The sequence below is a fragment of the Streptomyces sp. NPDC093252 genome (genome assembly GCF_040683675.1).
GTDB lineage: Bacteria > Actinomycetota > Actinomycetes > Streptomycetales > Streptomycetaceae > Streptomyces.
On record NZ_JBFBEM010000006.1, the window covers coordinates 1 to 115,343 of the forward strand.

At 72.6% G+C, this 115,343-nt stretch carries 97 protein-coding genes, 2 pseudogenes and 2 riboswitches (1 of these 101 running past the window's edge); of the genes and pseudogenes, 58 read left to right on the top strand and 41 right to left on the bottom strand.

Features of this window, described 5'->3' with window-relative positions:
• The 3 genes from AB0O01_RS14010 to AB0O01_RS14020 all read right to left on the bottom strand — a co-directional run.
• A partial coding sequence (locus tag AB0O01_RS14010; protein ID WP_365313161.1) for a biotin/lipoyl-containing protein occupies positions 1–807 on the bottom strand: 807 nt, incomplete at its 3' end.
• A gap of 58 nt (positions 808–865) precedes the next feature.
• Positions 866–2,254: a dihydrolipoyl dehydrogenase gene (gene lpdA, locus AB0O01_RS14015; protein ID WP_365313162.1), complete on the bottom strand. Its 1,389-nt coding sequence runs from the start codon at positions 2,252–2,254 to the stop codon at positions 866–868.
• 298 nt (positions 2,255–2,552) lie between these two features.
• Positions 2,553–4,118 (bottom strand): leucyl aminopeptidase, encoded by a 1,566-nt coding sequence (locus tag AB0O01_RS14020; protein ID WP_365313163.1) that lies wholly within the window; start codon positions 4,116–4,118, stop codon positions 2,553–2,555.
• 520 nt (positions 4,119–4,638) lie between these two features.
• On the opposite strand from AB0O01_RS14020, the pseudogene AB0O01_RS14025 reads away from it, so the two are divergent.
• Positions 4,639–5,525, top strand: a pseudogene (locus AB0O01_RS14025) (hypothetical protein); the annotation flags it as partial.
• Between the two features lie 243 nt (positions 5,526–5,768).
• On the opposite strand, the gene AB0O01_RS14030 reads toward AB0O01_RS14025, so the two are convergent.
• Entirely contained in the window at positions 5,769–6,554 is a 786-nt protein-coding gene (locus tag AB0O01_RS14030; RefSeq protein WP_365313165.1) for an adenosylcobinamide-GDP ribazoletransferase, read from the bottom strand.
• A gap of 93 nt (positions 6,555–6,647) precedes the next feature.
• Here AB0O01_RS14030 and AB0O01_RS14035 point away from each other — a divergent pair, with 93 nt between their 5' ends.
• Complete coding sequence (locus AB0O01_RS14035; protein ID WP_365313166.1) at positions 6,648–7,412, top strand: hypothetical protein; 765 nt, start codon at positions 6,648–6,650, stop codon at positions 7,410–7,412.
• Here AB0O01_RS14035 and AB0O01_RS14040 read toward each other — a convergent pair.
• Both AB0O01_RS14040 and cobT read right to left on the bottom strand, forming a co-directional pair.
• On the bottom strand, positions 7,352–8,056 hold the full coding sequence (locus tag AB0O01_RS14040; protein WP_365313168.1) for a hypothetical protein: 705 nt from the start codon (positions 8,054–8,056) through the stop codon (positions 7,352–7,354). The two genes, AB0O01_RS14035 and AB0O01_RS14040, sit on opposite strands and share 61 nt — an antisense overlap.
• A 57-nt stretch (positions 8,057–8,113) precedes the next feature.
• Positions 8,114–9,283 carry a nicotinate-nucleotide--dimethylbenzimidazole phosphoribosyltransferase gene (cobT, locus tag AB0O01_RS14045; RefSeq protein WP_365313170.1) on the bottom strand — a complete coding sequence of 390 codons (1,170 nt, stop codon included), beginning with the start codon at positions 9,281–9,283 and terminating at the stop codon, positions 8,114–8,116.
• Between the two features lie 201 nt (positions 9,284–9,484).
• On the opposite strand from cobT, the gene AB0O01_RS14050 reads away from it, so the two are divergent.
• Positions 9,485–10,546, top strand: a complete 1,062-nt coding sequence (locus AB0O01_RS14050; RefSeq protein WP_365313172.1) for a class I SAM-dependent methyltransferase — start codon at positions 9,485–9,487, stop codon at positions 10,544–10,546.
• Positions 10,547–11,429: 883 nt separating this feature from the next.
• Here AB0O01_RS14050 and AB0O01_RS14055 read toward each other — a convergent pair.
• On the bottom strand, positions 11,430–12,641 hold the full coding sequence (locus AB0O01_RS14055) for a bifunctional adenosylcobinamide kinase/adenosylcobinamide-phosphate guanylyltransferase (RefSeq protein WP_365313173.1): 1,212 nt from the start codon (positions 12,639–12,641) through the stop codon (positions 11,430–11,432).
• Positions 12,642–12,836: 195 nt separating this feature from the next.
• Here AB0O01_RS14055 and AB0O01_RS14060 point away from each other — a divergent pair, with 195 nt between their 5' ends.
• Positions 12,837–13,052 (top strand): hypothetical protein, encoded by a 216-nt coding sequence (locus AB0O01_RS14060; protein WP_365313175.1) that lies wholly within the window; start codon positions 12,837–12,839, stop codon positions 13,050–13,052.
• A 244-nt stretch (positions 13,053–13,296) separates the two neighbouring features.
• On the opposite strand, the gene AB0O01_RS14065 is transcribed toward AB0O01_RS14060, so the two are convergent.
• From AB0O01_RS14065 to AB0O01_RS14075, 3 genes are all read right to left on the bottom strand, one after another.
• Entirely contained in the window at positions 13,297–14,424 is a 1,128-nt protein-coding gene (locus tag AB0O01_RS14065; RefSeq protein ID WP_365313177.1) for a trypsin-like peptidase domain-containing protein, read from the bottom strand.
• A gap of 71 nt (positions 14,425–14,495) precedes the next feature.
• Positions 14,496–15,212, bottom strand: coding sequence for a class I SAM-dependent methyltransferase (locus tag AB0O01_RS14070; RefSeq protein WP_365313735.1), 717 nt, complete (start codon positions 15,210–15,212; stop codon positions 14,496–14,498).
• Between the two features lie 65 nt (positions 15,213–15,277).
• Positions 15,278–15,907 carry a DUF3043 domain-containing protein gene (locus tag AB0O01_RS14075; RefSeq protein WP_365313178.1) on the bottom strand — a complete coding sequence of 210 codons (630 nt, stop codon included), beginning with the start codon at positions 15,905–15,907 and terminating at the stop codon, positions 15,278–15,280.
• A gap of 267 nt (positions 15,908–16,174) precedes the next feature.
• Between AB0O01_RS14075 and AB0O01_RS14080 the strand changes: the two genes are divergently transcribed.
• The 6 genes from AB0O01_RS14080 (at position 16,175) to AB0O01_RS14105 (ending at position 24,261) form a co-directional block, all read left to right on the top strand.
• Positions 16,175–16,972: a PspA/IM30 family protein gene (locus tag AB0O01_RS14080; RefSeq protein WP_355736387.1), complete on the top strand. Its 798-nt coding sequence runs from the start codon at positions 16,175–16,177 to the stop codon at positions 16,970–16,972.
• Between the two features lie 27 nt (positions 16,973–16,999).
• The gene (locus AB0O01_RS14085) at positions 17,000–17,278 is read left to right on the top strand and encodes a hypothetical protein (protein ID WP_355736390.1); all 279 of its coding nucleotides are present in this window, start codon (positions 17,000–17,002) and stop codon (positions 17,276–17,278) included.
• Positions 17,279–17,513: 235 nt separating this feature from the next.
• Positions 17,514–18,737 carry a histidine kinase gene (locus AB0O01_RS14090; protein WP_365313180.1) on the top strand — a complete coding sequence of 408 codons (1,224 nt, stop codon included), beginning with the start codon at positions 17,514–17,516 and terminating at the stop codon, positions 18,735–18,737.
• 43 nt (positions 18,738–18,780) lie between these two features.
• A complete protein-coding gene (locus AB0O01_RS14095; protein ID WP_365313182.1) occupies positions 18,781–19,464 on the top strand; it encodes a response regulator transcription factor in 684 nt (227 codons plus the stop codon).
• A gap of 199 nt (positions 19,465–19,663) precedes the next feature.
• On the top strand, positions 19,664–22,936 hold the full coding sequence (locus AB0O01_RS14100) for an efflux RND transporter permease subunit (protein WP_365313183.1): 3,273 nt from the start codon (positions 19,664–19,666) through the stop codon (positions 22,934–22,936).
• Positions 22,937–23,193: 257 nt separating this feature from the next.
• Positions 23,194–24,261 carry a lectin gene (locus tag AB0O01_RS14105; RefSeq protein ID WP_365313737.1) on the top strand — a complete coding sequence of 356 codons (1,068 nt, stop codon included), beginning with the start codon at positions 23,194–23,196 and terminating at the stop codon, positions 24,259–24,261.
• 110 nt (positions 24,262–24,371) lie between these two features.
• Here AB0O01_RS14105 and nadA read toward each other — a convergent pair whose 3' ends face one another.
• The gene (nadA, locus tag AB0O01_RS14110; protein ID WP_365313185.1) at positions 24,372–25,556 is read right to left on the bottom strand and encodes a quinolinate synthase NadA; all 1,185 of its coding nucleotides are present in this window, start codon (positions 25,554–25,556) and stop codon (positions 24,372–24,374) included.
• A 265-nt stretch (positions 25,557–25,821) separates the two neighbouring features.
• On the opposite strand from nadA, the gene AB0O01_RS14115 reads away from it, so the two are divergent.
• The gene (locus tag AB0O01_RS14115; RefSeq protein ID WP_365313187.1) at positions 25,822–26,178 is read left to right on the top strand and encodes an iron-sulfur cluster assembly accessory protein; all 357 of its coding nucleotides are present in this window, start codon (positions 25,822–25,824) and stop codon (positions 26,176–26,178) included.
• A gap of 72 nt (positions 26,179–26,250) precedes the next feature.
• Here the strand turns inward: AB0O01_RS14115 and AB0O01_RS14120 are convergent, their stop codons facing one another.
• Both AB0O01_RS14120 and AB0O01_RS14125 read right to left on the bottom strand, forming a co-directional pair.
• Positions 26,251–27,834, bottom strand: a complete 1,584-nt coding sequence (locus AB0O01_RS14120; RefSeq protein WP_365313189.1) for a hypothetical protein — start codon at positions 27,832–27,834, stop codon at positions 26,251–26,253.
• A 120-nt stretch (positions 27,835–27,954) separates the two neighbouring features.
• On the bottom strand, positions 27,955–28,164 hold the full coding sequence (locus AB0O01_RS14125; protein ID WP_365313190.1) for a hypothetical protein: 210 nt from the start codon (positions 28,162–28,164) through the stop codon (positions 27,955–27,957).
• A gap of 131 nt (positions 28,165–28,295) precedes the next feature.
• Between AB0O01_RS14125 and AB0O01_RS14130 the strand changes: the two genes are divergently transcribed.
• Positions 28,296–29,270: a carbohydrate kinase family protein gene (locus AB0O01_RS14130; protein ID WP_365313191.1), complete on the top strand. Its 975-nt coding sequence runs from the start codon at positions 28,296–28,298 to the stop codon at positions 29,268–29,270.
• Positions 29,271–29,461: 191 nt separating this feature from the next.
• Here the strand turns inward: AB0O01_RS14130 and AB0O01_RS14135 are convergent, their stop codons facing one another.
• Entirely contained in the window at positions 29,462–30,838 is a 1,377-nt protein-coding gene (locus tag AB0O01_RS14135; protein ID WP_365313193.1) for an aminotransferase class V-fold PLP-dependent enzyme, read from the bottom strand.
• A gap of 285 nt (positions 30,839–31,123) precedes the next feature.
• On the opposite strand from AB0O01_RS14135, the gene coxB reads away from it, so the two are divergent.
• The 4 genes from coxB (at position 31,124) to AB0O01_RS14155 (ending at position 35,767) form a co-directional block, all read left to right on the top strand.
• Positions 31,124–32,116, top strand: a complete 993-nt coding sequence (gene coxB, locus AB0O01_RS14140) for a cytochrome c oxidase subunit II (protein WP_365313194.1) — start codon at positions 31,124–31,126, stop codon at positions 32,114–32,116.
• Positions 32,113–33,858: a cytochrome c oxidase subunit I gene (ctaD, locus tag AB0O01_RS14145; protein WP_365313196.1), complete on the top strand. Its 1,746-nt coding sequence runs from the start codon at positions 32,113–32,115 to the stop codon at positions 33,856–33,858. The genes coxB and ctaD overlap by 4 nt, the downstream gene beginning before the upstream one ends.
• Positions 33,855–34,253, top strand: coding sequence for a cytochrome c oxidase subunit 4 (locus AB0O01_RS14150; protein ID WP_365313198.1), 399 nt, complete (start codon positions 33,855–33,857; stop codon positions 34,251–34,253). Before ctaD ends, AB0O01_RS14150 begins: the two co-directional genes overlap by 4 nt.
• Before the next feature lie 149 nt (positions 34,254–34,402).
• On the top strand, positions 34,403–35,767 hold the full coding sequence (locus tag AB0O01_RS14155; protein WP_365313200.1) for an Ig-like domain-containing protein: 1,365 nt from the start codon (positions 34,403–34,405) through the stop codon (positions 35,765–35,767).
• 79 nt (positions 35,768–35,846) lie between these two features.
• Here AB0O01_RS14155 and AB0O01_RS14160 read toward each other — a convergent pair whose 3' ends face one another.
• The gene (locus AB0O01_RS14160; RefSeq protein ID WP_365313201.1) at positions 35,847–36,248 is read right to left on the bottom strand and encodes a hypothetical protein; all 402 of its coding nucleotides are present in this window, start codon (positions 36,246–36,248) and stop codon (positions 35,847–35,849) included.
• A 287-nt stretch (positions 36,249–36,535) separates the two neighbouring features.
• Between AB0O01_RS14160 and AB0O01_RS14165 the strand changes: the two genes are divergently transcribed.
• From AB0O01_RS14165 to AB0O01_RS14190, 6 genes are all read left to right on the top strand, one after another.
• The gene (locus AB0O01_RS14165; protein ID WP_365313203.1) at positions 36,536–37,156 is read left to right on the top strand and encodes a heme-copper oxidase subunit III; all 621 of its coding nucleotides are present in this window, start codon (positions 36,536–36,538) and stop codon (positions 37,154–37,156) included.
• A gap of 77 nt (positions 37,157–37,233) precedes the next feature.
• Entirely contained in the window at positions 37,234–38,046 is an 813-nt protein-coding gene (locus AB0O01_RS14170) for a c-type cytochrome (RefSeq protein WP_365313204.1), read from the top strand.
• Complete coding sequence (locus AB0O01_RS14175) at positions 38,043–39,095, top strand: Rieske 2Fe-2S domain-containing protein (RefSeq protein WP_365313206.1); 1,053 nt, start codon at positions 38,043–38,045, stop codon at positions 39,093–39,095. The genes AB0O01_RS14170 and AB0O01_RS14175 overlap by 4 nt, the downstream gene beginning before the upstream one ends.
• Positions 39,092–40,741: a cytochrome bc complex cytochrome b subunit gene (locus AB0O01_RS14180; protein WP_365313208.1), complete on the top strand. Its 1,650-nt coding sequence runs from the start codon at positions 39,092–39,094 to the stop codon at positions 40,739–40,741. Before AB0O01_RS14175 ends, AB0O01_RS14180 begins: the two co-directional genes overlap by 4 nt.
• Before the next feature lie 246 nt (positions 40,742–40,987).
• On the top strand, positions 40,988–42,052 hold the full coding sequence (gene trpD, locus AB0O01_RS14185; RefSeq protein ID WP_365313210.1) for an anthranilate phosphoribosyltransferase: 1,065 nt from the start codon (positions 40,988–40,990) through the stop codon (positions 42,050–42,052).
• A 147-nt stretch (positions 42,053–42,199) separates the two neighbouring features.
• Positions 42,200–42,316, top strand: a riboswitch (SAM riboswitch).
• Positions 42,317–42,360: 44 nt separating this feature from the next.
• Positions 42,361–43,719, top strand: a complete 1,359-nt coding sequence (locus AB0O01_RS14190; RefSeq protein ID WP_365313212.1) for an aminotransferase class V-fold PLP-dependent enzyme — start codon at positions 42,361–42,363, stop codon at positions 43,717–43,719.
• Here AB0O01_RS14190 and AB0O01_RS14195 read toward each other — a convergent pair.
• From AB0O01_RS14195 to AB0O01_RS14225, 7 genes are all read right to left on the bottom strand, one after another.
• Complete coding sequence (locus AB0O01_RS14195; RefSeq protein ID WP_365313213.1) at positions 43,674–44,867, bottom strand: glycerate kinase; 1,194 nt, start codon at positions 44,865–44,867, stop codon at positions 43,674–43,676. The two genes, AB0O01_RS14190 and AB0O01_RS14195, sit on opposite strands and share 46 nt — an antisense overlap.
• 192 nt (positions 44,868–45,059) lie before the next feature.
• Positions 45,060–46,472 carry an SLC13 family permease gene (locus AB0O01_RS14200; protein ID WP_365313214.1) on the bottom strand — a complete coding sequence of 471 codons (1,413 nt, stop codon included), beginning with the start codon at positions 46,470–46,472 and terminating at the stop codon, positions 45,060–45,062.
• A 101-nt stretch (positions 46,473–46,573) separates the two neighbouring features.
• Positions 46,574–47,236: a response regulator transcription factor gene (locus AB0O01_RS14205; RefSeq protein WP_355736455.1), complete on the bottom strand. Its 663-nt coding sequence runs from the start codon at positions 47,234–47,236 to the stop codon at positions 46,574–46,576.
• A 37-nt stretch (positions 47,237–47,273) separates the two neighbouring features.
• Entirely contained in the window at positions 47,274–48,776 is a 1,503-nt protein-coding gene (locus AB0O01_RS14210) for a HAMP domain-containing sensor histidine kinase (protein WP_365313215.1), read from the bottom strand.
• A complete protein-coding gene (locus tag AB0O01_RS14215; RefSeq protein ID WP_365313216.1) occupies positions 48,697–49,068 on the bottom strand; it encodes a small secreted hydrophilic protein in 372 nt (123 codons plus the stop codon). Before AB0O01_RS14215 ends, AB0O01_RS14210 begins: the two co-directional genes overlap by 80 nt.
• Positions 49,069–49,236: 168 nt before the next feature.
• Positions 49,237–49,518, bottom strand: coding sequence for an Lrp/AsnC ligand binding domain-containing protein (locus tag AB0O01_RS14220; protein ID WP_355736461.1), 282 nt, complete (start codon positions 49,516–49,518; stop codon positions 49,237–49,239).
• Entirely contained in the window at positions 49,515–50,258 is a 744-nt protein-coding gene (locus tag AB0O01_RS14225) for a rhomboid family intramembrane serine protease (RefSeq protein ID WP_365313218.1), read from the bottom strand. Before AB0O01_RS14225 ends, AB0O01_RS14220 begins: the two co-directional genes overlap by 4 nt.
• A 254-nt stretch (positions 50,259–50,512) precedes the next feature.
• Here AB0O01_RS14225 and AB0O01_RS14230 point away from each other — a divergent pair, with 254 nt between their 5' ends.
• The 5 genes from AB0O01_RS14230 to AB0O01_RS14250 all read left to right on the top strand — a co-directional run bounded on the left by AB0O01_RS14230 (position 50,513) and on the right by AB0O01_RS14250 (position 56,055).
• Positions 50,513–50,752, top strand: coding sequence for a hypothetical protein (locus AB0O01_RS14230; RefSeq protein WP_365313219.1), 240 nt, complete (start codon positions 50,513–50,515; stop codon positions 50,750–50,752).
• A 62-nt stretch (positions 50,753–50,814) separates the two neighbouring features.
• Positions 50,815–52,164, top strand: coding sequence for an NYN domain-containing protein (locus AB0O01_RS14235; protein ID WP_365313221.1), 1,350 nt, complete (start codon positions 50,815–50,817; stop codon positions 52,162–52,164).
• A gap of 306 nt (positions 52,165–52,470) precedes the next feature.
• Positions 52,471–53,505 carry an NlpC/P60 family protein gene (locus AB0O01_RS14240; RefSeq protein WP_365313223.1) on the top strand — a complete coding sequence of 345 codons (1,035 nt, stop codon included), beginning with the start codon at positions 52,471–52,473 and terminating at the stop codon, positions 53,503–53,505.
• Positions 53,506–53,765: 260 nt separating this feature from the next.
• On the top strand, positions 53,766–54,797 hold the full coding sequence (locus AB0O01_RS14245; protein WP_365313225.1) for an NlpC/P60 family protein: 1,032 nt from the start codon (positions 53,766–53,768) through the stop codon (positions 54,795–54,797).
• Between the two features lie 28 nt (positions 54,798–54,825).
• Positions 54,826–56,055, top strand: coding sequence for a hypothetical protein (locus AB0O01_RS14250; RefSeq protein WP_365313226.1), 1,230 nt, complete (start codon positions 54,826–54,828; stop codon positions 56,053–56,055).
• A gap of 10 nt (positions 56,056–56,065) precedes the next feature.
• Here AB0O01_RS14250 and AB0O01_RS14255 read toward each other — a convergent pair whose 3' ends face one another.
• Entirely contained in the window at positions 56,066–57,307 is a 1,242-nt protein-coding gene (locus tag AB0O01_RS14255) for a glycosyltransferase family 87 protein (RefSeq protein ID WP_365313228.1), read from the bottom strand.
• Between the two features lie 66 nt (positions 57,308–57,373).
• On the opposite strand from AB0O01_RS14255, the gene AB0O01_RS14260 reads away from it, so the two are divergent.
• Entirely contained in the window at positions 57,374–58,516 is a 1,143-nt protein-coding gene (locus tag AB0O01_RS14260) for a glycosyltransferase family 4 protein (protein WP_365313230.1), read from the top strand.
• Between the two features lie 140 nt (positions 58,517–58,656).
• Here AB0O01_RS14260 and AB0O01_RS14265 read toward each other — a convergent pair whose 3' ends face one another.
• The gene (locus AB0O01_RS14265; protein WP_365313232.1) at positions 58,657–60,453 is read right to left on the bottom strand and encodes an AMP-dependent synthetase/ligase; all 1,797 of its coding nucleotides are present in this window, start codon (positions 60,451–60,453) and stop codon (positions 58,657–58,659) included.
• A 271-nt stretch (positions 60,454–60,724) separates the two neighbouring features.
• On the opposite strand from AB0O01_RS14265, the gene AB0O01_RS14270 reads away from it, so the two are divergent.
• The 6 genes from AB0O01_RS14270 (at position 60,725) to AB0O01_RS14295 (ending at position 66,298) form a co-directional block, all read left to right on the top strand.
• Positions 60,725–61,531 (top strand): metallophosphoesterase, encoded by an 807-nt coding sequence (locus AB0O01_RS14270; RefSeq protein ID WP_365313234.1) that lies wholly within the window; start codon positions 60,725–60,727, stop codon positions 61,529–61,531.
• Positions 61,532–61,598: 67 nt separating this feature from the next.
• Positions 61,599–62,039 (top strand): SRPBCC family protein, encoded by a 441-nt coding sequence (locus AB0O01_RS14275; protein WP_365313236.1) that lies wholly within the window; start codon positions 61,599–61,601, stop codon positions 62,037–62,039.
• A gap of 335 nt (positions 62,040–62,374) precedes the next feature.
• Positions 62,375–63,544, top strand: coding sequence for an ArsA family ATPase (locus AB0O01_RS14280; protein ID WP_365313237.1), 1,170 nt, complete (start codon positions 62,375–62,377; stop codon positions 63,542–63,544).
• A gap of 56 nt (positions 63,545–63,600) precedes the next feature.
• Positions 63,601–64,131 carry a DUF5304 domain-containing protein gene (locus AB0O01_RS14285; protein WP_365313239.1) on the top strand — a complete coding sequence of 177 codons (531 nt, stop codon included), beginning with the start codon at positions 63,601–63,603 and terminating at the stop codon, positions 64,129–64,131.
• 78 nt (positions 64,132–64,209) lie between these two features.
• The gene (locus AB0O01_RS14290) at positions 64,210–65,163 is read left to right on the top strand and encodes an ROK family glucokinase (RefSeq protein WP_365313241.1); all 954 of its coding nucleotides are present in this window, start codon (positions 64,210–64,212) and stop codon (positions 65,161–65,163) included.
• Positions 65,164–65,527: 364 nt separating this feature from the next.
• Complete coding sequence (locus tag AB0O01_RS14295; RefSeq protein WP_365313242.1) at positions 65,528–66,298, top strand: endonuclease/exonuclease/phosphatase family protein; 771 nt, start codon at positions 65,528–65,530, stop codon at positions 66,296–66,298.
• A gap of 335 nt (positions 66,299–66,633) precedes the next feature.
• Here the strand turns inward: AB0O01_RS14295 and AB0O01_RS14300 are convergent, their stop codons facing one another.
• Entirely contained in the window at positions 66,634–67,275 is a 642-nt protein-coding gene (locus tag AB0O01_RS14300; protein ID WP_365313243.1) for a hypothetical protein, read from the bottom strand.
• Complete coding sequence (locus AB0O01_RS14305) at positions 67,268–68,086, bottom strand: alpha/beta fold hydrolase (RefSeq protein ID WP_365313244.1); 819 nt, start codon at positions 68,084–68,086, stop codon at positions 67,268–67,270. Before AB0O01_RS14305 ends, AB0O01_RS14300 begins: the two co-directional genes overlap by 8 nt.
• A 171-nt stretch (positions 68,087–68,257) precedes the next feature.
• Between AB0O01_RS14305 and AB0O01_RS14310 the strand changes: the two genes are divergently transcribed.
• The 5 genes from AB0O01_RS14310 to AB0O01_RS14330 all read left to right on the top strand — a co-directional run bounded on the left by AB0O01_RS14310 (position 68,258) and on the right by AB0O01_RS14330 (position 73,600).
• Positions 68,258–69,025 (top strand): lysophospholipid acyltransferase family protein, encoded by a 768-nt coding sequence (locus AB0O01_RS14310; RefSeq protein WP_365313246.1) that lies wholly within the window; start codon positions 68,258–68,260, stop codon positions 69,023–69,025.
• Positions 69,026–69,186: 161 nt separating this feature from the next.
• Positions 69,187–70,488, top strand: coding sequence for a DUF5931 domain-containing protein (locus AB0O01_RS14315; RefSeq protein WP_365313248.1), 1,302 nt, complete (start codon positions 69,187–69,189; stop codon positions 70,486–70,488).
• On the top strand, positions 70,485–71,177 hold the full coding sequence (locus tag AB0O01_RS14320; protein ID WP_365313250.1) for a response regulator transcription factor: 693 nt from the start codon (positions 70,485–70,487) through the stop codon (positions 71,175–71,177). The genes AB0O01_RS14315 and AB0O01_RS14320 overlap by 4 nt, the downstream gene beginning before the upstream one ends.
• A gap of 199 nt (positions 71,178–71,376) precedes the next feature.
• Complete coding sequence (locus AB0O01_RS14325; protein WP_365313738.1) at positions 71,377–72,405, top strand: 6-phosphofructokinase; 1,029 nt, start codon at positions 71,377–71,379, stop codon at positions 72,403–72,405.
• Positions 72,406–72,604: 199 nt separating this feature from the next.
• On the top strand, positions 72,605–73,600 hold the full coding sequence (locus AB0O01_RS14330; protein ID WP_365313252.1) for a 2-hydroxyacid dehydrogenase: 996 nt from the start codon (positions 72,605–72,607) through the stop codon (positions 73,598–73,600).
• Here the strand turns inward: AB0O01_RS14330 and AB0O01_RS14335 are convergent.
• Complete coding sequence (locus AB0O01_RS14335) at positions 73,552–75,441, bottom strand: anthranilate synthase family protein (protein ID WP_365313739.1); 1,890 nt, start codon at positions 75,439–75,441, stop codon at positions 73,552–73,554. The genes AB0O01_RS14330 and AB0O01_RS14335 overlap by 49 nt on opposite strands.
• 324 nt (positions 75,442–75,765) lie before the next feature.
• On the opposite strand from AB0O01_RS14335, the gene AB0O01_RS14340 reads away from it, so the two are divergent.
• Together AB0O01_RS14340 and AB0O01_RS14345 are read left to right on the top strand one after the other, a co-directional pair.
• Entirely contained in the window at positions 75,766–77,121 is a 1,356-nt protein-coding gene (locus tag AB0O01_RS14340; protein WP_365313253.1) for a class II 3-deoxy-7-phosphoheptulonate synthase, read from the top strand.
• A 148-nt stretch (positions 77,122–77,269) separates the two neighbouring features.
• Positions 77,270–77,530 (top strand): (2Fe-2S)-binding protein, encoded by a 261-nt coding sequence (locus AB0O01_RS14345; protein ID WP_365313255.1) that lies wholly within the window; start codon positions 77,270–77,272, stop codon positions 77,528–77,530.
• Positions 77,531–77,622: 92 nt separating this feature from the next.
• On the opposite strand, the gene bfr is transcribed toward AB0O01_RS14345, so the two are convergent.
• On the bottom strand, positions 77,623–78,105 hold the full coding sequence (bfr, locus tag AB0O01_RS14350) for a bacterioferritin (protein WP_355736527.1): 483 nt from the start codon (positions 78,103–78,105) through the stop codon (positions 77,623–77,625).
• A 182-nt stretch (positions 78,106–78,287) separates the two neighbouring features.
• Between bfr and AB0O01_RS14355 the strand changes: the two genes are divergently transcribed.
• Entirely contained in the window at positions 78,288–78,920 is a 633-nt protein-coding gene (locus AB0O01_RS14355; protein WP_365313258.1) for a sulfite oxidase-like oxidoreductase, read from the top strand.
• A 20-nt stretch (positions 78,921–78,940) separates the two neighbouring features.
• On the opposite strand, the gene AB0O01_RS14360 is transcribed toward AB0O01_RS14355, so the two are convergent.
• From AB0O01_RS14360 to thiO, 5 genes are all read right to left on the bottom strand, one after another.
• Positions 78,941–79,855, bottom strand: coding sequence for a deoxyribonuclease IV (locus AB0O01_RS14360; RefSeq protein ID WP_365313740.1), 915 nt, complete (start codon positions 79,853–79,855; stop codon positions 78,941–78,943).
• 178 nt (positions 79,856–80,033) lie between these two features.
• Complete coding sequence (gene pknB / locus AB0O01_RS14365; RefSeq protein ID WP_365313260.1) at positions 80,034–81,965, bottom strand: Stk1 family PASTA domain-containing Ser/Thr kinase; 1,932 nt, start codon at positions 81,963–81,965, stop codon at positions 80,034–80,036.
• Between the two features lie 146 nt (positions 81,966–82,111).
• Positions 82,112–82,906 carry a thiazole synthase gene (locus AB0O01_RS14370; protein WP_365313262.1) on the bottom strand — a complete coding sequence of 265 codons (795 nt, stop codon included), beginning with the start codon at positions 82,904–82,906 and terminating at the stop codon, positions 82,112–82,114.
• A 3-nt stretch (positions 82,907–82,909) separates the two neighbouring features.
• Positions 82,910–83,170, bottom strand: a complete 261-nt coding sequence (thiS, locus tag AB0O01_RS14375; RefSeq protein WP_365313264.1) for a sulfur carrier protein ThiS — start codon at positions 83,168–83,170, stop codon at positions 82,910–82,912.
• 32 nt (positions 83,171–83,202) lie between these two features.
• On the bottom strand, positions 83,203–84,396 hold the full coding sequence (thiO, locus tag AB0O01_RS14380) for a glycine oxidase ThiO (protein WP_365313265.1): 1,194 nt from the start codon (positions 84,394–84,396) through the stop codon (positions 83,203–83,205).
• A riboswitch (TPP riboswitch) is annotated at positions 84,394–84,505 on the bottom strand. (Overlaps the previous gene by 3 nt.)
• Before the next feature lie 52 nt (positions 84,506–84,557).
• Between thiO and AB0O01_RS14385 the strand changes: the two genes are divergently transcribed.
• The 6 genes from AB0O01_RS14385 to AB0O01_RS14410 all read left to right on the top strand — a co-directional run bounded on the left by AB0O01_RS14385 (position 84,558) and on the right by AB0O01_RS14410 (position 90,108).
• The gene (locus tag AB0O01_RS14385) at positions 84,558–84,911 is read left to right on the top strand and encodes a hypothetical protein (RefSeq protein ID WP_365313267.1); all 354 of its coding nucleotides are present in this window, start codon (positions 84,558–84,560) and stop codon (positions 84,909–84,911) included.
• Between the two features lie 162 nt (positions 84,912–85,073).
• Positions 85,074–86,249 (top strand): FAD-dependent oxidoreductase, encoded by a 1,176-nt coding sequence (locus AB0O01_RS14390; RefSeq protein WP_365313742.1) that lies wholly within the window; start codon positions 85,074–85,076, stop codon positions 86,247–86,249.
• A gap of 130 nt (positions 86,250–86,379) precedes the next feature.
• Positions 86,380–86,745, top strand: a complete 366-nt coding sequence (locus AB0O01_RS14395; RefSeq protein ID WP_365313269.1) for an Rv2175c family DNA-binding protein — start codon at positions 86,380–86,382, stop codon at positions 86,743–86,745.
• Between the two features lie 239 nt (positions 86,746–86,984).
• The gene (thiE, locus tag AB0O01_RS14400; RefSeq protein ID WP_365313270.1) at positions 86,985–87,638 is read left to right on the top strand and encodes a thiamine phosphate synthase; all 654 of its coding nucleotides are present in this window, start codon (positions 86,985–86,987) and stop codon (positions 87,636–87,638) included.
• 494 nt (positions 87,639–88,132) lie between these two features.
• The gene (gene metF, locus AB0O01_RS14405; RefSeq protein ID WP_365313271.1) at positions 88,133–89,056 is read left to right on the top strand and encodes a methylenetetrahydrofolate reductase [NAD(P)H]; all 924 of its coding nucleotides are present in this window, start codon (positions 88,133–88,135) and stop codon (positions 89,054–89,056) included.
• 56 nt (positions 89,057–89,112) lie between these two features.
• Positions 89,113–90,108 (top strand): hypothetical protein, encoded by a 996-nt coding sequence (locus AB0O01_RS14410; RefSeq protein ID WP_365313273.1) that lies wholly within the window; start codon positions 89,113–89,115, stop codon positions 90,106–90,108.
• 22 nt (positions 90,109–90,130) lie between these two features.
• Here AB0O01_RS14410 and AB0O01_RS14415 read toward each other — a convergent pair whose 3' ends face one another.
• From AB0O01_RS14415 to AB0O01_RS14430, 4 genes are all read right to left on the bottom strand, one after another.
• Positions 90,131–91,687: an NAD(P)/FAD-dependent oxidoreductase gene (locus AB0O01_RS14415; protein WP_365313743.1), complete on the bottom strand. Its 1,557-nt coding sequence runs from the start codon at positions 91,685–91,687 to the stop codon at positions 90,131–90,133.
• 916 nt (positions 91,688–92,603) lie between these two features.
• A complete protein-coding gene (locus AB0O01_RS14420) occupies positions 92,604–93,233 on the bottom strand; it encodes a TetR/AcrR family transcriptional regulator (RefSeq protein WP_365313275.1) in 630 nt (209 codons plus the stop codon).
• Between the two features lie 213 nt (positions 93,234–93,446).
• Complete coding sequence (locus tag AB0O01_RS14425) at positions 93,447–95,558, bottom strand: YhgE/Pip domain-containing protein (protein WP_365313277.1); 2,112 nt, start codon at positions 95,556–95,558, stop codon at positions 93,447–93,449.
• Positions 95,530–96,300, bottom strand: coding sequence for an ATP-binding cassette domain-containing protein (locus tag AB0O01_RS14430; protein WP_365313745.1), 771 nt, complete (start codon positions 96,298–96,300; stop codon positions 95,530–95,532). The genes AB0O01_RS14425 and AB0O01_RS14430 overlap by 29 nt, the downstream gene beginning before the upstream one ends.
• 319 nt (positions 96,301–96,619) lie before the next feature.
• On the opposite strand from AB0O01_RS14430, the gene AB0O01_RS14435 reads away from it, so the two are divergent.
• The 3 genes from AB0O01_RS14435 (at position 96,620) to AB0O01_RS14445 (ending at position 98,776) form a co-directional block, all read left to right on the top strand.
• Complete coding sequence (locus AB0O01_RS14435; RefSeq protein WP_365313278.1) at positions 96,620–97,174, top strand: SAV_6107 family HEPN domain-containing protein; 555 nt, start codon at positions 96,620–96,622, stop codon at positions 97,172–97,174.
• A gap of 157 nt (positions 97,175–97,331) precedes the next feature.
• A complete protein-coding gene (locus AB0O01_RS14440) occupies positions 97,332–98,093 on the top strand; it encodes a methyltransferase (protein ID WP_365313280.1) in 762 nt (253 codons plus the stop codon).
• Positions 98,094–98,380: 287 nt separating this feature from the next.
• Positions 98,381–98,776 carry a DUF3040 domain-containing protein gene (locus AB0O01_RS14445; RefSeq protein ID WP_365313282.1) on the top strand — a complete coding sequence of 132 codons (396 nt, stop codon included), beginning with the start codon at positions 98,381–98,383 and terminating at the stop codon, positions 98,774–98,776.
• Between the two features lie 710 nt (positions 98,777–99,486).
• Here AB0O01_RS14445 and AB0O01_RS14450 read toward each other — a convergent pair.
• The 4 genes from AB0O01_RS14450 to AB0O01_RS14465 form a co-directional block, all read right to left on the bottom strand.
• Positions 99,487–101,964, bottom strand: coding sequence for a DUF3488 and transglutaminase-like domain-containing protein (locus tag AB0O01_RS14450; RefSeq protein ID WP_365313284.1), 2,478 nt, complete (start codon positions 101,962–101,964; stop codon positions 99,487–99,489).
• Positions 101,961–103,355: a DUF58 domain-containing protein gene (locus AB0O01_RS14455; RefSeq protein ID WP_365313286.1), complete on the bottom strand. Its 1,395-nt coding sequence runs from the start codon at positions 103,353–103,355 to the stop codon at positions 101,961–101,963. Before AB0O01_RS14455 ends, AB0O01_RS14450 begins: the two co-directional genes overlap by 4 nt.
• On the bottom strand, positions 103,355–104,383 hold the full coding sequence (locus tag AB0O01_RS14460) for a MoxR family ATPase (protein ID WP_365313288.1): 1,029 nt from the start codon (positions 104,381–104,383) through the stop codon (positions 103,355–103,357). Before AB0O01_RS14460 ends, AB0O01_RS14455 begins: the two co-directional genes overlap by 1 nt.
• A gap of 237 nt (positions 104,384–104,620) precedes the next feature.
• The gene (locus AB0O01_RS14465; RefSeq protein ID WP_365313290.1) at positions 104,621–105,172 is read right to left on the bottom strand and encodes a carbonic anhydrase; all 552 of its coding nucleotides are present in this window, start codon (positions 105,170–105,172) and stop codon (positions 104,621–104,623) included.
• 502 nt (positions 105,173–105,674) lie between these two features.
• On the opposite strand from AB0O01_RS14465, the gene rsmH reads away from it, so the two are divergent.
• The 7 genes and pseudogenes from rsmH to murD all read left to right on the top strand — a co-directional run.
• On the top strand, positions 105,675–106,634 hold the full coding sequence (rsmH, locus tag AB0O01_RS14470; protein ID WP_365313292.1) for a 16S rRNA (cytosine(1402)-N(4))-methyltransferase RsmH: 960 nt from the start codon (positions 105,675–105,677) through the stop codon (positions 106,632–106,634).
• 958 nt (positions 106,635–107,592) lie between these two features.
• Positions 107,593–108,168 carry a hypothetical protein gene (locus AB0O01_RS14475; protein ID WP_365313294.1) on the top strand — a complete coding sequence of 192 codons (576 nt, stop codon included), beginning with the start codon at positions 107,593–107,595 and terminating at the stop codon, positions 108,166–108,168.
• Positions 108,165–110,144: a penicillin-binding protein 2 gene (locus AB0O01_RS14480; protein WP_365313296.1), complete on the top strand. Its 1,980-nt coding sequence runs from the start codon at positions 108,165–108,167 to the stop codon at positions 110,142–110,144. The genes AB0O01_RS14475 and AB0O01_RS14480 overlap by 4 nt, the downstream gene beginning before the upstream one ends.
• A gap of 282 nt (positions 110,145–110,426) precedes the next feature.
• A pseudogene (locus AB0O01_RS14485) lies at positions 110,427–111,989 on the top strand (UDP-N-acetylmuramoyl-L-alanyl-D-glutamate--2,6-diaminopimelate ligase); the annotation flags it as partial.
• A gap of 203 nt (positions 111,990–112,192) precedes the next feature.
• On the top strand, positions 112,193–113,608 hold the full coding sequence (gene murF / locus AB0O01_RS14490; RefSeq protein ID WP_365313298.1) for a UDP-N-acetylmuramoyl-tripeptide--D-alanyl-D-alanine ligase: 1,416 nt from the start codon (positions 112,193–112,195) through the stop codon (positions 113,606–113,608).
• Positions 113,608–114,678 (top strand): phospho-N-acetylmuramoyl-pentapeptide-transferase, encoded by a 1,071-nt coding sequence (mraY, locus tag AB0O01_RS14495; protein ID WP_365313747.1) that lies wholly within the window; start codon positions 113,608–113,610, stop codon positions 114,676–114,678. The genes murF and mraY overlap by 1 nt, the downstream gene beginning before the upstream one ends.
• On the top strand, positions 114,660–115,343 hold the 5' portion of the coding sequence (murD, locus tag AB0O01_RS14500) for a UDP-N-acetylmuramoyl-L-alanine--D-glutamate ligase (RefSeq protein ID WP_365313300.1). The gene runs 774 nt beyond the window's last position; 684 of the gene's 1,458 nt are visible here — the first part of the coding sequence; it begins with the start codon at positions 114,660–114,662; its stop codon lies off the right edge, out of view. Before mraY ends, murD begins: the two co-directional genes overlap by 19 nt.

Sequence of the window (115,343 nt, forward strand, 5' to 3'; positions counted from 1 at the left end):
CGGAGCGACGGGCGCCGGGGCGACCGGGGCCGGGGCCACAGGGGCGGCCGGAGCGGCGGGCGCGGCGGGCTGGACCGGCGCCGGGGCGACCGGAGCCGGAGCCGGGGCCGCCGGGGCGGGGGCGGCGGCCGGGGCGGCCCCCGCCTCGCCGATGACCGCCAGCTTGGCGCCCACCTCGGCCGTCTCGTCCTCGCCGACCACGATCTCCAGCAGCGTGCCCGAGGCGGGCGCCGGGATCTCGGTGTCGACCTTGTCCGTCGAGACCTCCAGAAGGGGCTCGTCGGCGGTGACGGTGTCACCGATGGCCTTCAGCCAGCGGGTGACGGTGCCCTCGGTGACCGACTCGCCGAGCGCGGGCAGCACCACATCGGTGCCGGACGCGGCACCGGCGGGGGCGGCGGCCGGGGCGGCGGGGGCCTCGGGGGCGGGCGGGGCCACCGGGGCCGCCTGAGCCACCGGAGCGGCCGGGGCCACCGGAGCGGCCGGGGCCTCGGCGACCGGCGCCGGGGCCGGGGCGGCAGCGGGGGCGGGCTCGGCCGCCGGAGCGGGGGCCGCGGCCGGGGCGCCGGAGCCGTCGTCGATCAGGGCCAGCTCGGCGCCGACCTCGACCGTCTCGTCCTCGGCCACCTTGATGGAGGCGAGCACGCCGGAGACGGGCGAGGGGATCTCGGTGTCGACCTTGTCGGTGGACACCTCCAGCAGCGGCTCGTCGGCCTCGACGCGCTCGCCCTCGGCCTTCAGCCAGCGGGTGACAGTGCCCTCGGTGACGCTCTCGCCGAGCGCCGGAAGGGTTACGGAAACCGCCATGGTTTCGGTTGCTCCTAACGAATTGCGGAAGTCTGTGTCGTCGCGCCCGAGGGGCTGATCAGTCGTGCGCGTGCAGCGGCTTGCCCGCCAGGGCCAGGTGGGCCTCGCCGAGCGCCTCGTTCTGCGTCGGGTGGGCGTGGATGAGCTGGGCCACCTCGGCCGGCAGCGCCTCCCAGTTGTAGATGAGCTGGGCCTCGCCGACCTGCTCGCCCATACGGTCGCCGACCATGTGCACGCCGACCACCGCACCATCCTTGACCTGGACGAGCTTGATCTCGCCCGCGGTCTTCAGGATCTTGCTCTTGCCGTTGCCCGCCAGGTTGTACTTCAGCGCGACGACCTTGTCCGCGCCGTAGATCTCCTTGGCCTTGGCCTCGGTGATCCCGACGGAGGCTACCTCCGGGTGGCAGTACGTCACCCTCGGCACACCGTCGTAGTCGATCGGGACGACCTTCAGACCGGCGAGCCGCTCCGCGACCAGGATGCCCTCCGCGAAGCCGACGTGCGCGAGCTGGAGCGTGGGCACCAGGTCGCCGACGGCGGAGATGGTCGGGACGTTCGTCCGCATGTACTCGTCCGCGAGGACATAGCCGCGGTCCATGGCGACCCCGGCCTCCTCGTAGCCCAGGCCCTGCGAGACCGGGCCGCGGCCGACGGCGACGAGCAGCACCTCGGCCTCGAACTCCTTGCCGTCGGCCAGCGTCACCTTCACGCCGTCGGCGGTGTACTCGGCCTTCTGGAAGAAGGTGCCGAGGTTGAACTTGATGCCCCGCTTGCGGAACGCGCGCTCCAGCAGCTTCGAGGAGTTCTCGTCCTCGACCGGGACCAGGTGCTTCAGGCCCTCGATCACGGTCACATCGGTGCCGAAGGACTTCCAGGCGGAGGCGAACTCCACGCCGATGACCCCGCCGCCGAGCACGATCGCGGACTGCGGGACGCGGTCCAGGACCAGCGCGTGGTCCGAGGAGATGATCCGGTTGCCGTCGATCTCCAGACCCGGCAGCGACTTCGGCACCGAGCCGGTCGCCAGCAGGATGTGGCGGCCCTGGATCCGCTGGCCGTTCACATCGACGGAGGTGGGGGAGGACAGCCGGCCCGCACCCTCGATGTAGGTCACCTTGCGGGACGCGATGAGTCCCTGGAGGCCCTTGTAGAGGCCGGAGACCACGTCGTCCTTGTACTTGTGGACACCGGCTACGTCGATGCCCTCGAAGCTCGTCTTGACGCCGAACTGCTCGCTCTCGCGGGCCTGGTCGGCGATCTCGCCCGCGTGCAGCAGGGCCTTGGTGGGGATGCATCCCCGGTGCAGGCAGGTACCGCCGACCTTGTCCTTCTCGATCAGGGCGACGTCCAGGCCAAGCTGAGCCCCGCGCAGGGCCGCGGCGTACCCACCGCTGCCACCGCCGAGGATCACTAGGTCGAAAACGGTGCTGGCGTCGTTCGCCACGTCACGTCCTCCATGCATGTGCGCCACGCCGGTCTCCGCTGACCGGTCGGCGGCTGGTGTCCGGCCGCTCTTTGCCTTCGGCCCTGGGATGGGGCCCTGTCCTGCCGCCGCCCATCTTCGCACTTGTCACGCCCGGACGAGACGCGGGGCGATGGTGTGAGACACCACACCCCACGTCACGCCGAAGAGGGCCTTCAGGGGCGCTGGGGGTGCCCCCTCTGGGGGAGGAACTGCGCGACCGGTCGCACACCACCCGCACTCGCCGTATATCGGCACCAATCAAGCTATTAGGCGAAAATCAGCCCAAATCTCCAGAAGCCGTCAGCTCGGCCAGCCGTACCAGCGTCCGCACCGACGACCCCGTCCCGCCCTTCGGCGTGTACCCGAAGGGTCCACCCTCGTTGAACGCGGGCCCGGCGATGTCGAGGTGCGCCCAGGTGATCCCCTCGCCCACGAACTCCCGCAGGAAGAGCCCGGCCACCAGCCCCCCGCCCATCCGCTCGCCCATGTTCGCGATGTCGGCGGTGGGGGAGTCCATCCCCTTGCGCAGATGCTCCGGCAGCGGCATCGGCCAGGACTCCTCGCCGACCGCCTCGGCCGCGTCCACCACCGCGGAGCGGAACGCGTCGTCGTTGGCCATGACCCCGAAGGTCCGGTTGCCCAGCGCCAGCACCATCGCGCCGGTCAGGGTCGCCACGTCCACGATCGCGTCCGGCTTCTCCTGCGAGGCCGCCCACAGCGCGTCGGCGAGCACCAGCCGGCCCTCGGCGTCGGTGTTGAGCACCTCCACCGTCTTGCCGCTGTACATCCGCAGCACATCGCCCGGCCGCGTCGCCGAACCGGAGGGCATGTTCTCGGCCAGCGCCAGCCAGCCGGTGACATTGACCTTCAGACCGAGGCGCGCGGCGGCGACGACCGCCGCGAACACGGCCGCGGCCCCGCTCATGTCGCACTTCATCGTCTCGTTGTGACCGGCCGGCTTCAGCGAGATACCGCCGGAGTCGTAGGTGATGCCCTTGCCGACGAAGGCGAGGTGCTTGGCCGCCTTGGGGTGGGTGTACGACAGCTTCACCAGCCGCGGGGCCGCCGCCGACCCGGCGCCGACGCCGAGGATGCCGCCGTAGCCGCCCTTGGTGAGGGCCTTCTCGTCGAGCACCTGGACCTTGATGCCGTGCTCCTTGCCCGCGGCGGAGGCCACGGCCGCGAACGCCTCGGGGTCGAGGTCGTTCGGCGGGGTGTTGATCAGGTCGCGGGCGCGGTTCAGCTCCTCGGCGACGGCCGCGGCCCGCTCGACGGCGGCCTTGTACGCCTTGTCGCGGGGCTTGCCGCCGAGCAGCGCCACCTCGGCCAGCGGGCCCTTGCCGTTCTTGCCGCTCTTGGCGTTCTTGCCGTTCGGCTTGGTGTCGGCGTCCTTGGCGTCCTTGGCGTTCGTCTTGTACGCGTCGAAGGCGTACGCCCCGAGCAGGGCGCCCTCCGCGACCGCGCCGGCGTCGGCGGCACCGGACAGCGGCAGCGCGAACCCGGCCTTCCTGCTGCCGGACAGGGCTCTGGCGGCGGCACCGGCGGCGCGGCGCAGGGCCTCCCCGCTGTATCCGGCGTCCTTGGCGGGCTCGGCGCCCAGACCGACGGCCAGCACCAGCGGCGCCTTGAAACCGGCGGGCGCGGGCAGCTTGGTCACCTCGCCCTCGGCACCCGAGGCGCCGAGGGTCTCCAGGACTCCGGCGAGCCGGCCGTCGTACGCCTGGTCGACGGCCTCGGCGCCGGCCGCGACGACGGGGCCCTTCGCGCCCTTGGCGACGCCGATGACGATCGCGTCGCCCCGCAGGGCGGATGCCCCGGAGGTGCTGAGAGTGAGAGCAGTCACGGTGGTGAAATCTCGCTTCCGGTGTGAAGTTTCGGCGGCCGAACGGTGTGGGCCGGCCGGGCCCGGTGGCAGCCGACGCGGGCTGCGGCCGAAACCGGCTTGAGGGTGCGGTCTCGACCGGTGTCCGCACCAGCTCGGCACATATGCGGGACGAGCCTACGCGCGTCGCTGCGTTCGCTCATTACTGCGGGTGTTCACCCGGCGGTGGCGCCGTGGCCATTTCGCGATCCCATGGGCCGGTGATCCGGGTCACACTCGTGCCGTTCGGTCGGGTACAGCGCCCGTCGGTTTGCATGATTTTCACTGGTCCTCCATGTTCGGGGCATCCGGAGGATCTTGTTCGGGGGATGCCGGACCGGGGGACGGTGGATACGGACCCCGCCCGGGACGTGGGCACGGGGGCCCCGTATGGGGAATGCGTACGGGGGAATCTGGGGGAGGGGCAGACCTACGGCGCGCAGCGCGCACAGGTGGAGAAAGACGGCCGTCGTCCTGGCGGTCGCCGCACTGACCACGCTGGGGGTGGCCGCGCGCCAAGTTCCAGGACGTGGTGGCCCCCAACGAGGCGCCCTTCGGCGCGGGTTCCGCCGAGCGGAGCGCTGGAGAACTACGAGCGGACGTACGGCATCCCGCAGGTCGACGCCTACACCTGGGCGCACCCGGGCGTGGGCCTGGACTACACGAACCAGGGCGGCTTCGCGGGCACCCCGGACGGCGTCGAGGCGAGCGTCACCACCGCCGGGGAGACGGGCCCGTTCGGCTATCTCGACGGCCCCCGCCTTCGAGGACAACTCGCTCGCCCCAGGGCGTCCACCTCGGCCAGGACCGCAACTACTTCGCCGTGCACGTGGACGACGTCTTCGCGCCCGACGGCCGCCGGGACACCGAACGCAACCGCACCCCGGGCGACTTCGACTGCGTCGGCGGCGACGGCGCGGGCACCCAGGAGATCCGGACGACGGCCGCGGACGCCGTCTACGCCGCCCAGTGGCAGCAGCCCCAGGACTTCACCCTGGACCTGGTCTTCAACGCGGGCTCCGGCGAGGAGTGGAAGGCGGAGAACGGCGGCACCGACGCCCTCACCGGCCGGCTCCTCGCCGACAAGGACGAGTACCGCTGGATCAACCACACCTACACCCACCCCTTCCTCGGCTGCGTCCAGAACACCTCGACGGTGCCGTGGACCTGCGCGACGGACGCCAACGGCGCCACCCAGTACGTGAGCCGCGCCGCCATCGCGCCGAGATCCGGGACAACCACACCTGGGCCGTGACCAAGGGCCTGCCCGTCACCCGCAGCGAACTGGTCACCGGCGAGCACTCGGGCCTGCGCACCACCCCGCAGCAGCCCGCCGACAACCTCAAGCTGGCGGGCGCCCTCGCCGACACCGGCATCACCTGGCTCGCACCGGCTGCGCCACCCTCGCCCTCACTCCCGGCACCCCGCCCCACCCCTGCTACGCCCGGATCGCCGACGTCCTGGTCACCTTCGAGGGCCCCTGGGAGACCTACGGCGTCCCCCACGGCGTCGACCTCGCCGCCACCGCCCGGCAGGGCGGCGCCGCCCTGCACTGCGGCGTCCCCGGCACCGGCACCCACCCCCGGGGCACCCTCCCGCACGCCCTGCGCCCCCGCCGCCCCTGACAGTGGCTCAGCCCAGCACCGCCACCACCAGCACCACCGTCCCCGCCGTCTCGGCGACCGCCCCGAACACATCCCCCGTCACCCCGCCGAACCGGCGCACACAGTGCCGCAGCAGCAGTTCGGCGGCGACCAGCGCCACCAGCACCGCCAGGACCGTACGCAGCAGGACCCCCGGACCCAGCAGCGCCCCGCCCGCCCCCGCCGCCACCAGCACCCCCGCCGCCACGGCCAGCGCCCGGGACAGCGGCACTGCCCCGGCCACCGCCGCCCCCAGCCCCTCCGGGCGGGCCGGGGGAACCCCGGTACGGGCCGCCAGGGTCAGCGCCAGCCGGGAGACCGCCCCGGCGACGACGGCCGCCAGCGCGCCGCGCGCCCAGGAGCCGTCGTAGAGGGCGGCGAGGGCGGCCACCTGGGCGAGCACGACGAAGACCAGGGTGAGCACCCCGAACGGGCCGATGTCCGACTGCTTCATGATCCGCAGCGCGTCCTCGGCGGGCCGTCCGCTGCCGAGCCCGTCGGCGGTGTCCGCCAGCCCGTCCAGATGCAGCCCCCGGGTCAGCACGGCCGGGACGGCGGCGGAGCCGACGGCCGCGAGTAGCGGCCCCGCGCCCAGCACCAGCGCCAGCACCCCCACCCCGGCGGCGCAGCCGCCCACCACCAGCCCGGCCAGCGGGGCGCAGAGCATGCCCGCGCGGGCCGCGTCCCGGTCCCAGCGGGTCACCCGGACCGGCAGCACGGTGAGCGTGCCGAAGGCGAAGCGGAGGCCGGGGGCGCCGGTGGGGTTCTCGGGCATCCGGGCAGCGTACGCGAGCGGCCGGACGCCACGCGGAGCCGATCCCGGCGGATATCTCCCGCTATCGCACGGATACAGGTACAGAATTGACGTATGGGGATGTGGTGGGAGCGGAACATCGTCGAGCCGGGCAAGCTCCCGCTGCTGCTCGCGCTGACCGCGTTCGTCCTGACCTTTCTGATCACCCGGCTGATCACCCGGCTCATCCGGGCCGGGCGGGGACCGTTCGGCAACATCAGGGCGGGCGGGCTGCACATCCACCATGTGGTGCCCGGCGTCGTCCTCACCATCGTCGGCGGGTTCTGCGCGGTGGCGGGCGGACAGCGCGGCTTCGGGTCGGCGCTGGCGGCGGTGGTGTTCGGGGTGGGCGCCGGGCTGGTCCTGGACGAGTTCGCGCTGATCCTGCACCTGGACGACGTGTACTGGAGCGAGGAGGGCCGCAAGAGCGTCGAGGCGGTGGTGCTGACCGCCTCCCTGGTCGGCCTGCTGCTCCTCGGCTACTCGCCCTTCGGGGTCGACGGCCTCGACCAGCAGGATCTCCAGAGCCGGGGCACGGTCATCGCCACCATCGCGGTGAACTTCCTCTTCTCCCTGATCTGCCTCGCCAAGGGCAAGGCCCGGCTCGCGGTCTTCGGGGTGGTGATCCCCTTCCTCGCCTGGTTCGGCGCCGTCCGGCTGGCCCGGCCCACCTCGCTCTGGGCGCGACGCCTGTACGGCCGGCGGCCCCGCGCCCGCGCCAGGGCCCGGCTGCGCGCCTACCACCACGACCGGCGCTGGCTCGGCCCCAGCCGCCGGATTCAGGACTGGATCGGCGGCACCCCGGACCCCGAACTCACCCGCGCCCCGGCCCGCCGCTGACGCAGCGCCGCCCCCGCGCACAGCAGCAGCGTCACCGCGAGCGCCGCCAGATGCTCCCGCCCGGCCAGGTTGTCCACCACCAGCACCTCACCGACCAGCACCACGACCACCAGCGCCAGGGTGCCGAACGCCCGGTAGCGCCAGGCCGTGAACACCGCGAGCCCGACCACCGCCGCCGACGGCCCGGTGTCCACCACCCCCGCGTCCGACGCGGGCAGCCCGAGCGGACCACCGACGGCGATCCCGATCCGCGCGTACAGCGTCCCCGCGAGGGTCGCCAGATACGCGACGGCGAGCGTCACCGGCCGCCCGAGAGAGATCTCCGCGATCCCGAACACGACCAGGATCTGCGCCAGCGCCCCCCACACCGGCAGATCCAGCGCCGGGACGAACAGCGACAGCGGGGTGCGCAGCAGCGCCGTCCACAGCGGCTCCGCCGCCCGCACGACCCCCACGTCCTCCACGAACCCGTACCCCCACGACTGCCCGTGGAGCAGATACAGGACGACGGTCAGGGCGACGGCGCCGAGCGTCATCGCCACCGCCCGCGGGCCGCCCCGCCGCAGCCCGTCCCGCACGGTGACATACAGCGCGCCCCACTCGGCACGGGCCCAGCGGGCGAGGACCGCGGTGATCGTCTTCATCTCGGGAGCATTGTGCCGAGCGGGAGGGGCGGGGGAGGGGGCAGCGCGCCCGTACGGCTAGACCGATTCGCCCGCGGATGCGCCCGCAGCTTTGCCCGCCGGTTCATCGGCCGGTCCGCCCGCCGGTTCATCGGCCGGGCTCTCGTCCTTGCCGTCCTTCTCGTCCTTCTCGGCCGCCCGCTCCGGCTGCTCCGGGAGTTCCGCCGCCAAGGCCGCCGCGCCCCGGACCAGGGGCAGGGCCAGCAGCGCCCCGGTGCCCTCGCCCACCGACACCCGCTGGGTCAGCAGCGGCTCCAGCGCCATCCGGTCCAGCGCCTTCGCCTGCCCCGGCTCCCCGCTGTCCTGCCCGGCCAGCCACCAGTCCGGCGCCCGGAACGCGATCCGCTGGCCCACCAGCGCGCACGCGGCCGAGACCACCCCGTCCAGGATCACCGGCGTCTTGCGCACCGCGCACTGGAGCAGGAACCCGGTCATCGCCGCGAAGTCCGCCCCGCCGACCGTCCCGAGCAGCCGCAACTGCTCCCCGAGCACCGGGCGGGCCCGCCGCAGCGAGTCCCGGACCGCCGCGCACTTGCGCATCCAGGCCAGATCGTCGATCGCCAGCCCGCCCCGCCCGGTCACCACCGAGGCGTCGGTCCCGCACAGTGCCGCGATCAGCACCCCGGCCACCGTGGTCCCGCCGACGCTGACATCGCCCAGCACCACCAGATCCGTCCCGGAGTCGGCCTCCTCGTCGGCCACCGCCATCCCGGCCCGGAAGGCGGCCTCCGCCTCCTCGGGGGTCAGCGCGTCCTCGATGTCGATCCGCCCGCTGCCCCGCCGCACCCGGTGCCGCACGACCTCGTCCGGCAGCGACCCGGCGTCGCAGTCCAGCGCCATGTCCACGACCCGCAGCGGTACCTGCGAGCGCCGGGCGAGCACCGACACCGGACGGCCGCCCTCCAGCACCTGCCGCACCAGTTCCCCGGCACCGCCCGCGGGCCGCGCCGAGACCCCCAGCTCGGCGATCCCGTGATCACCGGCGAACAGCACCACCTTGGGCCGGTCCACCGGCCGCACCGGCACCACGCCCTGGGCCGCGGCCAGCCATTCGCCCAGTTCGTCCAGGCGCCCCAGGGAACCGGGCGGCACGACCCGGCGCTCCCGGTGGGCCTCGGCGTCGCGGCGGACCCCGCCGTCGGGGCGCTCGATCAGATCGGTGAAGTCATCGAGATTCAGCGCGCTCATTCGCCGAACAGTACCGGCCCCGCCGGGCGGGACCTCAGCCGCGACCGCCCCCACCGGCGCCACCCCGCGGGCACGACGTCATTGCACCCAAGATCGCAATCCCATACGTTCCGTTTTACAACGAAATATCCCGCGCCCGCACGTTTCTTTCCCCACCCCTCCCCACCCCTCCCCGCCCTTCCGTGCTTCCGGGAGCCGCCGATGTCCCGCTCGTCCCCCTCATCGCCCCCCACTTCCACCCCGGCCCCCGCAGCCACCGCCCGCCGCCGTGCCGCCTACGCCGCCGAACTCGCCCTGGGCACCGACCGGTTCCACGAACCGCGCCGCGCCGACTGCCCCTGGTGCGGCGCGGCCGACCTGCGGGTCCGGCTCACCACACCCGACCTGGTCCAGGGCAAGCCGGGACGGTTCACGCTCGACGAGTGCCGGGCCTGCGGCCACACCTTCCAGAACCCCCGCCTCACCCCCGAGGGCCTGTCCTTCTACCACTGGGACGCGCCCGAGCCCGTCCGCACCCGCCGCCGTCTGCGGGCCACCGCCCGCGCGGTACCGGCCGCCCTCGAACCGGAGAGCTGGCTCGATGTCGGCACGGGCTCCGGCGACTTCCCGGACACCGCGCGCGCGTACTTCCCCTACACCGCGTTCGACGGCCTGGACCCGACCCCGAGGGTGGTCCGCGCCCGGGAGGCCGGACGGATCGAGGAGGCCCACATCGGCCGGCTGACCGCCCCGGCGACCGCCGCCCAACTACGCGCCCGCTACGACGTCGTCAGCCTGCTGCACCACCTGGAGCGCACCCCCGACCCCCGCGCGGAACTGGCCGCCGCGCTGACCGTGCTGCGCCCCGGCGGACATGTCCTGCTGGAGGCGACCGACCCGCACAGCGGGTATGCCGCGCTGCTGGGGCGCTGGTGGTTGCCGCACACCCAGCCGGGCCATCTCCATCTGCTCCCGGCGTCCAACGTCTGCGCGGAACTGGAGGCGGCGGGGTGCGTGATCGTCGCCGTCGACAAGCGGGGCGCGCACACGCCGTACGACCTGGGCGTCGCGGCGGAACTGATGCTGGCGCGGGCCCTGCCGGACGGGGACGCGCCCTGGCGGGCGGCTCCGCCGACGCGGGGGCGGCTGCGGATGCGGGCCGCGCTGGCGCGGGGGGTGGGGCCGGTGTGTGCGGGGGCGCGGGGGCTGGACCTGGTGTTGGCGCCGGGGTTGCGGCGGACGGGGTTTTCGAACACGTACCGGGTGCTGGCGCGGCGGGGGTAGGGGGCGTTGGGGTCCTGGGGCCGACTCCGGGTGCGGGCGGGCGGGGGCTGGTCGCGCAGTTCCTCCCCCAGAGGGGGTACCCCCAGCGGCCCTAGAAGCCTCGCGGCCCCCGCCCCCAGAAACGCCTCCCGGCGCCATCACCGGCCACCCCATCGCGGCCCCCGCCGCCGGAAGGGCCTGCGGCTCCGGCCGGATTGCCCTTTGCGGCGTCCGTCGCCGGGAAGGCTCGCAGTCCCTCGGCCGGACGGCTCTTAGCGGCGCCCGCCGCCGCTGGAAGTGCCTCACGGGACCGTCACCGGACCGGCTCTTGCGGCCTTCGCCGCTGGAATTGCCTGTGGCTCCGGCCGGATTGCCCTTTGCGGCGTCCGTCGCCGGGAAGGCCCGGAGCCCCTCGGCCGGACGGCTCTTAGCGGCGCCCGCCGCCGGAAGGGCCTGCGGCTCCCGCCCGGACAGCCCTTCGCGGTCTTCGTCGCTGGGAAGGGCCCGCGGGCCCTGGCCGCATTGCCCTTGCGGCCCCCGCCACTGGAAACGCCTCACGGCACCATCACCGGACAGGCTCTCGCGGCCTCCGTCGCCGGAAGCGCCTCGCAGCCTCTCGGCCGCACAGCCCTGCGCGGTCTGCGCCGCTGGCAGGAGCCGCCGCCCCGGCCGGATTGCCCTGTGCGGCGCGGCTCGCCGCTGGGAAAAGCCTTGCAGCCCCCCGGCCCATCGCAGCCCCCCCGGCCGGACGGCCCATCGTGGCCCCCGCCGCTGGAGGAGCCGCCGCCCCCGCCGGTCAGGCGCTCTCCGCCCCCGCAGCCCCCGTAAGGCCGCGGCCCTGCCGCACCCCCGACCACCCCCGCACTCCCGACCACCCCCGCACTCCCGACCACCCCCGCACCCCCTACCACCCCCGCAACACCACCACCTGCCCCGCCACCACCAGCAACACCTGTTCGCACTCTCCCGCCAGTGCGGCGTTCAGGCGGCCCAGTTCGTCGCGGTAGCGGCGTCCGGACGCCGTCGCGGGGACGATGCCCGAGCCGACCTCGTTCGAGACCAGCACCACCACCCGCCGGGCCGCCCGCACCCCCGCCACCAGTTCCCCCACCCGCTCGCGCAGCGCCTTCTCCCCGCCGTCCGCCCACACCGCGTCGTCCCACGCCCCGACGGAGTCCATCGCGTCCGTCAGCCACAGCGACAGACAGTCCACGAGCAGCGGCGGCCCCTCCTCCGCCAGCAGCGGCGCGACCTCGCAGGTCTCCACCGTCCGCCAGGAGCCCGGTCGCCGCTCCCGGTGCAGCGCCACCCGCGCCGCCCACTCGCCGTCCCCGCCCCGCGTCCCCCCGGTCGCCACGTACAGCACGTCCGGGAAGGACTCCAGCCGCCGTTCCGCCTCCACCGACTTGCCGGACCGCGCCCCGCCCAGCACCAGCGTGCGCCGTGGCACATCGGGGACGTCCTCGTATGCGCCGACGGCCAGCGTCGTCCCGTCCGGCACCGCCCGCGCCCCGGCCGCGGCCAGCCGCCGGGTCAGTTCGGCGCCGGTCGGCACGTCATGGTCCAGATGGACGGCGAGGACATCCGTCGTGGGACCGATCCCGCCGACCGCGCGCAGCTTCGCCAGCGCGTCCGGCCGCCCGGTCACATCCGCCAGCACCATGTCGTACGGCTCCGTACCCCCCGGGCCCTCCTCCAGACCCGCCGGAGCCGCGCCCGGCGGCAGGTACAGCAGCCGGTGCCCGTCCGGGCCGGTCACCGCGTACCCCGTGCCCGGCGCGTCCATCGCCACCGCGCGCACCCGGTGCCCGGTCAGCAGCGCGAGTTCCCGGCCGTCGGGCACCCGGCCCGGCTGCGGCAGCCCGGCGGGCACCTCCACCGGCGGCCCGTCGTGCGGATGCGACAACAGCACCTGCCGTACGCCGCCCAGCGACCGCCCCGCGCGGGCCGCCGCGAACGCCGCGCCCGGCGTCAGATCCAGCAGCAGGGTGCCGTCCACCAGCAGCGCGGTGGCCGCGCGGGCGGCCGGGCCCAGCGCGGTGGCGCAGGTCGCGCAGGGGCAGTCGGGGCGGGGCAGGCCCGCGGGGGCGCCGGTGCCGAGCAGAGTCACTTCCACACATTCGATTTTCTCCGCCGGGCGCCCGGCGCGCCCGCGCAGGGGTCACGCACGGGCGCGGTCCGTCCGGATCCACTCCCTGTGCACGATCACCTGCGGTCCGCGACCGCGCACCCCGGCCGAGCGCTTAGGCTCGGGGCGGGACCGGACCAAGATCCGGCCCGGCTCTGCACGCGCTGACATCAGGAGGCCCGAATGGCGGCATGGACGTGGCGGTTCGAGAAGGCCGACGGGACGGAGGTCCAGCCCGCGGTGGTGCCGGAGGAGTTCACCACGCAGGGGGACGCGGAGTCCTGGATCGGCGAGTACTGGAAGGAACTGCTCGCGGGCGGCACCGACCAGGTACGCCTCTTCGAGGACCTCACGGAGATCTACGGCCCGATGAGCCTGAAGGCCGCCGCCGAAGCCTGACCCGCCCCACGCCCCCTGCCACACCGGGGCGGGGGGCACTCAACGGCCCCCCAGGGGCGCGGGGAACCGCGCACAACAGGGACACGCACAGCCCGAATCACACCCCGCCAAACTCAACGCCCTGCCTCTGAAGGGGCGCTGGGGGTACCCCCTCTGGGGGAGGAACTGCGCGCCCAACCCCCACCCACCCGCACCCGAACCCGCCCGGTAGAACAACCACCCCGTCGATTTCAGGTCGGTCACCTCACTGCTCGCCCAGCGTGACATCCACCGTCTTCTCCGCCCCGCCCCGCGTATACGTCACCGACGTCCGGTCCCCCGGCCGATCCTCCGCGAGCGCCTCCGACAGCGAGGTGATCGTCGTGATGTCGACATCCCCGAGCCGCGTGATGATGTCCCCCGCCTTCAGCCCGGCCCCCGCGGCAGCGCCCCCGCTCTCCACGGACACCACCGCCACCCCCGCCGCCTGGAGATCGCTGTCCACGACCGTCCGCCCGACGATCCCGAGCGCCGCCCGGCCCGAGTCGGTCACCCGGCCGTTCTTGATGATCTGGTCGGCGATGGTCTTCACCGTGTTCGCCGGTATCGCGAACCCGATCCCCGGCGCCGCGCTGTTCCCCAGGTCGGGATCCGTCGCGGCGAGCGTGGGAATGCCGATGACCTCGCTGTCGAGGTCGACCAGCGCGCCCCCGCTGTTGCCGGGGTTGATCGCCGCCGAGGTCTGGATCATGTCGGCGATGGTCGCCCCCGTACCCCCGCCGGACTGGCCCTCGCTCACCGTCCGCCCGGTCGCCGAGACAATCCCCTGGGTCACGCTGGACGACAGCCCCAGCGGCGAGCCCATCGCCAGCACGATGTCCCCGACCTGCACCTTCGAGGAGTCCGCGAACCGCGCCGGGGCCAGCCCGTCCGGCACCGAGTCCAGCTTCACCACCGCGAGATCCTGCTCCGGATAGGAGAACACCAGCTCCGCCGTGAGCGGCTGCTCGCTGCTCGCGGTGGTCACCTGGAAGGACCGCTCGTCGCCGACGACATGCGCGTTGGTGACGATGTGGCCCTGGTCGTCGTAGACCACACCGGAGCCCAGATCGCTGGTGGCCTGGATCTGCACCACCGACGGCAGGACATCCTTGATGACCTTGAGATAGTCGCTCTGGAGATCGCCGGAGGCGCGCGGCACCGACGCCTGCGCGGTGTCCGAACCGCTCTCCTCCCCCCTGGCCGAAGACCCCGGCCCCGGCCCGGAGGAGCATCCGGCGGCCAGCGCGAGACAGCAGGAGACGGCGACGACCGGCCCGGCCAGCCTGGGTATCCGGAACAGCCGTACCCGCGCGGTACGGCGGAGCGGGGTGCGCAATCGGGAAGCGTCCATGCCCCGAGTCTCGAGGCGCCGCCCCGCGAGGGCCCGTCGTACTCACCCGAACGGGCATGCCCCACCCGGTGTCAGCCGGCCGCCGCACCGCCCCGTACCCCGCACAGATGGAGCAGCGCCGCCACACCCCGGTAGGGATCCGTACGGCCCGCCCGCTCCTCGGCGGCGAGCAGCGCCGCCAGGTCGTCCGGGGGCGCGGCGTCGGGCGGCACGGTGTCGGTGAAGACCCGCACCCCGAACCAGGCGTGCAGCGGGGCCCCGATCCCGGCGAGGGTGCCGGTGAGCGCCGACAGCCGGTCGGCGCGGACGTCCAGGCCGAGCCCGTCGCGGTACACGGTGGTGTCGAACGCGGCCAGGGCCCCCGCCCAGTCGCCGGACAGCCCCGGCCGCAGCGCCAGCGCGTCACCGTTGCGCACCAGCAGCGACAGCAGACCCCCCGGAGCCATCACCCGGGCCAGCCCCGCCAGCAGCGGATCCGGCTCCGCCACATGCATCAGCACCCCGTGGCAGAGCACCACGTCGAAACTGCCCGGCAGGAAGTGGACGCCGGTGTCCCGGCCGTCGCCCCGCACGATCCGCATCCGCTCCCGGATGCCCTCCGGCTCGGCGGCCAGTGCCTCGCGCGCCGCCGCGATCAGCGTGGCGTCCTGCTCGACCCCGGTCACCTCGTGCCCGGCCCGCGCCAGGCGCAGCGCCTGCGTGCCCCGGCCCATCCCCACATCGAGCACCCGCAGCCGCCGGCCGATCGGGAACCGCCCGGCTATCTGCTCCTCCAACTGCCGGGCCACCAGCTCCTGCCGCACGATCTCGCGCAGGCCGCCGGGCCGCGCGGCCCCGGGGGACGACGCAGCGCTCAGGGCCGCTCTCCGCGCTTGACCTGCGGCTTGGGCAGCCGGAGCCGGCGCATCTGGAGCGAGCGCATCAGGGCGTAGGCGACCGCGCCCCGCCGGTTGTCGTCCGGGAACTTCTCGGCGAGCCGCTTCTTCAGCCGGAAACCGGTGGCGAAGGAGTCCAGCACGATCAGCACGATCACCACGAGCCACAGCAGCAGCGCGATGGTCTGGAGCTGGGTCACCCGGACCATGCTCAGCACCAGGATCACCACGGCCATCGGCAGGAAGTACTCCGCCACGTTGAACCGCGCGTCGATGAAGTCCCGGGCGAAGCGCCGCACCGGGCCCTTGTCCCGGACCGGGAGATAGCGCTCGTCACCGCCCGCCAGCGCCTTGCGCTGCTTCTCCAGGGCGGCCCGCCGCTCCTCGCGCCCGCGCTTGGCGGCGTCCTTGCGCGTCATCGGCGTATTGGCCACGCTGCGGCGCTGGGACTGGGCCTCACTGCGCTTGGGCGTGGGCCTGCCCTTCGGGGCCTGCGGGTCACGGGTCTCGGGGGAGCCGGTCACCTGCGCCTGCGCGGCGGCGGTGGCCTTCTCGTCTTTGGCACGGCTTCGGAACACAAAACCCAAGGGTACGGGGTGCACAGGCATGGACCCCAGCCCCGGGGGGAACGATCCCGCAACACCAGTCGTCTGTAGGGGGACAGAGGGGGACGATTGCGTACCCGTCCGGACGGCCCGGGAAAGGGTCCCCGGAGGGACCACCTACTCCTCACGCCGGATCGGATCCGCGGGTATTCGTCCTTGGGGATGAGCGCATCCGACCCCGAACAGTGCGTCAATGGATGTGGGGCCCGTACTGTGGGTCCTGTCGCAGAGCTGGAGCCGGAGTCCGTCAGAAGGGGGCGCGCGAAGCCCATGAGCGGTGTCATGAAGCGTATGGGGATGATCTTCCGCGCGAAGGCGAACAAGGCCCTTGACCGGGCCGAGGACCCGCGCGAAACCCTCGATTACTCGTACCAGAAGCAGCTTGAGCTGCTCCAGAAGGTCCGCCGCGGGGTCGCGGACGTGGCCACCTCGCGCAAGCGGCTGGAGTTGCAGCTCAACCAGCTCCAGAACCAGTCCGGCAAGCTGGAGGACCAGGGCCGCAAGGCGCTGGCGCTCGGCCGTGAGGACCTCGCCCGTGAGGCGCTGTCCCGCCGGGCCGCCCTCCAGCAGCAGGTCACCGACCTGGAGACCCAGCACGCCACCCTCCAGGGCGAGGAGGAGAAGCTCACTCTGGCGGCCCAGCGCCTCCAGGCCAAGGTGGACGCCTTCCGCACCAAGAAGGAGACCATCAAGGCCACCTACACCGCCGCCCAGGCCCAGACCCGGATCGGCGAGGCGTTCACCGGCATCTCCGAGGAGATGGGCGACGTCGGCCTGGCCATTCAGCGCGCCGAGGACAAGACCGCCCAGCTCCAGGCGCGGGCCGGCGCGATCGACGAGCTGCTCGCCTCCGGCGCCCTGGACGACCCGACCGGCATGGCCAAGGACGACATCCAGGCCGAGCTGGACCGGCTCTCCGGTGGTACGGATGTAGAGCTGGAACTCCAGCGGATGAAGGCCGAGCTGGCGGGCGGCTCCTCGTCGTCCCAGCAGGCCATCGAGGGCGGCAACGGCCAGTCGCAGTCCCAGCAGCAGCCGCAGGACACCCCGAGGTTCGACAAGCAGTAACCCCGGGCCCACGCCGAGGAGGGCGACATGATCGTACGGATCATGGGGGAGGGACAGGTGACGCTGGCCGAGAGCCATCTCACCGACCTGAACAAGCTCGACGACGAACTCCTGGAGGAGATGGAGAACGGCGACGGACCCGGCTTCCGCCGCACCCTCCACGCCCTTCTCCAGGAGGTCCGCACCCTGGGCACCCCGCTCCCCGACGACGCCCTCGAACCCTCCGACCTCATCCTCCCGTCGCCGGACGCGACCCTGGAGGAGGTCCGGCAGCTCCTCAGCGACGAGGGCCTGATCCCGGGCTGACCGACATCCCCGGCGGACGGAAGCCCCCGTCTGACCGGAACCCCTGGCTGGCCGAGTCCCCCGGCGGACCGAAGCCCCGGACCGGCCGCGATTCCCGGCCCACCGCGGCTCCCGCCCGACGGGCATCCCCGGCCCACCGACACCCCCGGCCGACCGCACCCGCCCCGGGAGACCCCGCTCACCCCCCGCACCGGCCCCTACGCACCGCCCCCCGCCCGGGTTACCGTAAATCTCCGTGAGCACACTCGACCGCGCCCGGCGCCAGATCCGCGCCCACCCCCTGGCGCTCGACGCGGCCCTGGCCGTGGCCGTGCTGGTGTGCATGATCGCCGGATCCTTCACCGACTCCCACGGCAAGCACGGCGTCACCTGGGGCATCCGCACCCCCGACACCCTCAGCCTGGTCCTGATGACGCTCGGCGCCGCCGCCCTGGTCTTCCGCCGCCGCGCCCCCCTCACCGTCCTCGCCGCCACCGGCGCGCTCACCGTCCTGGAGAACGTCTCCAGCGACTCCCGCGCCCCCGTCGCCATGGCGGCCGTCGTCGCCCTCTACACCGTCGCCGCCCGCACCGACCGGACCACCACCTGGCGGGTCGCCCTGCTCACCACCGCCGCCCTCGCCGGTTCCGCGATGCTCGCCGGGCCGCTGCCCTGGTACGCCCAGGAGAACCTGGGGATCGTCGCCTGGACCGGGATCGGCGCGACCGCCGGGGACGCCGTCCGCAGCCGCCGCGCCTTCGTGCAGGCCATAAGGGACCGGGCCGAGAAGGCCGAGCGCACCCGGGAGGAGGAGGCCCGCCGCCGGGTCGCCGAGGAGCGGCTGCGGATCGCCCGCGATCTGCACGATGTCGTCGCCCACCACATCGCGCTGGTCAATGTGCAGGCCGGGGTCGCCGCCCATGTCATGGACCGACGGCCCGACCAGGCCAAGGAGGCCCTCGCCCATGTCCGCGAGGCCAGCCGCTCCGCGCTGAACGAACTGCGCGCCACCGTCGGTCTGCTGCGCCAGTCCGACGACCCCGAGGCCCCCACCGAACCGGCCCCCGGCCTCGCCGTGCTGGACGCGCTCCTCGCCACCTTCCGCAACGCCGGGCTCAGTGTCGAGGTGGCCCGCGCCGACCAGGGCGTCACCCTGCCCGCCGCCGTCGACCTGGCCGCCTACCGGGTCATCCAGGAAGCCCTGACCAACGTCCAGAAACACGCCGGACTCCAGGCGAAGGCCGAGGTCAGCGTGGTCCGGGTGGGCCCCAGCATCGAGATCACCGTGCTGGACGACGGCACCGGGGACGACACCGTCCCCCCGCCCGGCGGCGGCCACGGGCTGCTCGGGATGCGCGAGCGGGTCACCGCCGTGCGCGGCACCCTCACCACCGGCCCCCGCTACGGCGGCGGCTTCCGTGTCCATGCGATCCTGCCGGTCAGGACCGCGAAGCCCGTGCCCACCGGGGAGCCCAGATGACCGTACGCGCCGCCCTCCGTCCGCTCATAGGGGCGGTCCGCGCATGACCATCCGGGTGCTCCTCGCCGACGACCAGGCCCTGCTGCGCAGCGCGTTCCGGGTGCTGGTGGACTCCGAACCGGACATGGAGGTGGTCGGGGAGGCGTCCGACGGGGCCGAGGCGGTGCTGCTGGCCCGGTCGGAGCGGGCGGACGTGGTGCTGATGGACATCCGGATGCCCGGCACCGACGGACTCGCCGCCACCCGCATGATCAGCGCGGACCCCACCCTCGCCCAGGTCCGGATCGTCATCCTGACCACCTTCGAGGTCGACGACTACGTGGTGCAGTCGCTGCGCGCCGGGGCCTCCGGGTTCCTCGGCAAGGGCTCCGAGCCCGAAGAACTGCTCAGCGCCATCCGGCTCGCCGCCAACGGGGACGCGCTGCTCTCCCCGGCCGCCACCAAGGGCCTGATCGCCCGCTTCCTCGCCCAGGGCGACGGTTCGGCCGCCGAGCGCGACCCGGCCCGCGCCGAGAAGCTCCAGGCGCTGACCGGACGGGAGCGCGAGGTGCTGGTGCAGGTCGCCGGGGGACACTCCAACGACGAGATCGCCGAGCGGCTCTCGGTCAGTCCGCTCACCGTGAAGACCCATGTCAACCGGGCCATGGCCAAGCTCGGTGCCCGCGACCGGGCCCAGTTGGTGGTCATCGCCTACGAATCGGGCCTGGTCCGTCCAAGGGTGGAGTGACCCGGGTCGCCTCCTACTCCACCCGCAGTATGCGCGGCATAAGGATCTGGACCTGGGAGCGACGGATCGGGCCCCACCGATGGCCCAGGGTGGGGGAGTGGACAGGTGTTCCCGTCCGCTGGACGGTCATCGCCGACCCGCGGACGGTCGTCCCCGTCCGCAGCCCCGTCCCCCGGTCCCGGAAGAAAGACGCCGACCCATGTCCTGGCTGTCCAGATTCAGCCTCGCGCAACGCGCCCTGATAGGGCTGATGTCCCTCATCGCGCTCGCCTTCGGGGCGATAGCGATCCCGCAGCTCAAGCAGCAACTGCTGCCCACCATCGAACTGCCCATGGTGTCGGTGATCGCGCCCTACCAGGGCGCCTCCCCGGACGTGGTCGAGAAGCAGGTCGTCGAACCCATCGAGGACAACCTCGAAGCGGTCGACGCCATCACCGCGGTCACCTCCACCGCCAGCGAGGGCAACGCCGTGATCATGGCGTCCTTCGACTACGGCCGTGACACCCAGCAACTGGTCGCCGATGTCCAGCAGGCCGTCAACCGCGCCCGGGTGATGCTCCCGGACGAGGTCGACCCGCAGGTCATCGCCGGTTCGACGGACGACATCCCGACCGTCGTCCTCGCCGTCACCTCCGACGAGGACCAGCAGGCGCTGGCCGACCGACTGGAGCGGACCGTCGTCCCGACCCTGGAGGGCATCGACGGCGTCGGCCAGGTCACCGTGGACGGGGTCCGCGACCTCCAGGTCGCCGTCACCCCCGACACCGCGGAGCTGGCCCGCGCCGGGCTGACCACCCAGTCCCTCGCCCAGGCGCTCCAGGCGGGCGGCGCCACCGTCCCGGCCGGCTCCTTCGACGAGGACGGCGCCAACCGCACCGTCCAGGTCGGCGGCGGCTTCACCTCGCTGGAGCAGATCGAGGACCTGATGGTCACCGGCGAGCCCGGCGCCGACCCGGTCCGCCTCGGGGACGTCGCCGAGGTCGAGCAGCGGCAGGCCACCGCCGACTCCCTGACCCGCACCGGCGGCAGGCCCAGCCTGGCCGTCGCGGTCACCATGGACCAGGACGGCAGCGCGGTCGCCATCTCCGACGAGGTCGGGGACAAGCTCGGGCAGATGCGCGAGGACCTCGGCTCCGGCGCGGATGTCACCGTCGTCTCCGACCAGGGCCCGGCGGTCTCCAAGTCCATCCAGGGCCTGACCACCGAGGGCGCCCTCGGTCTGGTCTTCGCGGTCCTGGTCATCCTGGTCTTCCTCGCGTCGATCCGCTCCACGCTGGTCACCGCGGTGAGCATCCCGCTGTCCGTGGTCCTCGCCCTGATCGTGCTGTGGACCCGCGACCTCTCCCTGAACATGCTCACCCTGGGCGCCCTGACCATCGCGATCGGCCGGGTCGTCGACGACTCGATCGTCGTCCTGGAGAACATCAAGCGCCATCTCGGCTACGGCGAGGAGCGCGAGTCGGCGATCCTCACCGCGGTCCGGGAGGTCGCCGGGGCGGTCACCTCCTCCACCCTCACCACGGTCGCCGTGTTCCTGCCGATCGGCCTGGTCGGCGGCATGGTCGGCCAGTTGTTCGGGTCGTTCAGCCTCACCGTCACCGCCGCCCTGCTGGCCTCGCTGCTGGTCTCGCTGACCGTCGTACCGGTGCTGTCGTACTGGTTCCTGCGGGCGCCGAAGGGCACCCCCGAGGACGCCGAGGAGGCGCGCAGGCTGGCGGAGGAGAAGGAGGCCAGGAGCCGTCTCCAGCGTCTGTATGTGCCGGTCCTGCGGTTCGCCACCCGGCGGCGCCTGACCAGTGCCGCTCTCGCGGTCGTCGTGCTGCTCGGCACCTTCGGGATGGCGCCGCTGCTGAAGACCAACTTCTTCGACCCGGGCGACCAGGAGGTGCTCAGCATCCGCCAGGAGCTGGCGCCCGGCACCAGCCTCGCGGCCACCGACGCCCAGGCCAAGAAGGTCGAGGAGGTCCTCGGCCGCACCGAGGGCGTCAAGGACTACCAGGTCACCGTCGGCTCGTCCGGCTTCTTGGCGGCCTTCGGCGGCGGCACCGACACCAACCAGGCCAACTACTCCGTGATGCTGGAGGAGTCCGCCTCCTACGAGGATGTCGAGGAGCGCATCGACAGCGAGCTGGCGAAGCTCGACGGCATCGGCACCACCACCATCGCGGCCGGTGACGGCTTCGGCAGCCAGGACCTGAGCGTGGTCGTCAAGGCCGCCGACGCCGACACCCTGCGCACCGCCGCCGAGCAGGTCCGCGAGGCCGTGGCGGAGCTGGACGACGTCACCGATGTCACCAGCGATCTCGCCGAGAGCGTGCCCCGGATCTCGGTGCGGGCCAATGAGCGGGCGGCCGGGGCCGGGTTCACCGACCAGACCCTCGGCGCGGTCGTCGCCGAGGCGGTGCGCGGCACCACCGCCGGACAGGCCACCCTGGACGACACCGAGCGGGACATCGTCATCAAGGCGGAGCGGCCCGCCACCACCCTCGCCGAGCTGAGGGCGCTGCCGCTCGGCCCGGTGAAGCTCGGTGACATCGCCACCGTCGAACTGGTGGACGGCCCGGTCTCCATGACCCGCATCGACGGCCAGCGCTCGGCCACGGTCACCGCCAAGCCGACCGCCGACAACACCGGCGCGGTCAGCGCCGATCTGAACACCGCGATCAACGACCTGGAGCTGCCCGCCGGGGCCACCGCCGAGATCGGCGGCGTCACCGCCGACCAGGACGACGCCTTCGGCAATCTGGCGCTGGCGATGCTCGCGGCCATCGCGATCGTCTTCATGCTGCTGGTGGCGACCTTCCGCTCGCTGGTCCAGCCGCTGATCCTGCTGGTGTCCATCCCGTTCGCGGCGACCGGCGCGATCGGTCTGCTGATCCTCACCGGCACCCCGATGGGCGTCCCGGCGATGATCGGCATGCTGATGCTGATCGGCATCGTGGTCACCAACGCGATCGTGCTGATCGACCTGATCAACCAGTACCGCAAGCAGGGGTACGGAGTGGTCGAGGCCGTGATCGAGGGCGGCCGGCACCGGCTGCGCCCGATCCTGATGACGGCCCTCGCCACCATCTTCGCGCTGCTGCCGATGGCCCTGGGCATCACCGGCGAGGGCGGCTTCATCGCCCAGCCGCTGGCGGTGGTGGTGATCGGCGGTCTGATCACCTCGACCCTGCTGACCCTGCTGCTGGTCCCGACGCTCTACGCGATGCTGGAGCTGCGCAAGGAGCGCCGGGCGAAGAAGCGGGCGGCGAAGCGGGCGGGCGGGGAGCCCTCCGGCGACGACCCGGCATCCGGCTCGGACTCCGACTCCGACTCCGGGTCCGACTCCGGGTCCGGCTCCGAGGACTCCCCGGATTCCTCCGGCCCTTCCGGGTCCTCGGGCCCCTCCGGCTCCTCCGGTCCCTCGGGTCCCTCCGGCCCCTCCGGCCCCTCCGGCCCCGGCAAGTCCCCGGAGCCCGCCGGAGTCTGACCCTCCGTCAGCCGTACGGCCGCCACCGGCCCCCGCCCCGAGCGCTCCCGCGCCCGGGGCGGGGGCCTTCCGTTTCACTTGGTCTAGGCCAAAGTCTTGACGCCCAATTCCCTCAAGCCTTAAAAGAAGTGGTGAGAGGTGCGGCGTTCCGGCGACTCCCAACCCTCCTCCTCCATCCCCCACTTGAGCAGACGAGGTAAGGCATGGGCATCGCACAACGCTGGAGACGTACGGCGTCGGTGGCAGCCGGCACCCTGATGGTCGCCCTTCTGAGCGTGCTGCCCGCGCAGCCCGCCGCCGCGGCCACCGGCCAGATCAGCGGACTGGCGGGCAAATGCGTGGACGTCGCCGCGGCCGGCACCGCCAACGGCACCGCCGTGCAGCTCTACGACTGCAACGGCAGCGCCGCCCAGCAGTGGAACGTCGGCTCCGACGGCACCATCCGGGCACTCGGCAAGTGCCTGGACGTCTCGGGCGGCTCCACCGCCGACGGCGCCCGGATCCAGCTCTGGGACTGCAACGGCTCCGGCGCCCAGCGCTGGACCGTCTCCGCCGCCCGGGACATCGTCAACCCGCAGGCCAACAAGTGCCTGGACGTCACCGGCGCCAACAGCGCCAACGGCACCCGGCTCCAGTTGTGGACCTGCAACGGCAGCACCGCCCAGAAGTGGACCGCCCCGGCGGCCGGCGGCCCGGGCACCCCGAGCGGATTCGTGGTCACCGAGGCCCAGTTCAACCAGATGTTCCCGGGCCGCAACTCCTTCTACACCTACAGCGGACTGGTCGCCGCCCTCTCCGCCTACCCGGCCTTCGCCACCACCGGCAGCGACACCGTCAAGAAGCAGGAGGCCGCCGCCTTCCTCGCCAATGTCAACCACGAGACCGGCGGCCTGGTCCATATCGTCGAGCAGAACACCGCCAACTACCCCAACTACTGCGACTGGAGCCAGTCCTACGGCTGCCCGGCCGGACAGGCCGCCTACTACGGCCGCGGCCCGATCCAGTTGAGCTGGAACTTCAACTACCGGGCCGCCGGTCTCGCCCTCGGCCTGGATCTGCTCAACAACCCCTGGCTGGTGCAGAACGACGCCTCCGTCGCCTGGCGCACCGGCCTGTGGTACTGGAACACCCAGACCGGCCCCGGCACCATGACCGGCCACAACGCGATGGTCAACGGCGCCGGCTTCGGCCAGACCATCCGCTCCATCAACGGCTCGCTGGAGTGCGACGGCCGCAACCCGGCCCAGGTGCAGAGCCGGGTCGACGCGTACAACCGCTTCACCGGCATCCTCGGGGTGTCCCCGGGCGCCAACCTGTACTGCTGAGCGCCCCCCGACCCCCCGACCCCCGGCCACAAACGACTCAAGGGGTGCCCTCCCCCACGGGGCACCCCTTGAGCCACCGCCACCGCCACCGCCACTGCCACCACCACCGGCTACGGCAGCGCGAGCATCCGCTCCAGCGCCAGCTTGGCGAACGCCTCCGTCTCCGCCTCCACCTCGATCCGGTTGACCAGATTCCCCTCGGCCAGCGACTCCAGCGCCCACACCAGATGCGGCAGATCGATCCGGTTCATGGTCGAGCAGAAGCAGACCGTACGGTCCAGGAAGACGATCTCCTTGCCCTCCGGGGCGAACCGGTTCGCCAGCCGCCGGACCAGGTTCAGCTCGGTGCCGATCGCCCACTTCGACCCGGCCGGGGCCGCCTCCAGCGCCTTGATGATGTACTCCGTCGAACCGACCTCGTCCGCGGCGGCCACCACCTCGTGCCGGCACTCCGGGTGCACCAGCACCTTCACCCCCGGGATCCGCTCGCGCACATCCCTGACCGACTCCAGGCTGAAGCGGCCGTGCACCGAGCAGTGCCCGCGCCACAGGATCATCTTCGCCGCGCGCAGCTCGTCGGCGGTCAGCCCGCCGTTCGGCTTGTGCGGGTTGTAGAGCACGCAGTCGTCCAGGGACATCCCCATGTCCCGCACCGCGGTGTTGCGGCCGAGGTGCTGGTCGGGCAGGAAGAGCACCTTCTCGCCCTGCTCGAAGGCCCAGTCCAGGGCACGCTTCGCGTTGGAGGAGGTGCAGATCGTGCCACCGTGCCTGCCCGTGAACGCCTTGATGTCGGCGGACGAGTTCATGTACGACACCGGCACGACCTGCCCGGCTATCCCGGCCTCGGTCAGTACGTCCCAGCACTCGGCGACCTGCTCGGCCGTCGCCATGTCGGCCATCGAGCACCCGGCGGCCAGATCGGGCAGCACCACCTTCTGGTCGGCGGAGGTCAGGATGTCCGCCGACTCGGCCATGAAGTGCACACCGCAGAAGACGATGTACTCCGCCTCGGGGCGGGCGGCGGCGTCCCGCGCCAGCTTGAACGAGTCGCCGGTGACATCGGCGAACTGGATGACCTCGTCCCGCTGGTAGTGGTGACCGAGCACGAACACCTTGTCGCCGAGCTTCTCCTTGGCCGCGCGGGCCCGCTCGACCAGATCCGGGTCGGACGGTGAGGGCAGGTCGCCGGGACACTCGACTCCGCGCTCGCTGCGCGGGTCGGCCTCCCGGCCGAGGAGCAGCAGGGCGAGCGGGGTCGGCTGTACGTCGAGGTCCTGCGTCGGGGCGGTGGTCACGACACACACCCTTTCTGTTCTGCACATACTTCTCGTCTATTTGACGCTATCTATCATAACCGCTTCATGTCAGTTTGACGATGTCCATAGCGTCGATGTGACGTGAATCCCCGTCGCGGTATGTGCGAGCATGAAAGGGGAATCGGCATCACGGGCAAGCCCTCGAAAAGACGGCCCCCGGCCCGGAATAGAACCGCCGGCCCGCCGGTTGAACCGTCGGCAAGCAGTCTCCAAGCAGTCTCCGTACAACCCGGGAGAGATGTAGATGTCCGTATCGGACGAGACCACCACCGTCACCGACGGCATCGTGCTGACCGAAGCCGCGGCGGCCAAGGTCAAGGCCCTGCTCGACCAGGAAGGCCGTGAGGACCTCGCGCTCCGCGTCGCCGTCCAGCCCGGTGGCTGCTCCGGCCTGCGCTACCAGCTCTTCTTCGACGAGCGCTCCCTCGACGGCGACGTGACGAAGGACTTCGGCGGTGTCAAGGTCGTCACCGACCGCATGAGCGCCCCCTACCTCGGCGGCGCCACCATCGACTTCGTCGACACCATCGAGAAGCAGGGCTTCACCATCGACAACCCGAACGCCACGGGTTCCTGCGCCTGCGGCGACTCGTTCAACTAAGCCGTACGCGCGAAGGCGGCGGGCACCCGGTCACCCCGGGCGCCCGCCGCCTTCGCCGTATCCGGGCCGCCGCTACTCCGGCAGCCGCGCCCCCGCCTTCTCCAGCGGCACCGCCTCCCCGTCCGGGCCGAGCACCGCCCGCCCGCCCAGCGGCTCGTCCAGTTGTACGGTCTCGTGCCGGATCTCGGCGATCAGAATGCACACCTTGTCCGGCCAGGGCGTCTCGGTCACGGTCACCCGCACCTCACCGCCGCTCTCCTCGGCCGACACCGCGTAGTCGGCGCACACTCCGGCGGTGAACCGGACCGTCAGCTCCCGCCCCTCGGCGGTGTACCCCTCGACCGGCACGTCCCGGCTCTGCGCCGCACCCCCCGACGGCTGCGCGGGGCTCTCCAGATACGCCGGATCCACCGCCGGATGGGTCACCGTGAAGGCGTCCGCCGCCCCGGCCGCCCGCACCTCGAACAGCCACGACGGCACCAGCGCCGACCGCCCCGCCACCGTGTGCGACGCCAGCCCGAACACCGCGTCCCGCACGGTGACCGCCTCCTGCGCCCCCTTGCCCGGCAGGGTGGTGGCGGGATCGCAGACCGGGTCCGGCGGCGCGGTCCCCTCCAGCGGTACGGGCTCGGCGCAGCCGCCGATCCCTACCTCGCCGTTCCCCGGCGCGGCGTTCAGCAGCCGCAGCGTCTCCTGCGCGCTCAGCACCGGGTACGTGTCCCCTTCGACCGGTGTCCCGAGCTGTCCGCTGCCGGCCACCACCTCGCCCTGCGCGCTCATGGTGAGCTGGGTGTTCCAGCCGTAGGTGGGCAGGCCGCCGACCCGGGGCACGGCGGTCACGGTCCGGTGGGGGGCCACGGGCTGCCCGGTGTCGAGCGACGCGTCGTCCTGCCCCACCGCCTTGAGCACCGGCCCGGCCAGCTCCCGCGCCTCGGCCGCGCTGATCGGGTCGGCGGTCGCGCCGGGTCCGGGCAGGGTCGTCGCGCACTTGGTGGGACTGAGGCAGGTGTCCGGACCGGCGGTGTACCGGACGAAGGACCAGGCCCCCGGCGCCTGCCGCCCCACCGAAAGACTCGGCCCCTGGCCGTCCTGCCCGCCGATCCGCCAGGCGTCCGCCTCGGCGACCGGCGTCCCCTCGATCCCGAGCGCCTCCGCGAGCCGGGTCACGTCCGCCGCCCCGATGTCCCCCGAGGGCCGGTACACGGCGGCGGAGTCCGGCCCCTTCGGCAGGGTCCCCTCGGCCCGGTACACACCCCCACCGGGATCCGGCTCACCCGGCGCGACACCGCTGGGCCCGCCGTACCCGTCGAGGGCGAGCGGCGGGGGAGTACCGGCCCCGTCCCCGGCGGGCGCCCCGGTGCCGGCGTCCCGCACGGCCGGGTCCCCGGCGGAGGTGGCGAGATACAGCCCCCCGCCACCGACCATCAGCACGGCGGCGGCGACAGAGGTGATCAACGCGAGGGAGCGATGCCGGGCGGGGCGGGGGGCCGGGGGTACGGGGCTTTCCGGGGGGTGCGGGGGTGTGTCGGGTTCCGGGGCTGTGCCGGATTCCGGGGCTGCCGAGCCCTCCCCACCTTCCCCCTTCTCCGGCTTCTCCGGTACGGGGTGCTCGGCGTGGTCGGGGTTCTCGGGGTGGTCGGGTCGTTCGGTGCTCACCGCATCGCTCCTTCGGCCGTTCAGCTCTCCCGGACGACCCGGACGGTCGTATACCAGTTCCCCCGGACAGGGGGCGCCGATGGGACGCGGCAGGGGAGCGCACGGTTCCCGGCGGAGCCGTCAGTCGCCGTACTCGGACATCGCGGCCAGCAGCCGCGCCGACCCCGGCGGCACGGTCACCCCGTGGATCAGCGACGGCGGCACCGGGCTCGCCGCGCCGCGCACCGGCACCGGGTAGTGCGGGGCCATCCGGGCGCCGTCCCCGCGCAGCGACGCGAGGTCGCCTTCGAGGTCGGCCGGAGCGGGGGAGTGGGCCTTGAGGTTCGTCATAGCGGCACCGTAAGCACGGTGGAGCCTGCGAAGAAAGATCTACTATCGGGTAGTTTTGCCCGCTTCAGCGGCGCCGGGCCGACCCGGTAGCGTTGACTGTCACTTACCCTCCCCTCAGGAGCGTCCACGCCGTGCGCATCGCAGTCACCGGCTCCATCGCCAATGACCACCTCATGACTTTCCCCGGCCGCTTCGCCGACCAGCTCGTCGCGGACCAGTTGCACACGGTCTCGCTGTCCTTCCTGGTCGACAAGCTCGATGTCCGCCGGGGCGGGGTCGGCGCCAACATCGCCTTCGGTATGGGCCAGCTCGGCACCCGGCCCGTCCTGGTCGGCGCGGCGGGCGCCGACTTCGGCGAGTACCGGGCCTGGCTGGACCGGCACGGGGTCGACACCGAGTCCGTCCGGATCTCCGAGACCCTGCACACCGCCCGGTTCGTCTGCACCACCGACGCCGACCACAACCAGATCGGCTCCTTCTACACCGGCGCGATGAGCGAGGCCCGTCTCATCGAGCTGAAGACCGTCGCCGACCGGATCGGCGGCCTCGACCTGGTCCTGATCGGCGCCGACGACCCCGAGGCGATGCTCCGCCACACCGAGGAGTGCAAGACGCGCTCCCTCGCGTTCGCCGCCGACTTCTCCCAGCAGATCGCCCGGATGCCGGGGGAGGAGATCCGGATACTGCTGGACGGCGCCGCGTACCTCTTCTCCAACGAGTACGAGAAGGGCCTCATCGAGACCAAGACCGGCTGGAGCGACGAGGAGATCCTCGGCCGGGTCGGCCACCGGGTCACCACGCTGGGCGCGCGCGGGGTGCGGATCGAGCGGGCCGGTGAGGACCCGATCGAGGTCGGCTGCGCGGAGGAGGAGCGCAAGGCCGACCCCACGGGCGTCGGCGACGCCTTCCGCGCCGGGTTCCTGTCCGGGCTGGCCTGGGGGGTTTCGCTGGAGCGGGCGGCGCAGGTCGGCTGCATGCTGGCGACGCTGGTCATCGAGACGGTGGGGACCCAGGAGTACCAGTTGCGCCGGGCGCACTTCATGGACCGCTTCACCAAGGCGTACGGCCACGAGGCAGCGGAAGAGGTCCGGACCCACCTGGGCTGAGCCGGGTCACCAGGGTTCGGCTCGGCCCGGTCACAGGGTTCGGCCCAGCCTGGTCGCCGGGTTCGGCCCAGCGCGGTCGCCGAGGCGGACCGGTTCGGGTCGCCGGGTCCGACCGAGCCGGGTCGCCGGGACCGACCGAGCCGACCCACCGGCACCGACCGGTTCGGGTCACCGGCACCGACCGACTCCGGTCACCGGATCCGGCGGACGAGGTACACCGTTCCCCTCTCCGCCGGTTCCTCCCCCGCGTACTCCTGACCCCGCATCGCGCACCACGCCGGAATGTCCAGGCGGGCGGCCTCGTCGTCCGCCAGGACCCGGACCGTCCCGCCCACCGGGACCCGCTCGATCACCTTGGCCAGCTCGATGACCGGCAGCGGGCACAGCTTGCCCAGCGCGTCCACCACCAGCGCGCCACCCGCCCCGGCCACCGCGGGCTCGGGAGCCCCGAGCCGCGCCCGCACCCCCGCCACCGCCCCCGGCAGCACCGCGAGGAACCGCTCCACCTCCCCCTCCTCTGCCCCCGGCGGCAGCGACACCCGCACATTGCCCTCGCTCAGTACCCCCATCGCCCGCAGCACATGGCTGGGCGTCAGCGTGCTGCTGGTGCAGGACGAGCCGGACGACACCGAGAACCCCGCCCGGTCCAGCTCGTGCAGCAGCGCCTCCCCATCGACATAGAGACAGGAGAAGGTGACGATCCCCGGCAGCCGCCGCTCCGGATCGCCGACCACCTCCACATCCGGCACCTCCCGCGCCACCCGCGCCCGGATCCGCTCCGTCAGCTCCCGCAGCCGTACCGCCTCCCCGGCCGCCACCGCCCGCACCGCCCGCAGCGAGGCCGCCGCCGCGACGATCGCCGGAAGGTTCTCGAACCCGGGCGCCCGCCCGGACTCCCGCTCGTCGGACGGGCCTTGCGGCGCGAACCGCACCCCCTTGCGCACCACCAGCACCCCCACCCCGGGCGGCCCGCCCCACTTGTGCGCACTGGCCGTCAGCAGCGACCAGTCCCCCTCCACCCGCCCCCACCCCAGCGACTGCGCGGCGTCCACCAGCAGCGGCACCCCCGCCGCCCGGCACGCCGCCGCCACCTCGGCCACCGGCTGCACCGTCCCCACCTCGTGGTTGGCCGACTGGAGACAGGCCAGCGCGGTATCCGCGCCCAGCGCCGCCGCGTACTCCCCGGCCGCCACCGCCCCCGTACGGTCCACCCCGACCCGGACGGCCGTACCGCCCGCCGCCTCGTGCGCCTCGGCCGAATGGAGTACGGACGAATGCTCGACCGCCGACACGATCAGGTGACGGCCAACTCGCCCCCGCCCGGCCAGCGCACCCGCGATCCCGGTGTGCACCGCGCGCGTCCCCGACGAGGTGAACACCACCTCGTCCGCCCGGCACCCCACCGCCTCCGCGACCGTCTCCCGCGAAGCGTCCAGCAGCATCCGGGCCCGCCGCCCCTCCCTGTACAACCGCGAAGCATCGGCCCACCCGTCATCAAGAGCGGCAACCAACGCCTCCCGCGCAACAGAATGAAGAGGACTGCCGGAAGCAGCGTCGAAGTAGGTCATGGGCCCACGCTAAATCGCCGGGTCACACCCACGCCGCCAAGGGGCGCGGGGCTGTATCGATTGCGGCTCCGCCGCGGGGCGCGACCAGCCCCCACCGCGCGGCACCCGGCCAAACCAGCGAACCCCGATGACAAGGGCCCCCCTCCCCGCGAACCGTCGGAGACGGTCGGCTAGGGTTTGGTCCGCATAAACATCCAAACCCCTGCCCGACGCAGGGCGGCGACCGACCAGCGAGAAGGCAGGCCGCAGCCAACCGCGCGGGCGAGACTCTCGGGAAGGCGCTACGTGAGTCCCAACGGCTCCGACCTCCCCCACGGCCTGAAGGGCGTGGGCGGTACCCCCAAGCCGCGGCGCCCCGTGCGGCGCGCGCTGCTCCAGGCACTGACCGCGGGCCTGGTCCTGGCGACCGCCACCGGTTGCACATGGGAGGACTTCCCCCGCCTCGGTATGCCCACCCCGACCACGGAAGAGGCTCCGAGGATCCTCTCCCTGTGGCAGGGCTCGTGGGCCGCCGCGCTCGCCGTCGGCGTGCTGGTGTGGGGCCTCATCATCTGGAGCGCGATCTTCCACCGGCGCAGCCGCACCAAGATCGAGGTCCCTCCGCAGACCCGGTACAACGTGCCGATCGAGGCCCTCTACACGGTCGTGCCGATCATCATCGTGTCGGTCCTCTTCTACTTCACGGCCCGCGACGAATCCAAGCTGCTGAGCCTGGAGAAGGAGCCCGACGTCACGGTCAACGTGGTGGGCTTCCAGTGGAGCTGGTGTTTCAACTACATCGAGAACGTCGAGGGTTCCAGCGGCGACGCCAAGACGGCGAAGGAACTCGACGCGATCCCCACCCGCTACAAGGAGGCATTCCCCGACAACGCCGGGGGCGTCTACTCCTGTGGCACGCCGGGTGAGCGCAACCCGCAGACCAACAACCCGGGCCCGACCCTGTGGCTGCCCGAGGGCAAGACGGTCCGCTTCGTGCTGACCTCCCGGGACGTCATCCACTCCTTCTGGGTGGTGCCGTTCCTGATGAAGCAGGACGTCATCCCCGGGCACACCAACGCCTTCCAGGTGACCCCCAACCAGGAGGGGACCTTCCTGGGCAAGTGCGCCGAGCTGTGCGGCGTCGACCACTCCCGGATGCTGTTCAACGTGAAGGTCGTCTCCGAAGAGCGCTACGAGCAGCACCTCAGGGAGCTGGCCGAGCAGGGGCAGACCGGTTACGTGCCGGCCGGCATCGAGCAGACCCAGGCCGAGAAGGACCGGGAGACGAACCAGCTGTGAGCATCATCAACGAACCCCAGGGCGGGGCGGCGCCAGCGCCCGCCTCGCACTACGCGGACGAATTGCCGGTGCGCCGCAAACAACCGGGCAACGTCGTGGTGAAGTGGCTGACGACCACCGACCACAAGACCATCGGCACGCTCTACCTGGTCACCTCGTTCGCGTTCTTCTGCATCGGCGGCGTGATGGCGCTCTTCATGCGCGCCGAGCTGGCCCGGCCGGGCCTTCAGATCATGTCGAACGAGCAGTTCAACCAGGCGTTCACGATGCACGGCACGATCATGCTGCTGATGTTCGCGACGCCGCTGTTCGCCGGTTTCGCCAACTGGATCATGCCGCTCCAGATCGGCGCCCCGGATGTGGCGTTCCCCCGGCTGAACATGTTCGCCTACTGGCTCTACCTCTTCGGTTCGCTGATCGCGGTGGGCGGCTTCCTCACCCCGAACGGCGCCGCGAGCTTCGGCTGGTTCGCCTACTCCCCGCTCTCCGACGCCGTGCGCTCGCCCGGTATCGGCTCCGACATGTGGATCATGGGCCTGGCCTTCTCCGGCTTCGGCACCATCCTCGGCTCGGTCAACTTCATCACCACCATCATCTGCATGCGCGCCCCCGGCATGACGATGTTCCGGATGCCGATCTTCACCTGGAACGTGCTGCTGACCGGTGTGCTGGTCCTGCTCGCCTTCCCGGTGCTGGCCGCCGCCCTCTTCGCCCTGGAGGCGGACCGCAAGTTCGGCGCCCATATCTTCGACTCGGCCAATGGCGGAGCCTTGCTATGGCAACACCTCTTCTGGTTCTTCGGCCATCCAGAGGTCTATATCATCGCGCTCCCCTTCTTCGGCATCATCAGTGAGGTCATCCCGGTCTTCGCCCGCAAGCCGATGTTCGGCTACCAGGGCCTGATCGCCGCGACCATCGCCATCGCCGGTCTGTCCGTGACCGTGTGGGCCCACCACATGTATGTCACCGGCGGTGTGCTGCTGCCGTTCTTCTCCTTCATGACCTTCCTCATCGCGGTACCGACCGGTGTGAAGTTCTTCAACTGGATCGGCACGATGTGGAAGGGGTCACTGTCCTTCGAGACACCGATGCTCTGGGCCACCGGCTTCCTGATCACCTTCACCTTCGGTGGTCTGACCGGCGTCATCCTGGCCTCGCCCCCGATGGACTTCCACGTCTCCGACTCGTACTTCGTGGTGGCCCACTTCCACTACGTCGTCTTCGGCACCGTCGTCTTCGCCATGTTCTCCGGCTTCCACTTCTGGTGGCCCAAGTGGACCGGCAAGATGCTGGACGAACGGCTCGGCAAGATCACCTTCTGGACCCTGTTCGTCGGCTTCCACGGCACCTTCCTGGTCCAGCACTGGCTGGGCGCCGAGGGCATGCCGCGCCGGTACGCCGACTATCTGGCGGCCGACGGCTTCACCGCCCTGAACATGATCTCGACCATCAGCTCGTTCATCCTCGGCGCGTCGATCCTGCCGTTCTTCTACAACGTCTGGAAGACCGCCAAGTACGGCAAGAAGGTCGAGGTCGACGACCCCTGGGGCTACGGCCGCTCGCTGGAGTGGGCGACCACCTGCCCGCCGCCGCGGCACAACTTCCTCACCCTGCCGCGGATCCGCAGCGAATCCCCGGCGTTCGACCTGCACCACCCGGAGATCGCCGCGCTCGACCAGCTCGGCCACGGCGGTCACGAGCCCGGCGCCATCGCGGGCGGCGGCAAGGAGGCCGGCAAGTGAAGATCCAGGGCAAGATGTTCATGTGGCTGAGCGTCTTCGTCCTCGCCATGGCGATCGTCTATGGCGTGTGGTCGAAGGAGCCGGTCGGTACCACGGCGCTCTTCCTGGCCTTCGGCATGTGCATCATGATCGGCTTCTACCTGGGCTTCACCGCCCGGCGGGTCGACGCGGGTGCCCAGGACAACGAAGAGGCCGATGTCGCGGACGACGCCGGTGAGCTGGGCTTCTTCTCCCCGCACAGTTGGCAGCCGCTCGCCCTCGGCGTCGGTGGCGCGCTCGCCTTCCTCGGTATCGCGGTCGGCTGGTGGCTGCTGTACTTCTCCCTCCCGATCATCCTGATCGGCCTCTGGGGCTGGGTCTTCGAGTACTACCGCGGCGAGAACCAGACGCAGTAGCGCCACCCCGCCCCACCCGGCCGTTCCCCGGCCGGTACCGAGCCCGGACACTCCGTCAGGAGCGTCCGGGCTCGCGCGTTTGCCGCACTCCGTCCCCCGCACGGCTCACTGAACGCGCCGGACCGGCCGAGGCTTCCTAGCGTGAAGCCATGAGCACCTCTCCGCGCACCCGTACCGTCGTCGGCTGCACGCTGCTGGTGATGGCCCTCGGCGTGACCGTCACCGCCTGCGGCAGCGACGGCAACCCGCTCGCGGCCACGCCGTACGACGCTGCGGATCACGTCTCCTTCCAGGGCGCCACCACCGACGCCACCGCCGAGCCCGCCAAGGGCACGGCCGAATCCCCCGGCGCCCAGCCGGCCGGGCAGAAACAGAAGCCCGGCGAGAAGGCCAAGCCGGGCGAGAAACCCAAGCCGCAGCTCGCCGACCCCGCCAAACCCCTGGACGTCACCGCCGACGGCGGCAGCCGGATCACCGACGTCACCGCGGTGGACGGCGCCGGGCGCTATCTCGCGGGCGAACTCTCCGCCGACGGCCGCCGCTGGCACAGCACCTCCCCGCTGGCCGCCGACGCCCGCTACACGGTCCGGGTGAGCACCGAGAACGAGGACGGCAAGCCCGGCCGCCGCACCCACACCTTCGACACCGGCAAACCCCGCAGCCAGAAGCGCCTGGACGTCATCTTCGGCCCGGACTCCGGCGACTACGGCGTCGGCCAGCCCATCGTCGCCGAGCTGAGCGAGCCGGTCGCCGACCGGGCCCAGCGCCGGATCGTCGAGCGCGGTCTGAAGATCACCGCCAAGCCCGGGGTGGAGGGCGCCTGGCACTGGGTGAACGACCAGGAGCTGCACTTCCGGGCCAAGGAGTTCTGGCCCTCCAACGCCACCATCAACGTGCGCAGCAACCTCAACGGCATCAAGATCAACGACCGGCTGTGGGGCGGCAAGGCCGACCCGCTGAAGCTCACCACCCGGGACAAGCTGGTCGCCGTCGCCGACGCGGGCGCGCACTGGATGACCGTCTACCGCAACGACGAGGAGATCATGTCGATGCCGGTCACCACCGGCAAACCGGGCTTCGAGACCCGCAACGGCGTCAAGGTGGTGCTGGGCCAGGAGTACTTCGTCCGGATGCGCGGCTCCAGCGTCGGCATCTCCGCCAGCTCCTCCGAGGGCTACAACCTGCCGGTCTACTGGGCCACCCGGGTGACCTGGAGCGGCGAGTACGTGCACGCCGCGCCCTGGTCCATCAGCGACCACGGGGTCCGCAACGTCAGCCACGGCTGCGTCGGGATGAGCACCGGCAACGCCGCCTGGTTCTTCGAGAACTTCGGTGAGGGCGATGTCGTCGAGGTCGTCAACTCGTGGGGCGACTCGATGGAGCCGTTCGGCAACGGCTTCGGCGACTGGAACCTCGACTGGAAGGACTGGCGCACCGGCAGCGCCCTCCTGGGCGGCACCCCCGACGGCCCCAAGCCGGAGGACGCCCTGCGTTTGAGGCCGGAACAGGTGTAGGGGCTTTCAGGGGCGCGGGGAACTGCGCGACCAGCCACAGCTTCCCCGCACCCGCCCGATCAGGCGACGGCCCCGCCCCCTACGCGCTCTGCAACTTCCGATCCCGCAAAAGCGACGCCAACGCCGACGCGAACTCGACCGGCTCCACCGGCAGCGTCACCGCCGCGTCCGCCCGTGACCACGTCGCCAGCCAGGCGTCCTGGGGCCGCCCCATCAGCAGCAGCACCGGCGGGGCCTCGAAGATCTCGTCCTTGAGCTGCCGGCACAGCCCCATGCCCCCCATGGGCACGGCCTCGCCGTCCAGCACGGCCACATCGATCCCGCCCTTGTCCAGCTCCTCCAGTACCGCCGCGGGCGTCGCGCACTCCAGGAACCGCACCGGCGGCACATCCGGCGCCGGCCGCCGCCCCGCGGCGAGCCGCACCTGCGCGCGGGTGGTGGAGTCGTCGCTGTAGACCAGCACGGTGGCGGTCGGCTGCATGCTTCCTCCGTGACTTCGGCGTGACCACGGGCAGCGGTGCCCGATGCCGCGGATGCTACTCCTTCCCCCACCCTGTCAACACCTGTGGGAACACCCCTTTGATCACCGGCCCGATCACCGGTCGAACCCTCGCCGAACCCACGCCCGATCCCCCGCCCGAATCCCCGCCCGAATCCCCCTTCGAACCCCCGGTGGGGCCCCCGCGATCGGCCATCCGGGCAGTACACACGCTGCGAACACTCCGAACGGCACCCCCCGGAGTGAGGGCGGGATAAGCGACCGACATAATGTCGGTCGTGGCGACAGCAACGACAGTAGAAACCGGGCACGCGCACCCGTCGGTCAATCGGCCGAACCTCACCAGCGTCGGAACCATCATCTGGTTGAGTTCCGAGCTGATGTTCTTCGCGGCCCTCTTCGCGATGTACTTCACCCTGCGATCGGTGACCGGCGCCGAGTTCTGGACCGAGAAGGCTGACACCCTCAACTTCCCGTTCTCGGCCGCCAACACCACCATCCTGGTGCTCTCCTCCCTCACCTGCCAGCTCGGCGTGTTCGCCGCTGAGCGCGGTGATGTGAAGAAGCTCCGGATGTGGTTCATCGTCACCTTCATCATGGGTGCCGTCTTCATCGGTGGTCAGGTCACCGAGTACACCGAGCTGGTCAAGCACTACGGCCTCTCGCTCTCGTCCGACGCCTACGGCTCGGTCTTCTACCTGACCACCGGCTTCCACGGACTGCATGTGCTGGGCGGCCTGATCGCCTTCCTGCTGGTCCTGGCCCGCACCTACGCGGCTCGGAGGTTCACCCATGAGCAGGCGACCGCGGCCATCGTCGTGTCCTACTACTGGCACTTCGTCGATGTCGTCTGGATCGGCCTCTTCGCCACGATCTACATGATCAAGTAGCCGGGCCCGTGCCCGGCGCACGCACCCGCATTCCAGAAGCAGCATCGACGCAGAAGATCCTGACACCGGGGTAATCCGTGAAAAAGCTCTCCGCACGACGACGCCATCCGCTGGCGGCAGTCGTCGTCCTACTCCTCGCGCTGGCGGCCACTGGGGGGCTGTACGCCACATTCGCGCCCGCGGACAAGGCGCAGGCCGATACAACCGCCCAGTCCCTCGCCATCGAAGAGGGCAAGAAGCTCTACGCCGTCGGCTGCGCAAGCTGCCACGGCACCGGCGGTCAGGGCACCTCCGACGGTCCCAGCCTGGTCGGCGTGGGGGCCGCGGCCGTCGACTTCCAGGTCGCCACCGGCCGGATGCCGGCCGCCACCTCGCAGGGCGCCCAGGTACCGAAGAAGAAGAACATCTACTCGCAGGCCGAGATCGACCAGCTCGCCGCGTACATCGCCTCCTTCGGCGCCGGCCCCGAGATCCCGACCGAGGAGCAGTACGGGCCCCAGGGCGCGGACATCGCCGAGGGCGGGGAGCTGTTCCGCAACAACTGCGCGCAGTGCCACAACTTCACCGGCAAGGGCGGCGCCCTGACCAAGGGCAAGTACGCGCCGCCGCTGGACGGGGTCGACCCCAAGCACATCTACGAGGCCATGCAGACCGGCCCGCAGAACATGCCGTCGTTCCCCGACACCACACTGACGGAGCAGAACAAGAAGGACATCATCGCCTACCTCGACGCGGTCAACAGCTCCGACACCGAGAACCCGGGCGGCATGTCGCTGGGCGGGCTCGGACCGGTCGTCGAGGGCCTCTTCGCGTGGATCTTCGGCCTCGGCGTGCTGATCGCGGTCGCCGTCTGGGTCGCCGCTCGGACCGCAAAGGCCAAGAAGTCATGAGTAGCCAAGACATTCCAGAAGAGAACCTGCCGGCCGAGGCCGAGCACCACGTGCCCGCCGTGGCGGACGAGAAGAACCCGTTCGCCGACCCGGGCCTGCCCCCCCACGAGCTGCGCGTCCAGGACATCGACGAGCGGGCCGCCAAGCGCTCCGAGCGCACGGTCGCCTTTCTCTTCACCCTGTCGATGCTGGCCACCGCCGGCTTCATCGCCTCCTATGTGGCGATCCCGAAGGAAAAGTCGATCTTCGTCTTTCCGATCGGGCACATCAACGCGCTGAACTTCGCCCTCGGGCTCACCCTCGGCGGCGCGCTGTTCCTGATCGGCGCGGGCGCGGTCCACTGGGCCCGCACCCTGATGTCGGACCACGAGATCGCCGACGAGCGGCACCCGATCGCGGCGGAGCCCGAGGTCAAGGCCAAGGTCCTGGCCGACTTCCGGCAGGGCGCCGAGGAATCCGCGCTCGGCCGCCGCAAGCTCATCCGCACCACCATGTTCGGCGCCCTGGCCCTGTTCCCGCTCTCCGGTGTGGTCCTGCTGCGCGACCTCGGTCCGCTGCCCGAGGACAAGCTGCGCCACACCCTGTGGAAGGCGGGCAAGCTCCTCGTCAACATGAACACGAACGAGCCGCTGCGTCCCTCGGACGTGGCCGTCGGCTCGCTCACGTTCTGCAAGCCCGAGGGCCTGGAGGAGCACGACCACGGCTTCCAGAACGAGATCGCCAAGGCCGCCCTGATGATCGTCCGCATCCAGCCGGACGACATCAAGGACGCCCGCGAGCTGGAGTGGTCGCACGACGGGATCGTGGCGTACTCCAAGATCTGCACCCACGTCGGCTGCCCGATCTCGCTGTACGAGCAGCAGACGCACCACGTGCTGTGCCCCTGCCACCAGTCCACCTTCGACCTCTCCGACGGTGCCCGGGTGATCTTCGGCCCCGCCGGTCACGCCCTGCCGCAGTTGCGCATCGGCGTGAACGACGAGGGCTACCTTGAGGCGCTCGGCGACTTCGAAGAGCCCGTCGGTCCTGCATTCTGGGAGCGCGGATGAGCACTACGAGTTCCACGACGACCAACGAGAACGAGGCCAGGCGGGGCAAGGCCCCCGCGGGCGAGCGCGTCGCCGACTGGGCGGACGGCCGGCTGGGGATCTACTCCCTCGCCAAGGCCAATATGCGCAAGATCTTCCCCGACCACTGGTCGTTCATGCTGGGTGAGATCTGCCTCTACAGCTTCATCATCATCATCCTGACCGGTGTCTATCTGACGCTGTTCTTCCAGCCGTCGATGGCCGAGGTCGAGTACCACGGCTCCTACGTGCCGCTCCAGGGACAGCTCATGTCCCAGGCGTTCGAGTCGACCATGCACATCTCCTTCGATGTGCGCGGCGGTCTGCTCATCCGCCAGATCCACCACTGGGCCGCGCTGATCTTCCTGGCCGGCATGTTCGTGCACATGATGCGCGTCTTCTTCACCGGCGCGTTCCGCAAGCCGCGTGAGATCAACTGGCTGTTCGGGTTCCTGCTCTTCGTCCTCGGCATGTTCACCGGTTTCACCGGCTACTCGCTCCCGGACGACCTGCTCTCCGGCACCGGTGTGCGCTTCACCCAGGGCGCGATCCTGGCGACGCCGATCGTCGGCACGTACATCTCGTTCTTCCTGTTCGGCGGGGAGTTCCCGGGGACCGACTTCGTCGCCCGGTTCTACTCGATCCACATCCTGCTGCTGCCGGGCATCATGCTCGGACTGGTCGTGGCCCACCTGATCCTGGTCATCTACCACAAGCACACGCAGTTCGCGGGTCCCGGAAAGACCAACAAGAACGTCGTCGGCATGCCGCTGATGCCGGTCTACATGGCCAAGGCCGGAGGCTTCTTCTTCCTGGTCTTCGGTGTCATCGCGGCCATCGCGGCCATCGCGCAGATCAACCCGATCTGGGTGCTCGGCCCCTACCGGCCCGACATGGTGTCCACGGGCGCCCAGCCCGACTGGTACATGGGCTTCGCCGAGGGTCTGATCCGGTTCTTCCCCGGCTGGGAAGTGAACTTCTGGGGCCACACCCTGGTCCTCGGGGTGTTCATCCCGCTGGTGCTGTTCGGTGTGGTCCTGATGGCCATCGCGGTCTATCCGTTCATCGAGTCCTGGATCACCGGGGACAAGCGCGAGCACCACATCCTGGACCGCCCGCGCAACGCCCCGACGCGGACCGCGTTCGGTGTCGCCTGGATCACGATGTACATGATCACGCTGGTCGGCGGTGGCAACGACCTGTGGGCCACCCACTTCCATCTGTCGATCAACGCGGTCACCTGGTTCGTCCGGATCGGGTTCTTCGCCGGGCCGGTCATCGCGTTCATCCTCACCAAGCGGATCTGCCTCGGCCTCCAGCGCCGGGACCGGGAGAAGGTGCTGCACGGCCGGGAGACCGGCACGATCAAGCGCCTGCCGCACGGTGAGTTCATCGAGGTCCACGAGCCGCTCAGCCAGGAGCAGCTCCACACCCTCACCGCACACGAGCAGTACGAGCCGGCCCAGGTCGGCGCGGCGACCGACGAGAACGGCGTCGCCCGCAAGGTGAAGGCCCCGGACAAGCTCCGCGCCAAGCTCAGCAAGGCGTACTACGGGGAGGACTCCCAGATCACCAAGCCGACGGTCGAGGAGTACAAGGAGATCACGAGCGGCCACGGCCACCACTGATCGCCTCCGGCGTTCCTCAGGGGTGCCGGTAGTACCAGCACCCTCAGCAGTACCAGCGTTGCCACAGCCGAGGGCCCCGTTCCGGACACCGGAGCGGGGCCCTCGGTGTTGTCCGCTGCGGCTGTCCGGTGCCGGGTCCGTTGGGTGGACGGGGGACGAGGGGACGGCCCCGGCTGGATAGGCTGGACCCGTATCGAACAGACCCGTCCCCGCCCGTCTGGCGCGGACCACACCCAGGAGCGGCTCATGAGCGCTGTGCACCCCGCTGGAGGCGACACCGCGGCGGCCCGCTCCTGGCCCGACGTCCTGAACGGGCTGCTCTACGGCCGCGACCAGAGCGCCGAGGACACCGCCTGGGCCATGGACCGCATCATGCGCGGCGAGGCCACCGACGCCCAGATCGCCGGGTTCGCGGTCGCCCTGCGGGCCAAGGGCGAGACCGTCGAGGAGATCAACGGCCTGGTCCGGACGATGTACGCGCACGCCAATGTGATCGAGGTGCCCGGCCGCACGGTCGACATCGTCGGCACCGGCGGCGACGGCGCCAAGACCGTCAACATCTCCACGATGGCCTCCATCGTCGTCGCCGGGACCGGCGCCACGGTCGTCAAGCACGGCAACCGGGCCGCGTCCTCCGCGTCCGGCGCCTCCGACGTACTGGAGAAGCTCGGCGTCAATCTGGAGCTGACCCCGGCCCGGGTCGCCGAGGTCGCTCAGGAGGCCGGGATCACCTTCTGCTTCGCCATCAAGTTCCACCCCGCCCTGCGGTACGCCGGCGCGGCCCGCGGGCAGCTCGGGATCCGGACGGTGTTCAACATCCTCGGCCCGCTCACCAACCCGGCGAAGGTGCGGGCGCAGGCCGTCGGGGTCGCCGATCCCCGGATGGCGCCGGTGGTCGCCGGGGTCTTCGCCGAGCGGGGGAACTCCTCGCTGGTGTTCCGGGGGGACGACGGGCTCGACGAGCTGACCGTCACCTCGACGTCCCGGGTGTGGGTGGTGCGGGACGGGAAGGTGACGGAGGAGACCTTCGATCCCCGGGATGTGGGGATCGAGCTGGTGCCGGTGGAGGCGCTGCGGGGCGGGGATCCGTCGTTCAACGCGGGGGTGGCGCTGCGCTTGCTGGAGGGGGAGCGGGGGGCTGTGCGGGATGCGGTGGTGCTGAACGCTGCGGCTGCGCTGGTGGCTCTTGAGCCGACGGGTGCGCCGCTGGTGGAGCAGGTTCGGGTGGGGATGGAGAAGGCGGGGGCGGCGATCGATTCCGGGGCGGCGAGGGCTGTGCTGGAGCGGTGGGTCGCTGCCAGTAATTCGTAGTGCTTCGGGTGCGGGTGAGTGGAGGGCTGGTCGCGCAGTTCCTCCCCCAGAGGGGGTACCCCCAGCGCCCCTAAAAGCCTTGTGACTCCCCCCGGTTCGAAAGGGGGAGTTGCGCTTTCTTTCTGTCGTCGCGTAAGTTTTCGAGTAGGTCATGAGTGACAGCCATCAGGCCCCGGCCGGCTGTCCGGCAACCCTCCGTCCGTGGCGGGGTGCCCCGGGTGAAGACCAGGCCGTGGGCAGTGAGGTCCATGGCAAGCGCGGACCCCTCGCGTCACCAGGGGTCCTGGTCGTCGAGGAGTCGTGGGCCCATGTCCGTCACCACCACCGCCACCGTGTGCGAGCCGCTTCCCGTTCTCGGGCGGGATGTCACCGTGCCCCTCGTCACCGGTGGTGAGGTGACCTACGCCGCGCTCGACTACGCCGCCAGTGCGCCCGCGCTCCAGCGGGTGTGGGACGACGTCGCCGCCTACGCGCCCTACTACGGCAGCGTGCACCGGGGCGCCGGGTATCTGTCGCAGCTCTCGACGGATCTGTTCGAGAACGCCCGCGCCACCGTCGCCCGGTTCCTCGGGTGCCGGGAGGGCGACCAGGTGGTGTTCACCCGGTCCACCACCGACTCGCTCAATCTGCTCGCCGCCGCCCTGCCCGACGGCTGCCAGGTCTTCGTCTTCGAGACCGAGCACCACGCCTCCCTGCTGCCCTGGAAGGACGCCCGCGTCACCTACCTCGACGCCCCGCGCACCCCGGCCCAGGCCGTCGAGACCCTGGAGCGCGCCCTCGCCGCCCGGGACCCCCACGGCCCCGCCCTGGTCTGTGTCACCGGCGCCTCCAATGTCACCGGCGAGCTGTGGCCGGTGCGGGAGCTGACCGCCGCCGCCCACGCGCACGGCGCCCGGATCGTCCTCGACGCGGCCCAGCTCGCCCCGCACCACCCCGTCTCCCTCGCCGACCTGGACGTCGACTGGGTCGCCTTCTCCGGCCACAAGCTGTACGCCCCCTTCGGCTCCGGCGTCCTCGCCGGGCGCGCCGACTGGCTGACCGCCGCCGAGCCCTACCTCGCCGGGGGCGGCGCCAGCCGCAAGGTCACCCGGCGCGAGGACGGGGGAGTGGACGTCGAGTGGCACGACAGCGCCGCCCGCCACGAGGCCGGGTCGCCCAACGTCATCGGCGCCTACTCCATCGCCTCCGCCTGCACCGCCCTCACCGAGGCCGGGTTCGACACCCTCGTCGCCCGCGAGCAGCACCTCATCGACACCGTACGGGCCGGGCTCGCCGGGATCCCCGAGGTGCGGGTGCTGTCGCTGTTCGGGGACGACGCGCCCCGCGTCGGCGTCATCTCCTTCGTCGTCGACGGCTGGAACAGCTCCCACTTCGCCGCCGCGCTCTCCGCCGAGTACGGCATCGGCGTCCGCGACGGCCTGTTCTGCGCCCACCCGCTGGTCCGCACCCTGCTCGGCAGCGACCCGCAGTCGCAGGGCGAGTGCGGTGCCCCGGAGGCCGCGCCCGGCGAGAAGTCCCTCAACGCCATCCGGGTCAGCTTCGGCGCCGGCACCCCGGACGAGCACATCGACCGCTTTGTCCGGGCCGTGCGCGAACTCGTCGCCGACGGCGCCCGCTGGAACTACCGCACGGTCGACGGCCGCTGCGTCCCCGACACCTCCGCCTGAACCGGCAGCCGCGCCCCCAGCACCACCATCCGCAGCGCCCGCTCGGTGGCGTCGGTGAGCAGCTCGCCCGCCCGCACCAGCGCCTCCGCCAGCGCCATCGGGGCGGGCAGGATGCCGTGGCAGGCGTCCACCCCCGGGACATCACCGGCACCCTTGCCGAGGGTCCCGGCCAGCGCCAGCACCGGACGCCCGTAGAGCTTGGCGCGGCGGGCCACCTCGCCCGGTACCTTGCCGCGCCGGGTCTGCTCGTCCAGCGCGCCCTCGGCGGTCAGTACGAGGTCGGCGCGGGCGAGGCGGGCGTCCAGGTCGAGATGGTCCAGCAGCACCTCGAAGCGCGGCAGCAGCCGGGCCCCCAGCGCCGCCAGCCCCGCCCCCAGCCCGCCCGAGGCGCCGGTTCCCGCCCCGTACCGCAGATCGACCGTGCCCGGCCCGAGGTCGCGGCGCAGCAGATACGCCCAGCGCTCCAGCCCCTCCGACAGCCGCTCCACCTGGGCCGGGGTGGCCCCCTTCTGCGGCCCGAACACCCGGGCCACGCCCCGCTCCCCGCACAGCACGTTGTACGGGTTGCAGGCGACCAGGATCTCGGTGCGGCCGAGCCGGGGATCGAGCCCGCGCCCGTCGATCCGGTGCAGCCGCACCAACTCCCCGCCACCCGGGCCCAGTTCGAACCCGTCGGCGTCCAGCAGCCGCGCCCCCAGCGCTTGGAGCGCGCCCGCGCCCCCGTCCGAGGTCCCCGAGTCCCCGCAGCCGACGACGATCCGCTCGACGCCGGTGTCCAGCGCGGCCCGGATCAGCTCGCCCACCCCGTGGGTGGTCGTCGCCCCCGGGTCCCGCAGCCCGGCCGGCACCAGCGACAGCCCGGCGACGGCCGCCATCTCCACGACGGCGGTCCGCCCGGAGTCCAGCAGCGCGAAATGGGTGCCGACGCGCTCCCCGAGCGGTCCGGTGGCCGACAGCGCGACCAGCCGCCCGCCCCCGGCCGAGGCCAGCGCGCGGGCGGTCCCCTCCCCACCGTCCACCAGCGGAATCAGATCCACCTCGGCCTCCGGCAACACCCGCCGCACCCCGGCGGCAATGGCCTCGGCAGCGGCCTGAGCGGACAGCGACTCCTTGAACCCACTGGGGGCGACAGCAATACGGGAGAGCATCAGAGGGCTCCTCATAGAGAGAGGGAAGGGGGAACGCCCGTCCTTTGAGGGAGGCGGTCCCTGGTCGACAGGGGGATGGGTAGCGCCCATTTCTTGGGGCGCGGGGCTGTGTCTCCTGTGCGGCTCCGCCGCGTGGGTGCGACCCGCCACAACGAACCCGCAGCCGCGCACAGCAGGTCCACGAACGGAGTGCTATCGCAACGGCACCCCCATCACCGGCCACACCACCACCGCGAACACCAGCACCAGCACCGCCGTCAACGGCGCCAGAAACGCCGACATCCGCAGCAGATCCCGGGGTGTGTACGTGGCAACGCCGGGTACTTCCGCGAACAACGCCACCGGCTTCGCCGACGCCGGGAGCGTGTGGCAGAACCCCGCCGCGGCCGTCGACGCCAGCGCAGCCGCCACCGGATTCACCCCCACCCCCACCGCAGCCGCCACCACCAGCGGCACCAGCACCGACGACCGCGCCGACCGCGACTGGAGCACCAGATGCGCCGCCGTGCTGATCGCGATCACCCCCGCGAGGAACACCTCGGGCCCCACCCCCGTCGGCAGCCCCGACACCAACCACTTCGCCGCGCCCGAGTCGGACAGCGCGACCCCCATCGCCATGGTCGCCGCCATGAACAGCAGCAACGACCACGGCACGGTCTTCAGGGCGTCCTTGAGCTTCACCGTGCCGATCGCCGGTGAGGCGGCCACCACCGCGCCGATCAGCGCGACCAGCGCGGGCGGCACCTGGTGCAGCGGCTCGCTGCACCACAGCAGCACCACCGTCGCCAGCAGCAGCGCGCAGCGCGACTCGGCGGCGGACCAGGGCCCGGTGACGGGCTCCTCGGTGTGCTGCTGGATGTCCGCCGCGCTGATCTCCACCGGCAGTTTCCGGTCCGCCCGCCGGGTCGTCGTCAGCAGCACGACCTCCGCCGCGAGGTGCGAGGAGACCACGGCCAACGGCAGCCCGATCAGCAGCCACTCGGTGAACCCGACCCGCTCCCCGGTCGACTCCCACAGCACCGACACGGTGATCAGATGGGCGCCCGCGCCGATCAGCGTGGCCACCGCCGACAGCAGGATGACCGTCGGGAACAGCAGCGCCAGCATCACCACCAGCCGCCGGTGCTCGGACAGCGCCTTGGCCAGCGCCAGGAACACCGGCAGGGCGAGCGCCGCCCGCCCGGAGGTGGCCGGGACGGCGAACGCGGTGACGACCAGCGCGGCGGTGGTCAGATGGGTGAGCTGCCGTACGCTGCGCGCCCCGCCGACCAGAAAGGCCGCCGCCCGCCCGGCCAGCCCGGTCCGGGTGACCGCCGCCGCGAGGACGAACGCGCAGATCAGCAGCCAGACGGTGGAGTCACCGAGGGTGCCGAAGAAGGTGTCGCTGCTGATGACCCCGGTCACGGTCAGCGCCAGTCCGGCGCCGAGCGCGATATAGGTGTCGTCGATCGGGGTGGCGATCCAGGCGCAGGTCGCCAGGGCGAAGACGGCGAGCGTGAGCCGGGCGGTGCCGGACAGGCCGGGGAAGGTGCCGGGGACCGCCAGCACGGCGCACAGCGACAGCGCCAGGCACAGGCCCACGGTCAGTCGGAGGTTCAGGGTCACGCCATCGAGCGTTCACGGGGGCGGTGAGCCTGTGATGAGCCGTCGATGAAAGAGACTTCATGCTGGCTGGTGAGGGGCGCCCGGCGCCCGCTTCCCGGGGGTCACACCGGCAACCGGTACCCCATGCCCCGTACCGTCTCCACCCGTTCGGCGCCCAGCTTCTTGCGCAGGGCGCGGACATAGACGTCCACGATGTTCGACCCGGGGTCGAAGTCGTAGCCCCAGACGTGGGAGAGGATCTGTTCGCGGGAGAGGACCTGGCCGGGGTGGCGCAGGAACAGTTCCAGCAGCACGAACTCACGGGCCGTCAGATCGACCGTGCGCTCCCCGGAGCGGGCCCGGCGGGTGCGCAGGTCCAGGGTGAGCGAGCCGGACTTCAGCACCGTCACCTCCGGCGCCCTGGCCGCCGTCCGCAGCCGCAGCCGGACCCGGGCGAGGAGTTCCTCGAAGCGGAACGGCTTGGTCATCCAGTCGTCGGCGCCGCCCTCCAGACCGGCCACGGTGTCCCGGACCGAGTCGCGGGCGGTGAGCACGATGACGGGGGTGGTGACCCGCGCCTCGCGCAGTTCGCGCAGCACGGTGAAGCCGTCGCGGCCGGGCAGCCCGATGTCCAGGACGACGAGGTCGAAGCCGCCGGTGAGGGCGTACTCGTAGCCCGCCTCCCCGTCGCCGACGACGGTGGTGGTGAAGCCGTTGGCACGCAGGCCCTTCTCGACGAAGGAGGCGATGCGTTCCTCGTCCTCCACGATGAGGATGCGGTTCATACGGGGGACTTCCCTCGGGGCGTCACGGGGCCGGATGTCATGGACGGGTCTCCTCCAGGGTGAGGACGAAGGTGGCGCCGCCGCCGTCCGTCTCGTGCAGCCCGACCCGGCCGCCGTGCGCCTCCGCTATGGCCCGCACGATGGACAGGCCGAGCCCGGCGCCGGAGCCCCGGGTGCCGCGCCGGGCGGTGCCGCGCCGGAAGCGTTCGAAGATGACGTCGGCGTCCTGCGGGCGCACCCCGGTGCCCGAGTCGGCGACGTACAGCTCGACGCGGGCCCCGTCGGTGCGGGAGCCGATGCTGATGCGCTTGCCGGGGCCGGTGTGCTGCACCGCGTTCTGGGCGAGCTGGACCATGGCCTGGGTGATGCGCTGCGGATCGAGGCGGACCTCGGCGTCGGCGACCTCGGCGAGCTGCCAGTCGCGTTCGCCGAGGGCGCGTGCCTTGACGTAGACGTCGGCGGTGAGTTCGGCGAGCTGGACCGGCTCGGGGGTGACGAAGTCGGGGCGTTCGGCCTTGGCGAGCAGCAGCAAGTCCTCGACGATCCGGCTCATCCGGTCGAGTTCGTCGGTGACCAGCCGGACGGTCTCCTCGCGTTCGGCGGGATCGTCGCCCATGACCTCCAGATGGCCGCGCACGATGGTGATCGGGGTGCGCAGTTCGTGCCCGGCGTCGTCCACGAACTCGCGCTGGGCGGCGAAGGCCCGCTCCAGGCGGTCCAGCATGTCGTTGAAGGTCTCGGCGAGGGCGGCGATGTCGTCCCGGCCGTGGACCGGTATCCGCCGGGTGAGGTCCTGCTCGGTGAGCTGGGCGGCGGCGGCCCGTACCAGCCGCACGGGCTGGAGTATGCGTCCGGCGACGACCCACCCTATGCCGGTGGTCATCAGCAGGGCGACGCCGGAGATGGCCAGCAGGATGCGGAAGACCTCGTCGGCGCGCTCGTACTCGCGCTGCGGGTGGAAGGCGACGACGAAGGCGGCCTCCGGTTCACCGCCGTAGGGGGCGATCTCCACCTTGGCCCAGCGGATCTTGCCCGCCGGGCGCTCCACGGTGCCGGTGGTGCGGTCGGAGCCGAAGATCTCCCGGCGGGCGGCGGCGTCCTGGTGCAGCGGCAGCGCGGCCGGGATCTCCCGCTGCTGGATGATCTTCGCCGGGTCCGGGCCGCGGCTCGCGACCAGCCCGATCAGCTCCTCGTCGGCGTCGGCGTGCTGGCGCTCCAGGAACACCCGCAGCAGCCGGGTCGGGTCGGTGAACGGCCGCCCGCCGGCCGGGTCGACACCCCGCTCCTCGAACTGGGTGAACTCCACCGCCTCCTGGGCCAGCAGATCCGCGATCCGCTGATCGGTGTCGCGCAGCAGGATGGTCCGCACGGTGGTGGCGACCGAGCCGAAGGCCACGGTCATCACCAGCAGCAGCCACAGCAGGATGCGGACCCGGGCGGAGATCCGCGCGCGGCCCCGCTCAGCCGTCGTCGCCCCCGGCGCCGTCGTCGTCCGCGTCGTCGTCCCCGCTGCCGGCCGGTCCGCCTCGGTCGTCGTCATTGTTTCCGCCGGTGGTGCTGGAGTTGCCGGGTGGGGTGGGGGTGGGGGTCGGGGTGCTGGGTGCGGTGGGGGTGCCGGGTGCGTCGGTGGCGGGGGGTGGGGAGACCACCTCGTCGCTGGGGGTGGGGGCGGGGACGGCGGGGTTGGCCGTGGGGGAGCCGCTGTCCAGTTCCACCTTGGCGGGCACCTCGGGGGACTCCGGCCGGTCGGTGAGGGCGAAGCTGGTCGCGGCGATCCCGAGGGGGATCACCACGACGGCGGCGAGGGCCGCGATGCGGTGGGAGAAGACCATGTTCTTGATGTTCGGCGCCGGGGGGCGGGGTGGGGATGAAGTTTGGGTGAGGGTTTCTTCATCTGGGAGGGGTGATGGACCGCGCCCAAGGGGGGTGCGTCGGAGGGTTGTGCGGCGGGTGCGGGCGCGTCGTGGCTGGTCGCGCAGTTCCCCGCGCCCCTAAAAAACCTAAGAATCCAGGCCGATGGCGAAAGCGGCCTCCAGGTCGTGCTGGGAGTAGGTGCGGAAGGCGACATGCGTGTCCGTGCCCTCCACGCCCGGGATCTTGCTGATGCGGCCCGGGATCACCTCGGCGAGGTCCTCGTGCTCCTTGACCCGGACCATGGCGATCAGATCGTACGTCCCGGTGACGGAGAAAACCTCGCTGACACTGTCCAGCGCGGCGATCTCCTCGGCGATCTCGGGGATCCGGTCCACGCTGGTCTTGATCAGGACGATCGCGGTGATCACGGCTGGTTCTCTCCCTCGGGGGCCGGAGCTGGGGCGGCCCTCACTTTAGCCGTCCGTCCGAAGCGGGCCCACGCGTAGCCGAAGCCCAGGGCGAAGCCGATCAGATGGGCCAGATAGGCCACCCCGGGCCCCTGCTCGGCCCGCCCCGCCGCGATCCACTGGAGCGTCACCCAGAACGGCAGCACCACCCATGCCGGGAAGCGCAGCGGCAGAAAGAACAGGAACGGCAGCAGACTGGTCACCCGCGCCCTGGGGAAGGCACACAGAAAGGCGCCTAGGACCGCGGAGATCGCCCCGGAGGCGCCGACCAGCGACTGATCGGAGTCCGCGTGCGCGGCGGCGTAGCCCAGCAGGGCGAGATAGCCGCAGCCGAGATAGAAGAGGGTGAACTCGACGCGGCCCATCCGCTCCTCGGTCAGCACCCCGAAGACGTAGAGGAAGAGCATGTTGCCGAGCAGATGGACCCAGCTCCCGTGGATGAAGAGCGCGGTCGCCGGGGTCAGCGCGGCCCGGGGTTCACCCTCGAACAATTGTGCGGGTACGACGCCCCAGTGCCGGAAGTAGGCGCGCTGCGCGGCCAGCAGGGCGTCCCCGGTGCCGTAGGACGGATTGAACCCGGAGGCCGGGCCGATCAGGAAGATCAGACAGCAGACCGCGATCAGGGTGTACGTCACCGGGCCCGCCGGCCGGCGCAGTGCCGCCACCGCCCGGCCCGCCGTCCCGCTCCAGTTGCCGATCATGGCTACAGAGCATGACGTACCGGGACGCAACCACGCAGACCGCCTCGCCGCCGTCCCGGGATGGGCGCCGCCCGCCCCCCAGGCCGTAGGGTTACCCCCCGACACGCTCCGGAGTGCCCGGCGTGTCGCGGACACTGGAGGGGGCGCTCGGCGCTCTCGGGCGCACCCGTGCCCCTCCCGGCGCACGCGGGGCTCAAGGAACGCACGGGCCCCGACGAAGACGTAGGACGACGAAAAGGAAGCGGACGCCCACGATGACGGTTCCCCTGCCCACCGCCACCTCGCGGTGGCGCTGCACGCTCTGCGGCAATCTGACCCGCTTCGATGTGACGCGCTCGTCGAAGGTCGTCGAGTACGTCCACCTGGACCTGGCCGGGGAGCCGAAGGTCGAGGAGCGCGAGGTGCTCGATGAGACCATCGAGTCGGTGCGCTGCCGCTGGTGCAACGCGGTGGACCAGGTGGAACTGGTGGACAGGCCGGGCGCCGACTCCTGACGGAGCCGGGGCCCCCGACCGCCGATCCCGGGCCGGGATCGGCACAGGTATTGGGGTGACGGATGGTGGAGACCACAGGCGGGGGGCCGGGCGACGGCGCCGCTGAGGTGCTCGACCGTCCACTGCCCGACGGGGTGCGCCGCCGGGTCGTGCAGATCGTGTCCGACGGCTTCGGCGGGCTCACCGTCGCCGAGCTGCCCGCACAGCTTCGGCAGTACGCCCGCTTCGCCCCCAACCGGCGGGCCAAGTTCGCCGGGAACGCGATGGCCGCCGCCCTGGAGACCGACGCGCTGTTCCGGCAGCGCATCGGCGAGAAGCTGCGCGAGACCCAGCCGGAACTGACCGGCGCGCTGGACTCCGGCGCCCCGCCGCCCGCCGCCGATCCCCTGGATGTGGCGGCGGCGGCCTATGTGCTGCGGCCCGCGGGCTGGGTGAAGCTGGTCACCGCGGCCGGCGAGGAGGCCCAGCGCGCGGACGCCGAGCGGGCCGGTGAGGAGAGCCGCGCCGAACTGGAGCGGCTGCGCGCCGAGCTGGCCGCCGCCCAGGAGCAGATCCGTGCCGAGACCGAGCGGCTGCGCACCGATCTGGACAGCGCCCGCAAGGAAGCGGAATCGCTTCACCGCAAGCTGCGCGCCGCCGTCAGCGACGTCCGGCGCGGTGAGGCGGCGCTGCGCAAGGTGCAGGGCGAGCTGGAGGCGGTGCGCGCCGAGGGGCAGGCCCAGGTGTCCGCCGCGGAGAGCGAGTCCCGGCGCCTCAAGTCCCGGCTCGGTGAGTCCGAGGCCGCCCTGGAGGCCACCCGGCGGGCCGCCCGCGAGGGCCGCAGCGTCGAGGACATGCGGGTACGGCTGCTGCTGGACACGGTGCTGGACGCCGCCCAGGGCCTGCGCCGCGAACTCGCCCTGCCCCCGGTGTCGGTACGACCCGCGGAGACCGTGGACGCGGTCGAGCCGGGCCGGATGACCCCCAAGGACATCGCCGCGCGCGCCCTGTCGGAGCACGATCCGGCCATCCTCGACCAGTTGCTCGCGCTGCCCCAGGCGCATCTGGTGGTCGACGGCTACAACGTCACCAAGACCGGCTATCCGCAGATGCCGCTGGAGAAGCAGCGGCTGCGCCTGCTCGGCCAGCTCGCCCAGCTCGCCGCCCAGTCCGGCGCCGAGGTGACCTGTGTCTTCGACGGGGCGGAACTGGCCGCGCCGGTGCTGCTGGCGCCGCCGCGCGGGGTGCGGGTGCTGTTCTCGAAACCGGGGGTCACCGCGGACGAGCTGATCCGGCAACTGGTGCGCGCCGAGCCGCCGGGCCGCCCGGTGATCGTGGTCTCGACCGACCGCGAGGTGGCCGACGGGGTGGCGCGGGCCGGGGCCCGGCCGGTCGCGTCCGTGGTTCTTCTGAAGCGGTTCGCCCGGGGCTGACCCCTTGCCGGTGATCCGCCCCATGATCGGCGGGACACCCCAAGCGCAACCTTCGAGCCGATTGACCGAATTGACGTGATATTCCCGCGACATACGGTCAATCGGGCATCACGCGATGTGAGTTGTGTGTAAATAATGGCCGGTGGGGCGAGATTTTTCAGCTCAGGATTTGAACTGATCACAACCGGGTCACTAGGGTCTGGGCTCGAACCTCCACTCGGTTGATCACTCAGCAGGGGTGACGGTGGAGGGGCACCGCCCACCGGCGTGTCGGTAGGCGGCTGGAGGAAGAAGGAGATCGCCCCCGTGGCGTCCCACCGTCGACCCAAGCAGCCGAGCCGCGCACGTGTGACCGTGCTGACCACCGCAGCCGCCGCCGCTGTCGCCATCAGCACCCAGGCCGCCCAGGCCGCGCCGAGCGAGAAGCCGACCAAGGACGAGGTCAAGGCGAAGGTCGACAAGCTCTACGAAGAGGCCGAGGCCGCCACCGAGAAGTACAACGGCGCCAAGGAGAAGCAGGAGAAGCTCCAGAAGGAGATCTCCACCATCCAGGACAATGTCGCCAAGGGCCAGGAAGAGGTCAACGAGCTGCGCGAGGGCCTCGGTTCGATGGCCAGCGCCCAGTACCGCGCCGGCGGCATCGACCCGTCCGTCCAGCTCTTCCTCTCCGCCGACCCGGACGACTACCTGGACAAGGCCTCCACCCTCGACCAGCTCAGCAGCCAGCAGGTCGACGCCCTGGGCAAGATCCAGGACAAGCAGCGCGAACTCGCCCAGGACCGCGCCGAGGCGACCGAGAAGCTCAAGGACCTCGCCACCACCCGCGAGGAGCTGGGCAACAAGAAGGACGAGGTCAAGGCCAAGCTCGCCGAGGCCCAGAAGCTCCTCAACTCGCTGACCGCCGCCGAGAAGGCCGCCCTCCAGGAGGAGGAGCAGCGCGCCAGCCGCGACTCCACCGAGCGCGTCTCCCTGGGCAACGCCCCGGCGGGCTCCAGCCGCACCATGCAGGCGTACGCCGCCGCCCAGAGCGTCATCGGCAGCCCCTACGTCTACGGCGCCTCCGGCCCCTCCTCCTTCGACTGCTCGGGACTGACCTCCTGGGCCTACGCCCAGGCCGGCATGCAGATCCCCCGCACCTCCCAGGCCCAGGCCAACGCCGGAACCCGCATCTACAGCCAGTCCGACCTCAAGGTCGGCGACCTGGTCATCTTCTACGGCGATCTGCACCACGTCGGCTTCTACGCGGGCAACGGCCAGATCCTGCACTCCCCGCGCACCGGCGCCGTCGTGCGCTACGAGTCGATCAACAACATGCCCTTCCAGTTCGGCGTGCGGATCTGACCCGCGTCGACCCGCGACACGGCCTGCCCCCCGAACGGGGGAATCCACGTGCCTGAAGTGACCCCACGCCCCGCCGGTGACCTGCGTCAGCGGCGGGGCGTCACTGTGTGTACCCACGGAGGTCTTTGGCCGACACCCCGTCACACGGCTACTGTCTGCCGCGCTTGAGTCGTCCACGGAGTCCACTGAGCCCAGCGCCTCCAGTGGGCCGAGTGCGTCCAGCGCGTCCAGTGCGTCCAGTGAAAGGGGCACGGCTTCCCGTGGGGTCCCATCGCCGTCAGGCACCGTCCGGGTTCGACCGAGGGTCGTACGTCGCCGTCTCCGTCCTCACCGCGGTCTCCGCCGCCGTCGCCGCCCTCGGCGCCGCCCCGGCCACCGCCGCTCCCACCGCCCCCGCCGACGACACCCGCGCCGAGGTCGACCGGCTCTACACCGAGGCCGAGCGGGCCACCGAGGCGTACAACAAGGCCGACGAGCGCACCGACACCCTGCGCGGCGAGGTCCGCCGCACCCAGGACCGGATCGCCCGCCAGCAGGAACACGTCAACGAACTGCGCGAGGCCCTCGGCTCCCTGGCCGGCGCCCAGTACCGCTCCGGCGGCGTCGACCCCTCCGTCGCCCTGCTGTTCTCCGACGACCCCGACGACTACCTCGACAAGGCCGCCGTCCTGGACCGGATCAGCACCCGCCAGGCCGCCCAGCTCACCGAACTGCGCGGCGCCCTGCGCGAACTGGCCCAGGAGCGCACCGAGGCCACCGCCCGCCTCGCCGAACTGGAGCGCAGCCGCACCGCCGTCGCCGCCCACAAGAAGACCGTCGAGGGCAAACTCGCCAAGGCCCGGGAACTCCTCAACGCCCTGCCCGACGAGGAGCGCGCCGCCCACGACCGCGCATCCCGCTCCGGCCGCGCCGACCTGCCCGCCCCCTCCGGCGCCCGGCCCGCCTCCGGCCGCGCCGCCGCCGCGGTCGCCGCCGCCCGCTCCGCCGTCGGCAAGCCCTACATCTGGGGCGCCAACGGACCCAGTGGCTTCGACTGCTCCGGCCTCACCCAGTGGTCCTACGCCCAGGCCGGTATCGCCATCCCCCGCACCTCCCAGGGCCAGCGCCACGCCGGGACCCATGTCCCGCTCGCCCAGGCCCGGCCCGGCGACCTCGTCACCTACCGCTCCGACGCCAGCCATGTCGGCATGTACGTCGGCGACGGACAGGTCGTCCACGCCCCCTACCCCGGCGCCCCCGTGCGCTACGACCCGGTCGGCATGATGCCGATCGATTCGGTGACACGCGTCTGAATCCGCTGCTCCCCTTACGATCGTCACCATGACCGGTCGAGGGCGGGCACCGATATCCGCGGTCACCAGGGGCGCCGCGCTGAGCGTGCTCCTGGTGACCCTGGTGGGGCTGGTGTCCTGCGGCCGGACGCCCGCCCCGGACACCGGCCGCGCGGACGTCCAGCGGCTCCTGGACCGCCGTGCGGGGGCCCTGCTGGCCGGGGACACCGTCACCTACCGGGCCACCGGCACCCCGACCAACTGGGACAACCTCGGCTCACTGCCGCTGGCCGCCTGGTCCTACCGGGTCACCGGCCTCGCCCCCGCCGACGGCACCCGCGCCACCGACACCTTCACCGCCGACGCCGAGCTGAGCTACCGCCTCCAGGGCTACGACCGGGCCCCCGTCACCACCGCCCGCACCCTCACCCTGACCCGCGACCGGGACGGCGACTGGCGGCTCACCGCCGACCGGCCCGCCGAGGAGTCCGGGCAGCAGCTCTGGGACCAGGGCCCGGTCCAGGTGATCCGGGGCACCCGCAGCCTCATCCTGGGCGTCGGCCGCACCCCCCAGTCCCTGCGCGACTTCGCCGCCCTCGCCGACCGGGCCGTCCCGGCGGTCTCCGGCGCCTGGGGCACCGACTGGGGGCAGCACGTCCTGGTCCTCGTACCGAAGTCGCTGGACGGCATGGCCGGGCTGCTGGGGTCGCCCGCCTCCCACTACCGGGGCATCGCCGCCGTCACCACCGGCGAGGTCGGTGCCGACGGGGACGCCCCCGCCGACCGGATCGTCATCAACCCCGACGCGTACGCCATCCTCGGCGACACCGGCAAACAGGTGGTCCTCACCCACGAGACCACCCATGTCGCCACCCGGGCCCACACCGACGCCGCCACCCCGCTCTGGCTCTCCGAGGGCTACGCCGACTGGACCGGCTACCGGGGCACCGGCCGCACCCCCGCCGAGATCGCCCCCGAACTGGCCCGCGCGGTCGCCTCCGGCGAACTGCCGAAGGACCTCCCGGCCGACGACGACTTCGGCTTCACCGACGACCCCGCGACCCTGGCCCGCGCCTACGAGTCCGGCTGGCTGGCCGCCCGGATGATCGCCGAGCACTGGGGCGCACCCCTGCTCGCCGACTTCTACCGCGCGGTCGCCGCCCACGGGCAGCGCGAGGGCGCGGTGTCCTCGGCCCTGACGAAGGTGCTGGGCGTGAGCGAGGAGCAGTTCACCGAGGAGTGGCGGGAGTACCTGGTGACCCAGCTCCCGGCCGGGTGATCCGCGCCGCTCAGGAGGGGACGTGGCGGTCCGCCGGGCGCGCCCGTTCCGCGGGCGGCAGGGGAGTGGGGGCCGGCCTCGCCGGTACCGTCTCCCGCCACAGGATCCGCGCCGCGAGCAGCGCCGCCGCGACCAGCAGCCCGTTGCGCACCACCAGCAGCGTCACCCCGAGCGCGTCGCTCGCCACCACGTGCGAGAACCACAGCGGGAACTCCAGCACCGTCACCAGACACGCCACCAGCACCAGCAGCACCGGCACCCGCATCCGGCTCGCCCGGAAGCCCAGGCACACCGCCGCCGTGCCGACCAGCCACACCATGTACTGCGGGCTGATCACCCGGCTCGTCACCGTGAACATCAGCACCCCGACGAAGGCCGCGTCCGCCGCCGTCCACGCCTCGAACCGCCGCGCCCGCAGCCGCCACAGCAGCAGCCACCCGAACGCCAGCCCCGACAGCACCAGCGCCGCCGCGCTGACCACCTCCACATACGGGCCGAGGAACTCCACCGACCCGTAGTTCAGCAGCACCTGCCCCTCCCAGCCGAAGTGCCGGGCGACATGGAACACCAGCGACCCCAGCGACTCCACCTCCGTGCCCCGGTCCCGCTGGAACGTCAGGAACGCGAACGCCCCCGGCATCGCCAGCCAGCTCACCGCCGCCACCGCACCCGCGGCCACCGCGGCGGCCCCCCACGCCCGGCGCCGCACCACCCCCAGCAGCACCAGCGCCGGCCACACCTTCAGCATCGCCCCGAACCCGGCCAGCGCCCCCATCAGCCGGGGATGCCGGGCCCCCGCCAGCAGCGCGCCCACGGCGACGGCGGTCACCATCACGTCGTAGCGCGCGTACACCGTCGGGCCCAGCAGCGGCACGCCCACCACCCACACCCAGGCCCCGCCCAGCGAGCGGCCCCGCCCGGCCGCCGCGCCCATCAGCAGCAGCGTCACCACCAGGTCCGCGGCGAAGGCCAGCACGAAGAACGCCTGCGCGTACTCCAGGAACGGCAGCAGGGCGGGCGACAGGATCGGCAGCGCGGCGGCGGGCGGGTACTGCCAGGTGACATCGTCCAGCGGGAACGTCCCGGTGCGCAGCACCTCGTACCAGCCCTGGTAGATCACCGACACATCGCTGGTGACATCCGGGCCCGGGAACACCCACACCTTCATCACGAACAGCAGCAGGAACACCCGGGTCAGCGCCCACACCGCGATCAGCCACGGCAGAGAGCGCCGCGTCTCCGACTTTTCCACTGAAGCCCCTGTTCCCGCGCCCGGCCGTGCCGAGCGGTGAGTCTACGTTGGGTAGGCTCGGCGCCGATGCGCAAGACCCTCGTCGTCACCAACGACTTCCCGCCCCGCCCCGGCGGGATCCAGGCCTTCCTGCACAACATGGCCCTGCGGCTCGACCCCGAACGCCTCGTGGTGTACGCCTCCACCTGGAAGCGCGGCCCCGAGGGCGCCGCGGCCACCGCCGCCTTCGACGCCGAACAGCCCTTCACCGTCGTCCGCGACCGTACGACGATGCTGCTGCCGACGCCGGGCGCCACCCGGCGGGCCGTCTCCCTGCTGCGTGAACACGGCTGTACGGCGGTGTGGTTCGGGGCGGCGGCCCCGCTCGGCCTGATGGCCCCCGCGCTGCGCCGGGCCGGCGCCGAACGGCTGGTCGCCACCACCCACGGCCACGAGGCGGGCTGGGCCCAGCTCCCCGCGTCCCGCGCCCTGCTCCGCCGGATCGGCGAGGGCACCGACACCCTCACCTACCTCGGCGAGTACACCCGCTCCCGGATCGCCGCCGCGCTCACCCCCGAGGCCGCCGCCCGGATGGTCCAACTGCCGCCCGGCGTCGACGAGAAGACCTTCCACCCCGGCTCCGGCGGCGCCCAGGTCCGCGCCCGCCTCGGCCTCACCGACCGGCCGGTGGTGGTCTGTGTCTCCCGGCTGGTCCCGCGCAAGGGCCAGGACACCCTGATCCTCGCCCTGCCCCGCATCCTGGCCCACCACCCGGACACGGCCCTGCTGATCGTCGGCGGCGGCCCCTACGAGAAGGACCTGCGCCGACTGGCCCGGGAGACCCGGGTGACCGAGTCGGTGGTCTTCACCGGGGCCGTCCCCTGGGCGTCCCTGCCCGCGCACTACGGCGCCGGTGATGTCTTCGCGATGCCCTGCCGGACCCGGCGCGGCGGTCTGGACGTCGAGGGCCTCGGCATCGTCTACCTGGAAGCCTCCGCGACCGGCCTCCCGGTCGTCGCCGGCGACTCCGGCGGCGCCCCCGACGCGGTCCTGGACGGCGAGACGGGCTGGGTGGTCCGGGGAGCGTCCCCCGAGGACACCGCCGACCGCGTCATCGCCCTCCTGGCCGACGAGGAACTCCGCCGCAGCATGGGCGAACGGGGCCGCCAGTGGGTGGAGGAAAAATGGCGCTGGGACCTATTGGCGGACCGCTTGAGGGCTTTGTTGTAGACAGGGCTCAAGGCCAACGAGGGGGGCTCTTATGTTTTTAGGGGCGCTGGGGGTACCCCCTCTGGGGGAGGAACTGCGCGACCAGCCACACCCGACCCGCACTCGCCCCCAACCCTCAATCCGCACCCCCCTTGGGCGCGTCACTTCCCGTAAAGCCCTTCAATCTCCTCAGCGAAATCCTTGGCAACAACATTCCGCTTCAGCTTCAGCGACGGAGTCAAATGCCCCGACTCCTCACTGAACTGCCCCGGCAGAATCCGGAACTTCCGCACCGACTCCGCCTTGGACACCGCCGCGTTCCCGTCGTCCACCGCACGCTGGATCGCCGCCACCAGATCCGGATCCCCCGCCAGCGCCGCCGCCGTCGCCCCGGAGGGCTTCCCGTGGTCCGCGGCCCAGCGCCCCAGGAACTCCTCGTCGATGGTGATCAGCGCGCCCACGAACGGCCGCCCGTCGCCGACCACCATGCACTCGGCGACCAGCGCGTGCGCCCGGATGCGGTCCTCGATCACCGCCGGGGCCACGTTCTTGCCGCCCGCGGTGACGATGATCTCCTTCTTGCGCCCGGTGATCCGCAGATACCCGTCCTCGTCCAGCGTCCCGACATCACCGCTGTGGAACCAGCCGTCGGCCAGCGCCTCGGCGGTCGCGGCCGGGTTGTTCCAGTACTCCTTGAACAGATGCTCGCCGTGCAGCAGCACCTCGCCGTCGTCGGCGATCCGCACCACCGACCCCGGCAGCGGCTGCCCGACCGTGCCGATCTTCTGCCGGTCCCAGGGGTTGAACGTGGTCGCCGCGCAGGTCTCGGTCAGCCCGTAGCCCTCCAGCACGGTGAAGCCGATGCCGCGGAAGAAGTGCCCGAGCCGCTCGCCGAGCGGGGCGCCGCCGGAGATGGCGTACTCGCCGCGCCCGCCGAGCACCGCGCGCAGCTTGCCGTAGACGAGCCGGTCGAAGATCTTGTGCTTGACGCGCAGGCCGAAGGCCGGGCCGGACGGGCTGTCCAGGGCCCTGCTGTAGGCGATGGCGGTGTCCGCGGCCTTGTCGAAGATCTTGCCCTTGCCGTCCGCCTGCGCCTTGGCGCGCGCCGAGTTGTAGACCTTCTCGAAGACGCGCGGGACGCCCAGGATCAGCGTCGGGCGGAAGGTGGCCAGTTCCTCGGTGAGGTGCTTGACGTCCGGGACGAGGCCCAGCTTGATCGGCGCCATCATCGGCGCGACCTGCACCAGCCGCCCGAAGACATGGGCCAGCGGCAGGAACAGCAGCACACTGCACTCCCCGGTGCGGAACAGCGGGCGCAGCCGCTCCACCGCGTTGCCGCACTCCGCGAAGAAGGCGCGGTGGGTGAGGACACAGCCCTTGGGGCGGCCGGTGGTGCCGGAGGTGTAGACGATGGTGGCGGGGTCGTCGGCGCGGGCGAGGGAGGAGCGTTCGTCGACGGTGTCGTCGGAGACGTCCTGGCCGAGCCGCCCCAGCTCCTCCACCGCGCCGCCGTCGATCTGCCAGACGTGCTTCAGCTCCGGCAGCCGGTCCCGGATCGACTCCAGACCGGCCGCGTGCTCCGCGCTCTCCACCACGCACGCGGTGACGCCCGAGTCCCCGAGGATCCACTGCACCTGCTCGGGCGAGCTGGTCTCGTACACCGGGACGGTGACCCCGCCCGCGGTCCAGATCGCGAAGTCCAGCAGGGTCCACTCGTAGCGGGTCCGGGACATCAGGCCCACCCGGTCGCCCGGCTGCACACCCGCCGCGATCAGGCCCTTGGCCGCCGCGCGGACCTCGGCGAGGAACGCGGTGGCCGTCACGTCCTGCCAGGCGCCGCCCGCCTTGCGGGCGATCACGGCGACATCGGGATGCTGCGCGGCGTTTCTGCGGACGATGTCGGTCAGGTTGCCGTCCGCGGGGACCTCGTACAAAGCCGGAAGGCTGAACTCGCGCAAGACTGCTGCTCCTCATAGGGCGCCGGCGCCACGACGTTGTGTGATGCGACCTGAGTACCGACATCCTGGGTACGACGGGACGGCCCGGACGTTACCCGCCGGTATGGCGTCTTCGACAGGGGTTCCCGGCGAGATGTTCGCTGCGTCACACGGTTGCTGTTCCTGTTGCTGTCCTGCGCGCACAGTAGTCCACCCCTTTCCGGACGGGCCAGTAACCGGTGGTCTATCCGACACTGTTCACTTATGCCGTACCCGCCTACCCTTGATCGGCATGGCCCCCTCACCGGACCCACCGGACGGAAACCGCCGCCACCGTGTGCATGTGATCAGCGACGTGCACGGCAACGTCCGGGACCTGGCCGCCGCCGGTGCGGGCGCGGACGCCCTGATCTGCCTCGGTGACCTGGTCCTCTTCCTCGACTACACCGACCACGCCCGCGGCATCCTCCCCGACCTCTTCGGCGCCGAGAACGCCCGCCGGATCGTGGAACTGCGCACCGCGCGGCGCTACACCGAGGCCCGGGAGTTCGGCGCCCAACTGTGGGCGGGGGTCGGCGAGGACCGGGCGGCGGTCATCGAGCGGGCGGTACGGGGCCAGTACGCCGAGCTGTTCGCGGCCTTCCCGACCCCGACGTACGCCACCTACGGCAATGTCGACATCCCGCCCCTGTGGCCGGAGTACGCCGGTCCCGGCACCACCGTGCTGGACGGCCAGCGGACCGAGATCGGCGGCTGGACCTTCGGCTTCGTCGGCGGCGGCCTGCGCACCGAGATGCACACCCCGTACGAGATCGACGACGAGGAGTACGCGGCGAAGATCGAGGCCGTCGGCGAGGTCGACGTCCTGTGCACCCATATCCCGCCCGAGGTGCCGGAGCTGGTCTACGACACCGTCGCGCGCCGCTTCGAACGGGGCTCGCGGGCGCTGCTCGACGCCATCCGCCGGACCCGGCCGCGCTACGCGCTGTTCGGGCACGTCCACCAGCCGCTGGTGCGGCGGATGCGGATCGGGGCGACCGAGTGCGTGAACGTGGGGCACTTCGCGGGGGCGGGGCGGCCGTGGGTGCTGGAGTGGTGACCGGCCCTGTTCGACCGCGCGGTAGCCTTCACGCTGTCTATTCGGCCGCATCGGAGGAGCCACGGCGATGGCGGAACACACCAGCTCTAGCATCACGATCGAGGCGGCCCCCGCCGAGGTCATGAAGGTGATCGCGGACTTCGCCCGCTACCCCGACTGGACCGGCGAGGTCAAGCAGGCCGAGGTGCTCGCGACGGACGCGCAGGGCCGGGCCGAGCAGGTGCGGCTGGTGATGGACGCCGGGGCGATCAAGGACGACCAGACCCTCGGCTACACCTGGACCGGGGACCACGAGGTGTCCTGGACGCTGGTCAAGTCCCAGATGCTCCGCTCCCTCGACGGCTCGTACCTCCTCCGGCCCGCCGGGACGGCGACGGAGGTCACCTACCGGCTCACCGTCGACGTCAAGATCCCCATGCTCGGCATGATCAAGCGCAAGGCGGAGAAGGTCATCATCGACCGCGCCCTGGCGGGCCTGAAGAAGCGCGTGGAGTCGGACCCGAAGTAGCCCCCACACCGGGCGCGCGCCGTTTCCTGCTCACGGGAGCGCGAAGAGCCGGGCGTCCGCTCTTAGGAACGCGGGGAGCTACGCGTCTGTTGTTAGGGGCGCGGGGAACTGCGCGTCTGTTTTCAGGAACGCGGGAAACGCCGCCTCTGCTTTTAGGGGCGCGGGGAACTGCGCATCTTTTCCGGGGCGCGGGGAACGGCGCATCCTTCAGGGGCGCGGCGAACGGCGCATCTTCGATAGGGGCGCGGGGAACTGCGCATCCTTGAAGGGGCGCGGGGAACTGCGCGAACACCCCCACCCACCCGCACCCAACCGCCCCCCAACCCCCAGGACCCATGCGAACCATCCTCCTCACCGGCCCAGGCGGAGCCGGCCGCACCACCATCGCCACCGCCACCGCCCTCCAGGCCGCCCACCAGGGCACCCGCACCCTCCTCATCACCACCGACCCCACCGGCACCCTCGCCGGAACCCTGGACGGCGTCCCCGGCGTCCCCGGCGTCCCCAACCTCACCGTCCGCCACCCCGAGACCACCGCCCGCTTCCGGGAGGACCTCACCGCGTTCCAGGACCGCGCCGGCACCCTCCTCGACCTGCTCGGCGCCGGCCGCCTCGACCCCGAGGAACTCACCCCCCTGCCCGGCGCCCCCGAACTCGCCGTGCTGCGCGCCCTGCGCACCGCCGCCCTCGCCGAGGACACCCACGACCTGGTCGTCGTCGATCTGCCGCCCACCGAGCAGGCCCTCGCGCTGCTCGCCCTCCCCGAGGAGCTGCGCCGCTATCTGCGCCGCCTGATGCCGCCCGAGCGGCAGGCCGCCCGCGCCCTGCGCCCGGTCCTCGGCCGCCTCGCCGGCGTTCCCATACCCGCCGAGTCGCTCTACGAGACCGCCGCCCGCTGGGATCTGGAGCTGGCCGCCGCCGAAGCCGTCGTGGCCGACCCGGACACCACCGTGCGGATCGTCGCCGAACCCACCCCGGCCGGTGCCGACGCCGTCCGCACCGCCGTCCTCGGCCTCGCCCTGCGCGCCCTCGCCCCCGAGGCGGTGATCGCCAACCGGGTCCTGCCGGAGCACACCGAGGACCCCTGGCTCGCGGGCCCGGTCGCCCAGCAGCGCAAGACGCTGGAGGAGTGGCGGGCCGGGTACCCGCAGGCACTGACCCCCGTCCCGCACCTGGGACGCGACCCGCGCGGCCCGGACGACCTCGGCGCCCTCCCCGTCCCCGGCCTCACCCCCCGCCCCGCCCCCGTCGAGTGGCCGGTCGCCGACCGGCTCGCGGACGACGGGGTGCTCGTCTGGCACATCCCGCTGCCCGGCGCCGCGCGCGAGGACCTCGACCTGGTCCGGCGCGGCGACGAACTCGTCCTCGGTTCCGGACGGTTCCGGCGGATCGTGCCGCTGCCCTCCGCGCTGCGCCGCTGCACCGTCGTGGGCGCCGGGCTGCGCGAGGGCGAGCTGCGCATCCGCTTCGCCCCCGACCCCGGCCTGTGGCCGACGGGCCGCTGAGGCCGCCGCGCCCGTTCGGGTAACGTCGTAGGGACGAGACGTAGTCAGGAGTCGCCATGAGCGAAGAGCGCGCAGAGCGCCCGCCCGCCGACGCCGCCCCCGGGTCGGCGGCCGACCAGGAGGCGCCGGTCACGCCGGTCTCCGACGCCGACGCCTGGGCGACCGCGTGCGCCGAGGACCTCGCGGAGGAGAAGGCCCGCCGCCGTGCCCAGTACGGCAGCCCGCCCGGCTCGGCCGCCGACGAGCTGCTCCGGCTGGTCGACACCGTCGCCGGCAAGCTGTCCGGCCTCGGGGCCCCGCTGCTCGGCCCGGTCGCCGGGACGGCGGCCCAGCAGGTGGTCCGCCAGGTCGTCCAGCAGGCCAGATCCGTGGTGGAACCGGTCATCGAGCGCAATCCGGATGTCTTCGACCATCTCGCCGGTGCCGGTCAGGAACTGCTCGCCGCGTACCGCTCCGCCGTCCAGGCCCAGGAACAGCGCTGGACGGCGCGCGCCGACGACCTCGGCGTGCCCGGGGACCGCGCCGGCCGCGGCGAGGACGACGAGGACCCGCCGGCCGGTCCGAACCAGCGGATCGACCTGGACTGAGGCCCGTTGGAGCCCCGTGGGCCCCGGCCGCCTCGGGTACGGTTGGCCGTAGCGGGGCTCGACCGAACTGAGGGATTCATGGGACTCACCATCGGCGTCGACATCGGCGGCACCAAGATCGCGGCGGGTGTGGTCGACGAGGAAGGCAACATCCTCTCGACCCACAAAGTGCCCACTCCGGGCACGCCCGACGGCATCGTGGACGCCATCGCCGCCGCCGTGGAGGGCGCGCGCGCGGGGCATGAGATCGTCGGCGTCGGCATCGGCGCCGCCGGCTATGTCAACCGCGAGCGGTCCACGGTGTACTTCGCGCCGAACATCGACTGGCGCGAGGAACCACTGAAGGAGAAGGTCGAGGCCCGGGTCGGGCTCCCGGTCGTGGTCGAGAACGACGCCAACGCTGCGGCCTGGGGCGAGTACCGCTTCGGCGCGGGCAAGGGCCACCGGAACGTCATCTGCATCACCCTGGGCACCGGCCTGGGCGGCGGCATCATCATCGGCAACAAGCTGCGCCGCGGGCACTTCGGGGTGGCCGCCGAGTTCGGCCACATCCGGATGGTCCCGGACGGGCTGCTGTGCGGCTGCGGCTCCCAGGGCTGCTGGGAGCAGTACGCCTCCGGCCGCGCCCTGGTGCGGTACGCCAAGCAGCGCGCCAACGCCACGCCGGAGAGCGCGGAGATCCTGCTCGGCCTGGGCGACGGCACGCCGGACGGCATCGAGGGCAAGCACATCTCCATGGCCGCCCGGCAGGGCGACCCGGTGGCCGTCGACTCCTACCGCGAGCTGGCCCGCTGGGCGGGCGCCGGTCTGGCCGACCTGGCCTCGCTCTTCGACCCGTCCGCGTTCATCGTCGGCGGCGGCCTCTCCGACGAGGGCGAACTCGTCCTCGACCCGATCCGCAAGTCCTACAAGCGCTGGCTGGTGGGCGGCAACTGGCGCCCGGTGGCCGAGGTCATCGCCGCCCAACTGGGCAACGAGGCGGGCCTGGTAGGCGCAGCGGACCTGGCCCGCCAGCCCGACCCGACGATGTAGCCACCGCTTCCCCGCGCCTCCCCAGGGGCGCGGGGACCGCGCACCCAGCGCCCATGGGCGCCCCCACTGAGCGCTCGGCCCCACTCCCCGCCCCTGCACCCCCGCCGATAGGGGCGCGGGGAACTGCGCATCCCCCCCACGGCCCTCCATTCGCGCACCGTCCCTCACCCCCACCCCCCCATGGGCGCCCCCACCCAGGGCTCGGCCCCACTCCCCGCCCCCCTGCAACGCCGCCCATAGGGGCGCGGGGAACTGCGCACCCAGCCCCCCACGGCCAGTCACCCGCGCACCCCCTTTCACCCCCACCCCCATGGGCGCCCCAACCCCGCCCAACCCCCCTGTCCCCCCGCGTACATTGACCCCCATGCCAACCCCCCGCCCCCCCTTCCCCCCCTCCACCACAGACCCGACCCACGCCGCCGTCATCCGCGTCCTGACCTACAACATCCGCTCCCAGCGCGACGACCAGCCCGCGCTCGCCCGCGTCATCAACGCCTGCGCCCCCGACCTCGTCCTCCTCCAGGAAGCCCCCCGCTTCTTCCGCTGGCGCAAGAAACTCTCCCGCCTGGCCGCCGCCACCGACCTCGTGCTCCTCTCCGGAGGAGCCCCCGCGGCCGGCCCGGCCCTGCTCTGCTCCCTGCGCGCCACCGTCCTGCGCACCGAGGACGTCCTCCTCCCCCTCACCCCCGGCCTGCACCGCCGAGGCTTCTCGACGGCAGTCGTCCGCTTCGGCCCCTCCGCCCCGCTCGGCGTCCTCAGCGCCCACCTCAGCCTGGACGGCGCGGAGCGCCTCACGCAGAGCGGCATGCTGCTCGACCGGCTCGCCGCACTCGGCGTGGAGCACGCGGTGGCCGGGGGCGATCTCAACGAACGGCCCACCGGCCCCGGCTTCCGCCGCCTCGCCGAGAGCCTCCAGGACTGCCGTACCGTCGCCCCCTGGGGCGGGGCGGACGGCGAGAACACCTGGGTCCGCACCGAACCGCACAGCCGGATCGACGCGATCTTCGCCACCCGGGGCGTCGAGGTGCTCGCCTGCGGTGTGCCGCACGGGCTGCCCGGGGTGCGGGAGAGCGACCTGAGGGCGGCCACGGACCACCTCCCGGTCCTGGCCGCCCTCAGAATCCCACCCGCCTGACCCAACCCCGACACCACCTGGCGCCAGACCACCGGGCCCCGCCTGGAGTCGGACCACCGCGCCCCCCAAACCGAGATCAGCCCACCGAGCCCCACTCGGGCAGGCGTCGACCCCCACGCCCCCGGCATCGCACCCCCGGGACCGGCATCAGATCACCACGCCCACCCGGGGCTCACCACCACGCCCCCGGGACTGGCGTCAGCCCACCGAGCCCCACCCGGGGCCGGGGTCCACCCCCACGCCCCCGGGACCACACCCCAGCACCGGCGTCAGCCGACCCCACCCCACCCGGGGTCGACCATCACGCCCCTGGGGGCCAGGCCCCCGGTATCACCTCACACCACCGCCCCCCGCCCCGGATCCTCCCCGTCCTCGTCGTCCGTCCGCATCCGCGCCACCAGCGTGGAGAACCCGCCGAGGAACCCGCCGATGCCCAGCGTCGCCAGCCACCAGGTCATGTCCCAGCGCAGCAGCACCGCCAGCAGAAGCAGCAGCGGCCCGCCCACCACCGCGAGCCAGGCGAACTTCGCCGTGACATCGGCCGTCGGCAGCGGCGGCGGCTCGGGCGGCACGAAGTGCCCCTCGTCGCTCTCGTCCAGGTCGTCCTCGGACGGCTCGGCCACGCTGTAGTCGCGCGGGCCGCCACCCCCGCCCCCGACCCCGGGGGCGAACGCCACCGAACCGCCGAGCGGCTTCGGTGTCTCCTCCCGGGGTTCCGCGTCCCCCGTGGTGCCGGTCTCCGCGCCGGTGCCGTTCGTCTCGCTCTCCAGGAGCGCCAGGTCCTCCACCGACTTGAAGGGCTTGGCGCCCGGCGGGTCCTTCGGTTCGTCCCCGTACCCGGCGACGATCGCCGCCCAGGCGGCCTCCTCGTCGAAGGGGACATCCTGCTCGTCCTGCTCGTCCGGCTCGGGCCGCTCCCGGTCGTCCCGCCGGTCGCGGTCCTCCCGGTCCTCGCGGTCGGAGTCGTGCTCAGCCACCTGCGGCCGTCCCTTCCTTTCCGGAGCCCTTCCCTGCCTGCTGCTCACCGGCCGCCGTCACGGCGCCCGGGGCGTACCGGTCCACAAAGGCGAGGCTCTCCTCGAAGATCCGGTCCGCGTCATGGTCCAACGTCGCCACGTGGTAGCTCTGTTCCAGCAGCACCTCGCGGATCTCCGTGGAGGAGACCCGGCTGAGGATGCGGGTCGAGTCCTGCGGCGGCACCACATGGTCCTGCGGGCTGTGCAGCAGCAGCAACGGCTGGGTCACCTGCGGCAGCTCACCGTCGACGAGCTGGAGGAACCGGCGCAGCGAGTGCGCCGCGTGCAGCGGCACCCGCGCGTAGCCGATCTCCACCGCGCCGGGCTTGGCGATGTCGCTGGCGATGCCCTTCGTCGTCCGGACCAGATGGCGGGCCACCGGGAGGGCGTGGGCGCTCAGCCCGTGCACCTTGTTCGCCGGGTTGACGACGACCACGCCGGTCACCGCGTCCCCGTGCCGCGCGGCCAGCCGCAGGGCGAGGGCGCCGCCCATGGACAGACCGAACACGAACACCCGCGCGCACCGCTCGGTGAGGGCCAGCAGCGCGCGGTCCACCTCCGCGTACCAGTCCTGCCAGCCGGTGAGCTGGAGATCCTCCCAGCGGGTGCCGTGGCCCGGCAGCAGGGGCAGTGAGACGGTGAGGCCGCGGGCGGCGAGATACTCCGCCCAGGGGCGCAGCGACTGGGGGGAACCGGTGAATCCGTGGCAGAGCAGGACGCCGACCTCACCGCCGTCATGGCGGTAGGGCTCGGCTCCGGGGAGGACCGGCACCTCGGTCTCCTGTTCATCAGAAGGGCGTCTCGGGCGTCTCGGCACGAGAGCTGTACGAACGACTCGGATGTCCTTCACCGTACGCGACCGCACTGACACCGACCAGGGCCGTCGGGCCCTTGGCGGAGCCTCCGGGTTAAGGTCTGACCGACAGACACAGGAGGCACTCGGTTGTTGTACGGCGCCATGAAGGTTTCCGTCGGGGGTTCGCTGAAGCTCGTCTTCCGGCCCTGGGTGGAGGGCCTGGAGAACGTCCCCGCCGAGGGCCCCGCGATCCTCGCCAGCAATCACCTCTCCTTCTCCGACTCGTTCTTCCTGCCCGCGGTGCTGGACCGCAAGGTCACCTTCATCGCGAAGGCGGAGTACTTCACCACCCCGGGCGTCAAGGGGCGGCTGACCGCGGCGTTCTTCAAGGGCGTGGGCCAGCTCCCGGTGGACCGCTCCGGGGCGCGCGGCGCGGGGGAGGCCGCCATCAGGAGCGGCATCGAGGTGCTGGAGCGCGGCGAGCTGTTCGGGATCTACCCGGAGGGCACCCGCTCGCCCGACGGCCGGCTCTACCGGGGCAAGCCCGGCGGTCTCGCGCGCGTGGCGCTGGCCACCGGCGCTCCCGTGCTCCCGGTCGCCATGATCGACACGGAGAAGATCCAGCCGCCCGGCAAGGTGCTGCCCAAGGTGATGCGCCCCGGCATCCGGATCGGCGCCCCGCTGGACTTCAGCCGCTACCAGGGCATGGAGCACGACCGTTTCGTGCTCCGCGCGGTGACCGACGAGGTCATGTACGAAATCATGAAGCTCTCCGGCCAGGAGTACGTGGACATCTACGCGACCGCCGCCAAACGGCAGCTCGCGGAGGCGGCCAAGGCCGAGCGGGAAGCGGCGAAGGAAGCGGCGAAGGACGCCGCCAGGGAGTCCGCAGGCGCCGGGCGGCCCGGCGCTTAGCGGTCCGGCTCCTGGGGCGAACGGCCGCACCGCCGGTCCCGTACACGGCACTCTGGGACCGGACACCGCACGGCGGGCGTCCGCGCGGGGCAGGGCGGGGCAGGGCAGGGCGAGGCGGCGGGGCGGCGGCACAGGCACGGAACACGGTCCGGGTGGGGGAGATGGCCAAGCGCGAGCGAGTCATGCGGATGTCGGTCGAGCAGCCGCTGTGGCGTGCCCTGGCCGCCTACCGGGTCCTCACCCTCTTCTACGCCATCGGCCTGTTCGTCAGCGCCTACGACGACTTCGCCCGCCCCTGGGTCGCCATCGGCTACTTCGCCCTGCTCGCGGTGTGGACCTTCGCCACCCTGCCCCGGCTGACCCACGCCGACCACTGCACCAAGCGCTTCCTCGCCGCCGATCTCACCGTCGCGGTCGCCGGGATCCTGCTCACCCGGGTCGCGGACTCCGCCGAGCGGGTCGACGCGGGCGGGCCGACCCTGCCGTCGATATGGACCGCCGGGGTCGCCCTCGCTTTCGCCATCAAGGGCGGCTGGCGCTGGGCCGCCGTCGCCTCCACCCCGATCGCCGTCGCCAATCTGATCCACCGGGGCGTGCCCGCCCGGGACACCGTCCACAATGTGATGCTGGTCTGGGTCGCCTCCATCGCCATCGGCTATGTCGTCGAGGTCGCCCGCGCCTCCGAGCGCACCCTCGCCCGCGCCCTGGAGATCGAGGCGGCCACCCGGGAGCGCGAGCGCCTCGCCCGGGACATCCACGACAGCGTGCTCCAGGTGCTGGCGATGGTGCAGCGGCGGGGCGCGGTCATCGGCGGCGAGGCGGCCGAGCTGGGGCGGATGGCGGGCGAGCAGGAGGTGGCGCTGCGCACGCTCGTCTCCGGCGGCCTGCTGCCGGTGTCCCGGGTGTCGGAGGACTCCGCCGAGGGCGCCCTCGTCCGGGCCGTGGAGGAGCCGGACGACGACGACCCGGGCCCCGTCGATCTGCGGACGCTGCTCGCCCCGTACGCGAGCGGGCGGGTGAGTCTCGCGGAGCCCGGCGCCCCGGTGGTGCTGGCGCCCGCCGCCGCGCGGGAGCTGACGGCGGCCGTCGGGGCGGCGCTGGACAATGTGCGGCGGCACGCCGGGGACGGGGCGCGGGCCTGGATCCTGGTCGAGGACGAACCCGACGCGGTGATCGTCTCCGTACGGGACGACGGGCCCGGGATTCCCGAGGGGCGGCTCGCGCAGGCCGAGGGGGAGGGGCGGCTCGGGGTGGCCCTGTCCATCCGGGGGCGGCTGCGCGACCTGGGCGGGTCGGCCGAGCTGGTCTCCACGCCCGGTCAGGGCACCGAGGTCGAGCTGAGGGTCCCCAAGGACACCGGCGGCAGCCGGGACAGCCGGGACAGCCAGGACGGCAGGGACGGCCGGGACAGCAGGGACGGCAGGGACGGCAAGGACACCGAGAGGGCACGGGGGAGACGATGAGCGACGGCGGGGAGCAGCGGGGGCCGATCAGGGTGATGGTGGTCGACGACCACCCCATGTGGCGCGACGCGGTGGCCCGGGACCTCACCGAGGCCGGGTTCGAGGTGGTCGCCACGGCCGGTGACGGTGAGCAGGCCGTGCGCCGGGCCAGGGCCGCCGCCCCGGACGTCCTGGTGCTGGACCTCAATCTGCCGGCCAAGCCGGGTGTCCAAGTGTGCAAGGAACTGGTCGGACACAACCCGGCCCTGCGCGTGCTGGTGCTCTCCGCGAGCGGGGAGCACGCCGATGTGCTGGAGGCCGTGAAGTCCGGCGCCACCGGCTATCTGCTGAAGTCGGCGTCCACCGGGGAACTCCTCGACGCGGTGCGCCGCACGGCCGTCGGCGACCCGGTGTTCACCCCCGGCCTCGCCGGGCTGGTCCTCGGTGAGTACCGCCGCCTCGCCTCCGAACCGGCGCCCGGCCCCGGCACCGACCCCGACGAGCCCGGCGCCCCCCGGCTCACCGACCGCGAGACCGAGGTCCTGCGGCTGGTCGCCAAGGGCCTGAGCTACAAGCAGATCGCCGAACGCCTGGTCATCTCGCACCGCACGGTCCAGAACCATGTCCAGAACACCCTGGGCAAGCTCCAGTTGCACAACCGGGTCGAACTCGTCCGGTACGCCATAGAGCGCGGCCTCGACGAGGAGTAGCGGGCCGTCCCCGCGAGGAACGCCGGGCGGCCGACGCCCCGGAAGAAGAACCAGAAGTCCCCGCCGGACCCTGCCGAAGTGACCTGCATCACCCTTACCGTGCTTGCAGGCTCCCGAGCTTCCCGAGCCTCCCATGGCACACGGCAGCACCTCGCACGGCACACGGCAACCGGCGAAGGGACTTTCCATGCGGGATTCCATGCGCGTCGGCGTACTGACCGGGGGCGGCGACTGCCCGGGGCTCAACGCCGTCATCCGGGGCATCGTCCGCAAGGGCGTGCAGGAGTACGGCTACGAGTTCACCGGCTTCCGGGACGGCTGGCGCGGTCCTCTGGAGGGGGACGCCGTCCCCCTCGACATCCCGGCGGTCCGGGGCATCCTGCCCCGCGGCGGCACCATCCTCGGCTCCTCGCGCACCAACCCCCTCAAGCAGGAGGGCGGCATCGGCCGGATCAAGGAGAACCTCGACCGGATGGAGGTGGACGCGCTCATCGTGATCGGCGGCGAGGACACCCTCGGGGTCGCCGCGGAACTCACCGACACCCACGGCGTGCCCTGCGTCGGCGTCCCCAAGACCATCGACAACGACCTGTCCGCCACCGACTACACCTTCGGCTTCGACACCGCCGTGGGTATCGCCACCGAGGCGATCGACCGGCTGCACACCACCGCCGAGTCCCATATGCGGGTCCTGGTGGTGGAGGTGATGGGCCGTCACGCGGGCTGGATCGCCCTGCACTCGGGGCTCGCGGGCGGCGCCAACGTCATCCTCATCCCCGAGCGCCGCTTCGACGTCGACCAGGTGTGCGCCTGGGTGACCTCCCGGTTCCGGGCGTCGTACGCGCCCATCGTGGTCGTCGCCGAGGGGGCCAGTCCCCAGGACGGGGACATGGTCCTCAAGGACGAGTCGCTGGACTCCTTCGGGCACGTCCGGCTGTCCGGGGTCGGCGAATGGCTCGCCAAGCAGATCGAGAAGCGCACCGGCAAGGAGGCCCGCACCACCGTCCTCGGCCATGTCCAGCGCGGCGGTACACCCAGTGCCTTCGACCGCTGGCTCGCCACCCGCTTCGGACTGCACGCCATCGACTGCGTCCGCGACCGCGCCTTCGGCTCGATGGTCGCGCTGCGCGGCACGGACATCGTCCGGGTCCCGATCGCCGACGCCACGGCCAGGCTGAAGACCGTCGGCCCGGAGCTGTACGAGGAGGTGGGCGTCTTCTTCGGCTGACCCCCGGCGCTGACCTCCGGCGTACCGGCCCCCGGCGTACCGGCCCCCGGAAGGCCATGCGGCCCTTTCGCCCGGCCGGACCGCCCCGGAAAAGGGCCGTGCGGCCCCGGCGCCGCGCGGCCCCGCCCCGTATATTCGGCCCTGGTCGCGGAGAACCCGACCATTCGGCCATGGTCGATCGGAACGGGAGAAAGAGCCCATGGAGCTGCTGGCCTTCGGGGTCCAGACCGACGAGCGACCCCTCCTCGAACGCGCGTTCAGCGGCCACCTCGGCATCCGCTGTCTGGATGTCTTCCTCAACGAGGACACCGCACCCATCGCCCACGGCTACGAGACCGTCTCCACCTCCGTCAACGCCGACCTCGGCCCCCGCGTCCTGGAGACCCTCGCCGCGGGCGGCACCCGACTGGTCGCCCAGCGCTCCACCGGCTTCAACAACATCGACCTCGAGGTCGCCGAACGCCTCGGCCTGACCGTCGCCCGGGTCTCGTCCTACTCCCCGTACTCCGTCGCCGAGTTCGCCTGGACCCTCGCCATGGCCGTCAACCGGCGGGTCGTGCGCGCCTCCACCCGCACCCGGGACTTCGACTTCCGGCTCGACGGCCTGATGGGCCGCGACCTCCACGGCCGGACCGCCGGAGTCGTCGGCACCGGCAAGATCGGCGAGTGCTTCGCCCGGATCGCGCACGGCTTCGGGATGCGGCTGCTCGGCTGGGACATCGCCGAGAACCCGGCCTGCCTCGCCCTCGGCATGACCTACGTCCCCAAGGAACAACTCCTCGCCGAGTCCGACCTCGTCTCCCTGCACGTCCCGCTGGTCCCCGGGACCCTCCGCCTCATCGACGCCGACGCGCTGGCCGCCATGAAGGACGACGCCATCCTGGTGAACTCCAGCCGCGGCGGGCTGATCGACACCGCCGCCCTGGTCGGCGCGCTGCGCGCGGGCCGCTTCACCGGCGTCGGCCTCGATGTGTACGAGGCGGAGGCGGGCCTGTTCTTCCTCGACAAGTCCCTCGAACCCGTCGAGGACGACACCCTGGCCCGCCTGGTCACCTTCCCCCACGTCCTGGTCACCTCGCACCAGGCGTACTACACCCGCGAAGCCGTCGGCCAGATCGTCGACACCACCCTCGGCAACGTCCTGGACTATCTGGCCGGCCGCCGCTCGGACAACGTCCTGGTGCCCCGGAGCTGACCGATCAGCTCCGTCACCACCGCCACCCCGTCCAGGCTCAGCACCGACTCCGGATGGAACTGCACCCCCGCGAACCCGGGCCCCCGCAGCGCGTGCACCTCGCCGTTGGCGGCCCGCCCGATCTCGATGCCGTGGGCCGCCAGTTCCTCGGCCACCTCGTCGTCGCAGCGCGCCACGAAGCTGTTGTAGAAGCCCACCGTCACCGTCCGCCCGAACAGGTCGATCACCGACTGCGCCCCCTGGTACGGGACCTCCTTGCGGACGATGTCCAGCCCCAGCTCGGCCGCGATCAGCTCATGGCCCAGGCAGACCCCGAGGACCCCGCCGGTGTGGACCCGGATCACCTCGGCCGCCAGCTCCCGCAGGAACGCCATCTTCGGGTCGCCGAGATCGCGCGGATCACCGGGACCCGGGCCCAGCACCACCGGCCCCTCGTGCGCCAGCACCGCCGCCCGCAGCCCCGGCTCGTCGTAGCGGCGGACGGCCACCGCCAGCCCCGAGGAGCGCAGGACATGCGCGAGCATCGCCGTGAAGGTGTCCTCCCCGTCGACCACCAGGGCGTGCCCGCTCAGCTCCTCGCCGCGCTCCTGCATCCGCAGCCAGAAGGGCGCCAGCCGGGCCCGGCGCCCGTCGAGCGCCGCCCGCACCCGGGGGTCGTCGGCCAGTTGGGGCCGGTCCTCCGCCGTCTCCGGCCGGGCCGGACGCACCCCCAGCGCCGCCAGCACACCCGCCGCCTTGGCATGGGTCTCGGCGACCTCGCCCGCCGGGTCCGACCCCCGCACCAGCGTGGCGCCCACCGGCACCCGCAGCGCCCCGTCCGCGCCGATGTCGGCGGTACGGATCAGGATCGGCGAGTCCAGGGTCTGCGCCCCGCCCGAGTCCCGGCCCAGCAGCGCCAGCGCCCCCGCGTAGTAGCCGCGCCCGCCGCTCTCGTAGCGCTCGATGACCCGGCAGGCGTTCTGCACCGGCGAGCCGGTCACCGTCGCCGCGAACATCGTCTCCCGCAGCACCTCCCGCACATCCAGCGACGACTTCCCGCGCAGCTCGTACTCGGTGTGCGCCAGATGGGCCATCTCCTTCAGCCGGGGCCCGACCACCACCCCGCCCATGTCCCCGACCGTGCACATCATCTTCAGTTCCTCGTCCACCACCATCGACAACTCCTCGATCTCCTTGCCGTCGGCGAGGAAGCCGAGCAGGTCCTCGGGCGTGGGCCCCTCCGCCGGGTAGCGGTACGTCCCGCTGATCGGGTTCATCACCACCGTCCCGCCCGCCATCCGCACATGCACCTCCGGGCTCGCCCCGACCAGCGTCCGGTCCCCGGTGTGCACCACGAAGGTCCAGTACGCGCCCCGCTCACCGGCCAGCAGCCGCCGGAACAGCGCCAGCGCGTCCGCCCGCGAGAACCCGGGAATCGTCCCCCCGTAGGTCCGCCGGATCACGAAGTTCGCGCCCTCGCCCCCGCCGATCTCCTCCCGCAGCACCCGCCCGACGATCCCGCCGTACGCCTCGTCCCCGAGGTCGAAGCCGCCCCCCTCGACCCGCACCCCGTGCGCGGGCAGCGCGGCCAGTACCTGCTCCAGGGGCAGGGCGTGGGTCTCCTCCGGGACGAGGGCGAGCAGCGGGGTGCCGTCGTCCCGGACGTCGAAACCGCGCTCGCGGATCTGCCGGAACGGGATCAGGGCGAGCGCCCGGCCGGGAAGGTCCGCGAGCCGCTCGTACGCGGTCACCGGCCCGCGCAGCAGCTCCACGGTGTCGTGATCGTGCCCGGGGGTGCGGCGGCGCAGCAGGGCGAACGGGCGGGGGTCGGTCAGCAGGCTGTCGACCAAGGTGGTGAGCAGGGGGGTGATCAGGGGGGTGAGGTGCACGGCGGGGCTCCTTCTCCGTCGGGATGAGCGGGGAGGAGCGGCCGGGCCCGGAAAACACCGAAGGCCGCCCCTCGGGCGGCCTTCGCGAGTCTGGGTACGCGCAGTCAGCGGGCCGCCGGATGAGCGGTCCACCACCAGGACTGGTGCGAGATCTGGCACGGATGCGCGAACATGCCGGGCACCCTACCCCATGCCCCGCGTCCACGGCCTTGGCCGCGCGTGTCCACCGTGCGTGTCCGGCGTCTCACGTACTGGGCATGGCCCGGACAGGGGGTTTGGACACCGTAGGGTTGTGGCGTGACCGTGAACGCTGATTCCCAAGCCGTCGCCGCTCAGGCGAGCTGGCGTGACCTGCCCGCGGCGCAGCAGCCCGAATACCCCGACCCCGAGGCTCTGCGCACTGTCGTTGCGGAGCTGGAGTCGTATCCGCCGCTCGTCTTCGCGGGCGAGTGCGACCAGCTCCGTGCCCGTCTGGCCGCCGTCGCCAAGGGGGAGGCGTTCCTCCTCCAGGGCGGCGACTGCGCCGAGGCGTTCGACGCCGTCGGGGCCGAGCAGATCCGCGCCAAGCTGAAGACCCTGCTCCAGATGGGCGCCGTCCTGACCTACGCGGCCTCCGTGCCGGTGGTGAAGGTCGGCCGGATCGCGGGCCAGTACTCCAAGCCGCGCTCCAAGCCCACCGAGACCCGGGACGGGGTGACGCTGCCGACCTACCGGGGCGACTCCGTCAACGGCTTCGCCTTCACCGAGGCGGCCCGCATCCCGGACCCGGACCGGCTGAAGCGGATGTACCACGCCTCGGCGTCCACCCTGAACCTGGTCCGCGCCTTCACCACGGGCGGCTACGCCGACCTGCGCCAGGTGCACGCCTGGAACCAGGACTTCGTCCGCTCCTCGCCCTCCGGCCAGCGCTACGAGCAACTCGCCCGCGAGATCGACAACGCGCTGAACTTCATGCACGCCTGCGGGGCCGACCCGGAGGAGTTCAAGACCGTCGAGTTCTACGCCTCCCACGAGGCGCTGCTGCTCGACTACGAGTCCGCCCTCACCCGCGTCGACTCCCGCACCGGGCAGCTCTACGACGTCTCCGGGCACATGGTGTGGATCGGTGAGCGCACCCGGCAGATGGACGGGGCGCACATCGAGTTCGCCTCGAAGATCCGCAACCCCATCGGCATCAAGCTCGGCCCGTCGACCACCGCCGAGGACGCGCTCCAGTACATCGAGCGGCTCGACCCGGACCGCGAGCCGGGCCGGCTGACCTTCATCGTGCGGATGGGCGCCGACAAGATCCGCGACAAGCTCCCCGAGCTGGTCGCCAAGGTCACGGCCTCCGGGGCCACGGTCGCCTGGGTGACCGACCCGATGCACGGCAACACCTTCGAGGCCGCCTCCGGCCACAAGACCCGCCGCTTCGACGACGTTCTCGACGAGGTCAAGGGCTTCTTCGAGGTCCACAAGGCGCTCGGCACCCACCCGGGCGGCATCCATGTGGAGCTGACCGGCGACGATGTCACCGAGTGCGTGGGCGGCGGCGACGAGATCTTCGTGGACGATCTCCACCAGCGCTACGAGACCGCCTGCGACCCCCGGCTCAACCGCAGCCAGTCGCTGGACCTGGCGTTCCTGGTGGCGGAGATGTACCGGGACCAGTGAGCGGCACGACCCGTCACCGCCTGTGACCTGGGGCGCGGATCGATGTGATCCGCGCCCCAGGGCACTTTTCGGCCGACTGAACGCCGGGTAAGGTTAGGTTAGCCTCACCGATCATCGGGACGGCGTCACTCATCGATCCCGGCGGGAGGTGGACCGCGTGTATGTGTGCAGTTGCTTCGGCATCACCGAGCAGCAGGTCAAACAGCACGCGGCGGACGGTGCCTGCACCCCCCGCCAGATAGCCTCCGCCTGCAAGGCCGGCACCGACTGCGGCTCCTGCGTCCGGCGGATCCAGGCGCTCCTGGGCCGCGGGGCGTGCCCGCGCCGGGAAGCGGCCGATGAGGGCCGCCCGGTGCTCTCGGAGGTACTGGCACGCGCCGAGGGCGCCCGCCTGGACGAGGCGGCCTGAGCCCCGGCGAAGGCGCCCGGCGTACTCGGGTCAGCTCGCCCCGGGCTGCTCGATGACTCGACTCAGCTCGTCTCCGCTCAGCTCGTCTCGTCTCAGCTCGTCTCGGGCTGCTCGATGAGCTGCGCGATGTAGAGCGCCTCACCGAGCTTCTCCACCAGCTCCAGTTGGGTGTCGAGATAGTCGATGTGGTGCTCCTCGTCCGCCAGGATGTCCTCGAAGATGTTCGCGGAGGTGATGTCACCCTTGGCGCGCATCACCTCGATACCGCGCTTGAGCCGGTCGATCGCCTCCACCTCGACCTGCCGGTCCGCCTGGAACATCTCGGTGACCGTCTGCCCCACCCGGACATGGAACAGCCGCTGGTAGTTGGGCAGCCCCTCCAGGAACAGGATCCGGTCGGTGAGCGTCTCGGCGTGCTTCATCTCGTCGAACGACTCGTGCCGGGTGTACTTCGCGAGCTTGTACCAGCCGAAGTTCTCCTGCATCTTCGCGTGCAGGAAGTACTGGTTGATCGCGGTCAGCTCACCGGTCAACTGCTCATTGAGGAATTCGATGACCTCGGGGTCGCCCTGCATCGCAGAGGCTCCTTCCGCGTGGGAGTGACGGGACTGGGGGGTTGCCGCCGCATGATTGCACCGGTGAGGAAGATCGTCCAGTAAGTGCGAGCTTAGTAAGTTAGGGCATGCTTACTGGGATTTGCCCGATTCTGAACCGGCCTGGTCAGGTGCATGGCCCCGGGTCTGTCAGGATGGAAGGCATGGGTCAGCCGGTGGAACGCGAATCAGCGGAAGCGAAGGGGTCGGAGCTTCCGCCGGGGCAGCGGATCCAGCGCGGCTGGCCGGTCACCCACTACGGACCCGTCCCCAAGTTCCGCCCCGAGCGCTGGGAGTTCCGGGTCTTCGGCGCCACCGCCGACGGCGGGAAGCGCTGCTGGAACCACGAGGAGTTCACGGCCCTGCCGTACACCACCGTCGTGGCCGATCTGCACTGTGTGACGAAGTTCAGCATGCTGGGCGCCGAGTGGGGCGGCATACCGGCCCCGACCATCCTGGCCCTCGCCCCGCCCGCGGACGATGTCACCCATGTGATGGTGTGGGCCGAGTACGGCTTCAGCTCCAATCTGCGGCTCGCCGACTTCCGCTCCGACCGCACGATCTTCGCCACCCACAAGGACGGCGAACCCCTCACCGCCGAGCACGGCTTCCCGCTGCGGCTGGTCGTCCCGCATCTGTACGCCTGGAAGGGACCCAAGTGGGTCCGGGGCGTGGAGTACATGACCGCCGACCGGCGCGGTTTCTGGGAGGAGCGCGGCTATCACAATGTCGGCGACCCCTGGAGGGAGCAGCGCTACTCGTACCAGGAGCGGCCCGGGGAGGGGCCGGAGCTGTAGTCGATCGGTTGATCGGGGGGCTAGGCGCCGACCGGTACGGCGGCGGTCGGGCGCAGGTGTTTCAGCCGGGCCACGTCGGCCGCGTGGCCCTCCTTGCCGCCCGGGGTCTCGATGATCAGCGGGACACCCTCGGTCGCGGGATGGGCCAGCAGCGCGCGGAACGGCTCCTCGCCGATATGGCCGGAGCCAATGTTCTCGTGACGGTCCCTGTGGGCACCGACCTCCTCCATGGAGTCATTGGCGTGGATCAGTTTCAGCCGCCCCTCGCCGACCGTCCCCACCAGCAGATCCAGCGTCTGGCGCATGCCGTCGGGGCCGGTGAGGTCGTGTCCGGCGGCGAAGATGTGACAGGTGTCCAGACAGACGCCGAGCCGGGGATGGGCGTCCAGGGCGTCGAAGTACGGGCCGAAGTCCCAGGTCCGGGAGCAGAGCGAGGAGCCCTGACCGGCGGTGGACTCCAGGAGGAGGAAGGGGTCGTCGTCCCGGGTCAGCTCGTCCAGCAGGGGCAGCATGTACCGGCGTACCTGCCGGAGGGCGACCGATCGTTCCCGGCCACCGGTGGCGCTGCCGGTGTGCACCACGACGCCGAGCGCGCCGATCTCCCGGCCCCGGCGCAGGGAGTGCCGCAGCGACTCCACGGACCGCTCGACGGTGGCGGGGGTGTGCGAGCCGAAGTTGATCAGATACGGGGCGTGGACGTACACCGGGATCGACTCCGCCGCGCAGGCCGCCCGGAACGCCTCGTCCTGCCGGGGGTCGCCGGTGGGGGTGGCCCAGCCGCGCGGGTTGGCGACGAAGACCTGCACGGTCTCGGCCCCCAGCTCCCGGGCGTAGCCCAGCCCGACCCGGTCGAGCCCACCGGCGACGGGGACATGACTGCCGACGGGGTTGCGCAGCCGGGCGGGGGTGAGGCCGGGCGGAGGGCCCGGGGTGATGCCGGGGGTGAGGCCGGGGGCGGGGGTGGGCCGGGTACCCGGGGTCGAGCCGGGGGACTGCTGCTTCTTCACCCGGCCAGGGTTTCATGGGCGGGTGAAGCGGCGGGTGGGGTGGGGGTCTGCGGACGTGGGCGCCGGGAGGGGGTCCGGCGGACCGTGACCCCCGAGCCCCCCGCCCTCAGCGGACCGTGAGCGTGATCGTCGAACCCTGCGGAGCGGTCTCCCCGGGGTCCACCGACTGCTCGCTGACCGTGTCGCCGAACAGACCCAGCAGCCCCCGGTCCTCCTCGACGCGGAAACCGGCGCTCTCCAGGGTCTGCCGGGCGTCGTCCACGTTCTCCCCGGTCACGTCCGGCACCTCGATCATCCGGGGGCCGTCGGACAGGGTCAGCGTCACCGCGTCGCCCTCGGCGAGGCGGGTGCCCTCGCCCGGGGTCTGCCGGGCCACCGCGCCCGCGTCGATGTCGGCGGACTCGACCCGGTCGGCGGCGACCTCCACCGTCAGCCCGGCCTCGACCAGCTCCGCGCGGGCGTCCTCCAGCTCCTCGCCGGTGACGTCCGGGACATCGACCGGTCTGCCCTTGCTGACCACCAGGGCGATGGCCGAGCCCGCCCGGCGCTCGGTGCCGCCGCGCGGGTCGCTGTCGACGACCGAGCCCTTGGCGATCTCCTCGTGGAACTCCCGGGTGACCATGCCCGGCTCCAGCCCCTCGTCCGTCAGCAGGACCCGCGCGTCGTCCAGCGTCATGCCCTGGACGTCCGGCACCCGGACCGTCTCCGGGCCGTCGGACACCGTCAGCGTCACCGAGTCGTTCTGCCGTATCCGGCCGCCGGTCCCGGGGTCGGTGCCCATCACCGCGCCCCGCTCGACGGTGTCGCTGTAGGCGTGCCGGACCTCGCCCACGTCCAGCCCGGCGTCCGCCAGCCGGTCCCGGGCCTCGGCCTCGGTCTGCCCCAGCACCGCCGGGACCTGGGTGAACTGGCCGGAATTGATGTACCAGACGCCCGCCCCGATCCCGAGGACCAGCAGCACGGCCGCCACCAGGGTCACGGTCAGCCGCCGCTGCCGGGCGGTGCGGCGGCGCGGGGGCGGGGGCGACCCGGCGGCGAACCGGCTGGTGCGGTGGAACTCGTCGTCCGGCTCGTCCCCGTCGACCGGCAGCGGCCGGGGCACGGTCAGCGCCCGCGGGATCACACTCGTCCGGTCCAGCGCGTTGTCGTGCGCCTGTGCCCGCGCCTGCGGGGGCACGGCGTCGAGCTGGGCGTCGGTGAGCCGGCCACGGGCCTCGCGCACCAGCGCCAGCAGCGCCACCGCGTCGTACGCCCGGATCTCCGGGTTGCGGGCGGTGGCGGCGGCGACCAGTTCGTCCAGCTCGTGGGCCAGGGCGGGCACCCGGGCCGACGGGGGCGGGACGTCCTCGTGCAGCGCCTTGTAGAGCACCTGGGCCGGGGTCTCCCCGGCGTGCGGCTTGCCCGCGGTGAGCATCTCGAACAGCATCACCCCGCACGCGTACACATCCACGCGCGCGTCGGCCGTGCCGTGCTCGATCTGCTCCGGGGCGAGATAGGAGACCGTGCCGAGCACCGCGCCCGTGGTGCTGGTCACCGCGTCCACCGACCGCACCAGGCCGAAATCGGCCACCTTCACCCGGCCGTCGTCCCCTATCAGGACGTTCTCCGGCTTCATGTCCCGGTGCACGAACCCCGCGCGGTGGGCGGCGCCCAGCGCGGCGAGCACCGGCTCCAGGATGTCCAGCGCGGCCCGCGGCTGGAGCGCCCCGCGTTCGCGCAGCACGTCCCGCAGGGTGCAGCCGGCCACGTACTCCATGGCCAGGTAGACATACGACCCGTCGGTGCCCTGGTCGAAGACCTGCACCACATTGGGGTGGGCGAGACGGGCGACGGACTTGGCCTCGCGGATGAACCGGTCCACGAACGAGGCGTCGGCGGCGAGCGTCGGGTGCATCACCTTCAGCGCGAGCACCCGGTCCAGACGGGTGTCCACGGCCCGGTAGACCGTGGCCATCCCGCCGACCGCGATCCGCGCGTCGACGCGGTACCGGCCGTCGAGCAACTGCCCGATCAGAGGGTCCTGGAGGGTCGTGTCCACGCTGGCGAGTCTACGATCCGGCACTGACAGCCCCGCCCGTTCCACCTTTCGGGTGGCACACTGCCACAGACTTGTGACCGGGACGGGACGGTACGGACGGGGCGTGCGGTACGGACCCGCGAGGGTGGCGGTACGGGCCGCGCGGGTCAGAAGGCGGGGCGCTCCGGGTCCAGGTCGGCGCGGCCGTCCGCCGGGGAGGACGCCTCGGCGAAGTGCCGCCGCGGGATCCGCCCCGCCCGGCGGGCCAGCCGCCCGGCCTCCACGGCGTGCCGCATCGCGTCGGCCATCAGCACCGGCTCCCGCGCGCGGGTGACCGCCGAGGCGAGCATCACCCCCGCGCAGCCCAGCTCCATGGCGAGCGCCGCGTCCGAGGCCGTCCCGGCGCCCGCGTCCAGGATCACCGGCACGCGCGCGTGCTCCACGATGAGCTGGAAGTTGTGCGGGTTGCGGATGCCGAGCCCGGAGCCGATCGGCGAGCCCAGCGGCATGATCGCCGCACACCCCGCGTCCTCCAGCCGCCGCGCCAGCACCGGGTCGTCGTTGGTGTACGGCAGCACCGTGAAACCGTCGTCCACCAGGGTTTCCGCCGCCTCCAGCAGCTCGATCGGGTCCGGCAGCAGGGTGCGCTCGTCGGCGATGACCTCCAGCTTGACCAGATCCGTGCCCAGCGCCTCGCGCGCGAGGCGGGCGGTGAGCACGGCCTCGCCCGCCGTGAAGCACCCGGCGGTGTTCGGCAGCACCCGGATGCCGAGCCGCTCCAGCACCGACAGCACCGAGCCGTGCACCTCGGGGTTGACCCGGCGCATCGCCACCGTGGTCAGCTCGGTGCCGGACGCCACCAGGGCGCGTTCCAGCACATCGAGGCTCGGCGCGCCGCCGGTGCCCATGATCAGCCGGGAGGTGAAGGACGTCCCGGCGAGGACGAAGGGGTCGTCGGCCATGGCTCAGCCTCCCTGGACGGCGGTCAGGACTTCCACCCGGTCGCCCTCGCACAGGGCGGTCGCGGCCCACTGCCCGCGCGGGACGACGGTCTCGTTGAGGGCGGCGGCCACCCCGAAGGGCGCCGCGGTGAGCGTCCGCACCAGCGCGTCCAGCGCCGTGCCGGGGGCGATCGTACGGGGCTCGCCGTTGACGGAGACGGTGACGGAGCCGGTGACGGTGACGGGAGCGGGCGTATAGGTGGCGGCCGGTTCCGTAGGGCTCATCGGATAAATGGGGCTCATGGGACTCATCTGGCTCATGCGGGCTGCTCCGTGAGGGCTGCGGCGGTGAACCGCCGGGGGGTGAAGGGGCGGGCCTCGCCGGGGAGTTCACCGGTGACGAGGGCGTGCGCCAGGGCGTCGCCGGTGACCGGGGTGAGCAGGACGCCGTTGCGGTAGTGCCCGGTCGCCAGCAGCAGTCCGGGCAGGTCGGTCGGGCCGAGCAGCGGGGCGTTGTCCGGGGAGCCGGGGCGCAGTCCCGCGCGGGTCTCGGTCAGCGGCAGTTCGGTGACGCCCGGGATCAGCTCATGGGCGTCGCGCAGCAGCTCGTACACCCCGCCCGCGGTGACCGTGGTGTCCCAGCCCTGCTCCTCGCTGGTGGCGCCGACGACCAGTTCGCCGTTCTCGCGCGGCACCAGATAGACGCTGCCGCCGCGCACCACCGCGCGCACGGTACGGCTCAGGAAGGGCGCGTACGAGCGGGGCACGGTCAGCCGCAGCACCTGTCCCTTCACCGGGCGCACGGGGGGCCGTACGGCGTCCGGGACGCCCGCGAGGCGTCCGCTCAGGCTCCCGGCGGCCAGCACCACCTGCCCGGCGGCCAGCTCCGCGCCCGCGCGGGTGACGACCCCGGTGGCGCGGTCCCGGGCCACCGTCAGCCGTTCGGCCCGGTCCCGGTGGAAGACCACCCCGGCCCGCTCACAGGCCGTCACAAGGGCCGCCGTGAGCCGTCTCGGGTCGATCTGGTGGTCCCCGTCGACCCGCAGCCCGCCGCGCACCCCGGGTGCCAGCATCGGCTCCAGCCGGCGGCAGTCCCGCCCGGAGAGCCACTCGGACTCCAGACCGGACCGCCGCTGGAGGGCGTGCAGTTCGCGCAGTTGCGCCCGGTCGTCGGCGTCCAGGGCCACGGCCAGGGTGCCGCAGCGGCGGTAGCCGAGGTCCCGGCCGGTGAGGTCGGTCAGCTCGGCCACGAAGGCGGGATAGCGGCCGGCGGAGACCAGATTGAGGCCGAGCAGGGTCTGCTCGCCGTGGTGCAGTTCCGTGACGGCGGCCAGCATCCCGGCCGCCACCTGGGCGGCCCCGCCGCCGGGCGCGGGGTCCAGCACGGCCGCGGTCAGCCCGCGCTGCGCGGCCCGCCAGGCGGTGACCAGCCCGATGATGCCCCCGCCGACGACCAGGACGTCGGACGCCGGTGAACGGGTGCCTGAGTGTGCGTGGGTGTCGGACGGCATGGGCGTTCGGCCCCTCCCTTCGCCGGCATGACCCGGATCAGGTTCGTACGGTCGGAGGCCGCCAGCCTCCCTCTCAGCCCGGTGCGTCCGGGCTCCCGCGAGTGCTCTACGTTGGGCAGCCTAGCCCGTGCCACCACGCCTCTGTAAGGGAGCCCGTGCCGATGCCCCGCTCGCTGGACGGTGCCGTCCTCGCCCCGGTCGCCGATCAGGCCCCAGGTCAGGTGGGCACCCGCACCCGCTTCGCCTACCACGAGAGGAGCGGCGAGATCTGGGCCGAGTACGCGGGCGGGGACGTGGTCCGCGGGTTCCTGGTCGGCACGCGCGCGGGGGACCGGCTCGACTTCCGCTACGTCCAGCTCAAGACGGACGGAACGACCTCCTCCGGTCACTGTGTGTCACGGATCGGCGAGCTGCCGGACGGGCGGCTGCGGCTGACCGAGACCTGGGAGTGGGAGTCCCAGGAGGGCAGCGGGACGAGTCTGGTCGAGGAGATCGCCGACGCCGAACGGGGGTAGGGGCACCCTGTGCGGGACGTCAGGCGGACGGACCCGGCTGACGCATCGTCAGATGCTTAAGGTGATCGGGTGAGCGTGGACGTGGAAGTGGACGTGGACGTGGACAGAGAGCGGACGGCGGCGACCGGCCCGGCCCGGCGCGTGGTCGTGGTGGGCGCCGGAATGGCCGGGGTGCAGACCGCGGTGGCCCTGCGCGAACAGGGCTTCACCGGGACCGTGACCCTGATCGGCGCCGAACCCCATCAGCCCTACGACCGTCCCCCGCTGTCCAAGGCCGTCCTGCTCGGCAAGGCCGAGGACTCCGCCTTCGACATCGACTTCGCCTCCCTCGGCATCGAACTGCGCCTCGGCCACGAGGCGACCGGCGTCCGCCCCGCCGACCACGAACTGGACACCACCCGGGGACCCGTCCCGTACGACGTCCTGGTGCTGGCCACCGGCGCCGAACCGATCCTCCTGCCCGGCACCGGGGGCGTGCCCGGGGTGCATCTGCTGCGCACCCTGGACGACGCCGCCCGGCTGCGCCCGGTGCTCGCCCGCCAGCACGACATCGTGGTCGTCGGCGCGGGCTGGATCGGCGCCGAGTTCGCCACCGCCGCGCGCGAGGCGGGCTGCGCGGTCACCGTCGTGGAGGCCGCCGACCGGCCCCTCGCCGGCGCCCTGCCCGCCGAGGTCGCCGCACCCATGATCCGCTGGTACGCCGACAGCGGCGCCGATCTGCGCACCCACGCGCGCGTGGCCCGGATCGAGCCCGGCGCGGTCGTCCTGGACGACGGCACGCGGATCCCGGCCGGCGCGGTCGTCGTCGGCATCGGCGCCCGGCCCGCCACCGCCTGGCTGACCGGCTCCGGCATCGAGCTGGGCGCCCACGGCGAGGTGGTCGCCGACGCCCGCCTGCGCGCCGGTGCCCCCGATGTCTACGCGGTCGGCGACTGCGCGTCCTTCCCTTCCGCCCGCTACGGCGAGCGCCTCCTCGTCCACCACTGGGACAACGCCCTCCAGGGGCCCCGCACGGTCGCCGCGAACATCGTGGAGGACGGGCACACCGACGTCGTCTACGACCCGGTGCCGTACTTCTGGTCCGAGCAGTTCGGCCGCTTCGTGCAGTACGCCGGGCACCACGCCGGGGCCGACGGCACCGTCTGGCGCGGTGACCCCGAGGGCCCCGCCTGGTCCGTCTGCTGGCTGCGCGAGGGGCGGCTCGTCGCCCTGCTGGCGGTGGGCCGCCCGAGGGATCTGGCCCAGGGGCGGCGGCTGATCGAGGCGGGCGCCACGATGGATCCCGCCCTGCTCACCGACCCGGCCCGGCCGCTGAAGTCGGCGGCCCTGACCCGCTGAAACCGGTGGCCCGCCCCCTGCGACCGGCGGCCCCGGCACGCTGAGGGCTGACGGTCCGCACCCGCCGGGAACCGGCGGTCCCGCCCCGCCCGGCTACCGGCTGTCAGTCCCAGATGGCAGTCTTGGTGATGTGACCGAGATTGACGCAAAGATCGATGTGCTCGTCCCCGCGTGGCTGACCCTCCCCGACATCGCCGAACAGCTCGATGTCGAGGTGACCCGGGTACGGCAGCTTGTCAAGGAGGGCCAGCTCATCGCCGTACGCCGGGGGGAGAACCGCGCACTGCACGTCCCCGCCGCCTTCATCGACGGGGACAAGGTCGTCAAGGGCCTCTCCGGGACCCTGACCCTGCTGAGGGACGACGGCTTCACGGTCGAAGAGATGATCCAGTGGCTGTTCACCCCCGACCCGTCCCTGCCCGGCACCCCCGCCCAGGCGCTGAGCGAGAACCGGGGCACGGAGGTGAAGCGGCGCGCCCAGGCGCTCGCCGTCTGACCCGCCCCCGCACACGGAGCCGAACCCCTTCCGGCCGTACGGATCACGACGGCCGTACGGACCCGTACGGCCGTCGTGACGGCCCGTACGCCCTGAACAGACCCGTCCCATCCAGACGATCCAGTCGAACACCCATGCCGAACCGCACACAGCCCTGTGCGTCGGCCTTCACCTAGACAGGGACCGGTCCGGCCCCGCGCGACGCCGCGGGCCGGACCGCGACCCGGGGGGACTCCGAGATGCCCGACCCCGTGTCCGCGCGCGAGCGGCTCGCCGACGCCCGGCTCTATCTGTGCACGGACGCCCGCAGACGGCAGGGCGATCTGCCGGAGTTCCTGGACGCCGCGCTGGCCGGCGGCGTCGACATCGTGCAGCTCCGTGACAAGGGCATGGAGGCCGCCGAGGAGCTGGAGCACCTCGCGGTCCTCGCCGACGCCTGCCGGCGGCACGGCAGACTGCTGGCGGTCAACGACCGCGCGGATGTCGCCCACGCCGCCGGGGCGGACGTGCTCCACCTCGGGCAGGGCGACCTCCCGGTCCCCGCCGCGCGGGCCCTGCTCGGCCCCGAGGTGCTCATCGGCCGCTCCACCCACGCCGACGACGAGGCCGCCGCGGCGGCCGTCCAGGACGGCGTGGACTACTTCTGCACGGGCCCCTGCTGGCCCACCCCCACCAAGCCGGGCCGCCACGCCCCCGGCCTCGGCCTGGTCCGGCACACCGCCGCGCTGGGCACCGACCGCCCCTGGTTCGCCATCGGCGGCATCGACCTGGCCAACCTGGACGAGGTGCTGGACGCGGGCGCCCGCCGGGTGGTGGTGGTCCGCGCGATCACCGAGGCGGACGACCCGGGCGCGGCGGCGACGGAGCTCGCCAAGCGGCTGCGGGGGGCGTGAGACGCCCCGAGACGACGACCCGAGACACGCCCCGAGGCGACGGACCCGAGACGACGACCGGGGGCGCCCCGGAGGCGGCCTGAGGTGGTCCGGGAGATGGTCCGGGAGACCTGGGGCGCCCCGGAAGCGCCCTGAGGTGCTCCGAGAGACCTGAGGCGCCCCCGGGGCAATCCGGGGCGCCCTGAGGTGATCCGGGCGGAGACCTGCGGCGGGCCCGGTGGCGACCTGCGGCGACCGAAAGCGCCCCGCGGCGCCCCGCAGCGCCCGGAGGCGCCCCGAGGCGCGGCCCCTGCGACGGCCCGCGACGGCCTGTAGTGCCCTGCGTAACCCCCTGAGAGCCCCTCGCGCCCCGCTCGTGGCCGCCCGGAGGGCCGATGCGGTTTCGGCCACACAGATGTCCAGGATCTGTCCAAGGAGTGGACGGCGACCGGGCAAATCGGGCAAATTTCCGGACTCCGGTTGGGGTGCCGCCAAGCCCCCACTAACCTGCCGGTATGGCCTTCGGAACCGCGTCCACCAGGACTGACCGCGCACGCACCGTGCGGGACATGCTCGCCACGGGCAAGAAGACGTACTCGTTCGAGTTCTACGCGCCGAAGACCGCGAAGGGCGAGCGGAGCCTGTGGAACGCGCTGCGCAGGGTCGAGGCGGTCGCGCCCGACTTCGTCTCCGTGACCTACGGCGCCGGCGGCTCCACCCGGGCCAGCACGGTCCGGGAGACCGAGCAGATCGTCGCGGACACCACCCTCACCCCGGTCGCCCATCTCACCGCCGTCGACCACTCCCTCACCGAGCTGCGCAATGTCATCGGGCAGTTCGCTGACGCGGGCATCCGCAACATGCTCGCCCTGCGCGGCGACCCGCCCGGCGACCCCATGGGCGACTGGATCGCCCACCCGCAGGGCCTGATGTACGCCGCCGAACTGGTCCGGCTGATCAAGGAGTCCGGCGACTTCTGCGTCGGCGTCGCCGCCTTCCCCGAGATGCACCCGCGCTCCCTCGACTGGGACAGCGACGTCGCCCACTTCGTCGACAAGTGCCGCGCGGGCGCCGACTACGCCATCACGCAGATGTTCTTCCAGCCCGAGTCCTACCTCCGGCTGCGCGACCGGGTGACGGCGGCCGGCTGCGCCACCCCGGTGATCCCCGAGGTCATGCCGATCACCAGCGTCCGGCAGCTCGAACGACTCCCGAAGCTCAGCAATGCTCACCTTCCGTCCACCTTCAAAGAGCGGATCCTCACAGCGAAAGACGATCCGGCGGCTGTACGCTCCATGGGAATCGAGTTCGCCACGGAGTTCTGCGCGCGACTGCTGGACGAAGGCGTCCCAGGACTGCACTTCATCACGCTCAACAACTCCACGGCGACACTGGAGATCTACGAGAACCTGGGTCTGCACCATCCACCGCAGAGCTAGACCGGTCGCACTCACATACGACACACTGCGTAGCGGCCACCGGGAGAGGGGCGTACATGGGCTGGACGGTCCTCTACATCGCGTTCGGCATCGTCGCGTTGTGGCTGCTGGGTGAGGTGCTGCTCCAGTACAAGGCGCGGCTGCGCTGGCGACTGCTGGCGTTCGGCGGCTTCCTCGGTGTGGTCGTCGGGGTGCTGATCCCCTCGGTCGTGGTGATCGGACTGGGCGCCGCCGCGTTCGCGGTCGGGCAGACCTATGTGACGCTCTCCTTCCGCCGCGGCTTCTCGGCCGGCTGGGCGGTCAACGGCCGCGGGCCGGGCGGCAGCAAGCGCCGCCGCGGTGAGCCCGAGCACCAGGACCCCACCCTGGAGGTCTCCGACCTCCAGGCCGCCGGTGCCTACGGCGACTTCGACCGGCCGCGCGGCGACGACGACCAGGGCGACGACGCCTACGCCACCGGCGAGCACCCCGCCTTCCCGCCGCCCCGGGACGACTACGAGCGCGACGACGTCTTCACCCCGGCCCGCGCCACCGCCCCGGCCGCCGAGGGCGCCTCCGTCTACCAGCCGCAGCCGATGCCCGACGACACCGGCTCCTACGGTGTGTACGACGACACCGGCTCCCACGCGACCGCGAACCAGCCCCAGGACCAGTACGCGGCCACCGCCCAGGGCGCCGACCAGACCTACGGCTACGACGGTTACACCGGCTACGACCAGCAGCAGTACGGCTACGACCCGGGCAACCAGCAGCCCTACCCGCCCTACTCCGACCCCTACATCGGCCAGGCGTACGGCTCCGGCCCCGGGCCCGGCTACGACCCCGGCGGCTACGGTCAGCAGGGTTACGACCAGCAGGGCTACGGCCAGGACCAGTACGGCAACGGCTACCCCGACGCCACCCCGCCCGGCGGCGTCTGGGTCCCCCAGCAGCGCACCACCGACGACCCCTACGGCGGCGAACTCCCCCCGGAGCAGCCCTACCCGTACCAGGGACAGGACGACGGTCAGCAGCCGCAGGGCAATTCCTACGACGACGGCTACCGTTTCTGAGCCGAGCGCGGCACCCGGCCGGTCACTGGGAGCCCCGGAAGTCCGGGCCCTCCACGATCAGACCGGCCACCAGCGCACCCGACATCCCGGCGTGGGCCAGCCCGCCACCGGGATGGGACCAGCCCCCGACCGTGAACAGGCCCGGCAGAGCGGTGGAGTTCGCCGGGTGGAGCTGTCTTCCGTCCGCCGCCGCGAGCGCCGGTGCCGGGACCGCCCCGCCCGCCGCGCCGGTCACCTCGGCGATGTCCGCCGGGGTCCGGACCTCCCGCCACAGGAGCCGGTCGCGCAGCCCGGGAACGGCCCGCTCGGCCGCGCCGGTCAACTCCTCGGCCAGGGCTTCGGTGAGCGCCTCGGAGGCGGCGGCCCCGGCCGGGCTCCCCGCCGGGACGGTGGCCGTGAGCGTCACGGCCTCATGGGCGGTGTCGGGGGCCGTCGCCGGATCGTCCGGACGCAGGACCGTCACCGTGAGCCCGCCGCCCGGCGCGGTCGCGGTGAGTCCGCTGTCGCCGGTCCGCCCGGTCCTCGGGGCGGCCGGATCGCCGAACACGGCGGTCAGCTCCCCGTCACGGTCCCGCGTGTGCACCACCGTGCGCGGGGCGGTCCCCTCGGGGCGGGCGCCGCGCAGGGCGAGCAGCACGGTCAGCCGGCTCGGCAGCCCTCCCCGCGGGGCGGGTTCGGCGTCCTGACGAGCGGTCCCGGCGATCCGCTCCAGCGCGCCCGGAGCGACCCCGGCGACCACGAAGTCCGCCTCCACGACCGTCCCGTCGGCCAGCTCCACGCCCGAGGCGCGGCCGTCCTTCTCCCGCACCCGGGCGACCTCGGCCCCGAACGCGAACTCCACCCTGCGGGCCAGACACCGCTCGTACAGGGCGGTGGCCAGCTCCCGCAGACCCCCGCGCACATACCAGGTACCGAAGGCGTGCTCCATGTACGGCAGCACGGCCGCGCTCGCCGGGGCCGTGCGCGGGTCCAGGCCGTGGCCCAGGGCGTGGCTCTCCAGCAGGGCCGCGAGCCGGGGGTCGCGCAGCTCCCAGGCGCCCACCTCGGCCAGCGTCCCGGCCCGGCGGGTGCGCAGCACGCGCTTGTGCGGCACCGACGGATAGGGCTCGCGCCCGGCCAGCACCCGCCAGTTCGGCCAGAGCGGCTCCTCCAGGAGCGGTCTGCGGGTGCGGTCCCACGCCTCGCGGGCACGCACCAGGAAATCGCCCCAGCGGTCACCCGCGCCCGCGCCCAGGCCCGCGTCCAGCGCGGCCATCACGCCCGCACGCGAGGCGTTGGGCAGCGACACCGCGCTGCCGTCCGCGAAGAGATGTCGGGACGAGGGATCCGCCTGGACCAGCTCGACGCACGCCTCCAGCGCCTCTCTGCCGGTCTTCAGGAACAGATCGCGGTAGACCGCGGGGAGGGTCAGCAGGCCCGGTCCGGTGTCGAAGCGGAAGCCGTCCCGCTCGTACCGCCGTACCGCTCCGCCGTAGGTCTCCGCGCGCTCGTACACCGTCACCCGGTGGCCCGCCACGGCCAGCCGGGCGGCGGCCCCCATCGCACCCATCCCGGCGCCGATCACCACGATCCGTCCCATGCCCGCGACTGTAGCGCCCGGCACTGACAACGCCCCGGTCAGCCCGGTGGGCAGGTCCAGCCTGCGTGCCTGGCGCCGTCGGGCCCGGCGGATCCGGGAGACCAGGAAGTACGGCCCGACCGGACCGAGCGGCAGCAGGACACCCGCGATGATCGCCGTCGCCGGCGGATGGAAGACCGCGAACGCCACGATCCCGCCCACCCCGAGATCCTCGCCGGCCCGGCCGCTGGTGAGGACCGGAGGGGAGTACGGACACGGAGGCGATCGTCACCAGTGCGGTCCGTTCCGGTCTGGGGTCGCGGGCGCAGACCTGAGTATCCGTACCTAGGCACGGAGATGAGTAGCCGCGCGGATGGGGCGCGACCTGCGGGAACGAGAGAGTGGAGACACGGAAAGGGGCAAGGCGCCGGAACCGCCGACACGGGGCGGCGGAAACGGCGCCGCCCTGGACCGCTCCTTCCGCCGGCCCGGGTCGGCGGGAGCGAGACGGGGGAGCCGCGGGGGAGACCGCACGGGGGACGGGGGACGGGGGAAACCGGGGGACGGGGGGAACGGGGGCCAGGGGAAACGGGGGATCGGGGGGGATCGGGGGAACGCGAGGGAGCGTCGGTTCGGTGGTGGCCCGTCGGGGGGCGTGGCCATCGTCGGACCGGCGCTTTCTCGCGTTCCCCCGTCCCCGCGGGGGCGGCCCGGGACGGGGCGCCGGTCCACCCGCGCGGGTGCCCGCTCCGGTGCCGGGGGCTCCCGCAGCGAGTGTTCATCGCCGGTCCCCGCGCGGGTGCCCGACGATCCATGGGCGGGAGTCGACCGGAGACCAGGGGCACGCTGCTCCCCGCGCGCGGATGCCCGGCCCAGGTACCCGGCGCCGGTTCGGCGATCGGGCTCGCTGCTCCCCGCGCGGGTGCCCGGCAAGGCGTCAGGGCCGGCCGCTCACCCGGCCCTGGAGGAGGCGGGACAGGGCAGCGTGGACATCGTCCAGGGAGCGTTCCGGCTGGAACGCCTGCCAGTCCAGGGCGGCCACCAGCACCATCCCGACCAGGGCCGCGGCGGTCAGCGGGATGTCGATCTCATCGCTGAACTCGCCGCTGTCCACCCCGCCCCGCAGCACGTCCTCCACCACCGCCACGGCCTGCTTGCGCACCACCAGCAGGGTCGACTGCCAGGCCCGGTTGGTCCGCCACAGCTCGGCCACGTACAACTGGGTGAAGGCGGGGTAGGTGGCGATGAACTCCAGACCCGCGCGGATCATCGCGTCCAGCGCGTCCACCTGGGAGCCGCCCCCGCGCGCGGAGCCCTCCGCGGCCTCCCTGAGGGACGCGGTGAGCAGGCCCACCCCGTGCCGCAGCAGCTCCTCGAAGAGGACCGACTTGCTCGCGAAGTTGTAGTAGACCGTCCCCTTGGCGACCCCGGCCCGCTCGGCGATCTCGTCCACGGTGGTGGCCGAGAAGCCCTGTTCGGCGATGAGGGTGACGGCCGCCTCGTAGAGCTTCTGCCGGGTGGACTCGCGGCGGGCCGCCGCCCCCGATGTGGCGCTGCTGCTTTCCATGGCTCCGATTCTCACAGCACCGGCCCGCGGGACGGGCGCCGACGGGGGAGGGGCGGACGGCCGGGTCACGGGCCGGGTTTCCCGGTGCGGACGGATCACCGGCCCGGTGCCGGGTGTGGGCGGGTCACGAGCCCGGTACCGGGTGCGGCCGGGTCATGAGCCTGGTGCCGGTGCGGGCGGATCATGAGCCCGGTGTCTGGTGGTGCGGGCGGGTCACAGGCTCAGCTCCGGGTGCAGCCGGTCCAGCGTCCACACCTGCTTGCGGCGGGCCGACAGCGCGGTCAGCGCGAGCGCGCCCAGGGTGAACGCGGCCAGCACCGCGCACGCCTGCCACACCGGGCCGAGTCCGCCCCCGGTGATCAGCCTGCGCAGCGCCTCCACCACGTAACTCATCGGCAGGAAGGGGTGGATCGCGGCGAAGAAGCCCGGACTGGTCTGGACGGGGTATGTGCCACCCGCCGAGGTCAGTTGGAGCATCAGCACCGCCAGCACCAGGATCCGCCCGGCGGCCCCGAAGCGGGCGTTCAGCCACTGCACGATCGCCGCGAAGCAGCCCGTCACCAGGAACAGGAACCCGACCGTCCCCGCCGTCCGGGCCGGCTCCAGACCGACCAGCCAGTGCAGCACCGTCATCAGGGCCGTCACCTGGGCCGCGCCGATGGCCAGCACCGGCAGCCAGCCCGCCAGCGCGATCCGCCACGCCGAGCCGCCCGCGGCCAGCGCCCGCCGGTTCAGCGGCGCGATCACCATGTACGCCACCATGGCGCCCACCCACAGCGACAGCGGGATGAAGTAGGGGGCGAAACCGGTGCCGTAGTTGGGCGCCTTGTACAGCGATTCCGACGCGAGCCGCACGGGGTCGGCCATGACCCGGGTACGGTCCTCGCGCTCCGCCCGGTCGTAGTCGGGGATCCGGGCGGCGCCGTCGTGGAGTCCGCCGGCCAGGTCGCCGGAGCCGTCGACCAGCTTGAACATGCCCCCGCTCAGATCGTCCGCGCCGCTCTTCAGATCCCCGACACCGGTGTCCAGGTCGACCGCGCCGGTCTCGGCCGTACCGAGCCCCCGGTGGAGCTTCTCGGCCCCCGCGGCGACCTCTCCGGCGCCCTTGTCGAGGGCATTGATCCTCGTGACGGCGTCGTCCAGGTCCTCCGACAGCCGGGGGGCGTGGCCGGCGAGCGCCCCGGCCTGCCGCTCCAGGTCGGCCAGGTGCCCGTCCAGCCGCTCCAGTTCGTCCGCGCGGTCCGACACCAGCGTGTCCAGCCCGTCGGCGAGGTCCGCGACCTCCGCCGCCGCGGCCACCGCGGGCTTCAGCTCCGCGCAGACCGGGTCCGGGCCGTCCGCCGGTTCGGCGCCGTCCCCGGGGGCGGGCGTCTCGCAGCGCGTGCGGTACGTCCCGGCGAGGCGGTCGTGGGCCTCGCGGGCCTGGGTGGCGGCCCCGGGGGCCCGCTTCTCCAGGGTGCCGAGGTTCTCCCGGATCGTCCCGGCCGCGTCCGCCACCGACCGGGCGGTGTCGCCGATGCCCCGCTCGTTCGCCGCGAGGAACGGTCCCACCGTCCCGGCGATCCCGTTGACCCTGTCGGCCAGCGCCCGGGTGCCCTCGGCGACCTTCGCGGAGCCCTCCTCCAGATCGCTCGCGCCCGTGCTCAGCTTCCGCAGGCCCGACGAGAGATCGCCGCTGCCCTCCTTGGCGTCCTTCAGCCCGTCCGCGAGGTCCTGGGAGCCCTTCTCGGCCTTACCCAGGCCGCCCTTCAGCTCATCGGCCCCGTCCGCCGCCTTCACCGTCTCGCCGTGGATGTCCGAGAACGAGATGAAGATCTTGTCCAGGAACGCCCGCGACGCCTTCGTGGACGCCGCCGTCCGCACCTCACCGAACACCGTCCGCGAGATCTGCCCCACGATGTAGTTGTTGGCGTCGTTCGTACGCACCCGCAGGGCGCCCGTCTCCGGCGTGTCGCCCTCACTGGAGGCGATCCGGTGACTGAAGTCCCCCGGCAGGGTCAGCGACAGGTAGTACCGGCCGTCCTCGACGCCCGCGCGGGCGTCCTCGGCGCTCACCTCACGCCAGTCGAACACCGCGCTGTCCCGCAGCCCGGCCACGATGTCGTCCCCCGCGCGCACCCGCTCACCGCCCGCGGTGGCGCCCCGGTCCTCGTTCACCAGCGCCACCGGAAGCCGGTCCAGCCTGCTGTACGGGTCCCAGAACGACCACAGATACAGCGCCCCGTACAGCAGGGGCAGCAGCAGAACCGCCACCAGCGCGGCCCGCGGCAGCCGTCCCCGCCCGAACCGGCGCAGCTCAAGCGCCGCGAGCTTCGGCGAACGCATCGCCCGTCTCCTTCGTCTTCGTCCCGGTGTCAGGGGTGGGGGTGGGGGATGTGCCCGTGCCGCATGCCGCTCCCGCGCGCGTGGGGACCACCCGAGCGCCCTCCGGTGCCTCGCTGCACACCGCGAGGACCGTCGTCCCGGACGCGGCGACCGAGCGCAGCACGGCCCACGCCTCGGCCCGTTCGGCGTCCGGGAGCTTCAGATCGGTGTCGTCCACCCCGAGCAGCAGCGGACACCCGATCAGCGCCAGGGCGACGGACAGCCGCAGCGCCTCCAGCCGCTCCAGATCGCGTACGGCGGTCCGTGTGCCCTTGGGCAGTGCCGCGGGGTCCAGTCCGGCGGCGGCCAGCGCGGTGTCGATCCGCAGCCGCGCCTCGGAGGCCCGCTCGGCGCGGGGCCGCAGCAGTCCGCGCAGCGAACCGCCGAACCGGCGCTGGAGCAGCGCCCGTTCGCGCAGATGCTCGCCGACGGTCAGGGCGGGCTCCAGGTCGGTGACGCCCTGGACATGGGCGAGGGCGCTGACCCGGCGCAGCGGGGCGAGCCCGCGCGGCAGCCGGGCCCCGCACACGGTGGCGGTCCCCTCCGTGGCCCGCATCCGGCCGGTGAGCGCGAGCAGCAGACTCGTACGGCCCGAGCCGGACGGTCCTTCGAGCGCGGTGAGCGTGCCCGGTGCGGCGCTGAACGAGAGATCGCGGAAGACCCAGCCGCGCGGCCCCTTCAGCCCGAGACCACGCACCTCGATCCCGCCCGCGTCCTCTGCACCCCCCGCTTCCCCCGCGCCCCCCGCATCCCCCGCGCCTCCGTCTCGGCCGGTTGCCCCGGCTCCCCCCGATCCTTCCCCCGGCACTTCCTCCACCGCTTCCGGCAACGCTTCCCCCCCCCCGGGACACGGGCCGACCCCGGGAAAGGCCGCCCATCTTTTGAACTGACTGGTCAGTCCAAAAGCTAGCCCGAACCTGCGATCGAAGCAAAAGCCCAGGTCAGAACGGATTGTCAGTGGCATACCGCACGATGGACACATACGGCCACAGAGCCGTCACACAGACGACAGGAGGTTCGTCATGGCCAACTCGTCCGCAGCCGCCGCCCGTCGGCGTCGCGTCCCCGGCCCTGCCCCCTCACTGAACGGCCCGGCGAGCGATGTGCACCCCGTTCTGCGCCGGGCCACGGCCCCGCCCGCCGCCCTCGACCTGCTCGCCCAGGCCCGCGCCGGACTCGACGAGGCCGCCGCCCTGGAGACCCCCAACGAGCGGTACGCGACGGCCCACCTCGCCGCCCTGCGCACCGCCGCCGCTGTCCTGGCCGCCCGTGGCCGCCCGGAGACCGGCTCCCGGCGCCGGGCCCGGATACGCAGCGCCTGGGAAGTGCTGCCCGAGATAGCCCCCGAGCTGACCGAGTGGAGCGCGCTGTTCGCCTCCGGCGCCCGGCGCCGCGCGCGGGCCGAGGCCGGTATCCAGGGCGCGGCCACCCGCCGGGACGCCGACGACCTGATCCGTGATGTGGCGATGTTCGTCCGGCTCGTCGAGCGCATGCTGGTGCTCCAGCCGGTCCTGCCCCCGCCCCGCCAGGAGGGGGACGGCCGGGCGGGGGAGAGCGGGCTGCCGGACGCGGGGTGAGCGGACCCGCCCGGGGCCGGGATGACCTGGTCCGTCGGCGCAGGCAATAGGGTGGGTGGCGCCTGAAAGGCCCTCCGTCCGGCACACCCCGGCCAGGAGGGCGAGCCCGTTCGCTCCGCCGTCCCCAAGGCGGTGCCGCGCCGAGGAGTCAACTGCCGTGCCGGACCCGACCCGACCCCGCGCCTCTCTCCGTACCGCCGTGGTCTGGGACGTCCTCCAGGACGCTCTGGACCGCAGGGTCAAGGCCACCGGCCGGGACGCCCTCGACGTCCTCGACACCGGCGGCGGCAGCGGCAACTTCGCCGTGCCGCTGGCCCGCCTGGGCCACCGGGTCACCGTGGTCGACCCCAGCCCCAACGCGCTGTTCGCGCTGGAGCGCCGGGCCGCCGAGGCAGGGGTCGCCGAGCGGGTCACCGGCGTCCAGGGCGACGCCCACGGGCTCTTCGACGTGGTCGAGCGCGGCCACTACGACGCGGTGCTGTGCCACGGGGTCCTGGAGTACGTGGACGACCCGGCCGAGGGGGTGCGCAACGCCGTCGCGGCACTGCGCGCCGAAGGCGTGCTCAGCCTGCTCGCCGCCGGGCTCGGCGGTGCCGTGCTGGCCCGCGCGCTCGCCGGGCACTTCACCGAGGCCAGGCAGGCGCTGACCGACCCGGACGGCCGCTGGGGCACCGGTGACCCGATGCCGCGCCGCTTCACCGCCGAGCAGCTCACCGCGCTCGTCGAGGGCGCCGGCCTCCGCGTCGGTGCCGTGCACGGCGTGCGGGTCTTCGCCGATCTGGTGCCCGGAGTGCTGGTGGACACCGAGCCCGGCGCGCTGGACGCGCTGCTGACCCTGGAGGCCGCGGCGGCCGAGCTGCCCGCGTTTCACTCGGTGGCCACGCAGCTTCATGTGCTCGGAGAGACCCGAGGGGCCTGAGCGACGGCGGGCCACCGCCGTGGCGCCGCGCTGATCAGGGCTTGAGCATGGATGGAGTACGCCACAGGCCCCCCGATCGGGCGCTTGTCGCCGTATGATCGAGGGAGACCGCTCCGGCATGACGGGTCGGCCGCCGGGGAATGGAAGCCTCAGCGAGCCATGACGCTTCATGGCGGAATCCGGTTGGCCAATTGGCGCAGAGGGGCGGGTTTCACGGGGGCGATTCCCTGCCTATCCTGAAGGGACCCCCCGGGTCGCCCCGGCGACTGCACGATGAGGAGGACTCCGTGCCGCTCTCGGAGCACGAGCAGCGCATGCTCGAGCAGATGGAGCGAGCGCTGTACGCCGAAGATCCCAAGTTCGCGACAGCGCTTGAGGGAAGCGGGCTGCGCACGTACACCCGGCGACGGGTCTACCAGGCGGTCGCCGGCTTCCTCGTAGGTATCGCGCTCCTCATGGCCGGAATGGTCGCCAAGCAGGTATGGCTCAGCGTGGTGGGATTCCTCGTCATGCTGGGGTGCGCGGTACTCGCGGTGACCGGCTGGCGCAAGGCCCCCAGACCGGGGGAGCAGGCCGCCGCAGACCCCCAGGCCCGCCGTCAGGGGCGCCAAAGGCGTTCCATGATGGACCGGATCGAGCAGCGCTGGCAGCGCCGCCGGGACGAGCAGCAGGGCGGCCAGTGATCCGTACACGCACTTCTCTGTGACGTCATACGTGTGAGGGGCCACCGTCCCACCGACGGTGGCCCCTCACACGCGTTCCCATGCCTGCCGCCCGCCGTCACACCAAGGGGCCGGCCCACCGCCAGGCCGAAGACGCAAGCCTTGCCGGTAGGCCGAAGAGGCAAGCCCTGGCGTTACGCCAGCGGCGCAGCCCCTGCTGTCACGCCGAAGGGGGCAGCCTCTGCGGTCACGCCGTAGGCGCAAGCTCTGCCGGTGGGCCGAGGGCGCGGCCTCTGCCGTCTCGCCGTAGGCGCAAGCCTTGCCGGTGGGCCGAAGAGGCAACCCCTGCCGTCACGCTGTAGGCGCAAGCCTTGCCGGTGGGCCGAAGACGCAGCTCCTGCCGTTACACCGAAGGCACCGGCCCTGGCGGTGGGCCCAAGAGGCAACCCCTGCCGTCAGGCCGAAGGCACAAGCCCTGCCAGTAGGCCGAAGGGGCAGTCCTGGCGCCACGCCAGCGGCGCAGCCCCCCGCCCTCACGCCGGAGGCGCAACCCCTTGAGCCCGCCCCACCCGCCCCCGCTCCGGCCCGCCCCCGCAGTCGGTATGCAGAAGGTCAGAAAGCCCGAGCCAGTGATCATCCGGCTCGGGCCTTCTGGCCCTCGGTGCGTCTCGGGCGCCGCCTCACGGGCCGTGCTCCGCGCCCCCGCGGTGCCCGCCCGCTCGCCTCCCGGCTCAGCCTCCCCGCGGTCCCGAAGGGGACGGCTTCGGCCGCCGGATCAGGCCCGCCCAGCGGTCCGCCACCCTGATCCGGAGCGTCGTCACCCGGTCGGACAGCGACCACACCGCCCGGATGGCCGAACGCGGGGCCAGCAGTGCCCGCAGCCGGGTCCGGCGGCCCGCCCGGGAACGCAGGGCCAGGCGCAGCCTGCGGACATCGTCGGCCAGGCCCGGTACGGCCTGGGGCTCGGGCGCGAACAGCACCTGCTCCACCGCGCCCGCCACCCGGTGCACCGACGCGGCGGCGGCCTCGTCGATCTCGCCCAGCCGGACGATCCGCGCCGCCGCCTTGCGCGGGGTGAGCGCCTCGTCGGGGAGGATGCCGTAGTCCCAGGCAGTGTCCGTCAGCTCCTGCCACACGGCCAGCACATGACCGGCGGCCGGTTGTCCGCCCGGTGGGGAGTCCAGCCGGATCCCCGGTCCCGCTGCCGATTCCGGTCCGTCCGGGGCGGACGGGCCGTGCTGCGCGGACGCGAGCCGTACCGTCCGCCGTCTGATCCGCCAGAGCATCGGGGCCAGCGGCACGGCCGCCACCGCCAGACCCAGCAGGGTCCAGCCGATGATCTGGTACCAGGGCGGCCCACCCGACCCGGAGGCACCGGCGGCGCTGGGAGCCGCGCTGTCGCACACCTCCAGCCGCTTGTCCTCCGCCGAGCAGCTCGGGCTGCTGGACGGGGCCTCGGACGGCGCCGCCTGCGACGGACGCGCCGTGTCCTCCGTCTCCGGCACCGTGGTGCCGGGCAGGTCGGGCAGCGTGTACTCGGGCGTCGAACCCCGGCTCGGGGTCGGCTCGAAGCGGGTCCAGCCCACGCCCTCGAAGTACAGCTCCGGCCAGGCGTGCGCGTCCCTGAGGCCCACCGCCACCGAACCGTCCGCCTGCATCGTGCCCGGAGCGAAGCCGACCGCGATCCGGGCCGGGATGTCCAGCGAGCGGGCCATCGAGGCCATCGCGAAGGAGAAGTGGACGCAGAAGCCGCGCCGGTCCCGCAGGAACCGGGCGATCCCCTCCGACCCGCTGCCGACCTCGACCTCCGTGTCATAGGTGAAGCCGCCGTTGAGGGCGAAGTACTCCTGGAGCCGGACCGCCTGCTCGTAGGGGTTCTCGGCGCCCTGGGTGATCTCGCGGGCGGTCTGCGCCACCATCGGCGGCAGCGAGTCCGGCAGCTCGGTGTAGTCCCGCTGGAGCTGCGCTGGAGGCTCCGGCGCCTGCGCGAGCTGCTCCGCCGTGGGATTCACATCGAGGCTGGTCACCTCGTAGGTCTGGCCGCCGGTGTTCTGGCCGTGGTCGCCGACCAGGGTCATCCCCACCGGCTCGTACCGCCACTGGCCCTCGATGTCGACACCGCTGGGCGGGTACGGCATCGGCAGCCAGTCCTGCTCGTACCACTCGGCCGCCGTGATCTGCGTGGTCACCTCCGTGCGCGCCACGTCCGCGGCGAGGCCGGTGGGAGTGGGCAGCTCGTCCGGGACCTGCTCGATCCCGCGCTTCGCGGGGCGCCAGGTGGTGCCGTCGAACTCGTCCAGGGAGACGATCCGCAGATACATGTTGGACAGGGAGTCGGAGTCGGTGCGCAGGGTCAGCACCGTACGGTCCTCGTCGACGTTGAGGCTGTCGCGGAGCGAGACCAGGGGGTTGACCGCGGAGATGGTGCCCCCACCGCCGCTGCCCGCGCCGACCCCGCCGCCCGCGTTCTCCAGCAGGCCGCCGTCCATCGCGGGCAGGCCCAGCGGTACCACCAGGGCGATCCCGAGCGCCACCACACCGATCCGCCGCCCGGTGCGCACCGGGGCCGCCGCGCCGCCGCCGTCCGGGACGGGCCCGCCGGGGGCACGCGGCCCGCCCGCGAAGACCCGGCCCCACTGGGAGAGCCGGTCACGGCCCTCGGCCAGCAGCAGCAACAGATAACCGGCCGCCGCGATCAGGAACCACGCCCAGCCGCCCGAGCCGTCCGACAGCCCGGCCGCCACCGAGTACAGCGCCAGCAGCGGCAGCCCGGCCGGGGCGGCGCTGCGGAACGTCACCGCCAGTACGTCGACCAGCAGCCCGATCACCAGCACCCCGCCGACCAGCATCAACTGGATGCCGTCCGACATCGGGGCCGGTATCGCGTACCGCTCGACGTCGTTGGTGCCGGCCTGGAGCAGGTCCCCGAAGCGCTGGAACGCCTGCGGGCCCGGGATCAGCCCGGCCAGGGCGTACTCGCGGGCGAAGGACAGGGTCAGCAGCACCAGCGAGACCAGCACCTGGGCGCCGATCGTCATCCAGCGCGCCAGCGGCACCCGCCGGGCCGCCATGCCCACCCCGCTCTGCACCAGCAGCAGCACCGCCCCCTGGAGCAGCCAGCCCGGCGACTCCACCAGCGGCAGCAGGGCACAGGACGCCATCAGCGTGGCCAGTGCCGCCATCAGCGCCATCCGCGCGCGCATGCTCACGACCAGCCCTCCCCGCCCCCGGCCGCGGTCAGACCGGAACGCTCCCGGTCCGCCTGCCGCCACAGTTCTCCCACCGTCGCCCCGCGCGGGACGCCCAGGGCCGTCCAGCCCGACTCGCGCAGCATCCGCAGCCGCTCCTGACTGTCCCGGTCCGGGCCGGGCACCTCGGTCGGCTCGCGCGTCCAGGTGTCGCCGTCCAGGACGAAGGCGAGCGCGCCGCCGCTGCGCTGGCGCATCCGGGCGGCCACCGCCGCCTGCTCCTCGTCCAGATCGCCGAAGAAGGCGACCAGCAGTCCCTCGTTGCCCCCGCGCAGCACGTCGTACGCGCGCGAGAGGCCGTCCCCGTCGGAGTGGTCGATCACGGCGAGGGTGTCCATCATCAGCCCGGCCGCGTCCGCCGACTCCTGGCTGGCACCGGCGAAGCCGTCGGCGCCCTCGCCGGGCACCGAGGTGCCGGTGTCCGTCAGCAGCCGGACCGAGAAGCCCCGTTCGAGCATGTGCACCAGGACCGAGGCGGCGCCGCCGACCGCCCACTCGAAGGCCGAGTCGGGGCCCGCGCCCCGGTAGGCGAGCCCCCGGGTGTCGAGCAGCACCGTGCAGCGCGAGCGCTGCGGCTGCTCCTCGCGGCGCACCATCAGCTCGCCGTAGCGGGCGGTGGAGCGCCAGTGGACGCGGCGCAGGTCGTCGCCGTGGCGGTAGCCGCGCGGGATCACGTCGTCCTCGCCGGCCAGGGCCACCGAGCGCTGCCGTCCGTCGCCGTACCCCTTGGCCTCACCGGCCAGGCGGACCGGCGGCAGCGGCTCCACGCGCGGGATGACGGTCAGGGTGTCGTAGGAGGAGAAGGAGCGGGTCAGCTCGCACATGCCGAACGGGTCGGTGAGCCGGAGCTGGAGCGGGCCCAGCGGATACCGGCCGCGCAGATCCGAGCGGACCCGGTAGGACACCTCGCGGCGCCCGCCCGCCTCCACCCGGTCCAGCACGAACCGGGGGCGCGGGCCGAGGACGTAGGGCACCCGGTCCTGGAGCATCAGCAGGCCCGTGGGCAGCCGGGAGACATTGTCCATCCGCAGATGGACCCGGGCCTCGGCGCCGGCCGGCACCCGGCCGGGGGAGAGCCGGCGGCTGCCCGCGACCCGGTAGCGGGTGCGGTACAGCACTCCGGCGCAGACCAGCGGCAGCACCGCGAGCAGCAGCCCGACCCGCAGCAGATCGGCCTGCCCGAGGACATAGGCGCAGACGGCGGCGGCGATCCCGGCGGCCAGGAAGGAGCGCCCGCGGGTGGTGAGACCGGCCAGGGCGGTACGGACACCGCCCTTGTCGCCGCGGTCCGCCTCCGGGGGGCCCGCCGGATGACCCGCCAAAGGCCCCGCGGGATGACCCGCGGTGCTCATCACAGCCTCCGGGGCGACTGCTGGCCGTACCCGCCGCGGACCGGACCGCTGCCGTTGTGCTCGGGGGCGGCCGGGACCGGGGTGTGCTGGATGATCTCCTGCACGACCTGCTCCGCCGTCCGCCGGTTGAGCTGGGCCTGGGCGGTGGGCAGCAGCCGGTGCGCGAGGACGGCGACGGCGAGGGCCTGGATGTCGTCCGGCAGGGCGTACTCCCGGCCACTGAGGGCGGCGGACGCCTTGGCGGCGCGCAGCAGATGCAGCGTCGCGCGCGGGGAGGCGCCGAGTCTGAGGTCGGGGTGCGTACGGGTGGCGGCGACCAGGTCGACCGCGTAGCGGCGGACCGTCTCGGCGACATGGACCGCGCGCACGGCCTCGATCAGCTTCACCACCTCGTGCGCGTGGGTCACCGGCTGGAGGTCGTCCAGCGGGTTCACCGCGCCGTGCACGTCGAGCATCTGCAACTCGGCCTCGGGGCTCGGGTAGCCGATGGAGACCCGGGCCATGAAGCGGTCGCGCTGGGCCTCGGGGAGGGGGTAGGTGCCCTCCATCTCGACCGGGTTCTGCGTGGCCACCACCATGAAGGGGCTGGGCAGTTCATAGGTCTGCCCGTCGATGGTGACCTGGCGCTCCTCCATGGACTCCAGCAGCGCCGACTGGGTCTTCGGCGAGGCGCGGTTGATCTCGTCGCCGATCACGATCTGGGCGAAGATCGCGCCGGGCTTGAACTCGAAGTCCTTGCCCTGCTGGTCCCAGATGGACACGCCCGTGATGTCCGACGGCAGCAGGTCGGGCGTGAACTGGATACGCCGCACCGAGCAGTCGATGGACCGCGCCAGCGTCTTGGCCAGCATGGTCTTGCCCACGCCGGGGACATCCTCGATCAACAGATGTCCCTCGGCGAGCAGCACGGTCAGCGAAAGCCGTACGACCTCGGGCTTGCCCTCGATCACTTCTTCCACCGAGCTGCGCACCCGGTCCACGGTGGCAGTCAGATCAGTGAGGCTCGCTCGATCGTCATAGGTCGTCACCCGGCCCTCCTCGGCCCGTTCTTACGTACCGGCCGACGCTCTGTGACGCGGCCGGCCCACCCCAAACACGAACACCACGCGGGAAAAGTTCCGCGGGGCGCCATCACCGCATTCTGATTGCCGTTACCTGTTCGTGTCACTCGACTACGGACAACTGGAAGCGATATGCGGTATTTGTTGCCTTTTTGTGCACTGGGAGGCCAGAGTTGGGTGCCCAACGAGTGTCCGTGCGCGGGGTTACGCCCCCGGATCGATCTCCCGCAGCAGCCCGGACCGCACATCGAAGACGAAGCCGCGCACATCGTCGGTGTGCACCAGGAACGGCGAGGTGCGCACCCGCTGCATCGACTGCCGGACGTCCTGGTCGACATCGCGGAACGCCTCCACCGCCCACGCGGGGCGCTGGCCGACCTCCATCTCCAGGTCGTGCCGGAACTCCTCGGTCAGGGACTCCAGACCGCACCCGGTGTGATGGATGAGCACGACGCTGCGGGTGCCCAGCGCGCGCTGGCTGATGGTCAGGGAGCGGATCACGTCGTCGGTGACGACACCGCCCGCGTTGCGGATGGTGTGGCAGTCGCCGAGTTCGAGACCCAGTGCGGCGTGCAGGTCGAGACGGGCGTCCATGCAGGCCACCACGGCGACCCGGAGCACCGGCCGGGCGTCCATGCCCGGGTCGGTGAACGCGTCGGCGTAGCGCCCGTTGGCCTCGACGAGCCGGTCGGTGACGGTGCCGGTGCGGACTATGGCGCTCTCGGGTCCGGCGGGAACCGATGCAGAAGTCGTCATGCCTATGACGGTACTGGTCACAGGCGGTCCGGTCCTGTGGTGGGAGAGGACAAAGGATGTCATCGGGCCATGTTGTGAGCCGATACACAGCATCTCTGCTGGATACGTCACCTCGTCTCCACCCGCCGTTCCCGGTACGCCCCCCGCGCGCGGGGCCGTACCGTCCGCCGGACGGGTGATCTTCGTCCCCCGAACGCGGTGTGCGCACCGCCCGCCGCGACGCGCAGGCCGGTTGATTGACCGCGCGGAACCGTGGACTAAAGTGGCGCGGAGCGGGAGGCGAGGCTCCCCTGCTGTACCGAGACCCCCTTGAGAACTCCCTGAGACCCCCGGTGACCTCGGTATTCACCGGTGGATCTCGCGACGTGCGCGGCGCGTACGCACGGCTCGGCCGCCACCCGCCTCCGGTCGGCCGACGCCCCCGGGCGCCGGCGGACCTCGCCTTGACGAGCGGGCGGGGACCCGGCGGTGCGTACGGTCCCGCCGGATCTGAGAGGCCCCTGTGAGCAGCGAGAGTCGACATGTCCCGGTGATGCTCCAGCGCTGCCTGGACCTGCTGGCCCCCGCCCTGGAGCGGCCCGGCGCGGTCGTCGTCGACTGCACCCTCGGCCTCGGCGGGCACAGCGAGGCGCTCCTCGCCCGCTTCCCCGGGGCCCGCCTCGTCGCCCTGGACCGCGACAAGGAGGCCCTGCGCCTCTCCGGCGAGCGCCTGGCGCCCTACGGCGACCGGGCCACCCTGGTCCACGCGGTCTACGACGAGCTGCCCGATGTCCTGGAACGGCTCGGCGTCGCGCGCGTGCAGGGCGTTCTCTTCGACCTCGGCGTGTCGTCCATGCAGCTCGACGAGGCCGACCGGGGCTTCGCCTACGCCCAGGACGCGCCCCTGGACATGCGGATGGACCAGACGACCGGTGTGAGCGCCGCCGAGGTCCTGAACACCTATCCCCCCGGCGACCTGGTCCGCATCCTGCGCGCCTACGGCGAGGAGAAGCAGGCCAAGCGGATCGTCGCGGCGGTGGTGCGGGAGCGGGAGCGGGAGCCGTTCACGAACAGCGCCCGGCTGGTGGAGCTGATCCGGGACGCCCTGCCGCAGGCCGCCAAGCGCACCGGCGGCAACCCCGCCAAGCGCACGTTCCAGGCCCTGCGGATCGAGGTCAACGGCGAACTGTCGGTCCTGGAGCGGGCCGTCCCGGCTGCGGTGGCCGCGCTCGCCGTGGGCGGCCGGATCGCGGTCCTGTCGTACCAGTCCCTGGAGGACCGGCTGGTCAAGCAGGTTCTGACGGCCGGCGCCGCCTCCACCGCTCCGCCCGGCCTGCCCGTCGTCCCCGAGCGCTACCAGCCCCGGCTCAAGCTGCTCACGCGCGGTGCCGAACTTCCCAGCGAGGAAGAGGTCGCCACCAACCGCCGGGCGGCCCCGGCACGGCTGCGCGCGGCGGAGCGCGTCAGGGAGGACGTCGGGTGAGCGACGGGGAAGTGGACGAGGCCAACAGGAGCGTGCCCGCGGGGGGCGTGCCGGGGTCCCCGGCGGGGGATCCGGCAGGGGTACGGCGCCCTCGTCGGACGGGCAGATGCCCGTGGCACCCGGGGACGGGCGGTCACCGACCCGGCGCCCGGGGACACGGTCCCCTGCCGGGCTCACGGGCGGGCTTCCGGGGGCATGGTCCTCTGCCGGGGCCACGGGCGGACGATGGTTGCCCGGAGGGCTTCCCGGGTCACGGTCCCCTGCCGGGCTCACGGGCGGGTGCTGGTTTCCTGGAGGGCTCCCGGGGCCACGGTCCTTTGCCGGGCCCACGGGCTGGTGGTGGTTGCCCGGAGGGGTTCCGGGGCCACGGTGGTCTGCCGGGCTCACGGGCGGGCGGTGGTGGCCGGGCGGCCTTCCCGGGCCACGGTCCCCGGCCGGGTGATGATGCCCCGGAGGGCTGCCGGGGCGACCATCGGCGACCCCACCCCCCGGTGGGCGGTAGCGCCCCGGGCCTGTGCGCGACCAACCGCGTACCGCGCCCTCAGGCACCCGCCGGCCCACCGCACCCGCACGAGAACCGCACCCCCCAACGCCCCCACAGAAGCGCTCGCCCACCCCACCCCGACCCCTCCGCCCGCCCCACGGGAACGGCCCCCGAGGGAAAGGCCCCCACGGGGATGGTCCGCGCCGGGACGGCCCCCACGGGAACGGCTCCCGCCAGATCGGCCCCCGCGGGGACGGCTCCCGCAGGATCAGCCCCCGCCAGAAGGGCCCCCTCCGTAACGGCCCCCGCAGGATCAGCCCCCGCCAGAACGGCCCCCTCCGTAACGGCCCCCGCAGGATCAGCCCCCGCCAGAACGGCCCCCTCCAAAACACCCCCCGCAGAGGCACCCCCCTCCGAAACAGTGACCCCCCTCCCCGGAACGCCCCCCACCCCCACCCGCCCCCAGGAGCGCCCGTGAGTGGGAAACCGGAGTTGCGCGGGCGGGCCGCCCGGCTGGCGCGGCTGTTTCCGGCCGGGCGGGGGCAGGCCGCCCGTACCCCGTTCGTGCTGCTGGTCGTCGTGCTGCTCGGCGGTGGGCTGATCGGGCTGCTGGTGCTCAACTCCGCGCTCAGCGAGGGCTCCTTCCGGCTGGCGGACCTCCAGCGGGACACCAAGGCCCTCACCGACGAGCAGCAGGCGCTCCAGCGGGACATCGACGCGTACTCCGCCCCCCAGGCCCTTCAGCGCCGCGCCCGCGAGCTGGGCATGGTCCCCGGCGGCGACCCCGCCTTCCTCGGCCCCGACGGCAAGGTCAGGGGCGTCCCCTCGCCCGCCGCCGAGCCCGCCTCCGCCCGCGCCCCCCTCGTCCTGGCCCCCGAGGCCATGCCCCCGGCGACCGGAGCCGCCCCGACCCCGGCCAGGCCGCCGTCGGCGACCCCGACCCCGGCCCCGACCCCGGCGGCCACAGCCACCCCCAACCCCCCAGCCGCCCCCGCTCCCGCCCTCACAGGCGCCCCCGCCGCGCCCTCCACCCCGACCCCCGGCAGGTGACGGAAGTGTCCGACAGGGAAGCGCCGCGCCGGCGCGTGCCCGGCCCCGTACGGTCCGACCGATCCGTGGGCCGGCAGCGTCCGGGGCCCGGCGCCCGGCCCGCCCGGCGGCCCGCCGCGCCCCGCCAGGGCCCCGGCGTCCCCGGCCCGCGCACCATCAGGCTGGGCAGCCCCCGCCCCCGGCTGCGGCTGGTCGGCGTCGCGCTGACCCTCGTCCTGTCCGTCTTCGTGGTCCGGCTCCTCCAGGTGCAGGCCGTCGACGCGGGCACCTACGCCGCCAAGGCCGAGGCCAACCGCTACGTCCACTACGTCCTGGCCGCCGAGCGCGGCGGGATCACCGACCGCAACGGTGTGGAGCTGGCGACCAGCGTCGACGCCTACGACATCACCGCCGACCCGACGCTCTTCACCCGGGAGGAGCTGAAGATCGACGACGGGCCCGAGCAGGCCGCCGCGCTGCTCGCGCCCATCCTCGGCCGCGACCAGGCCGGGATCGCCGAGCTGCTGCGCCCGGCGAACAAGGAACTGCGGTACGTCAAGCTGGCCAGCCGGCAGACCCCGCAGGTCTGGAAGCAGATCAAGGACCTGAAGTCCGCGCTGGCGGGCAAGGCGGAGTCCGACCGGACCACCGTCAACGTCCTCGCCGGGGTCCTCGCCGTCGCCAGCAGCAAGCGCGTCTACCCGAACGCCGACCTCGCCGCCGGGATACTGGGCTGGGTCAACGCCGACGGCAAGGGCGGCGGCGGGGTGGAGCAGCAGCTCAACGGCACCCTGGCCGGTGAGGACGGCAAGATCCGCTACGCCCAGTCCGGCGGGCTCCAGGTGCCCACCGCGGGCTCCACCGAGACACCCGCCGTGCCCGGCAGCGATGTGGAGCTGACCATCGACCGGGACATCCAGTGGGCCGCCCAGAACGCCATCAGCGAGCAGGTCGCCGAGTCCAAGGCCGACCGCGGCTATGTGATCGTCCAGGACACCCGGACCGGCGAGATCCTCGCCATGGCCAACTCACCCGGCTTCGACCCCAACGACCTCACCAGGGCGGAGTCCGCCAACCTCGGCAACGCGGCCGTCCAGGACGCCTACGAGCCCGGCTCCACCGCCAAGGTGATGTCCATGGCCGCCGTCCTGGAGGAGAACGCCGCCACACCGTCCACGCACGTCACCGTGCCGAACCGGCTCCAGCGCGGCGACCGGCTGTTCCGGGACGACATCGACCACCCCACCTGGTACCTCACCCTCAACGGCGTCCTCGCCAAGTCCAGCAACATCGGCACCATCCTGGCCACCGGCCAACTCGGCGAGACCCAGGCCGAGTCCAACGAGATCCTCTACTCCTACCTCCGCAAGTTCGGCCTCGGCGGCTACACCGGGCTCGGGTTCCCCGGCGAGACCAAGGGCATCCTCGCGCCGCCCGACCAGTGGTCCACCTCGCAGCAGTACACGATTCCTTTCGGCCAGGGCGTGTCCGTCAACGCGATGCAGGCGGCCTCCGTCTACTCGACCATCGCCAACGGCGGGGTCCGGATCGAGCCGACCCTCGTCCGCGGCACCAAGGGGCCCGACGGGCGCTTCACCCCGGCCGAGAAGCCCGAGGAGACCAGGGTCGTCAGCGAGAAGACCGCCAGGACGCTGTCCCAGATGCTGGAGTCCGTGGTGGACGACCAGGAGGGCACCGGCACCAAGGCGCGGATCCCCGGCTACCGGGTCGCGGGCAAGACCGGTACCGCCAACCGAGTGGATCCGGCCACCGGCCAGTACCGCGGCTACACCTCGTCCTTCGCCGGGTTCGCCCCCGCCGACCAGCCCCGGGTCACCGTCTACTGCGCCATCCAGAACGCCACCGAGGGCAGCTACTTCGGCGGCCAGATCTGCGGCCCGGTCTACAAGGAGGTCATGGAGTTCGCGCTGAAGACGCTCCAGGTGCCCCCGTCGGGAACCGACCCGCCGAGACTGCCCGTCACTTTCAGTCCCTGACGCATCCCGCCACACACACGACACACCGAGCAGCACACCCCATACCCCGCCAGTCCTCGACACACCGAACACCACACCCCGTACCGAACAACCCCACCCAGTACGGAGCACCACCCCCACTACCCAGCACAGCCGCCACGGCGGAGCACCCGCGCCACCGGAACCACCAGGAACCACCTCGTGACAACGATCACCCCGGATCCCGGGAACCAGGGCCCGCCCCCCGGGCCGCCCGGCCCCTCACTTCGCCCGCGGACGGGTACGCCCGGTACGCTCACCGCCGTGCCACACGCTGATCAGTCCCAAACCACCCAGAAGGGCCAACCCCCGGCCCCTCCGGGGCCGCCCCGGCCGGTCCGGGTCTCCGCCACACCCCTCGCGGAACTCGCCGCCCAGCTCGATGTCACCGCCCCCGGGGACAGCGCCGGTATCACCGGTATCACCCATGTCTCGGGCGCGGTCCGCCCCGGCGACCTCTATGTGGCCCGCCCCGGCGCCCGTGTGCACGGCGCCGACTTCGTCACCCAGGCCGCCGGACTCGGCGCGGCGGCGGTGCTCACCGACCCGGTCGGCGCCGAGCGCGCCGCCGCCACCGGACTGCCGGTCCTGGTGGTGGACCACCCGGCCGCCGTGATGGGCGAACTGGCCGCCATGATCTACGGCCACCCCGGCCGCGATCTGCTCCAGATCGGCATCACCGGCACCTCCGGCAAGACCACCACCGCCTATCTGGTCGAGGGCGGACTGCGCACCGTCCGCACCACCGGCCTGATCGGCACCGTCGAGACCCGGATCGGCGACGAGCGGATCAAGTCGGAGCGCACCACCCCCGAGGCCACCGACCTCCAGGCGCTGTTCGCGGTGATGCGCGAGCGCGGCACCGAGGCGGTCGCCATGGAGGTCTCCAGCCACGCCCTGGTCCTCGGCCGGGTCGACGGCTGTGTCTTCGACATCGCGGTGTTCACCAACCTCAGCCCGGAGCACATGGAGTTCCACTCCGGCATGGAGGACTACTTCCAGGCCAAGGCCCAGCTCTTCACCCCCGCGCGCAGCAGGCTCGGGGTGGTCAACCTGGACGACGCGTACGGCCGCAGACTCGCGGCGGAGGCCGGCGTACCGGTCGTCACCTACTCCGCCGAGGGCCACCCGGACGCCGACTGGCGCGCCGAGAACGTCTCCGTCGGCCCGCTGGACTCGCCGTTCACCGCGGTCGGCCCCGGCGGGCTGCGGATCGCGGCCCGCTCGCCGCTGCCCGGCCCCTTCAACGTGGCGAACACCCTCGCCGCGCTGGTCGCCCTGGCGGCGGCCGGGATCGACCCGCAGACGGCCGCCGACGGCATCGCCGCCGTACCCGGCGTACCGGGGCGCCTGGAGCGGGTGGACGAGGGCCAGGACTATCTGGCGGTGGTCGACTACGCGCACAAGACCGACGCCGTCGAGTCCGTGCTGAAGTCCCTGCGCAAGGTCACCAAGGGCCGGCTGCACCTCGTCCTCGGCTGCGGCGGCGACCGGGACACCACCAAACGCGCCCCCATGGGCGCCGCCGCGGCCCGGCTCGCCGACACGGCCGTACTGACCTCCGACAACCCCCGTTCCGAGGACCCCCTGGCGATCCTCGCGACCATGCTCCAGGGTGCCGCCTCGGTACCCGCCCACGAGCGCGGCGAGGTGCTCCTGTTCGAGGACCGCGCCACCGCGATCGCCGCCGCCGTGGGCCGCGCACAGCCCGGGGACACCGTGCTGCTCGCGGGCAAGGGCCATGAGCAGGGCCAGGACATCGCCGGGGTGGTACGCCCCTTCGACGACCGCCTGGTGCTGCGCGAGGCCATCCGGAAGACCCAGGGCCCGCACGTCCGGGAACCCGAGGCCCGGGAACCCGAGGTCCGAGGATCCACAACCCGGGGACCCGAGGCCCGGGGACCGGAAACCCGGGGATCCGAAGCCCGGGGACCGGAAACCCGGCGACCCGAAACCCGGGGACCGGAAGCCCAGGGATGAGAACCCAGAAGACCCGGGGATGAGAATCCACACGACCCAGGGATGAACTTGTGATCGCCCTCTCCCTCGCCGAGATCGCAGCAGTCGTCGGCGGGCAGACGTACGACATACCGGATCCGTCGGTCGAGGTCACCGGGCCGGTGGTCCGGGACTCCCGCGAGGCGGTGCCCGGCAGCCTGTTCGTCGCCTTCGCCGGCGAACGCGTCGACGGACACGCCTTCGCCGGGGACGTGGTGGCGGCGGGAGCCGTCGCCGTCCTGGCCGCCCGCCCGGTCGGGGTGCCCGCGATCGTCGTGGACGACGTGCAGACCGCGCTGGGCGCCCTCGCCCGGCATGTCGTCGCCCGGCTCGGCGCCACCCTCGTCGCCCTCACCGGCTCGGCAGGCAAGACCAGCACCAAGGACCTGATCGCCCAGGTGCTCCAGCGCGCGGCACCGACCGTCTGGACCCCGGGCTCCCTCAACAACGAGATCGGGCTGCCGCTCACCGCGCTCACCGCCACCGCCGAGACCCGCTTCCTGGTGCTGGAGATGGGCGCCCGGGGCATCGGCCACATCCGCTACCTCACCGGTCTGACGCCCCCTCGGATCGGCCTCGTGCTCAACGTCGGCACCGCCCACATCGGCGAGTTCGGCGGCCGGGAGCAGATCGCCGAGGCCAAGGGCGAACTCGTCGAGGCCCTGCCCCCGGCCGAGGAGGGCGGAGTGGCGGTCCTCAACGCCGACGACCCCCTCGTGCGCGCCATGGCGGCCCGGACGACGGCCCGGGTGCTGCTCTTCGGCGAGAGCGACGAAGCGGACGTACGGGCCGAGAACGTACGACTCACGGACAGCGGGCAGCCCGCCTTCACCCTTCACACACCCTCCGGGTGCGGTGATGTGACCATGCGCCTGTACGGTGAGCACCACGTGTCGAACGCGCTCGCCGCCGCCGCCGTCGCCCATGAGCTGGGCATGTCCGCATCGGAGATCGCCCTCGCGCTCTCCGGGGCTGGCTCCCTCTCCCGCTGGCGGATGGAGGTCACCGAGCGCCCGGACGGCGTCACGGTCGTCAACGACGCCTACAACGCGAACCCCGAGTCCATGCGAGCCGCTCTGCGCGCGCTCGCGGCCATGGGCAAGGGGCGTCGTACGTGGGCCGTGCTCGGCCCGATGGCCGAACTGGGGGACGAGGCGCTCACCGAGCACGACGCGGTCGGGCGGCTCGCCGTCCGGCTCAACGTCAGCAAGCTCGTCGCGGTCGGGGGCAGGGAAGCCGCCTGGCTGCAACTGGGCGCATATAACGAGGGTTCGTGGGGTGAGGAGTCGGTGCACGTGTCCGACGCACAGGCGGCGGTCGACCTGTTGCGCAGCGAGGTGCGCCCGGGGGACGTCGTCCTCGTGAAGGCGTCCCGATCGGTCGGCCTGGAGAGTGTCGCCGAGGCGCTGCTCGCCACGGGTGCCGAGGGTGAGGTTGCCGCCCGATGATGAAGCAGATCCTGTTCGCGGGAGTCATTGGTCTCTTTCTGACCCTGGTCGGCACCCCGCTGCTGATCAAGCTCCTGGCGCGCAAGGGCTACGGCCAGTACATCCGCGACGACGGCCCGCGCGAGCACGCCAGCAAGCGCGGTACGCCGACGATGGGCGGTATCGCCTTCATCTTCGCGACCGTCGCCGCGTACTTCCTGTCCAAGGTGATCTCCGGCTACCCGCCCACCTACTCGGGCCTGCTGGTGCTGGGCCTGATGGTCGGGATGGGCCTGGTCGGCTTCCTGGACGACTACATCAAGATCGTCAAGCGGCGGTCGCTGGGGCTGCGGGCCAAGGCGAAGATGGCCGGGCAGCTCATCGTCGGTATCGCCTTCGCGGTGCTGGCCCTCCAGTTCGCCGACAACCGGGGCAACACCCCCGCCTCCACCAAGCTCTCCTTCATCACCGACTTCGGCTGGACCATCGGCCCGGTGCTGTTCGTGGTGTGGGCGCTGTTCATGATCCTGGCGATGTCCAACGGCGTGAACCTGACGGACGGTCTGGACGGCCTCGCCACCGGCGCCTCCGTCCTGGTCTTCGGCGCCTACACCTTCATCGGCGTCTGGCAGTTCCAGGAGTCCTGCGCCAACGCGGGCACCCTGACCAACCCGGGCGCCTGCTACGAGGTGCGCGATCCGCTGGACCTCGCGGTGGTCTCCGCCGCGCTGATGGGCTCCTGCCTCGGCTTCCTGTGGTGGAACACCTCGCCCGCCAAGATCTTCATGGGCGACACCGGTTCGCTGGCGCTCGGCGGTGTGCTGGCCGGGCTCGCGATCTGCTCCCGCACCGAGCTGCTGCTGGCCATCCTCGGCGGTCTGTTCGTCCTCATCACCATGTCGGTGGTCATCCAGGTCGGCTCGTTCCGGATGACCGGGAAACGCGTCTTCCGGATGGCGCCGCTCCAGCACCACTTCGAACTCAAAGGCTGGTCCGAGGTCCTTGTCGTGGTCCGCTTCTGGATCATCCAGGGCATCTGTGTGATCGTCGGACTGGGCCTCTTCTACGCGGGATGGGCAGCGGACAAGTGACCTCCTCGGTGCCCGAAGGGCCGGCGGAATTCCAGGGCAAGCACATCACCGTCGCCGGGCTCGGCGTCTCCGGCGTCCCGGCGGCCAGGGTGCTCGCCGGGCTCGGCGCCCGGGTCACCGTCGTCAACGACGGCGACGACGAACGGGCCCGCGCCCAGGCCGCCGAACTGACCGCGCTGGGCGTCACCGTCCGGCTCGGCGACGGCGCCACCCTGCCCGAGGGCACCGAGCTGATCGTCACCGCACCCGGCTGGCAGCCCGGCAAGCCGCTGTTCGCCGCCGCGGCCGAGGCCGGTGTCCCGGTCTGGGGCGATGTCGAACTGGCCTGGCGGCTGCGCGGCCTGCACGGCGGGAAAGCCGCCCCCTGGCTCGCCGTCACGGGCACCAACGGCAAGACCACCACCGTCCGGATGCTCGCCTCGATCCTCACGGCGGCCGGTCTGCGCACCGCCGCCGTCGGCAACATCGGCGTCTCCCTGCTGGACGCGGTCCTCGCCGAGGAGCCCTACGACGTCCTCGCCGTCGAGCTGTCCAGCTACCAGCTCCACTGGGCACCCTCCCTGCGCGCCCACTCCGCCGCCGTCCTCAACCTCGCCCCCGACCACCTCGACTGGCACGGCTCCATGGCGGCGTACGCCCGCGACAAGGGCCGTATCTACGAGGGC

What these genes read in the sequence shown, in the direction of transcription:
- AB0O01_RS14030 (WP_365313165.1), bottom strand. Translation starts at nt 6,554, where the DNA reads ATGCCCGAGAACCCCACCGGCGCCCCCGGCCTCCGCTTCGCCTTCGGC.
- AB0O01_RS14035 (WP_365313166.1), top strand. Translation starts at nt 6,648, where the DNA reads ATGGGGATGTGGTGGGAGCGGAACATCGTCGAGCCGGGCAAGCTCCCG.
- AB0O01_RS14040 (WP_365313168.1), bottom strand. Translation starts at nt 8,056, where the DNA reads ATGAAGACGATCACCGCGGTCCTCGCCCGCTGGGCCCGTGCCGAGTGG.
- cobT (WP_365313170.1), bottom strand. Translation starts at nt 9,283, where the DNA reads ATGAGCGCGCTGAATCTCGATGACTTCACCGATCTGATCGAGCGCCCC.
- AB0O01_RS14050 (WP_365313172.1), top strand. Translation starts at nt 9,485, where the DNA reads ATGTCCCGCTCGTCCCCCTCATCGCCCCCCACTTCCACCCCGGCCCCC.
- AB0O01_RS14060 (WP_365313175.1), top strand. Translation starts at nt 12,837, where the DNA reads ATGGCGGCATGGACGTGGCGGTTCGAGAAGGCCGACGGGACGGAGGTC.
- AB0O01_RS14065 (WP_365313177.1), bottom strand. Translation starts at nt 14,424, where the DNA reads ATGGACGCTTCCCGATTGCGCACCCCGCTCCGCCGTACCGCGCGGGTA.
- AB0O01_RS14075 (WP_365313178.1), bottom strand. Translation starts at nt 15,907, where the DNA reads ATGCCTGTGCACCCCGTACCCTTGGGTTTTGTGTTCCGAAGCCGTGCC.
- AB0O01_RS14080 (WP_355736387.1), top strand. Translation starts at nt 16,175, where the DNA reads ATGAGCGGTGTCATGAAGCGTATGGGGATGATCTTCCGCGCGAAGGCG.
- AB0O01_RS14085 (WP_355736390.1), top strand. Translation starts at nt 17,000, where the DNA reads ATGATCGTACGGATCATGGGGGAGGGACAGGTGACGCTGGCCGAGAGC.
- AB0O01_RS14095 (WP_365313182.1), top strand. Translation starts at nt 18,781, where the DNA reads ATGACCATCCGGGTGCTCCTCGCCGACGACCAGGCCCTGCTGCGCAGC.
- AB0O01_RS14100 (WP_365313183.1), top strand. Translation starts at nt 19,664, where the DNA reads ATGTCCTGGCTGTCCAGATTCAGCCTCGCGCAACGCGCCCTGATAGGG.
- AB0O01_RS14105 (WP_365313737.1), top strand. Translation starts at nt 23,194, where the DNA reads ATGGTCGCCCTTCTGAGCGTGCTGCCCGCGCAGCCCGCCGCCGCGGCC.
- AB0O01_RS14115 (WP_365313187.1), top strand. Translation starts at nt 25,822, where the DNA reads ATGTCCGTATCGGACGAGACCACCACCGTCACCGACGGCATCGTGCTG.
- AB0O01_RS14125 (WP_365313190.1), bottom strand. Translation starts at nt 28,164, where the DNA reads ATGACGAACCTCAAGGCCCACTCCCCCGCTCCGGCCGACCTCGAAGGC.
- AB0O01_RS14135 (WP_365313193.1), bottom strand. Translation starts at nt 30,838, where the DNA reads ATGACCTACTTCGACGCTGCTTCCGGCAGTCCTCTTCATTCTGTTGCG.
- AB0O01_RS14155 (WP_365313200.1), top strand. Translation starts at nt 34,403, where the DNA reads ATGAGCACCTCTCCGCGCACCCGTACCGTCGTCGGCTGCACGCTGCTG.
- AB0O01_RS14160 (WP_365313201.1), bottom strand. Translation starts at nt 36,248, where the DNA reads ATGCAGCCGACCGCCACCGTGCTGGTCTACAGCGACGACTCCACCACC.
- AB0O01_RS14165 (WP_365313203.1), top strand. Translation starts at nt 36,536, where the DNA reads ATGTCGGTCGTGGCGACAGCAACGACAGTAGAAACCGGGCACGCGCAC.
- AB0O01_RS14175 (WP_365313206.1), top strand. Translation starts at nt 38,043, where the DNA reads ATGAGTAGCCAAGACATTCCAGAAGAGAACCTGCCGGCCGAGGCCGAG.
- AB0O01_RS14180 (WP_365313208.1), top strand. Translation starts at nt 39,092, where the DNA reads ATGAGCACTACGAGTTCCACGACGACCAACGAGAACGAGGCCAGGCGG.
- trpD (WP_365313210.1), top strand. Translation starts at nt 40,988, where the DNA reads ATGAGCGCTGTGCACCCCGCTGGAGGCGACACCGCGGCGGCCCGCTCC.
- AB0O01_RS14190 (WP_365313212.1), top strand. Translation starts at nt 42,361, where the DNA reads ATGTCCGTCACCACCACCGCCACCGTGTGCGAGCCGCTTCCCGTTCTC.
- AB0O01_RS14195 (WP_365313213.1), bottom strand. Translation starts at nt 44,867, where the DNA reads ATGCTCTCCCGTATTGCTGTCGCCCCCAGTGGGTTCAAGGAGTCGCTG.
- AB0O01_RS14205 (WP_355736455.1), bottom strand. Translation starts at nt 47,236, where the DNA reads ATGAACCGCATCCTCATCGTGGAGGACGAGGAACGCATCGCCTCCTTC.
- AB0O01_RS14210 (WP_365313215.1), bottom strand. Translation starts at nt 48,776, where the DNA reads ATGACGACGACCGAGGCGGACCGGCCGGCAGCGGGGACGACGACGCGG.
- AB0O01_RS14215 (WP_365313216.1), bottom strand. Translation starts at nt 49,068, where the DNA reads ATGGTCTTCTCCCACCGCATCGCGGCCCTCGCCGCCGTCGTGGTGATC.
- AB0O01_RS14225 (WP_365313218.1), bottom strand. Translation starts at nt 50,258, where the DNA reads ATGATCGGCAACTGGAGCGGGACGGCGGGCCGGGCGGTGGCGGCACTG.
- AB0O01_RS14230 (WP_365313219.1), top strand. Translation starts at nt 50,513, where the DNA reads ATGACGGTTCCCCTGCCCACCGCCACCTCGCGGTGGCGCTGCACGCTC.
- AB0O01_RS14235 (WP_365313221.1), top strand. Translation starts at nt 50,815, where the DNA reads ATGGTGGAGACCACAGGCGGGGGGCCGGGCGACGGCGCCGCTGAGGTG.
- AB0O01_RS14250 (WP_365313226.1), top strand. Translation starts at nt 54,826, where the DNA reads ATGACCGGTCGAGGGCGGGCACCGATATCCGCGGTCACCAGGGGCGCC.
- AB0O01_RS14260 (WP_365313230.1), top strand. Translation starts at nt 57,374, where the DNA reads ATGCGCAAGACCCTCGTCGTCACCAACGACTTCCCGCCCCGCCCCGGC.
- AB0O01_RS14270 (WP_365313234.1), top strand. Translation starts at nt 60,725, where the DNA reads ATGGCCCCCTCACCGGACCCACCGGACGGAAACCGCCGCCACCGTGTG.
- AB0O01_RS14275 (WP_365313236.1), top strand. Translation starts at nt 61,599, where the DNA reads ATGGCGGAACACACCAGCTCTAGCATCACGATCGAGGCGGCCCCCGCC.
- AB0O01_RS14280 (WP_365313237.1), top strand. Translation starts at nt 62,375, where the DNA reads ATGCGAACCATCCTCCTCACCGGCCCAGGCGGAGCCGGCCGCACCACC.
- AB0O01_RS14285 (WP_365313239.1), top strand. Translation starts at nt 63,601, where the DNA reads ATGAGCGAAGAGCGCGCAGAGCGCCCGCCCGCCGACGCCGCCCCCGGG.
- AB0O01_RS14290 (WP_365313241.1), top strand. Translation starts at nt 64,210, where the DNA reads ATGGGACTCACCATCGGCGTCGACATCGGCGGCACCAAGATCGCGGCG.
- AB0O01_RS14295 (WP_365313242.1), top strand. Translation starts at nt 65,528, where the DNA reads ATGCCAACCCCCCGCCCCCCCTTCCCCCCCTCCACCACAGACCCGACC.
- AB0O01_RS14315 (WP_365313248.1), top strand. Translation starts at nt 69,187, where the DNA reads ATGGCCAAGCGCGAGCGAGTCATGCGGATGTCGGTCGAGCAGCCGCTG.
- AB0O01_RS14320 (WP_365313250.1), top strand. Translation starts at nt 70,485, where the DNA reads ATGAGCGACGGCGGGGAGCAGCGGGGGCCGATCAGGGTGATGGTGGTC.
- AB0O01_RS14325 (WP_365313738.1), top strand. Translation starts at nt 71,377, where the DNA reads ATGCGCGTCGGCGTACTGACCGGGGGCGGCGACTGCCCGGGGCTCAAC.
- AB0O01_RS14330 (WP_365313252.1), top strand. Translation starts at nt 72,605, where the DNA reads ATGGAGCTGCTGGCCTTCGGGGTCCAGACCGACGAGCGACCCCTCCTC.
- bfr (WP_355736527.1), bottom strand. Translation starts at nt 78,105, where the DNA reads ATGCAGGGCGACCCCGAGGTCATCGAATTCCTCAATGAGCAGTTGACC.
- AB0O01_RS14355 (WP_365313258.1), top strand. Translation starts at nt 78,288, where the DNA reads ATGGGTCAGCCGGTGGAACGCGAATCAGCGGAAGCGAAGGGGTCGGAG.
- AB0O01_RS14370 (WP_365313262.1), bottom strand. Translation starts at nt 82,906, where the DNA reads ATGGCCGACGACCCCTTCGTCCTCGCCGGGACGTCCTTCACCTCCCGG.
- thiS (WP_365313264.1), bottom strand. Translation starts at nt 83,170, where the DNA reads ATGAGCCCTACGGAACCGGCCGCCACCTATACGCCCGCTCCCGTCACC.
- thiO (WP_365313265.1), bottom strand. Translation starts at nt 84,396, where the DNA reads ATGCCGTCCGACACCCACGCACACTCAGGCACCCGTTCACCGGCGTCC.
- AB0O01_RS14385 (WP_365313267.1), top strand. Translation starts at nt 84,558, where the DNA reads ATGCCCCGCTCGCTGGACGGTGCCGTCCTCGCCCCGGTCGCCGATCAG.
- AB0O01_RS14390 (WP_365313742.1), top strand. Translation starts at nt 85,074, where the DNA reads ATGGCCGGGGTGCAGACCGCGGTGGCCCTGCGCGAACAGGGCTTCACC.
- thiE (WP_365313270.1), top strand. Translation starts at nt 86,985, where the DNA reads ATGCCCGACCCCGTGTCCGCGCGCGAGCGGCTCGCCGACGCCCGGCTC.
- metF (WP_365313271.1), top strand. Translation starts at nt 88,133, where the DNA reads ATGGCCTTCGGAACCGCGTCCACCAGGACTGACCGCGCACGCACCGTG.
- AB0O01_RS14410 (WP_365313273.1), top strand. Translation starts at nt 89,113, where the DNA reads ATGGGCTGGACGGTCCTCTACATCGCGTTCGGCATCGTCGCGTTGTGG.
- AB0O01_RS14415 (WP_365313743.1), bottom strand. Translation starts at nt 91,687, where the DNA reads ATGGGACGGATCGTGGTGATCGGCGCCGGGATGGGTGCGATGGGGGCC.
- AB0O01_RS14420 (WP_365313275.1), bottom strand. Translation starts at nt 93,233, where the DNA reads ATGGAAAGCAGCAGCGCCACATCGGGGGCGGCGGCCCGCCGCGAGTCC.
- AB0O01_RS14425 (WP_365313277.1), bottom strand. Translation starts at nt 95,558, where the DNA reads ATGCGTTCGCCGAAGCTCGCGGCGCTTGAGCTGCGCCGGTTCGGGCGG.
- AB0O01_RS14435 (WP_365313278.1), top strand. Translation starts at nt 96,620, where the DNA reads ATGGCCAACTCGTCCGCAGCCGCCGCCCGTCGGCGTCGCGTCCCCGGC.
- AB0O01_RS14455 (WP_365313286.1), bottom strand. Translation starts at nt 103,355, where the DNA reads ATGAGCACCGCGGGTCATCCCGCGGGGCCTTTGGCGGGTCATCCGGCG.
- AB0O01_RS14465 (WP_365313290.1), bottom strand. Translation starts at nt 105,172, where the DNA reads ATGACGACTTCTGCATCGGTTCCCGCCGGACCCGAGAGCGCCATAGTC.
- mraY (WP_365313747.1), top strand. Translation starts at nt 113,608, where the DNA reads ATGAAGCAGATCCTGTTCGCGGGAGTCATTGGTCTCTTTCTGACCCTG.